Raw genomic sequence first — 112,914 nt, 5'->3', positions numbered from 1 at the left:
GAAGTCCAGTGCCCGTACTGCGGTTCCCACTTCGTCCTCGCCGACTGATTCCGGCCGGGCCGCGATGCCCCGCCTGACCGTGGTGCAACTGCTGCCGGCGCTGGAGTCCGGCGGCGTGGAGCGATCGACCCTGGAGATCGCCGAGGCGCTGGTCCGGGCCGGCCATCGTGCCATCGTCGTCTCCGCCGGCGGCCGGTTGGTACCCGCGCTGGAAAAGTCCGGCGCCGAACACATCACCCTCGACATCGGCCGCAAGTCGTTGCTGACCCTGCGGCACGTCCGCACCCTGCGCGATCTGTTCCTGCGCGAGCGCCCGGATCTGGTGCACGCCCGTTCGCGCCTTCCGGCGTGGCTGGGATGGAAGGCGCTGGGCGCTGTGCCCACCGCGAGGCGCCCGCGCTTCGTCACCACCGTGCACGGCCTCAACTCGCCGGGTCGCTACAGCGCGATCATGACCCGTGGCGAACGGGTGATCTGCGTATCGGAAACCGTGCGCGACTACGTGCTGGCGCACTACCCGCGCACCGATCCCGGCAAGCTGCGGGTCATCCCGCGCGGCATCGATCCGACACGCTTCCCACATCGGGCATGGCCTGATCGGGCGATGCGCGCCGAGTTCGCCAGCGAATACCCGGGCCTGGCCGGCGACGGCCCGCTGCTGTTGCTGCCCGGCCGCGGGACGCGGCTGAAGGGGCATGGCGATGCGGTCTCGCTGCTTGCCCGGCTGCGCGCGCAGGGACTGGACGCGCGATTGTGGATGCCCGGCGCGCGCGAAGCCGGTCGCGAGCAGTACATCGGCGAACTGGAACGGCAGGCCGGGCAGGGCGGCTTCGGCGACGCGCTCGTGATCACGCCACCGACCGCACGCATCGCCGATGCCTATGCGGCGTCGGATCTGGTGCTGCAACTGTCGCGCAAGCCCGAGGCATTCGGTCGCACCGTCATCGAAGCGCTGTCGGTGGGACGTCCGGTGGCGGGCTGGGCCCATGGCGGCGTCGGCGAACTGCTGGCGGAACTGCAACCGCAGGGCGCGGTGCCGCCGTTCGACGAAGCAGCGCTGCTGCGGACGGCACAATCCCTGCTGGCGTCGCATCCGTCGCCTTCAGCGGCTACGATGCCGGCCTACACCCTGCGTGCGATGCAGGACGCCACGCTCGCCACCTATCTTGAACTCGCCCATGACCGCCAGCTCGCCGATCACTGAGAACGCGCAGCACGCGCCCCACGGCTGGCGCTGGGCGCCGGCGTGGGTGCTGACGTTCGTCGCGCTGTGGCCGATGCCCGGGTTCGCCGAGGGCGTGATGGTGCTCGGCGCATTGGCGGCCATCGTCCGCTTGCTGCTGGCGCGCTTCCGCGGCAGTGCCAGCCTGCTCAGCAATCCGGCGTGGGCGCTGACCAGCGTGATGTTCCTGGCCTACTGGCTGCCCGAGCTGATTTCGGCCGTCGAGGCGGTCGACTCCGCACGCGCGCTGCGCGAGGCGGTGGTGGATCTGCGCTACCTGCCTTTCCTGTGGCTGGTCGCCGCCGCGGTGGCCAACGAACGCGGCCGGCGGACCACGTTCGGCGGCCTCGCCGTCATCGTGGCGGTATGGACCTGCGATGCGCTGCTGCAGGCGGTGTCGGGCACCAGTCCACTGTTCTGGAGCCTGGATCAGCTCAAGCAGCTGACCAGTGGTCATTCCATGTGCACGGCCGAGGACGTGGCGGTGCTGGATCGCCTCAGCGGCTTCCTGGGGCCCTGCAACCTCAAGCTGGGCGTGGTGCTGGCCAGCCTGTCCCCGTTCGTGCTGTTCGGCGCGGGCCGGAAGCTGGGAACCTTCGGATGGGTCGCCGCGGCCGCGGCGGTAGGCGTGGTGATCATCCTGGCCGGCGCGCGCGCCGCCTGGATCACCTATGCGCTGGTGCTGGTGTTCTCCGGCCTGCCGCTGCTGGGCTGGAAGCGCCTGTTGGCGGTGTTCGCCTTCGGCGCGCTGGCGCTGGTCGCACTCGGCGTGTCCTCGCCGCAGCTGCGCGAACGCCTGGACCGCACCAGCCAGGCCCTGGCCGCCGACGAGGACGGCGTCGACATGGCGCTGTCCGGACGTACCCAGATCTGGGGCGCGGCCTGGTGCATGGTCAAGGAACAACCGATCAACGGCGTCGGCGTGAGGGGATTCCGCAAGGCGTTCCCCGACTGCGATCCGTTGCACGGCGGCCGCCCGGCATGGGGCCACGGTCCCGCGCTGCATGCCCACCAACTGGTGCTGGAAGTGCTGAGCGAAACCGGCGGCATCGGCTTGCTGCTCTGGCTGGCCGGCGCCGCGCTGGCCTGGCGCGCCTGGCGCTATGCCACCCCGCAGGCCAAGGAACGCGCGCGCCCGGCGATGCTGGCGCTGGCGGTGACGGTGTTCCCGTTCAATACCCACCTGGCGTTCTATTCGACATTCTGGGGCGGGCTGACCCTGATGCTGGCCGCGCTCTACACCGGTAGCCTGCTGGCCCGCGAGGCCGCGCCGGAATCCGGGCCGGCGGCGTGATCCGGTTGGCGGGTCCCGCGGCCTGAGCGAGGCGTGTCTGATCCGGACTGCGCGGACTACAGGCGGACTACGGGTCGTACCGCTTGCTGCGGCCTTCGGGCTGGCGCTTGAAGCGGCGGTGGATCCACAGGTACTGCGCGGGCGCTTCCCGCACCATCGCTTCGATCTGCGCGTTGACGCGCGCGCTGTCGGCCACCGCGTCCTGCGACGGGAAATCCTCCAGCGGCGGCGCCACCCGCAGGATGTAGCGGCCGCCTTCGCGGCGATGGAAGAACGGCACCACCGCGCATCCGGTCAGGCGCGCGAGCTGGTGGGTGGCCGTAATGGTGGCGGCCGGCACGCCGAAAAACGGTGCGAACACCGTGTCCTTGCCGCGCATGTCCTGGTCGGGCGCGTACCAGAGGAAACCACCCTGCTTGAGATGACGGACCGCGCCGCGGATCTCGTCGTTGGTGAACATGTGGGTGGCATAGCGCAGGCGGCCGCGCTTGACCGCCCATTCGAACACCGGATTGCGGTGGCGCCGGTACATGCCGGCCAGTTCGATGTGGTCGCAGATGAGCCGGCCGCACATCTCCAGGGTCATGAAATGCCCGGACACCATCAGCACGCCGCGTCCCTGCGCACGCAGCGCCTGCAGGTGTTCCAGTCCTTCGACGACCACGTCGCGCCGCATCGGCGTGATCGAGCCCCACCAGGCGCGCGCGAACTCGAACAGGCCGACGCCCAACGCCTGGAAGCTGTCCTTCAGCAATGCCTGCCGCTCCGCCTCGTCCATGCCCGGGAAGCACAGCGCGAGGTTGACCTCCGCCGCGCGCCGGCGCGAAGGCGCCAGGTATGGCGCCAACCAGCCGATGCACGCACCCAGCGCGCGCTGCACCGGCCAGGGCAACTGCGCCCCGGCGACCATGACACCTAGGCCAAGCCACTTCAGCCACAGGCGTGGGGAAAACGGGGGGCGGGCGGGCATCTGCGGGGCGGCCATGGCTTAATTCTAGCGTCTTACCTATCCTTTCCCGATGCGGAAGGACTTCACCGAGCGTTTGTTGCGTGGCCTGTACTCGGGCGCGCTGTACCTGTTGACGCCCGTCACCGTGTACCACCTGATCTGGCGCGGTTTCCGCTTCGCCGAGTACTTCCAGCGCTGGAACGAGCGCTTCGGCAGTTATGAGCGCAAGCCGGAGCCGGCGGACATCTGGCTGCATGCGGTGTCGGTGGGCGAAGTCAACGCCGCCGCGCCGGTGGTGGAAGCCTTGCGCCGCGCGCGTCCGGACCTGCGCTGGGTGGTCACCACCATCACCCCGACCGGCTCGGAGCGGGTCGCCGCCCTATGGGGCGACAGTGTCGAACACGTCTACGCGCCCTACGACCTGCCCGGCGCGGTCGGACGCTTCTTGGACCATTACCGCCCGGCGATCGGCCTGGTGATGGAAACCGAGCTCTGGCCCAACCTGCTGTTCGGTTGCCAGGACCGCCACATACCGACCTACATCCTCAACGGTCGCCTGTCGGCGCGTTCGCTGCGCGGCTACAGCGTGCTGCGGCCGTTGATCGCGCGCACCCTGCGTACCCTGCGCCGGGTCGCCGCGCAGTCCGATGCGGATGCGCGCCGGTTCGTGGTGCTCGGCGCGGATCCGGAACAGGTGCGCGATATCGGCAACCTCAAGTTCGATGTGCGTGTTCCCGATGGACTGGACGGATTCGTGGCGGGCTTCCGCGAGAGCGTCGGCCCGCGTCCGGTCTGGATCGCGGCCAGTACCCACGAGGACGAGGAATCGGCGGTGCTGGCGATCCACCGCCATCTGCGCGCGCGCTGGCCGGATCTGCTGCTGCTGTGGGCGCCGCGCCATCCCGAGCGCTTCCCGCGCGTGCAGGAAGCGGCCGAAGCCGCGCACCTGCGCACGGCCTCCCGTCGCGGGAAGCGCTGGCCGGCCGCGGATACCGACGTGTTCGTCATCGATACGCTGGGGGAACTGGCTTCGTTCTACGCCTGCGCGGATGTGGCTTTCGTCGGCGGCAGCCTGCAGCCGATCGGCGGCCACAACCTGCTGGAACCGGCCGCGGTGGGCACCCCCGCGGTGACCGGTCCGCACCTGCACAATTTCGTCGAGATCGCCAAGCGGCTGAGGGAGGCCGATGCGCTGATCGTCGGCCAGGACGCGCAGGCGGTGGCGGCCGGCGTGCAGCGCCTGCTCGAGGACCCGATCGAACGCCAGCGCATGGCCGACAACGGACGCGCGCTGGTCGAACACGGACGTGGCGCGCTGGCGCGCACGCTGGCGATGATCCAGCCGGATCTGCCGCCCTCGGTGGACTGACTGCGCCGGTGAGCACGCCCGCCATTCCTCCACAGTCGCTGTCCGGTGTGCGCGTGCTGGACCTGTCGCGGGTGCTGGCGGGGCCCTGGTGCACGCAGACGCTCGCGGATCTGGGCGCGGACGTGATCAAGATCGAGCGCCCCGGCAGCGGTGACGATACCCGTGGCTGGGGTCCGCCATTCCTGCGCGATCACGATGGCCACGAGACCGGCGAGTCGTCGTATTACCTGTGCGCCAACCGCAACAAGCGATCGCTGGCGGTGGATATCGCGACCGCCGACGGGCAGGCGTTGATCCGCCGGCTGGCGCGGGGCTGCGACGTGGTGGTGGAGAACTTCAAGGTCGGCGACATGGCGCGCTACGGACTGGACGCCGCCCGCCTGCGCACCGACGATCCGCGCCTGATCTATTGCTCGATCACCGGCTACGGACAGACCGGGCCGTATGCGCGCCGCCCCGGTTACGACTTCGCCGTGCAAGGGCTGGGCGGCCTGATGAGCGTGACCGGCGAACGCGACGGTCTGCCCGGCGCGGGACCACAGAAAGTGGGCGTCGCCGTCGCCGATCTGTTCACCGGCATGTACGCCACCGTCGCCATCCTGGCCGCGCTGCGGCATCGCGACGCGACCGGCGAGGGACAGGTCATCGACATGGCGCTGCTCGATGCGCAGGTGGCGATGCTGGCCAATCTCGGCAGCCAGTACCTGGTGGGCGGCGTCGTGCCGCAAAGGATGGGCAACGGCCATCCGAGCATCGTGCCGTACCAGGCGTTCGAGGTCGCCGACGGCCACGTCATTCTCGCGGTCGGCAATGACGCGCAGTTCGCGCGCTTCTGCGCCATCGCCGGACATCCGGAATGGGCCGGCGATCCGCGCTTCGCCCGCAACGCCAATCGCGTGCGCAACCGCGACGTGCTGGTTCCATTGATCGCGTACGCGATGCGCATGCGCGTACGCGCGGATTGGCTTGCGGCGCTAGAAGCGGGCGGCATTCCATGCAGTTCGGTCAACGACATCGACGAAGTGTTCGCGGATCCGCAGGTGCGTGCACGCGGCCTGCAAGTGGCCGTGGATCATCCCGCGCGGGATGCGCTGCCGTTGGTGGCCAGCCCGCTGAGACTGTCGGCCACGCCGGTGCGCTATCGAAGCGCGCCGCCCACGCTAGGGCAACATACGGAGGAAATCTTGCGCGAATTCGGCTTCAGTGGAGAAGAGATTGCGGCTTTATGGGTGGCCGAAGCTATATCCTCTTAGTTCAAACGGAGCAACAGTCTCCATTGCTGTTGCTCCGTACCTCGGACGACTCAAGGGACGGTACAGGCCATCGTTACCCTCACAATCCAAGGTCCGAACTTTCCGACCTGTTGTTGGCTTATCACGTTAACTCTGGCGAACCTTGAGTCACCACCCATGAATGCACATTGTCGTTTGACTTCCATTGTGGCGAAGTTCATGGCGCTGGCCTGTGTTGAACCGGAACCGCTTCCATAAACCGTTCTTGTCCAAGCGGCTTGAGCCCCTTGCGTTGCCAGGCACAGGATCGCAGCAGTGCCAAATGCAACTACACACTTTTTCATTGCTAGCTCCTTCTTAGCGGATGGGAGCGTTGAAGCTATGAACGTTTCTACATGTAGTTGTTATCTATCGGTTAGTTCGAAGAGAAAATCCTTCAAAATTAGATTAGTCATATTCTTGGAGCAACTAAAAAAGGCGGGCCGAAGCCCGCCTTTTTGGTTGTTGCCCGGAAGATAGTTTTAGTTCGTACCGGTGGCCGCCGGCGCCAGACGCGCCTCGGCGTTGACCGTCAGCAGGCGGTTCACGTCTTCGACATCGGCGCGCTCCAACGTGCCGGCGGCCTGCTCCAGCAACAGCCGGTTCTGCAGGTACTGGTACTTGGAGCGGGCATACTCGACCTGCGCCTGGAACAGTGTGCGCTGGTTCTGCAGCACGTCCAGCACGGTGCGGGTACCGACTTCCAGGCCGACTTCGGAAGCGTCGTAGGCGCTCTGCGCCGACACCACCGCCAGGCGGCGGGCCTCGACTTCGCTCACGCCCGCGACCAGCGCCTGATAGACATTGCTGGTGTTGCGGACCAGGGCGCGCTTGGTCTGCTCGACGGTGTCGTCGGCGATATCGCGTTGGGCCAGGGCCTGGCGCACGCGCGACTGGGTGGCGCCACCGGCGAACAGCGGCACGTTCAGGGTGATACCCCACCGGTGGCCTTCGGAATCGCTCGAAATGCCCGGGCTGCCGGGGCCGTGCACCGAATCCCAATTGGCGCCGTTGCTGTAGCTGCCCTGGAAGCTGAGGGTCGGGTAGTGAGCGGCGCGCGCGCTGGACACGCCGAAGTCGGCGGCCTGCTTCTGGAACTCGGCGGCTTTCAGTGCCGGATTCTGTTCGACCGCGCGATCCACCCAGCCCTGCGCCGACTGCTCGGCCGGCAGTTCGGGACGGAAATCGTCCGGCAGGCCCTGCAGGTTGCTGATCGGCTGGCCGGTCAGCTCCGTCAGTGCGCGATAGGTGTCGTCCAGGGTGTTGCGGCTCAGGATGGTGCTGGCGCGGGCGCTGTCGTACTGCGCACGGGCTTCATGCACGTCGGTGATCGGCGCCAGGCCGACTTCGAGGCGCTTCTGGGTGTAGTCGAACTGCTTCTTGGCGGCAGCTTCGTTGGTCTGGGCCGCGGCCAGCGACTCGATCGCGATCAGTACGTCGAAGTAGGCCGCCGACGTGCGGGTGATCAGTTCCTGGTTCGACGAGTTGAGGCTGTAGTCGGCCGCGGAGCTGTTGGCGCGCTCGGCACGCAGGTTGGAGATGCGGCTCCAGTCGAAGATCGACTGGCTCACCGTGGCGCCGTAGGTGCGGCCCTTGGTGTCACCGACCGCGACGACGTTGCCGAATTCATCCTGCTGGAAATTGCCGGGGCGGCTGCTGTGCGAACGCTCATAGCCCACCGAGCCATTGAGCTGCGGAAGCAGCGCGGCGCGTGCCTGCACCTTGCCTTCCTTGGTGCTCAGCGTGTTGGACTCGGCGATCGACAGCTGGGTATCGCCGGTCCGCGCCAGATCGAAGGTCTGGAGCAGGTCGGTGGCGCTGGCGCCGACGGGCAGGGCAAGGGCGAGCGCGAGTACGAGGGGGCGACGGCTCATGCGGTTTCCTTATTGATCCTTTAGAAGACGAACTTCGGCGCCGGGGCGGCGCCGACAAGGTAGGCGAGATCAGTCTCGAACAACGATTCGATGCGGCCGCCGTTGACATCGGCGTGGTGCAGGACCGCTTCCATCACCGGCGACTGTCCGCGCACGACGAACAGGCGGCCACCGGGGCGCAGCCATTCCAGGAAACGCACCGGGATGCTGTCCACCGCCGCGGTCACGCAGATCGCATCGAAGCGGCGCTCGGTCGTGTAGTGCAGCGCATCCGCGGTTTCGATGCGGACGTTGTTGCCCAGGCCGGTGCGATCCAGGCGCTCGCGCGCGGCGGCGGCCAGTTCGGGCTGGATTTCCAGGCTCACCACGTCGCGCGCCAGCGCGCCCAGGCAGGCCGCCATGTAGCCGCTGCCGGTGCCGATCTCCAGCACTTCCTCATCGGACTGGATGTTGAGCGCCTGCAGGGTACGGCCCTCGAGCACCGGCTTCATCATCTTCTGGCCATGGCCCAGCGGGATCTCCAGATCCGCGTAGGCCAGCGCGCGGTGAATCTCCGGGACGAACGCCTCGCGCGGCAGCGTGGCCAGCACGTCCAGCACGCGGACTTCCAGCACGTCCCAGGGACGTACCTGCTGTTCGACCATGTTTTCGCGGGCGAGGGAGTAATCGATCGTCATGGGGGAAATCATCCGGCGCGTGGGACTGGGTCGAGCATTTTACCGGGACGGCCCCGGTCGCGCTCGGGAAGGATCGCGGCTGGCCCCCGCAGGGCGCAGTGCCGGAAGTCACCGCGACCTCCGTCGGGCATCCTCGGCCGCATGAGCCTAGCGCTTTCCGTAGGCCCGCAGGAACAGGTCCACGCCGGCATCCAGGTGGCTGTCCACGTCACCCCGGCCGGGCCGCTCGCACAGGCCGCACATCATGCGTCCATGGAGATCGCCCTTGATCAGGCTGAAGAACTGCTCGGCGGCCCGGGGCACGTCGGGGATATCCAGCTCGCCGGCATCCACGCGCGCCTGCAGCAGGGCCGCGAAGGCGTCGTGGGTGCGCTGTGGCCCGGCCTGCCAGAACACCTGCTTCAGGTTGTCGTCGATGTTGCCGGGCACCAGCATCATCCGGTGGGTGCTGATGGCCTCGTCGCTGCTGATCAGGGCGAAAAACGCCTGGGCGATGACCCGCAACTGGTCGCGCAGCGGTCCCTTGAGTTCGATCTGGAACAGATCGTCGGGCAGCATTTCCTCGCATTTGGCCCGCACGGCCTCGGTGAACAAGGCTTCCTTGTCACCGAAATGGCTGTATACGGTCAGCTTGGAGACGCCGGCCTCGGCGGCGATCTGATCCATCGAGGTTCCTCCGAAGCCCTCGCGGGCGAACAGCCGCTTGGCGGCGTCGAGGATGGCGGCGCGCTTGCCGAGATCCTTCGGACGCCCCGGCCCGGTGGCGGGCTTGGCGGCAGGACGGCGGCTGGCGGGGGGAACGGGGCTGGCCATTCGGCAATACTAGACTACTCGGTTCGATATTTATACTATACCGGCAAGTCCATTAATTACTGAATGACAACGGAGTCGCGATGCACAGGCACGGCTTGCGCGGGATCGGAATGGGTCTGTTCCTCGGATTGGCGCTGTCGGCCTGCGGAGGAAGCGATGAAGCCGCGGAAACCCCGCGGCCGGCCATGGTGGTGCATCCCGCCGGCGGGGTCGAGGCCGCGCTGACGGCTTACGCGGGCGAGGTGCGGGCCCGCGAGGAAAGTCCGCTGTCGTTCCGGGTCGGCGGCAACCTGACCCGTCGAAACGTCGATGCCGGCGCGCGGGTGCGGCGCGGAGAAATTCTGGCGCTGCTGGATCCGGGTGATTTCAGCCTGCAGGAGCAGGCCGCGCGCGCCGAACTGGCCGCGGCCGAGGCCGAACTGGCCCGCACCCGGGGCGATCGGGACCGTTATGCCAAGCTGGTCGAGCAGTCGGTAGTCAGCCGCTCGGCCTACGATGCGCAGGTCGCGGCCTGGAAGGCCGCCGAAGGCCGCGCCCGCGCCGCCCGCGCGCAGATGGAAGTGATGCGCAACCAGGCGGGCTATTCGCAACTGCGCGCGCCGCGCGACGGGGTGATCGCCAGCCGCCAGGCCGAAGCGGGCCAGGTGGTGGCCGCCGGCCAGACCATCTACACGCTGGCCGCCGATGGCGGGCGCGAGGTCGCGATCGGCCTGCCGGAAAACCGCATCCGCGAGTTCAGCGTCGATCAGCCGGTACTGGTGGAACTATGGAATGCGCCGGGTGAGCGGTTGCCGGGCACCATCCGCGAAATCGCACCCGCGGCCGATTCGCAGACCCGCACCTACGCCGCGCGGGTCAGCCTGGTCGGCGAAGCGGTCAACGCGGTCGAGCTGGGCCAGAGCGCGCGCGTCTACGTACAGGAACATGGCGCCAAGGCGGCATTGAAGCTGCCGCTGTCGGCGGTGCAGCGTGGTGCCAAGGGCGGCACCGCGGTCTGGGTGGTGGATCCGAAGACCGCCAAGGTGTCGCTGCGACCGGTTCGGCTCGGCGCCTATGGTGATACCGAAGTACCCGTGCTGTCCGGCGTCGCCGCGACCGACTGGGTCGTGGCCGGCGGCGGCCATCTGCTGCGCGAAGGCGTGGCGGTGACGCCCGTGGATCGGGACAACCGCCCCGTGCTGGCGGTGCCCGCCAAGGAAGCGCGCTGATGAAAGCGACGATCAGCATGGCGCGCGCGCCCGCGCGGCAGCTTCGCGTCGCATCCATTGAAGGGAGTCGCTGACCATGCGCCGCTTCAATGTCTCCGAGTGGGCCCTGACCAACCGCTCGCTGGTGCTGTTCGCGATGATCGTGCTGGCGCTTATCGGTACCTGGTCGTACCGGCACCTGGGCCAATCCGAGGATCCACCGTTCACCTTCAAGGCGATGGTCGTGCGCACGGTATGGCCCGGCGCGACCGCGGACGAAGTGTCCAAGCAGGTCACCGAGCGCATCGAGAAGGCGCTGATGACCACCGGGAAGTACGAGTTCATCCGTTCCTATTCGCGGGCTGGCGAGTCGCAGGTCATCTTCATGGCCCGGGATTCGCTCAACTCCAGGGACATTCCCGAACTCTGGTACCAGATCCGCAAGAAGGTCGGCGACGTCCGCTATACCCTGCCCGAAGGCGTGGTGGGGCCGTTCTTCAATGACGAGTTCGGCGACACCTTTGGCAACATCTATGCGTTGACCGGGCCGGGTTTCGACTATGCGGTGATGAAGGACTACGCCGACCGCATCCAGCTGGAACTGCAGCGCGTATCCGACGTGGGCAAGGTGGAACTGGTCGGACTGCAGGACGAGAAGGTCTGGATTGAACTGTCCAACACCAAGCTGGCGACGCTGGGCATCCCGTTGACGGCGGTGCAGCAGGCGCTGGACGAGCAGAACGCGATGACCCCGGCCGGCTTCTTCGAGACGCCGAGCGATCGCGTGCAACTGCGCGTCAGCGGCGAATTCAGTTCGGTCGAGGAGATCCGCGAGTTCCCGATCCACGCCGGCGGCCGCACGGTGCGCCTGGGCGACATCGCCGAAGTGCGTCGCGGCTTCGCGGATCCATCCGCGCCGAAGATGCGCTTCATGGGCGAGGATGCCATCGGCATCGCGGTCGCGATGAAGGACGGCGGCGACATCCTCAAGCTGGGCGATACCCTGGAACACGAATTCCAGCGCCTGCAGAAGACCCTTCCGGTCGGCATGCAGCTGCGCAAGGTATCCGACCAGCCGCATGCGGTGGAGGAATCGGTCGGCGAGTTCGTGCGGGTGCTGACCGAGGCGGTGATCATCGTGCTGGTGGTGAGCTTCTTCTCGCTGGGTCTGCGTACCGGCCTGGTGGTGGCGGTCTCGATCCCGCTGGTGCTGGCGATGACCTTCGCGGTGATGCATTACTTCGGCATCGGCCTGCACAAGATCTCGCTGGGCGCGCTGGTGCTGGCGCTGGGCCTGCTGGTGGACGACGCGATCATCGCGGTGGAGATGATGGCCATCAAGATGGAGCAGGGTTACGACCGGCTGAAGGCGGCGAGCTTTGCCTACGAGTCGACCGCCTTCCCGATGCTGACCGGCACCCTGGTCACCGCGGCCGGCTTTCTGCCGATTGCGACCGCCGCGTCGAGCACCGGCGAATACACGCGCTCGTTGTTCCAGGTGGTGACGATCGCGCTGGTGGTGTCGTGGATCGCGGCGGTGCTGTTCATTCCCTATCTCGGCGACAAGATGCTGCCGGATCTGGACCAGCCGCGCCCGCCCAAACCGGGTTCGCTGGCCGCGCGCTGGCATGGCCTGCGCGCGCGCCTGGCCGATCGCCATCCCACACTGGCCGGCTGGCTGGAACCCGCGCCGCATGACGCCCATGATCACGACCCCTACCAGCGGCCGTTCTACCAGAAGTTCCGCAAGCTGCTGGATGCCTGCCTGCGCCATCGCTGGCTGGTGATTGGCGTGACCGTGCTGGCATTCGTACTGTCGATCGTGATGTTCCGTTTCATTCCGCAACAGTTCTTCCCCGATTCGGTGCGTCCGGAACTGATGGTGGATCTGGAGCTGGCCGAAGGCAGCTCGCTCAAGTCCACCGACGCGCAGGCGCGCCAACTGGAGAAGCTGCTGGCCAAGCGCGAAGGCATCCAGAACTACGTGGCCTACATCGGCACCGGCTCGCCGCGTTTCTACCTGCCGCTGGACCAGCAATTGCCACAGGCCAATTTCTCGCAGTTCGTGGTGCTGGCCGATGACATCGAGACGCGCGAATCGACACGCAAATGGCTGATTGAGGAAGTCGCGCCGAAATTCCCGCAACTGCAGTTCCGGGTGACCCGGCTGGAGAATGGACCGCCGGTGGGCTATCCGATCCAGTTCCGCGTGTCGGGCGAACATATTGATCGCGTGCAGGCGCTGGCACGCCAGGTGGCCGAGAAGGTGCGCGCGAACCCCAATGTCGCCAACGTCAATCTCGACTGGGATGAACCCAGCAAGATCGTGCGCCTGGTGATCGACCAGGATCGCGCCCGCGCGCTCGGCGTGAGCACCGCGCAGGTATCGCACTTCCTGACCAGTTCACTGTCGGGCCTGCACGTGAGCACCTATCGCGAGGGCAACGAGCTGGTCGAGATCCTGCTGCGTGGTCCGGAGCAGGAACGCGCGCGCATGGATCTGGTCGGCAGCCTGGCGGTGCCGACCAGCAATGGCGGAAGCGTGCCGCTGTCGCAGATCGCCAACCTGGAGTACGCCTTCGAGGACGGCATCATCTGGCACCGCAACCGCCTGCCGACGGTGACCGTGCGTGCGGATCTCAATACCGATGATCTGACCCCGCCGACCGTGGTGGGGCAGATCCAGCCGACCCTGGAGGACATCCGCAAGGCGCTGCCGGAAGGCTACCTGCTGGAGACGGGCGGCACCGTCGAGGATTCGGCGCGCGGGCAGAATTCCATCAACGCGGGCATGCCGCTGTTCCTGCTGGTGGTGGCGACCCTGCTGATGTTGCAGCTGCGCAGCTTCCCGCGGATGGCGCTGGTGGCGATGACCGCGCCGCTGGGGCTGATCGGCGTGACTCTGGCGCTGCTGATCTTCCGGGTGCCGTTCGGTTTCGTCGCCATGCTCGGCACCATCGCCCTGGCGGGCATGATCATGCGCAATTCGGTGATCCTGGTGGATCAGATCCAGCAGGACATCGACGCGGGCCATGACCGCTGGCATGCGATCATCGATGCCACCGTGCGCCGGTTCCGGCCCATCGTGCTGACCGCGCTGGCGGCGGTGCTGGCGATGATCCCGCTTTCGCGCAGCGCGTTCTTCGGGCCGATGGCGGTGGCGATCATGGGCGGCCTGACCGTGGCGACCCTGTTGACCCTGCTGTTCCTGCCGGCGCTGTACGCGGCCTGGTTCAAGGTCAAGCCCGAGGAAGGCAACGCGGCCTGACGCAGGGTGGGCTTCGGCCCGCCCTAGCGAAGATACCGCGGTACCTTGGCGCGCAGCAGCGCGATCAACTCCGGGTCCATGTAGTCGTACTCGTCAGGGATATCGAGGCAGACGATTCGCTGCCGGCCCAGGTGGGCACGGAAGCGCGACGACAGCTTGTCGCGGTGCGCGCGTTCCATGACGAATACCAGATCCGCCCACGTCAACAACTCCGGCGTGAGCGGATTTTCAGCATCGTTGTTCAGGCCGGCCGACGCGGTCTCCACGCCGGGCCAGTCCGCAAAGACCTGCTCGGCCGTCGGACTGCGCAGACGGTTCTGGCTGCAGATGAAAAGCACCTTGCGCATGCCTGCCGGACTCAGGCACCGAGTGCGTGGTCGGCCGCGGCACGGGCATGCAGCGCGGTGGTATCGAAGAGCGGGACGGGCGAGTCGTCCGTGCCCACCAGCAGCGATATCTCCGTGCATCCCAGGATCACCGCTTCCGCACCGCGTGCAACCAGACGGCCAATGATGTCCCGATAGAGGTGCCGCGAGCGGTCGTCGACGATGCCCCGGCAAAGCTCCTCGTAGATGATGCGGTGGACCTCGAGGCGGTCTTCGCTCCCGGGGACAAGCACTTCCAGGCCATGCCGCCGCTGCAGGCGCTCGCGATAGAACTCCTCTTCCATGGTGAAGCGCGTGCCTAGCAGGCCGACCCGCCGGACTCCCGCCGCGGCGACGGCGCTCGCGGTCGGATCGGCGATGTGAAGCAATGGCAGCGCGATCGCGGCTTCCACCGCGGGCGCGACCTTGTGCATCGTGTTGGTGCAGATCACCAGGAAATCGGCACCGGCCGATTGCAGGCGCCGCGCACCGTCTGCCAGCAGCGTCCCCGCGCGCTCCCACTCGCCGCCGCGTTGCAATTGTTCGATCTCGTGGAAATCAACGCTGTAGAGCAGGAGGCGCGCCGAATGCAGCCCGCCCAGGCGTTCCTGCACGCGCTGGTTGATCAGGCGGTAATAGGGCACGGTGGATTCCCAGCTCATGCCACCCAGCATTCCGATGGTCTTCATGCCGGCATTGTAGGGGCGAGGACACGCGGGTGATGCGTGTGGGAGACAGGTGGGAACGGATGCCAATCAGGCGTCCGATGGAGAACCTTCGTCGCGAACCAGGGCTTCGCCGGCCGGTTTCGGATCGGACTGTAGAACCAGTTGTGCCAGCAACGCCACCCACACGGGAATCACAAACCAGCCCCGCCAGACATCTTCGAGCCCGCTCTTCGGGAATCCATGCTTCGCCACGAAGTAGAACACGCCGAAAAACAGCAGGACGAAGATCGGAACCAGGCGCGGTTGCATGAGGCCCATGAGCCCGGACTCGTTGGCGTCGGCCGTTTCCGCGGGCGAGTTGAGCAGGAAGACCAGGGCCAGCGGAAGGACGCCTTCCAGCACCGGCCATCCCGCCAGCGAGCCGACGCCCCAAAGCGTGATCAGCGAGGCGGAGACCACCAGTTTCAATCGATGCTTCGTGCCGGGCGTCATGTCCGCGTCCTCTGCTTGGTGAGGCGGACTATGGCCGGATCAGGCCTCAACCACAAGCAGTTGGGGGACGGCTGGCATGACAGGCAAAAAAAGGCGGGCCGAAGCCCGCCTGTCAGAGAGAGCAGACTCAGTCCCTGAGTTCGGCGACGTAGCAGTGCTCGTTCAACTGTTCGACCACCGCCTGGGCGGCGGCCTGGGTGGAGACACCGCGACCACCCGCGGCCAGATCATTGGTGAACACCTGCGCGTTCAGGGCGCCGTCGACCGCGCGCTCGATGCAATCTGCCTCTTCGTCCAGGCCCAGCGAGTGGCGCAGCAGCATCGCGCAGCTCAGGATGGTGGCGTACGGGTTGGCGATGCCCTTGCCGGCGATGTCCGGCGCGGAACCGTGGATGGGCTCGTACAGGCCGACCCGGCCGTCGCCCAGCGAGGCCGACGGCAACAGACCCAGCGATCCGGCCAGCATCGAGGCTTCGTCGGTCAGGATGTCGCCGAACATGTTCTCGGTGACGATCACGTCGTACTCGCGCGGCCGCGACAGCAGATGCATGGCCATGGCATCGACCAGCACGTGCTCCAGTTTCACGTCGGCGAATTCCTCGCGGCCGATGCGCGCGGTAACGTCGCGCCACAGGCGCGAGGTCTCCAGCACGTTGGCCTTGTCCACCGACACCAGGTAGCCGCGACGCTGGCGCGCCAGGCGGAACGCGCTGCGCACCACCCGCTCGATCTCGGTGACGCTGTAGCTGCACAGATCGCTGGCGCCGCGTTCGTCGCGGGTCTTGTCGCCGAAGTAGATGCCGCCGGTCAGTTCGCGCACCACCATGATATCCACGCCGGTCAGCAGGTGCGGCTTGATCGGCGAGGCGTTCAGCGCGGCCGGGTGCGGGCGGACCGGTCGCAGGTTGGCGAACAGGCCCAGTCCACGGCGCAGCGCCAGCAGGCCCTGCTCGGGACGGATCTTCGCGTTCGGGTCGGACCATTTCGGTCCGCCCACCGCGCCCAGCAGCACCGCGTCGGCCTGCTGGCAGGCGCGCAGCGTGGCGGCCGGCAGCGGATCGCCATGACGATCGATGGCGATGCCGCCGATGTCGTGTTCGGTGAAGGTGAAGTCGTGGCCGTGGCGACGGGCCACGGTACGCAGGACGGAGACGGCGGCGGCGGTGACTTCCGGACCGATGCCGTCGCCGGGCAGGACGGCGATTTCAGCGCGCATGGCGGGTTTCCTCGTAGTGTTCGATATCGGCCTGGCGGGCCAGCAGATAGCCCATTTCGTCGACGCCCTCGAGCAGGCAGGTCTGGGCGAAGGCATCCAGCGGGAAGGGGTAGACGCGGCCGTCGGGCGTGCGCAGCTCGCGCGCGGCCACGTCGATGACCAGTTCGTCATCGGGGCGTTCCATCAGCGCCTGCACGTCGTCCTCGGCCAGCACCACCGGCAACAGGCCGTTCTTCAGGCTGTTGTTGCGGAAGATGTCGGCGATCTCGCTGCTGACGATCGCGCGCAGGCCCAGGTCGGTCAGCGCCCACGGCGCGTGTTCGCGCGAGGAGCCGCAGCCGAAGTTCCGGCCGGCCAGCAGTACGGCACGGCCGGCGTTTTCCGGCTGGTTGAACGGGAATTCCGGATTGGGCGTGCCGTCGGCCTGCCAGCGCCAGTCGTTGAACGCATTGCGGCCCAGACCGGCGCGTTCGGTGGTGGACAGGAACCGGGCCGGGATGATCTGGTCGGTGTCGATGTTGGTCTGGCGCAGCACGACGCTCTGCGAACGCAGTTCACGGAAACCGCTCATCACGCCACCTCCTTGCGCGCACCGAACAGTTCGCGGGGATCGCTGACCCTTCCGTTCACCGCCGCCCACGCCGCCGTCAGCGGCGAGGCCAGCAGGGTGCGCGAGCCGGGGCCCTGGCGTCCCTCGAAATTGCGGTTGCTGGTGCTGACGGCCAATTGGCCGGGGGCGACCAGATCACCGTTCATGGCGATGCACATCGAGCAGCCCGGTTCGCGCCATTCCGCACCGGCGGCACGCACGATGGCGTCGATGCCCTCGGCCTCGGCCTGGCGCTTGACCTGCTCCGAGCCCGGCACCACCAGCATGCGCACGCGCGCATCGATCTGGCGGCCGCGCAGTACGGAAGCGACCTCGCGCATGTCGCTCAGGCGGCCATTTGTGCAGGAGCCGACGAACACCACGTCCACCGCGGTGCCGGCCAGCGTGTGGCCCGCCTCCAGCGCCATGTAGTCCAGTGCCTTGCGCGCGGCGGCGTCGTTGGCGGCGGGAATCGGAACATCCACGCCGATGGCGGTGCCCGGATGGGTGCCCCAGGTCAGGGTCGGGCGAATGTCCGCGGCGTCGATGCGCACTTCCACGTCGTGGCGGGCACCCTCATCGCTGCGCAGCGCCGACCACTCGCGCCTGGCCTGCTCGAAGTCGGCGCCCTTGGGCGCGCGCGGCGCCTGCGCCAGCCAGGCGAAGGTGGTCTCGTCCGGGGCGACCATGCCGGCGCGCGCACCGGCTTCGATCGACATGTTGCACAGGGTCATGCGCTGCTCCATGTCCATCGCGCGGATGGTGGAACCGCGATACTCGATAACGTGGCCGGTGCCGCCGTTGACGCCGATCACGCCGATGATGTGCAGGATGACGTCCTTGGCGCCGACGCCCGGCGCCAGTTCGCCTTCCACCGTGATCGCCATGGACTTCGGCTTGCGCTGCAGCAGGCACTGGGTGGCCAGCACGTGGCCGACCTCGCTGGTACCGATGCCGAACGCCAGCGCGCCGAACGCGCCGTGGGTGGAGGTGTGGCTGTCGCCGCAGACGATGGTCATGCCGGGCTGGGTGAAGCCAAGTTCCGGCGCGATGACGTGGACGATGCCGCGCTGGTCGGAACCCATGTCGAACAGTTCGATGCCGTGTTCGGCGCAGTTGCGCGCCAGGGTCTGGACCTGCGATTCGGCGGCGGCCGTGTAGTAGGGCAGCCTGCCGTCCGCGCCGGCGGGCAGGGTGGGCGTGGAGTGATCCATCGTCGCCTTGGTGCGGTCCGGGCGGCGCGGCTTCAGGCCGCGCGACTTCAGTTCGGTGAACGCCTGCGGCGAGGTCACTTCATGAATCAGGTGCAGGTCGATGTAAAGCACCGCGGGCGCGGCGTCGCTTTCGGGACTGACGACGTGCGCGTCCCAGAGTTTGTCGAACAGGGTACGGGGTGGTTGGGTGGTCATGGTCGGGGAGTCGGGAGAATTCATGTCGCGATCGGCCTCACGCGGCCGCTACTTCCTGGCTGGCAACGCGGCGATGGCGCAGCAGGCGGTTGGCCACGTCCAGCCACGCCAGCGCCGATGCCTCGATGATGTCCTTGCTGGTGCCGGTGCCTTCGTATTCCTCGCCTTCGCAGCGCACCGACAGGCTGGCCTCGCCGCGCGCGTCGGCGCCGATGCCGACGCTGTGAACCTGGTAGCTCTCCAGTTGCAGCTGCACGCCGGTGGCGGCTGAAAGCGCGCCGAACAGCGCGTCCACCGGACCATTGCCCTGCGCCGTTTCGGCGACCCGGTTGCCATCCGGATCCGACAGTTCGACCAGGGCGTTGGCGCGGCTGCCGACGTCGCTGATGGTCATCGAGGACAGGCGGTAACCGTCGCTGACGGACGCATCCTGCATCAGCGCCTGCAGGTCGGCGTCGCCAACCACGCGCTGCTTCTCGCACAACGCCTTGAACTGCTCGAACACCAGCTTCAGCTCGTCCTCGTCCAGCCAGTAGCCCAGTGCGCGCAGGCGCTGTTCGACCGCTGCGCGGCCGCTGTGGCGGCCCAGCACCATCTGCGAAGAGGGCCAGCCCACGTCCTGCGGCTGCATGATTTCGTAGGTGCCGCGATGGCGCAGCATGCCGTGCTGGTGGATGCCGGATTCGTGGGCGAAGGCGTTGGCGCCGACGATCGCCTTGTTGCGCTGAACCGGCATGCCGACCAGCCGCGACAGCAGCTGCGAGGTCGGCACGATGCGGCGGGTGTCCACCCCGGTGTCCAGGTTGTAGAACGCGTTGCGGACCTTCAGCGCCATCACGATTTCCTCGATGGCGCAGTTGCCGGCGCGCTCGCCGATGCCGTTGATGGAACCCTCCACCTGGCGCGCGCCGCCCTCGATGGCGGCCAGCGAGTTGGCCACGGCCAGGCCCAGGTCGTTGTGGCAGTGGGTGCTGAACACCACCTTGTCCGCGCCCGGCACCTGCGCGATTACGCGCTGGAACATGCCGCGGATTTCCTCCGGCGTGGTGAAGCCCACGGTATCGGGCAGGTTGATGGTGCGGGCGCCGGCGGCGATCGCGGCGGCGACCACCTCGTGCAGGAAATCCTCCTCGGTGCGGGTGGCATCCTCGGCGGAGAACTCGACGTCGTCGATATGCGCGCGCGCCATGCCGACGTGCTTGTGGACCGACTCCAGCACCTGCTCGCGGCTCATCCGCAGCTTGTGCTCGCGATGCAGCGGACTGGTCGACAGGAACAAGTGCAGGCGTGGCCGGGCGGCGGCGGTGACCGTGCGCAGCGAGGTCTCGATGTCACCCGCCAGGCAGCGCGACAGCACCGCCAGGGTGGTCCCGCGCAATTCACGCGCGATCAGCGCGTGCGCCTCGCGGTCCGACTGCGAGCTGGCGGGGAAGCCGGTCTCGATGATGTCCACGCCCAGGTCGGCCAGCCCGCGCGCCATCACCAGCTTTTGCTGCGGGGTCATGCTGCAGCCGGGCGACTGCTCGCCGTCACGCAGGGTGGTATCGAAGATGCGGACGTGGTCGGACGGCTTGGATTCGGAAATGTTCGTGTTCACCAGCTGGATTCCTCTGCGACGGCGGCAGTGCGGCGCGGACGGGATGCGGGCGGCACTGCGGTGGAACGGGGGATGGTTGGATTGCGCGGCGTCGTGCCGGCAAGCGAAGGCTCGCCTTCGCGGTTGCGCCGGCGCGGTTTGCGCGGCGGGCGCGGACGGACTTCGGAGAGCAGTCGGGCCAGGACGGTGGCATCGATGTTCCCGCCGGACACCACCGCGCACTTGCGCTTGCCGGCCACGCGCCGGCCGGCGGCCAGCGCCAGCGCGCCGGCGCCTTCGGCGATGACGTGTTCCTCCAGCGCCAGCCGGACCAGCGTCTCGCGCAGTTCGGCCTCGCGCACGATGACCACGTCGTCCAGCAGGTTGGCGCACAGGCGGCGGGTGATGAAGCCGGGAATCTTGACCCGCACGCCGTCGGCCAGCGAAGCGGCGGGATCGCGCGCGGCGGTGTCGCCGCGGATGGCGCGGGCCATCGAATCCACGCCTTCCACCTGCGCCCCGATCACGCGCACGCCCTGCGATTTCAGCGCCAGCGCGACACCGGACGCCAGGCCGCCGCCGCCGATCGGCACGATGACCACGTCTGGCGCGTGTGGGGCGATTTCGATTCCTACCGTGCCCTGGCCGGCGATCACGTCCGGGTCGTCGAACGCGGACAGGAAGCGGTAGCCGTTCTGTTCGGCGAGGTCACGGGCGAAGGCGAAGGCTTCGTCGTAGCTGGCGCCATGCTGGCGCACGGTCGCGCCCCAGTGGGCGACACCGGCGATCTTGGTTTCCGGCGCGCCGTGCGGCATCACCGTGATGGCCTGCACGCCCAGCCGGTAGGCAGCCCAGGCCACGCCCTGGGCGTGGTTGCCCGCCGAAGCGCAGATGACCGGGCGGCTGTCGCCGCGTTCGCGCGCGGCCAGCAGCGCGTTCAATGCGCCGCGCACCTTGTAGGAACCGGTGCGCTGCAGGTTCTCCAGTTTCAGCATCACGCCGAAGCGTTCGGCATGGTGCAACGGCGTCGGCGGCAGATAGCGGCGCAGGCGCGCCTGCGCGGCCAGCACATCGGCCACGCTGACCCGGACGTCGCCGACGTCCGGGTCTTCGCTGCTGGCGGCGCGGCCGGCATCAGGCATCGCGGCACGCGAACGGCTGATGTTGAAGAAGACGCCTCCGGACGTGGGTGCCGACGGCGTGGACGGACAACGTGTTCATCACGCGGCCTCCCCGGAATCGACGGCGGTGATCTCGACCGATTCGCAGTCGTAGATCTTCTGCATCTGCAGGCGCAGGGTTTCGGGCGGGCGCTGGCCGTCGACCACCAGCTGCACGCGCCAGCGCCCGTCGGAGGGCGCGGGTTCGCCGCTGATGGCGCGCGGCGCGAAGCCGCGCCGCTCGGCCATGCCGATCACGCGCGTCAGCGCGCCCTCGGCGGGTTTCAGCACCAGGTCAAGCCGGTATCGCATGGGAGGAGGGCTCCGGGCTCTGCTTGGCGGGATTGCCGTCCAGCATCGAGCTGTTGGCATGGTTGGGCGGCACCAGCGGCCATACGTTGGCCTTGATGTCGATGGCGACGTGCAGCAGCGCGGGACCGGGCTGGGCCAGCAGTTCGGCCAGCGCGTCATCGACCTGGTTGCGCAATTCGATGCGGCGGGCGGGAATGCCGAACACCTGCGCCAGCGCGGCGAAGTCCGGGTTGTCGGACAGATCGATTTCGCTGTAGCGCTCGGCGAAGAACAGTTCCTGCCATTGCCGGACCATGCCCAGCGCGCTGTTGTCCAGCAGCACGATCTTTACCGGCAGTCTGCAGCGGGCGATGGTGGCCAGCTCCTGCACGTTCATCATGAAGCTGCCGTCGCCGCTGACCAGCACCACCGTGCGATCCGGGCAGGCGAACTGCGCGCCCATCGCCGCCGGCAGGCCGAAACCCATCGTGCCCAGCGCGCCGCTGGTCAGGTGGTTGCGGGGATGCCCGAACTTGCAGTGCTGTGCCACCCACATCTGGTGCTGGCCAACATCGCAGGCGACGATCGTGTCGGCGGGCGCCACTTCGGTCAGCCGCTTCAGCAAGCCCGGCGCATAGATGTCGCTGCCTGGCGCGTCGTAGCGGAATCCGTGCCGTTCGCGGTTGCCGGCGCAGCGCTTGCGCCATTCCTCGCAGGTGCTGCGCGCCGCGCTCAGGGTCCGCAGGCCGGCGGCGACGTCGCCCGGAATCGCGATGTCGGCGCCGCGCAGCTTGGAGATCTCGTAGGCGTCGGCATCCAGGTGCACGACCCGCGCGAACGGCGCGAACTCGGCCAGCTTGCCGGTGGCGCGATCGTCGAAGCGCGCGCCGACGACCACCAGCAGATCCGCTTCCTGCACCGCCATGTTGGCGGCGCGGGTCCCGTGCATGCCCAACATGCCCAGGAACTGCGGGTGGTTGCCGGGCAGTGCGCCCAATGCGCGCAGGGTCAGCACGGTCGGGATGCGGGTGGCCTCGACGAACTGGCGGAACGCATCCACGGCGTCCGCCAGGGCGATGCCGCCGCCGCCGTAGATCACCGGCTTCTCGGCGCCGGCGATCGCCGCCAGCGCCTCGGCCAGCCGCGCGTCCTCCGGCGCCGGCACCGGATCGACCGCGGCCGGCACGTGGTCCGGCAGATGCGAGGCATCGGCCATCTGCACGTCCTTGGGCAGATCGATCAGCACCGGTCCCGGACGGCCTTCGCGCGCGATGCGGAACGCTTCGCGCACCATCTCCGGCAGATCCTCGACGCGCCGCGCCAGGAAGCTGTGCTTGACGATCGGCATGGTCAGGCCGAACACGTCCAGTTCCTGGAACGCGTCCGTACCCATCAGCGGCGTGGCGACCTGTCCGGTCAGGCAGACCATCGGCACCGAATCCAGCATCGCGTCGGCGATGCCGGTGACCAGGTTGGACGCGCCGGGGCCGGACGTGGCCACGCATACGCCGACCTTGCCGCTGGCGCGGGCGTAGCCGTTGGCGGCCAGCGCCGCGCCCTGCTCATGGCGCACCAGGATGTGCTTCAGCGACGAATCCACCAGCGCGTCGTAGAACGGCATGATGGTGCCGCCCGGATAGCCGAACAGCGTATCCACGCCTTCGGCTTCCAGGGCCTGGGTCAACCATCGGGCGCCATTGCGGGAAGCAGCGGCAGCGTCGGCGTTCATGCGGCGGCGGCCTGTTCTGTATCGGGTTGGGAGGCGTTGGCCTGCAGCCACACCATCTTGGCGCGCAATTGCTTGCCGACGACTTCGATCGGATGTTCCAGATCGGCCTGCTTGTACTTCTTGTAGTTCGGCAGGCCGGCTTCGTACTCGGCGATCCAGTTCTTGGTGAAGGTGCCGTCCTGGATGTCCTTCAGGACTTCCTTCATGCGTGCCTTGGTGCCGGCGTCGATCACGCGCGGGCCGCTGACGTAGTCGCCGTACTGGGCGGTCTCGGACACGAATTCCAGCATGCGGGTGATGCCGCCCTCGTAGAACAGGTCGACGATCAGCTTCAGCTCGTGCAGGACTTCGTAATAGGCGATTTCCGGCTGGTAGCCGGCTTCCACCAGGGTCTCGAAGCCGGCCTGCACCAGCGAGGAGGCACCGCCGCACAGCACGGCCTGCTCGCCGAACAGATCGGTTTCGGTCTCTTCCTTGAAGCTGGTCTTGATGATGTTGGCGCGGGCGCCGCCCAGGCCGGCGGCATAGGCCAGCGCCAGCGCCTCGGCCTGGCCGCTCTTGTCCTGGTAGACCGCATAGATGCAGGGCACGCCGCGGCCGATTTCGTACTCGCGGCGGACCAGCGCGCCCGGGCCCTTGGGCGCGACCAGCACCACGTCCAGATCCTCGCGCGGGCTGATCAGGCCGTAGTGGACGTTGAGGCCGTGGGCGAACAGCAGGCAGGCGCCTTGCTTCATGTTTGGTGCCAGCACGTCGTTGTAGAGCTGTTTCTGGACCATGTCCGGGGTCAGCACGGCGACCAGGTCGGCATCCTTCACGGCTTCGGCCGGCGACTTGACCAGGAAACCGTCGGCCTGGGCCTTGGCCTCGGTGGGACCGCCCGGGCGCAGGCCCACGGTGACGTCGAAACCGGATTCGCGCAGGTTCAGCGCGTGCGCGCGGCCCTGGCTGCCGTAGCCGACGACGGCGATCTTGGGTTGCGGGGCGGAGGAGGCGACGGTGGTCATTTGCGGAATTCCTGAGTTGGGAAGGGCGGGTGGGTCGGAAAAAATCGGCGGCAATAAAAAACCCCGCACTTCTCAGTGCGGGGTTTTGCGAATCTGGCGTTGTTTTCTGCTTACACGCCCGTTCGTCCCGCACCTGTTGGCGAGGTAATAAGGACGACGACGAGAATGGAGGCCGCGCTGGGCGCGGTCCGCAGGTCGTGGGTCAGGGGCGTGTGGCGATGCAACATGAGGCCAAGGGAAACATGCCCGTTCGAGCCTTGTCAAGCGCGCCGGGGAAATTTTCGGTAATGTCCCGATGAGAGGCCGGTTTGCGTGGCGATGGTTGCAACTGCAACCATGAAAAGCCCGCAGAATCGCCGCCTTCCGCGCAATACGACTCCCCCGCAGACCATGCCTGAATACCGATCCAAGACCTCCACCCATGGGCGCAACATGGCCGGTGCCCGTGCGCTCTGGCGCGCCACCGGCATGAAGGACGGCGACTTCCAGAAGCCGATCATCGCCATCGCCAACTCCTTCACCCAGTTCGTGCCGGGACACGTCCACCTGAAGGATCTCGGCCAACTGGTCGCCCGCGAGATCGAACGCGTCGGCGGTGTCGCCAAGGAATTCGACACCATCGCGGTCGACGACGGCATCGCGATGGGCCATGACGGCATGCTGTATTCGCTGCCCAGCCGCGAAGTCATCGCCGACTCGGTGGAGTACATGGTCAACGCGCACTGCGCCGACGCGCTGGTGTGCATTTCCAACTGCGACAAGATCACTCCGGGCATGCTGATGGCCGCGCTGCGGCTGAACATCCCGACCGTGTTCGTTTCCGGTGGTCCGATGGAGGCGGGCAAGACGCGGCTGGCCGATCACAAGCTGGATCTGATCGACGCGATGGTGATGGCGGCGGATCCGAACGCCAGCGATGAAGCGGTGGCGGCGGTCGAGCGCAGCGCGTGCCCGACCTGCGGTTCCTGCTCGGGCATGTTCACCGCCAACTCGATGAACTGCCTGACCGAGGCATTGGGCCTGTCGTTGCCGGGCAACGGCACGGTGGTCGCCACCCATGCCGACCGCGAGCAGTTGTTCCTGCGCGCCGGCCGCCTGGCCGTCGAGCTGTGCCATCGCTGGTACGGCGCGGAGGATCCGACCGCATTGCCGCGCGGCATCGCCACCTTCGAGGCCTTCGAGAACGCGATGACCCTGGACATCGCGATGGGCGGTTCGACCAACACCATCCTGCACCTGCTGGCGGCCGCGCAGGAGGGCGAGGTGGCGTTCGACATGCGCGACATCGACCGGCTGTCGCGACGCGTGCCGCAGTTGTGCAAGGTCGCGCCCAACACCCAGAAGTACCACATCGAGGATGTGCACCGCGCCGGCGGCATCATGGCGATCCTGGGGGAACTGGCGCGCGGCGGGCTGCTGCACACGCAGGTGGCGACCGTGCACGCGAAGACGCTGGGCGACGCGATCGCGCAATGGGACGTGGGCGTGGTGGAGGACGAGAAGGTCCACACCTTCTACAAGGCCGGGCCGGCGGGCATTCCGACCCAGGTCGCCTTCAGCCAGGACACCCGCTGGCCGTCGCTGGATACCGATCGCGCCGAGGGTTGCATCCGCGATGTCGAGCACGCCTTCTCGCGGGAAGGGGGCCTGGCGGTGCTGTACGGCAACATCGCCCGCGATGGCTGCGTGGTGAAGACCGCCGGTGTCGACGAATCCATCCACGTGTTCGAAGGCAACGCACGCGTCTACGAAAGCCAGGACGCGGCGGTGAAGGGCATCCTGGGCGACGAGGTGAAGGCCGGCGACGTGGTGGTGATCCGCTACGAGGGACCGAAGGGCGGGCCGGGCATGCAGGAAATGCTGTATCCGACCAGCTATCTGAAATCCAAGGGCCTGGGCAAGCAGTGCGCGCTGCTGACTGACGGGCGCTTCTCGGGCGGTACCTCCGGATTGTCGATTGGCCATGCGTCGCCGGAAGCGGCGGCGGGCGGCGCGATCGGCCTGGTCCGCGACGGCGATCGCATCCGCATCGACATTCCCGCCCGCGGCATCAACCTGCTGGTGGACGAGGCGGAACTGGCCGCGCGCCGCGCCGAACAGGATGCGCGCGGATGGAAACCCGCGCAGCCGCGCGCGCGCCGGGTGACCACCGCGCTCAAGGCATACGCGCTCCTCGCCACCAGCGCCGACAAGGGCGCGGTGCGCGACAAGGCATTGCTGGACAACGCATGAGGCTGCGATGGTCGCGTTTGGGCGCGTTTCTCGCGGGCGGTATCGCGCTCGTGTCACTGGTTGCGCCCGCCCTGGCAGCGGATCCCGAGCCACTGGTGGTGGCCACCTACGCCTATCCGCAGCGGGACCGGGCGGCGGCGATCCGGCCGCTGGCCGACTATCTCGGCCGCCGGCTGCAGCGCCCCGTCGAAGTGCGCGTGCTGCCGTCGCCCAGCGCGTTGATCGCGGGCATGGCGGCGGGAGAAGTCGATGTCGCGGTGCCCAACCTGCACGGTTACCTGCAGGCGCTGCGATTGCCGCCGGGCAGCGTGGCCACGTTGCCGGTGCCGGACGTGCCCGCCGCGCAGGCGCAGCGCTACCGCGCGGTGATCGTCGCGAAACGGCCGTTGTCAGGCATCGCGCTCGCCGCCGGGGCGGCCACGCTGAGGCTGGCGCTGGTCGGCCGCGATTCGGCGTCGGGCGGATTCGTGCCGCGTGGCGGACTGGCGGAAATGGGCATCGCGAATCCTGAAGCCGCATTCGCGCGGGTCGACTATGCCGGTTCGCATGCCGCGTCGCTGGCCTGGCTGAAGGACGGCCGCGCTGACGTGGCCGCACTGGCGGCCGATGTCTACGACGCGGAACCGCAGCCGGACCTGCATGAACTCTGGCGCTCGCCGGTCATTCCGCCCGGGCCGCTGCTGTGCCGGCCGGCCGTCGATCGGGATTGCGCCGCGATCGGCGGTGAACTGCTGGTTGCCGACCAGCAGGATCCCGCGGTGATGGCGGGACTGCGCGCCGGCTGGCCGGAGTTCGGCGACGCGGTGCGGCTGGTGCCCGCCGACGAGGCGATGCTGGCGGAAATGGCCGGCCGGATCGACTGACGGCGAGGCCGTCAGCGTTCCTCCGATCGCGCGGCGTCCTCGCGCGCGATCCAGTCCATGATCAGCCGGCGCGCGCGCTGTTCGCGCCGGCGCCCGAGCCGATATTCCTGGTTCAGCGCGCGGTACAGGCCCAGCATCACCAGCAACAGCAGCAGCGCGAATGGCAGCGCGGTGATGGTGATGACGCCTTGCAGGGCATCCAGGCCGCCTGCCAGCAGCAGGGTCGCCGCGACCAGCGCCACGCCCACGCCCCAGACCAGGCGTCGGCGCAGCGGCGGATCGCCGGCGGTGTCGGTGGACATGCTCGCCAGTACCAATACCGCCGAATCGGCCGAGGTCACGAAGAAGATCATCAACAGCAGCACCGCGATGCCGGCCAGCAGCGTCGACAGCGGCAGATGATCGAACAGGGTGAACAGCACGGTTTCATAGCCGCGCGCCAGTGGCGCGCCCATGTCCACGCCGCCGAGAATCTGCATCCACAACGCCGTTCCGCCGAACACCGAGAACCACACGAAGCCCAGCAGGCTGGGGATGACCACCACGCCGAACACGAACTCGCGGATGGTCCGGCCGCACGAGATGCGGGCGATGAACGATCCGACGAACGGTGCCCACGCGATCCACCAGGCCCAATAGAAGATCGTCCAGTCGGCTACCCACGTGCTGCCGGAGAACGGCGACATCCGCAGGCTCATGTTGACCAACTGGTTGAGATAGGTGCCCAGCGTGGTGGTGAAGGTGTCGAAGATGAAACCGGTGGGACCCAGGACCAGCACCATCGCCAGCAACAGCGCGGCCAATCCGAGATTGAAGTTCGACAACCATTTGATGCCGCGATCCACGCCGCTGATGGTGGAAGCCATGTACAGCACGAACGCCACGCCGATGATCGCCAGCTCGGTGCCGATGGAATCGGGAATGCCGGTGACCCGCGCCACGCCGGCGGCGATCTGGATGGTGCCGAACCCCAGCGTGGTGGCCACGCCGACCGCGGTGGCCACCACCGCGGCGATGTTCACCGCATGGCCGATCCAGCCGCGATGATGATGCCCGATGACCGGTTGCAGCAGATCGCTGATCAGGCCGCGCCCGCCACGATTGAACTGGAACCAGGCCATCGCCAGTCCGATCAGCGCGTAGATCGCCCAGGGATGCAGGCCCCAGTGGAAGAACACGTAGCGCATCGATGCGCGCGCGGCATCCAGGCTGCCCGGCACCAGCCCTTCCGGCGGCTTGAAGTAGTGCGACACCGGCTCGGCGGCGCCCCAGAACACCAGGCCGATGCCCATGCCGGTGGCGAACAGCATCGCCAGCCAGCTGGCATTGGAGAATTCCGGCTCGGCATCCTCGCCACCGATGCGCAGGTTGGCGAAGCGCCCCACCGCCAGATACAGCAGGAAGACCAGCGCGGCGAACACGATCAGCAGGTACAGCCAACCGGCGCTGGAAATAATCCCGGCCAGCTGCTGCTGGATCCAGGCGTTGAAAGGACCGGGCGCAAGACCGGCGGCGGCGACCAGGAGGGCCACCAGCAGGATGGAGATACGGAAAACCACGCAGGCCTCCTTGTCGTGAACGGAGTAGCCCACCGGTGGAAAATAAAGGCCCGCGCAGGGCTTGGCGTCACCGGCGAGCGCGCATGATAGCAACCGGCTTATTTACGCTCGCTGATGACGAAGCGACGGAAATGCGCGTTACAGACCGAGATCAATCTGGAATCGAAATGCCGAACAATGGGGCCGCCTTCGGTCAGGACGGAGGGCTTGCCCCGATCATGGCTTGCCGGGACCGATGGTGCGCGAAAGGAAGGCTTCCAGTCGCTGGTAGAACGCGATGTTGTTCTCTTCCTTGTAGAAACCGTGACCTTCCTTGGGAACCGCCATCCACTCAGGCGCGTTTCCGGCTCGTTCCAGCGCGTCCTTCATCGCGCGCGCCTGTGCGAAGGGCGTGCGCTCGTCGATCTCGCCATGGACCAGGAGGACGGGCACCTTGATGCGTTCGGCGATCATCGTCGGTGAGTTGGCCGCCAGTTCCGCATCGTTCGTGCCGACCACGCGCTCCAGGTAGTTGCGTCCATAGCGGGTCGACTTGATGTCGCCCTTGCTGTACATCATCTTCAGGTCATACAGGCCGGAAACACCCACCGCGCATTTGATGAGTTCCGGCGCCTTGGCCGCGGTCATCATCGCGGAGTAGCCGCCGAAGCTGGCGCCGTAGGAGCAGATCCGTGCCGGATCCGCATAGCCTTGTCCAATCGCCCACCGTACGCCGTCCAGCAGATCGTCCTGTATGCGGGTGCCCCATTTCAGGTAGCCAGCCTCTTCGAAGCGATAGCCACGCCCGCGGGAGCCACGGAAGTTGACCTGCAGGACAAGATAGCCACGGCTCGCCAGGAACTGCGCATCGGTATCGAATGCCCAGTCGTCCCCGACCGCGTGCGGGCCACCATGGGGAAGCAGGATCATCGGCAACCGTGAAGGCTGCTGGACGCCCGCCGGAACGGTCAGGAAGCCATCCAGCTCCATGCCGTCGCTGGCTTTGAAGCGGAAGGGACGACGTTCGCCCATGTGGGCGGGATCCAGGCCTTCCCGTCCCGCCAGCAGCCGGGAGACCTTCATCTGCTTGCGATCGAACAGGTACCAGGCGCCGGGATCGCGATCGCTGTAGGCGTACAGCAGGGACACCGCGCCATCGCCGCTGTGATTGACATAGGTGACGTACATGCCCGGGAAGCTCTGGTTGAGCTTTTGGTGCAACTGGGCTTCCGCGGACGCCGCATCGAAGTACACCATCCGCGGCTTGCCCTCGCCGAGCGTGGCGGCGAAGGGCTCCATGGGGGCCACGGTCCACTCCACGTCGCCCACGCTGCCGAAATCATCCTTGGCCAGCACGGTGCGGTTCTGGCCCCGCAGGTCGGACTTGACCAGCATGGACGGCCCGCCGTCTTCGCTGAAGGAGGCGAACAGATGCTTCCCATCCGCGGAAAACGAGTAGGGCACGAACTTGCCGCCCAGTTCCTTGCCCGAAACGCGCGTCCAGTTCTCACCCTGCGCATCGGCGGCGTACAGCAGGTAGTTGTTGCTGTCGTCCGTTCCCGACGCGAAGCGCGGGACACCCGCACGGTCGAGGGTGAATGACAGGTCCTTGACCGGAATGTCGGCGACCAGGCGGGCGGTCGTGCGTTCGGCATCCACGTCGTACAACTGCGAGCGGTTTGTGCCCATGGAAAGCCGGCGCATGTAGAAATGGCCATTCCGCACTTCGGGCACGCCCTCGATATAGCCGAAACCGGCGTCGATCCCGGCCGTGCGCGTGCTCTGCTGGTAGCCGAACACGTACTTCTGGTTCTTGCCGTCGAAGTCGGTGGCGATGATCTCGCCCATCGGCGTCGGCTCCTCGCGCGAACCCATCTGCCGGCCCTTGGCGATCACCAGCCGCTTCGGACTAACCCAGTAGATTTGTGCAGGCAGTTCGTAGCGGGGCAGGCGAAGCAGCGCGGTCTGCTGCATGTCCTGCAGGCGGTAGATCAGCAGCGCATGGTTGCCATCGCCGAAGTCGGCGGCGACGGACAGGTGCTGTCCATCGGGCGACAGTCGCGGCGAATGCAGCTTGTTGGAATTCGCGAAAGCCTGGACCGGTACCGGCTCGGCCGCGGTGACGTGTGACGACAGCGCGCACAATGCTGCGAAGGCAGCAATCTTCCCTTTGTTCATGTTTCCCCTGGAGGCTCCGTGTATCCCCGGGAAGAGGGTAACCCGTCGCTTCGCCCGGCGTCATCGGCCGCCAATGGCGTTCCGGGCGGTTTGGTTGTCTAATAGCGCCCGAAGCGGGGGTATCGCCGGCCCGGTGGGCGGCGGTTGAGACAGACCCTTCGAACCTGATCCGGTTAAGACCGGCGTAGGGAAGCTTCGCAGGACGCGACCGATCGCCAGCGATCAGCCCGCGTTCCATGCGCCGCCGCTTCGTCCCGCTTTCCAACCAGGACGATGCCGATGAACGCCGTGCCCTCCCGCTTGCTGCAGGATACCCAGCAGCTCTCCGAATCCGTCACCCGTCCGATTCCCGGTTCGCGCAAGGTCTTCGTGACCGGTTCGCGCCCGGATCTGCGCGTGCCGATGCGCGAAATCGCGCTGACCCGCACGCCGACCCTGTTCGGCGGCGAGGAGAACGCACCGGTCACGGTCTACGACACTTCCGGCCCGTACACCGATCCGGATGCGCGCATCGATCTGGCGGCGGGCCTGCCGGCATTGCGCGCGCGCTGGATCGAGGAGCGCGGTGATACCGAGGCGCTGTCCGCGCTGAGCTCGGAATTCGGCCGTTCGCGCGAGACCAATCCGAAACTGGATGCGGTCCGTTTCCCCGGACGCATGCTGCCGCGCCGCGCCAAGGCAGGCGCCAACGTCAGCCAGATGCACTATGCGCGCAAGGGCATCGTGACGCCGGAGATGGAGTACGTCGCCATCCGCGAGAACCAGAGGCTGGAGGCGGTGCGCGAAGCGCTGCTGCTGGCACAGCATCCGGGCGAGAGCTTCGGCGCGAGCATCCAGAAGATCATCACGCCGGAATTCGTGCGCGACGAGATCGCCCGCGGCCGCGCGATCCTGCCGAACAACATCAACCACCCGGAGAGCGAGCCGATGATCATCGGCCGCAATTTCCTGACCAAGATCAACGCCAACATCGGCAACAGCGCGGTCTCCTCCGGCATCGCCGAGGAAGTGGAGAAGCTGGTCTGGTCGATCCGCTGGGGCGGCGACACGGTGATGGATCTGTCCACCGGCAAGCACATCCACGAGACCCGCGAGTGGATCATCCGCAATTCGCCGGTGCCGATCGGCACCGTGCCGATCTACCAGGCGCTGGAGAAGGTCGATGGCCTCGCCGAGGAACTGACCTGGGAGATCTTCCGCGACACCCTGATCGAACAGGCCGAGCAGGGCGTGGACTACTTCACCATCCATGCCGGCGTGCTGCTGCGCTACGTGCCGCTGACCGCCAAGCGGGTCACCGGCATCGTCTCGCGCGGTGGTTCGATCCTGGCCAAGTGGTGCCTGGCGCACCACAAGGAGAATTTCCTCTACACCCACTTCGAGGAAATCTGCGAGATCATGAAGGCCTACGACGTGGCCTTCAGCCTGGGCGACGGCCTGCGCCCGGGTTGCATCGCCGACGCCAACGACGCCGCCCAGTTCGGCGAGCTGGAAACGCTGGGCGAACTGACCAAGATCGCCTGGAAGCATGACGTCCAGACCATGATCGAAGGCCCCGGCCACGTGCCGATGCAGCTGATCAAGGAGAACATGGACAAGCAGCTGCGCGAGTGCGGCGAGGCGCCGTTCTACACGCTCGGACCGCTGACCACCGATATCGCGCCAGGCTACGACCACATCACCAGCGCCATCGGCGCGGCGATGATCGGCTGGTACGGTACCGCGATGCTCTGCTACGTGACGCCCAAGGAGCATCTGGGCCTGCCCAACCGCCAGGACGTGCGCGACGGCATCATGGCCTACAAGATCGCCGCGCATGCCGCGGATCTGGCCAAGGGCCATCCGGGCGCGCAGGTGCGCGACAACGCGCTGAGCAAGGCGCGCTTCGAGTTCCGCTGGGAGGATCAGTTCCACCTCGGCCTGGATCCGGAGAAGGCCAAGGAATTCCACGACGAGACCCTGCCCAAGGACGCGCACAAGCTGGCCCACTTCTGTTCGATGTGCGGCCCGCACTTCTGCTCGATGAAGATCACCCAGGACGTGCGCGATTACGCGGCCGAGCATGGCGTGGATGAACAGCAGGCGATCGAGGCCGGCATGGCCGAGAAATCGGCCGAGTTCCTCGCCCAGGGCGCGAAGGTCTATCACCAAGGCTGAACCATGCGGCGGGCGGATGCGTCCGTTCGCCGCCTTTCCGGGCCGGTGGGGCTTGTGCCGCCGCCGCGCCCGCGCGACGCTTGGCGTCCCGGACAGGAGAATGCCGAACATGCGCAATGCCATCCCATTCCTCACCCGCGGCCTGCTGCTGGCCGGGGTCCTGCTGCTGGCGGCCTGCGCCACCGGCCCGCGCATCAGCAGCGAGGCCGACCCGTCGGCCGATTTCGCGCGCTACCGGAGCTTCGCGTTCTACTCGCCGCTGGCGGTGGAGAGCGAAGGCTACGCCACCATCACCAGCGCCCGGCTCAAGGCCGCCGCCCGCGCGCAGATGGAATCGCGGGGTTACGCCTACGACGAGAAGTCGCCGGACCTGTGGCTGAACATCAATGCCTACATGCAGGAAAAGACCGACGTGGTCAGCATGCCGGACGTGGACTACAACTATTACTACAGCTACCGCGCCCGCCGGTATGTCGCCGTTCCCTACTGGTATGACCGGACCAACGTCTACCAGTACACCGAGGGCACGCTGAACTTCGATCTGGTCGACGCCAAGCGCAACCAGCTGGTATGGGAGGGCATCGCGGTCGGCCGCGTCGCCAACGCCAAGCCGGCCGAACGCGCCGCGCGCCTGGACCAGGCGGTTGCCGACATCTTTGCGCGTTATCCCTACCGGGCCGGCAGCGGTACCCCGGTCGTTCCCGCGGCGCCGCGCAAATGAGCGGCGCGGCGAGTGCGGCCCGGGCGGGCATCGGCTTCGGCACGGCGTTGGCGATCACCATTTCCTGGAGCGCCAACAAGTCGCTGCTGTGGGCCATCATCCACGGCCTGCTGTCGTGGATCTACGTGATCTATTACGCGCTGGTCTACCACTTCAAGGGTTGAGATGGGCATGACCTGGCTCCGCTGGCTGGTTACCGCGCGCCGGCACCCGTCGGCGTGGTTGCTGCTGGTGCAGCTCGGCGGGGTGCTGCTGTACCCGGTGATGGAAAGCACCGCCGGCGGCCGCGCGCTGTTCGGGGCTTTCGGGATCCTGGTGCTCGCGCTGGCGCTGTGGGTGGTCAACCGCAGCCCGCTGCGGCTGTGGTTCGCGCTGGCGCTGGGCGTGCCGTCGGTGGTGCTGTCGCTGCTGGCCGCGATCACCGACAACAACGTGCTGTACACCCTCGCGCACCTGCTGGAGAGCGCGCTGTACTTCTATACGGCCGGCAGCCTGATGGCCTACATGCTGCAGGACCACGAGGTCTCCAGCGACGAACTGTTCGCCGCCGGCGCGACCTTCACCCTGCTGGCGTGGGCGTTCGCGTTCGCCTTCTCGGTCTGCCAGCAGTGGTATCCGGGCAGCTTCATCGCGGCGGTGAATCCGGAGCAGCCGCGCACCTGGATGGAACTGCTGTTCCTCAGTTTCAGCCTGCTCTCGGGCGTGGGCCTGAGCGACATCGTGCCGGTGCAGGCGCAGGCGCGCGCGCTGGTGATGCTGGAGCAGTTCGCGGGGGTCATGTACATCGCCCTGGTGGTGTCGCGGCTGATCGGCCTGACCACGCTGAAGATGGGCATACGCAAGAGCGGTTGAACCGGCGTCGGAACCGCCGCCTCATGCGAACAACCATGCAAACAAAAAGCCCGCCGATGGCGGGCTTTCTGCTGTGCGATGCGGGGCCGGCTTACTTCTTCAGTTCGGCGTAGCGCTGCATCGCGTCGACCAGCACCTGCTTGGCGTCGGCGGCGTTGCCCCAGCCGTCCAGCTTCACCCACTTGCCCTTCTCCAGATCCTTGTAATGCTCGAAGAAGTGGCCGATGCGCTCCAGCCAGTGCGGGCTGACCTGGTCGATGTCGGTGATGTGCTTGTAGCCGGAGAACACCTTCTCCACCGGCACGGCGAGCAGCTTCTCGTCGCTGCCGGCCTCGTCGCTCATGCGCAGCACGCCGACCGGGCGGCAGCGGATGACCGAGCCGGGGATCAGCGGCAGCGGCAGCACCACCAGCACGTCGGCCGGATCACCGTCGCCGCACTGGGTGTTGGGCACGTAGCCGTAGTTGCAGGGATAGCGCATCGGGGTGGAGAGGATGCGATCGACGAAGATCGCCCCGCTTTCCTTGTCCACTTCGTACTTCACCGGTTCCGAATCCTTCGGGATTTCGATGATGACGTTGATTTCTTCCGGCGGGTTCTTGCCGGTGGAAACGTGGTCCAGACCCATGATGCGTGTGCTCCAGAGCGTGCGGAATGACAGGGCCGGCAATTCTACGCGCTTGCCTGCTGCGGCGCAGCAGGGGCGGGCCGGAGGACTTCCCGGGAGGGGGCCGGAATCCCGGCGTGGCCGGACTGCCGGGCCAGCCGTCGCCGGTTCGCCATGGGGGTTGCGGCTCAGCTTGCCGGCCCTAGAATCCGCCCCGTATGCGCGGCCCCTCCGTCCTGCTGGTCTGTCTGCTGGCCTTCCTGGCCGGCTCCGGCGTGCCCGACGCCCAGGCGCGGACGGTCTACCGCTGCGTGCGCGACGGCACCGTCAGCCTGGCCACCGCGCCGGAGCCGGGCTCGCGCTGCCAGGCCAGGGAAATCGACGACAATGCCGTGCAGACCCCGAACCTGTGGGGACGGATGGGCATCTTCAGCGGTACCCTGTACGAGCGCGAGCAGGACGGCCAGCTGGTGTACAGCACCCGCAACCTGCCCGGGTCGCGGGTCTACCTGAAGTTCACCGTGGCCACCCCGCCGGGCGAGCCGGCCCATCCGGGTCTGGGCAAGGTCGGCAAGCCGCGCCTGAACATGTATCCCGTGGATTTCCGCACGGCGGCGAAGAAGACCGGCGTGGACGATGCCTGGCTGCGCGCGATTGCCCATGCGGAAAGCGATTTCGACGCCAAGGCGGTGTCCTCCAAGGGTGCCAAGGGCGTGATGCAACTGATGCCGGAGGTGGCGACCGAGTACGGGGTGACCGATCCGTTCTCCTCCACCCAGTCCATCGATGCCGGCGCGCGCCATCTCAGGCAATTGATGCGGCGCTACAAGGGTGACCTGACCCTGGTGGCGGCGGCCTACAACGCCGGCATCGGCACCGTCGCCCGGTACGGCGGGGTGCCGCCCTATGCGGAAACCCAGGAATACGTGGCCAAGGTCACCGCCCTGTACGACCTGTACCTGCGCGCGCTCGGCCGCAAGAGCGCCCCCGAACGCCCGGCGCAGTGACCGGCCGATGATGCGCATCCGCGCGTCGTTCCGGCCCGCGCGGCATTTCTTCACTTCCACATCTCCTGCGCGGGCCTATGGTCTTCACAGGCTGGAAGACAGCCGCCCACGGGAGAACGCCATGAAACGACGTGTTTTCAGCGCTCCGGACCTGGGCACCGCGGAACAGGCCATGGGTGCCGCGCTCCGACTCGGCATCCGTCCCGGCCACGCCGCGGTCCTGGCCCAGTCCGACATCGAGATGACCCAGGTCCCCGATGCCGAGAAGGAAGCCTCGCCGACCGATTTCATCCCCGCCGCCTGGCGCGGAATCGTCGGCGGTGGCGTCATCGGCCTGGTCGGTGGCCTGATCGGCATGTGGCTGCCGCAGGCCGGGTTCCATGCGCTTGGGGTGATCATCACCACGCTGGTGGGCGCGACGGTCGGTGGCTGGTCCGCCGCGCTGGCCGGATCCACCGTGCCCAGCGAGGTCCGCCGGGACTACGAGCGCGAAATCGAAGCTGGCCGCCTGCTGGTGGTCATCGATGGCGAGGACGATGCGTTGCTGGACCGCGCCAGCCAGGCGATTGCCGCCACCGACGGCATGCAGCCGCTGCGGCAGGTGCCGCACGGACTGCTGCGCTGAGTTTCCCCCGCAACTGATGACAACCGTCACTGGTCCCGGCGCCCTGCCGGGACCTAAGGTGGGCGCCAACCAATCCCTGGACCCCCGCCATGCCTGCCGCCGCCCTGCCAGCCCTGACTCCCTATCTCGTCACCGCGGGGATCGGCTGGATCATGTATCGCCGCATCCGCCGCAGCTTCGGCCGCCAGCCCTGGCAGCCCAAGCGCACCGTGTTCCGCCTGGTCCTGATGGTGTTGCTGCTGGGCATGCTGCTGTTCGGCGCCGCGTTCCTGCCGGGGGTGGCGGCGGGTGTGGCCACCGGGCTGGCGGGTGGCTTGCTGCTGGGCGGATTCGCGCTGCGGCACACGCGGGTCGAATGGCACGAAGGACTGCCGACCTACGTGCCGAACCCCTGGTTCGGCGGCATCCTGACCCTGCTGCTGGTCGGCCGCCTGGCGTGGCGCTGGTCGCAGGGCGCGTTCGCCGACGGTGCGGCGGCCTCCGCGCAACAGGCCAGTCCGCTGACGATGGGATTCGCGGCGGCGCTGGTCGGCTATTTCCTGCTGCTCAACGCCGGCCTGTGGTGGCGCATGCGACGCCTGCACGCCACGGTTGGCTAACCGGATATCGGCCGAGAATCAGCGGGCAATCGCTTCGGACTCGATGATCCGCGTGCCGGGCGTCGCCGCATGGGCAGCCTCCAGCAGCGCGGCGGCCACCGCGGTGGCCGGCACCACCCGGTAGCGTGCGGGCACCAGCGGTGCGAGCGTGGTCAGCAGGCGCAGCGCGAGGTGTTCGCCGGCGCGCCGGCGCGGGCGTTCGCCGCCCAGCAGGGAAGGGCGGATGAAGGTGAGCGAATCGAAGCCGCAGGCGGACAGGGCCTGTTCCAGTTCTCCCTTCGTGCGCGAGTAGAAGATCCGCGAATCCGCGCGAGCGCCGGCGGCCGAGGTGACCGCCAGCGTGCGTGCGCCATGCTGGTGCAGCAGGCGGGCGAGCGCGAGCGGATAGTCGAAGTCGACCCGGCGAAAGGCATCGCGCGAGCCGGCGTCGCGCAGGGTGGTGCCCAGGGCGCAGATCATGGCGTCCGCGCGCCAATGGTCGGCCGTCGGATCCAGGCGCTCGAAATCGATGATCGGGTTCGACAATCGCGGATGCGGGGCCAAGGGCCGACGGGTCGGTGCGATGACCCTGCCGATGTGGGTATCGGCCAACGCGAGTGCCAGCACCGCCTGGCCCACCAGCCCCGTGCTTCCCGCCACCAACAGACGTTCCATCCCGTTCCTCCCGTGGCCGTTTTCCGCCGTGGCACGAGCCGACATCCCGCCACGCCTCCGGCCACGGCCCGGCGCGCGCATCACGTATCCTATGCCATCGCCGTCGAACGCCGCCGGCACCTGCACGATCCGCGTTGCCGGATCCCTCGCGTGACGGGAGCACGCAAGAACGCATGAACCTGCCCCTGCACTTCGGATTCCTCGGCGCGCTGGAAGCCTGCCTGATCGCTTTCGCCATCGGCCTGCTGGTCTACGCCGGCTGGCAGGCGATCTGCCGGGCACTGGGCTGGTCGATCGGGCATGCGATCGGATGGTCGTGCGTGATTGCGGTAATCATCGGCGCCGGCATCGATATCTGGAACCTGTTCTACCTGGGCATGGTGAAGCTGGAATCGCCGCTGTACGCGCGCATTGCGCTGAAAGCCATCCACGATCCGGACGCGCTGGGCACCCGCGTGGTCCTGGAGATCATCGGCGCATTGACCGGCGTGGTGATGGGTTGGCAATGGTTCAGCCGAGCCTGGCGTGAAGGGTCCGTTCGCCGGGAAGAAAAAAACACGCGGATTGAACACTGATCTGACGTGTGCATCACGCTGCGATACGCCTTGCACATAGCCATCACGTATCGCTAACGAACGATGTAATCGAAAAAAAATCGTGGGTGGTTAAGCCTGCGTGCACATTCATTTCGCGCCGCAGGATTGATTCAGAAGTACAACGGCATCGTCGGCATCGTGCGCTACAGGACGCACTTCCTAATTCCATAACGGAGCAAACGACGATGACCAAGAACAACACCCGCAAGCCGCTGATTGCCCTGATCGCCCTGGGTGCCGCCGTCGCCATGCCGATGGCGTTCGCGCAGGATACGCAGGCCCAGCAGCAGCCGCAGCAGACCCAGCAGGCCGAGCCGACGCAGCAGGCGCAGCCGACCACGGATCAGGCGGCGGGCGGTGCGGAGCAGTCCGCCCAGCAGTCGACCCAGTCGGGCAGCCAGCAGGGTTGGGCCGATATCGACAAGGACGGTGACGGCAACATCACCAAGGAAGAGGCCGCCGCCAATGCCGGCCTGTCCCAGGTGTTCGACAAAGCCGATGGTGATGCCGATGGCAAGCTGACCGCCGACGAGTACAAGGCGTTCGTCGAAAAGAACTACAGCGAGCCGCAGAAGTAAGTCGCGCAACGCGGTCGTCATGACCGCAGGGTGACGGCGCAGCGCACCGTCATCGCGCCCGCGGAGGGCGGCACCGCCGCCCTCCGTCTCCAGGCGAGCCGTTGTTCCCCGTGTCCGGATGCACGCATCGGCGGGTGTACGAACGCAGCAACAGGAGGAGCGCATGAAATCATCATCTCCCCGGTTCCATCTTCCGCTGGCCCTGCTGGTCGCCGCATTGGCGGCATCCGCGCCGGGCATGGCGCAGGACCGCGACGCCCAGGAGCAACGCCAGGAGACGCCTCCGCGGCAGACCGACACACCGCCGGCCAATGACGCGGCCACGCCCGCGCCCCGGCCGTTCGAAGAGCTTGACGCCAATGGCGATGGCAGCATCGCCAAGGACGAAGCCGCGGTCGACCCCGCATTGACCCAGGCTTTTGGAACCCTCGACCAGGACGCCGACGGCAAACTCGCACCCGCCGAGTACGCCGCCTACAAGCCGGCCGGCAACGGCCGCTGATCTTTTCACCCGCCGCGGCACGATCCGCGATCGGCGCGGCCAGAGGAGGACATGAATGAATTCCTTTTTCCACAGCAACACGCAGGACCGCCCGCGTCCCACCTGGTGGTTGGTGGCGATGCTCGGTGGCGCGCTTGCGTTGACGGCATGCAGCAAGACGCAGGACGAAACGACGATGCCGCCGTCCGACACCGCACCGCCGGCGGAAACCACGCCGCCACCGTCGGAACCGGCGACCACGCCGCCACCCGCCGATCCGAGCGCACCGCCGACCACGGATCCGAATGCACCGCCGACGACCACGCCGCCGCCGGCAGACGGCACCACGCCGCCGGCCAGCGATCAGACGCCGCCGCCTCCGGGTGATTCCGGCAGCGGCAGCAGCACGCCGCCGGCAAAGTAACGGCGCGCGGCGCGCTTCCCGTTCCAGTGGTACCGGAACGGAAGTTCGCGCGACACGGTTCACGACCAAGGAAGAGGGCGGCCTTCGGGCCGCCCTCGGCATGTCCGGCGGCTGCTATGCTGCGCGCCCCCACGATCAGGAGGCCGCACGCATGGGCATACGCTGGGTCGGTTTCGACGGCGACGACACCCTCTGGAAGAGCGAGGACTATTACAGGCAGGCCGAGCAGGATTTCGAGGCGATCCTGGCCGGTTACATCGATCTGGCCGATCGCCGCATGCAGCAGCACCTGCTGGATACCGAGCGACGCAACCTCAAGGTGTTCGGCTATGGGGTGAAGGGCATGACCCTGTCGATGCTGGAAACCGCGATCCAGCTGACCGACGAGCGCATCAGCGCGCGTGATCTGCATCGCGTCCTGGAGATTGGCCGCGCCACCCTGCAGCATCCGGTCGATCTGTTGCCGGGAATCCGCGAGGCGGTCGAAGCGATCGCGCGCGATCACGAAATCGTCCTGATCACCAAGGGCGACCTGTTCCACCAGGAAGCCAAGATCGCGCAATCCGGACTGGCCGATCTGTTCCACCGCATCGAAGTGGTGTCGGAAAAGGATGTGTCCACCTACACGCGCGTGCTGCAGGAACTGGAAGTGGCGCCCGCGCAGTTCGCGATGATCGGCAATTCGCTGCGCTCGGACATCGAGCCGGTGATCCAGCTCGGCGGCTGGGGCATCCACATGCCTTACCACGTCACCTGGGCGCTGGAGGCCGAGCATGGCCTGGGCGCGGAGGTGCCGAACCTGGTGACGGTGGCCGCCGCGGTCGAACTGCCGGCCGCGCTGGCGGGCATCGAGGCCCGTACCGGCTGAGGGCGTCCCGGCGTTCTCCCGGGAATCGGGGCCGGAAAGGTGCCTGGTTGAACGGAAGGTATCCGCCTCCAGCGGGCGCCGGGGAAGGCCCGCCGGGTTAAATCCGGGTTCACGCGTCAGGCGACATCTTTCACACACAGGTCCGCAGGACAGGACCTTTCACCTATGGGCCCGGCGAGACGGGCCACCGGAGGATGTCATGGCAAGCTTCTCACTCACGCGTCTGCTGGCTCCCACCGTCCTGGCCGCCGGCCTCGGACTGGCGGCGCTGGCGCCTTCGCCGGCCCGCGCGGACGACGATCTGGTCCGGGTCATCGTGGACGTGGCCGATGTCATCTACCACGGCGGACAGCCCTACTACCGTCACGGGTACGGGGATCGCTACGGCTACGGCAATCGCGTGATCGTGGTGCGCGATCGCTACCACCGTCCGACCTACTACCGCTACGTGCCGCGGCAGTATTACCGCACCCCGCCGCGCGGCAACGCCTACGGCTACTACCGCAACAACCCGCATTACGTGCGTTACGTCGATCGCGACCGCTATGATCGCTACGACCGTTACGATCGCCGTGACCGGTATGACCGGCGTGATCGGGATCGCTGGGACGACGACGATCGCCGCTGGCGCCGCCACGATGGACGTGGCCGCCATCACGACGACGATTGATCCGATACCCATCGCATGACCAGCGGGCGGCCGGTGCACACCGGCCGCCTGCAATGACACCGGCGCTGCGGCACAATGCGCGCATGCCTGCGACCCGTTTCCTCCGCACCACCCTTTTCCCCGGCCTGATCGCGCTCGTCGTGGCGGCGGGCGCCGCGCAGGGCACCACGCCCGCGCCAGCCAGGACCGAAGCGGCTGAATGGCCCGGGAGCGGGGACGCGTCGGTGGATCGCCACCTCAAGGACATCAACGACTACGCGGCGCGCTATCCGGCGGCCTTCGCCGACGAGATGGCGCGTTACTACAGCGTGCCGCGCGCCTATGTGGAAGCGATGATGAAACAGCCGGACTGGTCCGCCGGCGACATCTACATGGCCTGCGCGGTGGCGCAGGTGGCCGGCCAGCCGTGCCGCGCGGTGGTGCGCGAATGGTCGCGCGATCACGCCGGCGGTTGGCGCGCGGTGGCCGAACGCCTGGACGTGCGCCCCGGTACCGCCGGCTACCGCCGCCTGCGCAAGGGCCTGGACGACACTTATCGACGTTGGGAGCGTCCCGAGCCCTGAGCGGAGCGGCGGCGATCGGGCGACCTTGTCTCCGTTTCAATGCGATGCGCGCGCCAGCGCCTGCGGCACCGTACACTCCGGGACCGTTACATGCATGGACAGGGAGGCGGAGTGGGGAAGGTTGTCTGTTTTGGCGAACTGCTGCTGCGGCTGGGAGCGCCCGGTCGCGGGACCCTGCTGCAAACGCCTTCGCTGGAGGTGCATGTCGGTGGCGCCGAGGCGAACGTCGCGGTGTCGCTGGCCCGCTTTGGCCACGCCGCGCACATGGTCGGCGCGGTGGCCGACAATGCGCTGGGCCAGGCCGCGATCGGAGAATTGCGCCGGCATGGGGTCGATATCTCGGCGGTGCAGCGGCTGCCTGGACGGATGGGCCTCTATTTCCTCACTACGGGCGCGATCCACCGGCCCTCGCAGGTGCTCTATGACCGTGCCGGTTCGGCCTTCGCGCAGGCCGGCGGTGGTTGCCATGACTGGCCCGCGCTGCTGGCCGGCGCCGATTGGCTGCATGTGTCCGGGGTGACGCCGGCGCTGGGCGCGGACGCGGCGCGGGGCACGCTGGAAGCGATGCGCGCCGCGCGCGCGGCGGGCGTCCGGGTTTCCTTCGACGGCAACTATCGCCCGCAGCTGTGGCAGGCATGGGATGGCGATGCGCCGGCGCTGCTGCATGGCCTGATGGCCGAGGCCGACGTGATGTTCGCCAGCCATCGCGACATCGAAGTCGTGCTGGGACGCTCGTTCGATGGCGCCACCGCGCAGGAACGCTTCGCCGCCGGCGCGCAGGCCGCGTTCGCGGCGTTTCCGCGATTGCAGCGGATGGCCGCGACCGTGCGCGTGCAGCGCAGCGTGGATCACCATGCCCTGTCCGCGGTCGCGCTGCGGCGCGACGGGCGCCTGCTGGGAACGCCGGAGTACGAGATTCCGGGCATCGTCGACCGCATCGGTACCGGCGATGCGTTCGCCGCCGGCGTGCTGCATGGCGATCTGACCGGCCGGGACGACGCCGACGCGCTGCGTTTCGGCCTGGCGGCGGGATGCCTCAAGCATTCGCTGCCGGGCGACTTCAGCACCCTGGATGTCGCCGAGGTCGATGCCTTCCTGACGCAGGCGGGGTTCGACGTCCGCCGTTGACCGCGCGGCGACGGGTTGCATCGCAGCAAACCGGGCCCATCCGGGCGCGCGGCCAGGGGCGCGCTTGTCGTCGCGGGTGTTTCGCGGCGTGCGCGCCTGCCGCGACACGGGGCCGGGATCACCGCCACGGCAAGGCGTGACGCGGCGGCGGTGGCATATCGCAAGCAAATGTTGGGTCTGAAGATGCCGGGCGCGACTTTTCTTTATGTCCGCATCGTTGAAACTGCCCCGCCATGAAGAGTGCGGTCCATGCGTAGCAAGTTGTTCGTGCCCGGCAGTCGCCCGGAACTGTTCGCCAAGGCGATGGCGAGCGGTGCCGACGCGATCTCCTTCGACCTGGAGGACGCCGTGCCTCCCGGGCGCAAGGCGGAGGCGCGCGCGAACCTGGCGCAGTTCCTGGCGGGCGCGGACCTGCCGGCCGGCAAGGTGATCATCGTGCGTACCAACGCGCCGTCTTCGCCGGAGTTCGAGGCGGACCTGGCCGCGCTCGCGGGCCGCCGGGTGGATCTGCTGAACCTGCCCAAGATCGAGCAGGCCCGGGACGTCACCACGGCGGTGGTGGCGATGGCCTCGCTGCTGGCGACCGAGCAGGCGCCGGAATTGCTGATCAACATCGAGACGCCGCTGGGCCTGCGCAACGCCGCCGACATCGCCCGCGCGCATCCGCGCGTGGCCGGACTGCAACTGGGCCTGGGTGACCTGTTCGAGCACCTGGGCATCGATCGCCGCGATCCGGCCAACCTGCACGCGGCGATGTACGCCCTGCGCATGGCCGCCGCCGAAGCCGGCGTGTTCGCCTATGACAGCGCCTATCCGGACCTCGCCGACGAAGCGGGATTCCGGACCGAGGCGGGCATCGCCCGCCGGCTGGGCTATCTGGGCAAGAGCTGCATCCATCCCCGCCAGATCGACCTGGCCAATGCCGTGTTCCAGCCTTCCGGCGAAGAGATCGCGCGGGCGCGGCGGATCGTCGCGGCCGCCGCCGAGGCGGCGCGGCAAGGACGTGGCGCCTTCCTGCTGGAAGGACGCATGATCGATCCTCCCTACCTGCACCGTGCGCAAGCCATCGTCGCGGCGGCGGAGGCATGAAGATCGCGGGGGAGCGCAGGGGATTGCCATCCACGCGGCGCGTTCCGGATGCGCCGGATGCCGCGACCACACCGAATTTCGAAAGCATGGAAACACGATGAGCCGAACCGCCTTCCTGCCCGTATCCAAGGAGGCGACCGGCTTCCTGCGCGCCGCGCTATGCCTGTTGCTGCTGCTGTGCGCGGCCGTTCCCGGCGTGCACGCCGAGAGCCTGACCTCGGTCGAACGCGATGCGCTGCCGGCGCTGCCTGCCGGCGCGCACGTGGAGATGCTGAGATCGATCGAGGACCGTCCGCTTGCGCTGGGCAGCGATGGCGCGTGGGTCCTGTCGGCCGATGGCCGCCAGTGGCAGGCGCTGTCATGGCCTGGCGGCGCCGCGCCACGCGTGCTGGACGCCGGCGGTGATGGCCGTCGCCTGTTCGCGCTGATGTCCGTCGGAACCGGACCGGCGCGGATCGAGGAACTTCGGCTCAGCGGAAACAGCCTCGCCCGCCAGTCGATGCCCGCGCTCCCGCTGGCGCTGAGCGGCGCACGCTTCGCCATCCTGGGCGAAAACCTGTACGTGATGGGCCTGGGCGACGGCACGCCTCGCCTGTGGCGTACCGTATTGAACGGGCCTGCCGCGTGGGTCGACGGCCCGGCGTGGCCGGAAGGCGCCTCGGGCGGCGAGTTGCTGGCGCAGACCAACGCGCTCTACCTGATCGGCACCGGCACGACCTCGCAACCGTTGTGGCGCTGGACGGTCGATCACGGGTGGGAAACCAAGCCGGCGGTGCCGGGCACGCGCCTGCCGGGTTCGGCGCGCGCGATGGGACAGGCGCATCTGCTGATGCTGGTGCGCGACAATCGCGGCACGCACCTGATGACCTATCACACCATCACCAGCGCCTGGGCCACGCTGCCGGCGACGGTTGGCGACAACGTGCTGCTGTCCACCGGCTGGCGCAACGGCCTGGTCTGGATGACCGGCGATGGCAAGGGCGGGCAGGTCATCGAATCCGCGCAGCTGGCGTCCGGAAAACACCTGCTGAAGTGGATGGACTGGCTGGTGATCATCATCTACCTCGCGTCGATGATCGGCATTGGCATGTACTTCTACCTGAAGGAAAAGCGCAATTCGACCTCGGACTTCTTCGTCGGCGGGCGCAGCATTCCGTTCTGGGCGGCAGGCGTGAGCCTGTATGCCACCAACACCAGTTCGATCAGTTTCATCGCCATTCCGGCCAAGGCGTTCGAGACCAACTGGCAGTACATGACCAACAACCTGATCGCCGTGCTCGGGCTGATGTTCGTGGCGGTGTGGATCGTGCCGCTGCTGCGCCGGCTGGACCTGATGTCGGTGTTCTCGTACCTGGAAACCCGCTTCCACCCTGCCATCCGCATGCTCGCCAGCGCGCTGTGCATCGCCATGCAGGTTGGCGCGCGGATGAGCGTGATCCTGTTCCTGCCCGCGCTGGCGATCGCCACCATCACCGGCATCAGCGTGGTGTGGAGCGTGATCCTGATGGGCGTGTTCACCATCATCTATACCGCGATGGGCGGCATGAAGGCGGTGATCTGGACCGACTTCGTCCAGGTATTCGTGAAGATGGGGGGCGCGATGTTCGCCATCGCCTTCATCATCTGGCACTTGAAGGGCGGTGCGCCGGAGTTCTTCGCCACCGCGATGGCCGAGCAGAAGATGCATACGCTCGACTTCAGCTTCGACCTGACCAAGGCCACGGTGTGGGGCTTCATCTTCCTGGTGATCTTCGACGTCGTGCTGACCTTCCCCAAGGACCAGGTGTTGATGCAGCGCACTCTGTCCACCAAGTCGGACAAGGAGGCCGGGCGTTCGATCTGGGCGTTCGCCGCGATCATGATTCCCGGTGGTTTCATCTTCTACGGCATCGGCACGGCGCTGTTCGTCTACTACAAGAACAACCCCGAGCGCCTGAATCCGCTGCTGCCGATCGATGCCACCTTCCCGCTGTTCATCGCCGCCGAACTGCCGCCGGGCGTGACCGGGCTGATCATTGCCGGCATCTTCGCCGCCGCGATGGCCACGCTGTCGAGCATCATGAACAGTGTCGCCACCCTGATCTCGGTCGACTTCTACGAGAAGCTGTCGAAGAAGGCCGACCAGAAGAAGAGCGTGCTGTTCGCCGAGATCACCACGGTGATGGTCGGCCTGGTCGGCATCGGCCTGGCGCTGCTGCTGTCGCGCTACGACATCCATTCGCTGTTCGACATCTCGATCGAGTTGGCCGGCCTGCTGGGCGGTGGTTTCGCCGGCGCGTACACGCTGGGGATGTTCACCCGCCGGGCCAATTCACCAGGCGTTGCGATCGGTATTGGCTCGAGCATCGTGCTGACCTTCCTGGCCTGGTCGATGGACCTGGTCCATCCGTACTTCTACCTGGCCATCTCGATCCTGCTGTGCATCGTCATCGGCTACCTGGCCAGTCTGCTGTTCCCGGCGCCGCAACGCTCGCTCAAGGGCCTGACCATCTACCGCGATGCGGAGTAACCGCGCTTTCCGCCCCTGCCGTTGGTCCTGTCGCGCGCGCGGCGGGGCTCCTGTAGCCTGAGCGCACGCCAGGGGGAGACACGTGGATACCCAGTTCCTGAACACCTTCGTCACCGTGGTCGACCGCGGCTCGATGGCGGCGGCCGCGCGTGAACTGAACATCACGCCGGCGGCGGTGGCGCAGCAGATCCGCACCCTGGAACGCGAACTCGGTGCATCGCTGATCGCGCGGGTGGGGCGGACCGTGAGCGTCACCGAGGAGGGCTCGCGGATCATCCAGCGGGCCCGCGATCTGCTGCGCGACGTGGCCGACATGCGCAGCGTCGCCAATGATAGCGCGGTATCCGGCGAACTGCGCCTGGGGGCCTGCCCGACCGCGCTGGCCGGCATGCTGCCGGATATCCTGGCGCGGATGGTGGAAACGTTTCCGCAGATCAACGTGTTCATCAAGCCGGGCTACTCGGCGGATCTGTACCGCGCGGTGGAGTCGGGCGAGTTGGACGCGGCCATCGTGCTGCAGGCGCCGTTCTCGCTGCCCAAGACCTGCCAGTGGCAACTGCTGCGCGAGGAACCGCTGGTGGTGCTGGCGCCGGCGGCGATGGCTGGCCGCGACCCGCACGAGCTGCTCGCCACCCAGCCGCTGATCCGCTACGACCGCAACCAGTGGGGCGGCCGCCAGGCCGACGAGTACCTGCGCAGCGCCGGCATCGTTCCGCACGAGCGTTTCGAACTCAACGCCCTCAACGCCATCGCGGTGATGGTGGACCGCGGCCTGGGCGTTTCGCTGGTGCCCAACTGGGCGCGGCCCTGGCCGGAGGGGCTGGACCTGGTCCGGATTCCGCTGCCCAACGAATGCGTGCCGCGCCGCATCGGCATGGTCTGGTCGCGCTCGACCGTGCGCATCCGCCTGGTCACCGTCCTGCTGCAGGAAAGCCAGGCGGTTTCGCAGCTGTCCTGAACACGCGCGATGCTGCACTGCATCGATACCGTCGACCGGGATCACCCAACAAAAACTAGGCTCTGAACATAGGCGCGGAGGATTCTTTCCGTGACGGCGTGCACCTAGGCTCTGTCGACATTGTCGAGGCTGTCGCCGGCGTCTGGGAGGAACGTCTGGCAGCGCGGGCGCCATTCTCTCCGCCGCCCGCGGATGCGCAACAACAACAAGAACGCTATCGGGGAGCCCTGCGGCCTGCGCCGCGGTTCTCGCAGCCCACCATCTCAGAGAAGAACACCATGAAGCACGTGCCCGCCGCATTCGGCGTATTCCTGCTGGCCGCCGCCGTCAGCGCCAGCGTCAAGGCCCAACAGAACACCCCGCCGCCGCCGGACGAGGCGTCGAAGGCCGGGGAAGTGGAAGCCACCAATCTCGACCAGGTGATCGTGACCGGCGTGCGCACGCCGAAGGCGGTGGACAAGATTCCGGGCGCGATCACCCTGGTGTCCAAGCAGGAAGTCGAGCGCACGCTCGGCCTGACCGAGGACGCCACCGCTGTCCTGGCGCGGCAGGTGCCCGGCTATTCGGAATCCTCGCAGGCGATGAGCAATACAGGCGAGACGCTGCGCGGACGTATCGCGCTGCGCCTGTTCGATGGTATCCCGCAGACCTCGCCCCTGCGCGAGGGCAACCGCTCCGGTACCTTCACCGACATGGGGCTGGTGGGCCGCATCGAGGTCATCAATGGTCCCTCGGCTTCCGAGGGCATCGGCGCGCAGGGCGGCATCATCAACTACCTGTCCAAGACGCCCACCAAGGACGGCAGTGAAACCACCGTCACCTCCCGCTACAGCACGCAGAACGGCAGCGACAGCGGAGGCTGGAAGCTGGGCGTGAACTATGCCTACAAGGCGGATGATTTCGACCTGCTGACCGCCGCCTCCTTCATCGACCGCGGCATCTCCTACGATGGCCGTGGCCGTCGCATCGGCATGAACGCCAGCGGCTCAATCTCGGATTCAAAATCGGACAACCTGTTCATCAAGTGGGGCATGAACTTCGGCGAGGCCGGAGAGCAGCGCATCCAGGGAACCTTCAGTCGCTTCAACGTGCAGGGCAACAATAACTATCACTGGGTTCCCGGCGATCGCGAGCAGGGAATCACAGATACCGCCGAGCGTGGCCGGATTCCTGGCTCGAAATCGGAATTCAACGATTTCACCCAGTTCGCTTTCTCCTATACCCACGGTGATTTCTTCGCCGGCACGCTGAAGGTCGACCTGTACAAGGCGGACCAGGCCATGCGCTATCCGGCCGAAAATGGAGACGACAGGCAGGATCCGGACATCGCACCGATGGGCACGCTGTGGGACCAATCCGAAATCCACTCCAACAAGCAGGGCCTGCGCACGGCCTGGACGCGTCCGCAGCTGTTCGGCGTGGACGGATTGGAAATGCGCGCCGGCCTGGATCTGGTCGAGGACGAAACCGAGCAGAGTCTGGCGCTGACCAACCGGGTCTGGGTGCCGCCGATGACCTACAAGAGCACCGCGCCCTACCTGCAGCTGTCCTACGACATCGGGCCGGTGACCCTGAGCGGCGGCGTGCGCCGCGAGGACGGAGAACTGTCGGTGGATGACTACACCACCACCTGGTTCCGCGATCGCCGCTCTGTGCAGGGCGGAAAGCTGTCCTACGAGGAGACGCTGGTCAACTTCGGCGCGATTTGGCGCCTGCCTGCCGGCTTCTCCGTGTTCGCATCCTACGGCGAGGGCTTCGGCCTGCCGAATGTGGGTATTCCGCTGCGCAACATCCAATGTTCCAACGATTCGCCGGAAGGCACCCAGCCCGATGGCTGCCCGAACGATCCGCAGGCCACCGTGGCCGGCATCCTCGATCTGCAGCCGATCATCGCCGACAACCGCGAGGTCGGCCTGAACTGGCAGGGCCAGCGCGGCAGCTTTGGCCTGTCGCATTACAAGTCGGAGTCGGACTTCGGCGTATCGCTGGCGGTGGATCCGATCAGCCGCGACTTCGTGATGGTGCGCGCGCCGGTGGAGATCAAGGGCTACGAATTCAACGGTGAGTACAACTTCAGCGATAAGTGGAAGGCAACCGCGCTGTATTCCCGCATCCGCGGCAAGACCACGTTCGTGACCAACGGGCCGCTGGACAAGGAAATGGGCATCAACGACATCAGCCCCGACAAGATCGGTGCGTCGCTGACCTGGAACTTCCTGCCGCGGGGCAACGTGATCCTGGGTGCGACCCAATGGCTGGATCGCGACATCAACGAGGGACGTGCGGGCGAAGAACACACCAAGGGCTACACGCTCTACGATCTGACCGTCAACTACGAGACCGAGAAGTACGGCAAGTTCACGCTGGGCGTGGAAAATCTGACCGACAAGTTCTACATCCTGAGCTGGTCGCAGATCGACTTCTACCGCAACTATTTCGCCGGCCGCGGCCGCGTGATCTCGCTGACCCACACCATCAACTTTTGAAACGGACGACTCCCCCACGTCGGATGTTTCAGGCAACGCACGGGCGGCGGGTGTGGCCGCTGCTGATGGCCGCGCTGATGGCCGTGCACACGGCGCGGGCGCAGGGCCCGGTGGTGGACCTTCCGTCCGCGGCATCCGCCGCGGCGGAAGGTTTTTCTCCGGTTCGCCTGCAGCGGCTGGATGATTCCCTCGAACGGGCGACCGGACCGGAGGGCTACCTCGGTGCGGTGGCCCTGATCGTGCGCGACGGCAAGGTCGTCACGGTGCAGGCGCACGGCAGCCGCGATCTCGCGCGCAGCCGGCCGATGACGGAGGATGCCATCTTCCGCATCTATTCGATGACCAAGCCGATCACCTCGGTGGCGGTGCTCCAGCTGATGGAGCAGGGCAAGCTGGGCCTGGACGATCCGGTGAGCCGCTACCTGCCGGCGTTCAAGCACATGCAACGCTTCGCCGGCGGCACGGCGGACGAGCCGGTGCTGGTGCCGGCGCAACGCCACATCACCCTGCGTCAGCTGCTGACCCATACCGCGGGTTTCGCCACCGGCGGCGAGGGCTTCGAGGAAGCCACCCGCCTGCTGGAACGCGCCGACCTGCACGATTCACCGGATCTGGCGACCTTTGCCTCGCGACTGGCGGCGGTGCCGCTGGCGACCGAACCCGGAACCCGCTTCAAGTACGACGGCACCGGCATCGAGGTGCTGGCGCGCGTGGTCGAGGTGGTGAGTGGTGAGTCCTTCGAAGCGTATGTGCGCGGACATATCCTTGCGCCGCTGCGCATGCGCGACACCGGATTCAGCGTGCCGGAAGCCGCGCGCGGGCGCGTGGTCGATCTGACCCGCATGGGCGCCGACGGCCGGCTTGGGCTGGACGACAGCCGCAGCGCACGGCAACCGGGGGTGTCCCTCAATGCCTATCCCAGCGGCGCGGGTGGCCTCTACTCCACGATTTCCGACTATGCGCGGTTCTGCCAGATGCTGCTGGCTGGTGGCGCGCTGGATGATCAGCGCATCCTCGGCCGCAAGACCGTGGACCTGATGATGATGAACCACCTCCAGGGACAGCTCGATCCGCCGGTTACCGAATTCAGCCGCGCCGAAGGCTTCGGGCTGGGCGGCTCGGTGATCCTGGACGTGGCCGGGCGCGGGCGATTGGGTTCGGTCGGCGCGTTCGGCTGGTCCGGCGCGGCCTCGACCTATTTCACCATTGACCGGCAGGAACGCCTGATCGCGATCCTGTTGCTGCAGCACCTGCCCGACGGCCAGGCGCACGATCTTCCCCGTCTCGCCACGCCTTTCTACAACCTGGTCTACCAGGCGCTGGAACCATGACCGCAACACCCAGGCACATCCTCGTCGCCGGCTCGGCGAATCTCGATTTCGTCGTCCGCGCCGCGCACGTGCCGGCCCCGGGCGAAACGGTGCTGGGGCGCGACTTCGCCACCTTCCCGGGCGGCAAGGGCGCCAACCAGGCGGTGGCGGCGGCGCGCGCCGGCGGCGCGCCCACCCGCATGCTGCTGGGACTGGGCGAGGATGCGTTCGCCGCGACCCTCGAGGATTCATTGCGCGGCGCCGGCGTGGAACCGGTGATCGTGCGATCCCGAAAACTGCCCACGGGCACCGCCTTCATCTGCCTGTCCGACGACGCGGAGAACGCGATCACGGTCGCGCCCGGCGCCAACAACGCGCTGCGCGCCAGCGATCTGCCGCCGTTGGCCGCGGTGTCGCACCTGCTGCTGCAACTGGAGACCCCGATAGAAACGGTCACGGCCTATGCCGCGACCGCGCGCCACGCGGGAGTCACGGTGGTGCTCAACGCCGCACCCGCGCGGTCGCTGCCCGATGCGCTGCTGCGCGCGGTCGACGTGCTGATCGTCAACGAAGGCGAACTCGAAGCGCTGGCGGGATCCGCCGGCGGCATCGCCGATCGCCTTGCCCGCCTGGTCGTGCCCTGCGTGGTGGTCACCCTGGGTGCGCGCGGCTGCATCGCGCGCAGCGCCGAGGGCCTGTTCCTGCAACCGGCGTTCCGGGTGGACGCCGTCGATACCACCGCCGCCGGCGACACCTTCTGCGGCGCGCTGGCCGCGCGGCTGGCGCGGGGCGACGTCCTGGCCGATGCATTACGCTACGCCTGCGCGGCGTCGGCGCTGGCCTGCACGCGCCTGGGCGCGCAGGCCTCGGTGCCCGCGCGCGAGGCGGTCGAAGCCTTCCTGCGCGACGCGCCGGCCACCACCGCGCAGGCGCGCGAGGCATTGGCCGCGCAGTTCGGCCTGACCTGAATCCCCCTCCCTGAAAGAACCACGCCATGACCGCCGCACCGGATCCGTTCCCTCCCGCCCACGACGACGACGCGCCGCGCCACGTGCCGAAGACCGAGTACAAGTTCTCGCACGTCACCACCCAGCGCTATCTGCCGACGCCGGGCAAGGCGCCGGGTTGGCCATTCGCCGAGATCGGCCACTGGAAGATCGACGTCAACGCCACGTCGGCCGACTGGATCGCCGAACTGCGCGACTGGCGCCGCGAACATCTGACCCGCATCGGCTACGACGACGCCAACTACCGACGCCCCGAGCTGCAATGGGCGCAGCGCAACTTCGTGCATGCGCAGATGATGGTGGAGGATCGCTATTTCTACGATCCGGTAGCCGGCCGCTACACCGTGGATCGCTACCTGGATGATCTGGAGCAGCGCTTCGGCGGGCTGGACAGCGTGCTGCTCTGGTACGTCTATCCGAATATCGGCATCGACGATCGCAACCAGTTCGACATGGCCGCGGATCTGCCAGGTGGCCTGGCCGGCCTGAAAAGCGCGGTCGATGATTTCCATCGACGTGGCGTCAAGGTGTTCCTGCCGACCATGCCCTGGGACAACGGCACCCGCGCACAGGGCGAGGCGGACTGGCAGGCCATCGCGCGGCTGGTGAAGGAAGTCGGCGCCGACGGCATCAACGGCGACACCTACAACGGCGTGCCGCGCGCGTTCTTCGATGCCTGCGATGCGCTCGGCCAGCCGGTGGTGGTGCAGCCGGAATCCACGATCAGCGCCGAGGAACACCTGATCTGGAACGTGCAGAGCTGGGGCAAGAAGGCACCGAACGAGGTCATTCCGCCGGTCGCCAAGTTCAAGTGGCTGGAACCGCGCCACATGATCAACTACGAGAACCGCTGGGGCCGTGACCGCAACCACGATCTGCAGTACATCTTCTTCAATGGCATTGGTTACAACGCCTGGGAGAACATCTGGGGCCTGTGGAACCAGTTCACCCCGCGCGACGCCGAATCGCTGCGCCGCATCGCCACCCTCGAGCGCCGCTTCGCACCGCTGATGGTCAGCCGTGACTGGACGCCCTACTACCCGACCTTGCAGGCGGGCGTGTTCGCCAGCCGTTTCCCGGGAGAGGGCCAGGTGCTGTGGACGCTGGTCAACCGCAACGAGTACGACGTGGAAGGCGAACAACTGGCGCTGCCGCACCAGCCGGGCCGCCAGTACTTCGATGCCTGGCACGGGGTGGAACTGCAACCGCTGATCACGGGTGACCAGGCGGTGCTGGAGATGAACCTGGAAGGCCGCGGGTTCGGCGCGGTGCTGGCCTTGGACGAAGGCGTTGAGATCGAAGGCTTGCCTGCGTTCCTGTCGCTGATGGCGGATCTGGCGCGGGTGCCGCTGCGCACGCTGTCCAACCGCTGGCACGCCATTCCGCAGCGGATCACGCCGATCGCGCCCACTGACGTGCGCGCGCAGGCACCGGAAGGCATGGTGACCGTGCCGGCCGGCGAGTTCGTGTTCGTGGTCGGCGGCGTGGAGATCGAGGGCCAGACCTGGGAAGGGCTGGACGTGCAGTATCCGTGGGAGGGCAGTGCGCGCCGGCATCACCGGAGGCGGATGGCGATGAAGGCGTTCCACATCGATCGCCATCCGGTCACCAACGCCCAGTTCAAGCGGTTCCTGGAGGCCAGTGGCTACGCGCCGCGCGACGTGCACAACTTCCTGCGCGACTGGCAGGACGGTGCACCGCGCCCGGGTTGGGAAGACAAGCCGGTCACCTGGGTCTCGCTGGAGGACGCGCGCGCCTATGCCGAATGGGCGGGCAAGCGCCTGCCGCGTGAATGGGAATGGCAATACGCCGCGCAGGGCACCGACGGGCGGTTGTATCCGTGGGGCAACGAATGGCGCGCCGATGCGGTGCCGCCGGTGAACCGCGGGCGCCGCCTGCTTCCGCCGGCTGATGTCGGCGCGTATCCACAGGGTGCGAGCCCGTTCGGTGTGGCGGATCTGGTTGGCAACGTGTGGCAGTGGACCGACGAGTACGCCGACGAACACACCCGCGCGGCGATCCTGCGCGGCGGCAGCGCCTATCAGCCGCAGACTTCGCACTGGTATTTCCCGCAGGCGTACCGGCTGGATCAGCATGGCAAGTACCTGCTGATGGCACCGAGCAAGGATCGGTCCGGCATGCTCGGTTTCCGTTGCGTGGTGGACGCGGAGTAGGGCATGGCGGTGAATGCACAGGCCCCGCGGGGCGATCGCTTCGTTCCCGCGCCCGCGGGCGCGGTGGTGCTGGGCGGCGTGCTGGGCGAGGCCATCGAGGCCAGCCGGCGAGGCCGCCTGGGCCATTTCATCACCGGCCCGGACAGCCCGGCGATCGCGATCTTCCATCCCGAGCACACCCGCGAGAATCTGGAAGGCGACTGGTACGGCGAACACGCGGGCAAATGGCTGTACGCCGCCGCCCGCGCGGTGGCGCGCAGCGGCGACGTCGACCTGCGCGACAACCTGCGCGCGGTGGCCGACTACCTGCTGTCCCGCCAGGCCGACGACGGCTACCTGGGCAACTATGCGCCCGAGCGCCGCTTCATGCGTCCGCAGCCACCCAAGCCGGTCAGCTGGGATGGCGCGCCGGCCTGGCGGACCTGGGACATCTGGACCCACAGCTATCTGATCCTCGGCCTGATCGAAACCTGGCGCGCGCTGGGCGACGAGCGCTACCTGGCCGCCGCGCAACGCATCGGCGATCTGTGCTGGCGCACGCTGGGCGAAGGCGGCATCGACATCACCTCGCTCGGCAACCACTTCGGCATGTCGGCCACGGTGCTGATGGATCCGGCGGTGGAACTGCATCTGGCGACCGGCGACCTGCGCTACCTGGAATTGGCCGAGCGCATCGCCGGACAGGCCGACGCCGAGCCGCGGCTGGGGCTGATCCGGCGCGCGCTGGAAGGTGCCGACGCGTCGGAAATCGCCACCGGCAAGGCCTACCAGCTGGCCTGGAACCTGGTCGGTCTGGCCAAGCTGCACCGGGCGACCGGCAAGGCGCGCTATCGCGACGCGGTCGATCACCTTTGGTGCAACATCCGCGATCACCACCTGACCCTCGGCGGCGGTCCCTGGGGCGGGGTGGCGCATCGCTCGCGCGAAGTGTTCAATCCCGCCGGCGTGTTCAGCCCGCAGGCCTATGTGGAAACCTGTTCGGTGCTGGCATGGCTGCAGCTCAATCGCGAGCTGCTGCGGATCACCGGGCATACGCGCCATGCCGAGGAAATCGAGCGCATCGCCTACAACGATCTGCTCGGCGCCGCCGCGCCCAACGGCGAGGACTGGTGCTACTACTCGTTCCCGAATGGCCCGCGCGTCCACACCACCTATTGGCGCTGCTGCAAGTCCAGCGGCGCGATGGCGTGGGAGGAACTGCCACCGCTGGCCTACGGCGTGGCCGAGGACGGCGCGTTGCAGGTCAATCTCTACGCGCCCGGACAGGTGCGGCTGGCCTTGCCAAAGGGTGAAGTGGGGATCGTCCAGTCGGGCGGTTACCCGTTCGCGGACGACGTGACCCTGACACTGCAACCGGCGCAGGCGATGCGCTTCACCCTGCGCCTGCGCGTGCCCGCCTGGACCGAAGGCGCCCGCGTGACAGTGAACGGCGAGGTGCTGGATGCCGGAATCGCGCCGGGAGAGTGGCTGGACATCAGCCGTGACTGGCAGCCGGGCGACGTCGTGGCGCTGCGCCTGCCGATGACGCCGACGCTTCATCTCCGTCGCAGCCGCAACGTGCAGGAATCGCGCGCGCCGGACGGTTCACCGGTGCGCCAGCAGGTGCTGCGCTACGACTACGTCGGCCTGACCCGGGGACCGCTGGTGTACGCGACGGGGCTGATTGACGGATTCAAGCACGAGGAAGCGGTGCGCCTGCCGGATGCGCCGCCGGCGCGATGGCTGCGTGAACTCGCCGCCGCCGATGGCGGTCCGGGCATGGACGTGGAGATGCAACTGGATGGCCGCGCGCCGCTGCGCTTCGCGCCGTACTACCGCGCCGGCGGCCGCGAGGATGGCGCGTGGCGGCTGGGCTGGCTGTCGCTGGCGCCGGATCCCGCCGCCTGGGCGGATCCGCCGGATGCCGGCCGGGCCATGGAGTAGCGGAGTGCGCGTGCCGGGCAAGCAAGAATTTGTCGCCAATGAAAATATGCGGTCCCGCTGTTTCGTCCCCGGAGCATGCGGGAGACTGGCCGCGGCACGGCTAGCGGCACCCGATGGAAACTTCACGCATGGATAACCCGTCTCCCTTCGGCCTGGTGCGGCGCGAGGGCCCCGCAGGACCGCTCAGCGGCGTCAAGGTGCTGGATCTGAGCGCCTACATCGCCGGGCCGTACGGCTGCACGCTGCTGGCCGACCAGGGCGCGCAGGTGATCAAGATCGAGCCGCCGGATGGCGACAACCTGCGCAAGTATCCCTCCACGCTGGCGGCCGAGAGCCGCGCGTTCATGGGCGTGAACCGCAGCAAGATCGGCATCGTCCTGGACCTCAAGTCGGCCGAGGGCCTGGCCGCGCTGTTGCGGCTGGTGCGGGAGGCCGACGTGCTGGTGCACAACTTCCGGCCCGCCGTGCCGAAACGGCTGGGTATCGATTTCGATCGCCTGACCCTGATCAATCCGCGCCTGATCTACTGCGCCGTCACCGGCTATGGCGAGCATGGTCCGATGAAGGACAAGGCCGGTTACGACCAGGTCCTGCAGACCATGACCGGCATGTGCGCTTTGCAGGGCAAGCGCGGCGCCGCGCCGGAGATCATCTACGGTTCGGTGGTGGACTATTACGCAGCGGCGCTGTTGGCGGGCGGGGTGTCCTCCGCGCTGTACGAGCGCGAGCGCAGCGGGCGCGGCCAGTTCGTCGGGGTGTCGCTGTTGCGCAGCGCGCTGACCATGCAATCGGCAAGGATGATCTGGGCCGAGGGCGAATCGCTCGACATCGGCCGCGACATGCGCTCCGGTGGCGTCACCGGCATCCATCCTGCACGCGAGGGCCACATCTACATCTCCGCCAATACGCCCAGGTTCTGGAAGGCCTTGTGCGGGAAGACCGGCCTTGACGCGCTGGCGGCGGACGAACGCTACGACAGCGTGCGCAAGCGCGCCGAACACGCCAATGAAATCGTGCCGCTGCTGCATGAAGCGCTCGCCACCCGCACCGCGCTGGAATGGGAAGCCCTGTTCGGCGACGAGGTGCCGTGCGCGGCCGCGCGCCGGGTCGAGGACATGTTCGATCATCCGCAGGTGCTGGCCGAGGACATCGTCGCCAACATCGAACATCCGGCGGTGGGCCGCTATCGCGGCGTGACCCGGCCGATCGCATTCGGCCGCACGCCCGGCCCGGCGCCGTTCGCCGCACCGGTGTTCAACCAGCACACCGGCGACGTGCTGGATCGCTGCACGGACGATGGCACCATGAAGGACTGAACCCCCGAACCGGTCCACGCACCGGTTCTCACGGGTTTTTACGATGAATTTACGCGGCCGACCGGGCCGCGAATGGAGGCTTTACGCCTGCCGGCGGGAAGATTTCCACAGTCGCGGAGCCGTTTCCGCGTGGACATCCCGCAATGCGCATTCCTTCCCTCCGCACGCCGGCACTGGCGTGCGTATTCCTGCTGGCGCTGGCCGAACCCGCCGCCGCCGTTACCCTGAGCGGCAATGCCGCGCTCACCACCGACTACCTCTGGCGCGGCACCAGCCAGACCCAGGACGATCCGGCGATCCAGGCCGGCTTCAAGGCGGCCGCCGCCAATGGCCTCTACGGATCGGTGTGGGGTTCCAATGTGGAATTCGCCCCCGAGACGCATGCCAGCAGCGAGTTCGATTTCATCGTCGGCTGGTCCGGGAACCTGGCCGATGACTGGGCGCTGGACGTCAATCTCACGCATTACCGCTATCCGGGCACGACCGTGGATCTCAACTGGTCCGAACTCAACGGCACCGTGACCTGGAAGCAGAACTACTGGGCGCAGGTCGGCTGGTCCAACGACGCCCTGGCGACGGACCGGAACGGCACCTACGCGCAGTTGGGCGCGCGCGCTCCGCTGGGAGAACGGTGGCGGCTGGAAGGCGCGGTCGGCCGTTACTGGCTGGATGACGCCTATGGCGACAGCTACGCACACGCGCAACTGGGCGCGGTGTGGGCGTTCAAGGCGCCGTTCGAACTGCGCGTGACCGCGCACGCCACCGACGATTCCGCCAAGCGCCTGTTTCCGGATCTGGCCGGCTCGCGTGTCGAGGCGGCCCTGCAAGCGTCTTTTTGAGGAGAACTCCCATGCCTGGTTGGCTGGCCCTGTTGTGTGGCATCGCGGTGATCGTGGCGGCAGGCTACCTGCTGTACGTGATCCTGCGTCCCGAAGAATTCTGATGCGGGTGAACGACAATGACTGAAGCATTTCTCGTCTTCGCGCTCGCCATCGCGCTGGGCTGGCCTCTGGGCCGTTACCTGGCGGCGGTGATGCGCGGCGCGCCGATGCGCGGCGACCGACTGTTCGGCTGGATCGAAAAGCCGATCTACGCGCTGCTGGGCACGCGCCCGGAGCGGGGCATGAACTGGCGCGGCTATGCCGGCGCGTTCCTGCTCAGCAACCTGATCGTCGGCCTGATTGCCTGGGTCATCTTCATGACCCAGGCCTGGCTGCCGTTCAATCCCGACGACATCCCGAACATGCGCTGGGACACCGCGCTGCACACGATGGTGTCGTTCCTGACCAATACCAACCAGCAGCACTACTCCGGTCAGGCGCAGCTGTCCTACCTGTCGCAGATGACCGGCATCGTCGGCCTGCAGGTGGTGACGCCGATGATGGGCCTGGCGATGGTGGTGGCGACGTTGCGCGCGTTGTTCGGCGGCCGTGGCGGGGTGAATTCCACCCAGGAAGGCGGTGTCGGGCAACCGAGCGAACGCGTGGACGTGGGCAACTACTGGGCCGATGTGGTGCGTTCGACGGTCCGCTTCATGCTGCCGCTGTGCCTGGCGTGGACGCTGCTGCTGACCAGCCAGGGCGTGCCGTCCACGCTCGCCGCCGGTCCGGTGGCGACGCCGGTGGACAGCAGTGCCGGCATGGGCGAACAGAAAATCCCGTTGGGCCCGGTCGCGGCGATGGTCGCGGCCAAGCAGCTGGGTTCCAACGGCGGTGGCTGGTACGGCCCGAACAGCTCGGTGCCGCTGGAGAACCCGACCCCGCTGTCCAACCTGCTGGAGACCCTGGCCATCCTGCTGATCCCGGTGTCGGTGGTGTTCATGGTCGGCGCGTTCACCGGCCGGCGGAAGTTCACCGCGCTGGTATTCGGCAGCATGATGCTGATGTCGGTGATATCCACCGGCGCGGCGATCTGGTCCGAGGCGCATTCGGCGACGGCTGCCGATCCTGCGCTGATGGAAGGCAAGGAAGTGCGTATCGGCACCGACGCGTCCGCGTTGTGGGCGGCGGTGACCACCCAGGTCAACAACGGTTCGGTCAACGCCATGCACGACTCGCTGGCGCCGATGACCGGGCTGGTGGCGCTGGTCAACATGCTGGTCAACGCGATCTGGGGCGGCGTGGGCTGCGGCCTGCAGCAGTTCATCGTGTACCTGCTGCTGAGCGTATTCCTGGCCGGCCTGATGACCGGGCGCACGCCGGAACTGTTCGGCCGCAAGATCGAGGCCGGTGAAGTGCGCCTGCTGGCGTTGCTGATCCTGCTGCAGCCGCTGGTGGTGCTGGGACTGACCGCGATCACGCTGGCCGTCCCGTCGATCACCGGAAATTCCAATCCCGGCTTCCACGCCATCAGCCAGGTCTTCTACGAGTACACCTCGGCCTTCGCCAACAACGGCTCGGGTTTCGAAGGGCTGGGCGACGCCACCTACTGGTGGAACCTGAGCTGCGTGGTGGCGCTGGCACTGGGACGCTTCCCCGCGCTGATCATCCCGCTGCTGGTGGCCGCGCGCATGGCCGGCAAGCGCCACGCCGCCGAATCGGCCGGCACCCTGCACATCGAAACGCCCACCTTCGCGCTGACCCTGGTGGCCGTGGTCGTGATCCTCACCGTGCTGCAGTTCATGCCCGCACTGGTGCTGGGACCGATCGCGGATCACCTGTCGCTGGTCGCGCACTGAGAGCACTCCCATGACGACGATTTCTTACCAGGAAAAAACCCGCCGGGATCATCCGGCGCTGATGGACGGCGCGGCGTTCCGCGCGGCCCTGCGCGACGCCTTCCTCAAACTGGCGCCGCGGCACCTGATCCGCAGCCCGGTGATGGCGGTGGTGATGGGCGGCACCCTGCTGTCGGCGGTGATCACGCTGGCCGGGGTGGCATCGGCCGGATTTGGCTGGGCCGTGACCGCGATCCTGTTCGTGACGGTGCTGTTCGGCAACTTCGCCGAAGCGGTGGCCGAAGCGCGCGGCCGCGGCCAGGCCGCATCGCTGCGGCGCGCACGCAAGGATCTGGTCGCGCGCCGGGTGGAGACCGCGTTGGGCGGCGCCGAAACCCGCATTCCGGCGGCCGAGCTGCGTCCGGGCGATTACGTGATCGTCTCGGCGGGCGAGCAGATTCCCGCCGACGGCGAGATCATCCGTGGTGTGGCGACCATCAACGAGTCGGCGGTGACCGGTGAATCGGCGCCGGTGCTGCGCGAGGCCGGCACCGATCGCTCCGGCGTGATCGGCGGCACCAAGGTGCTGTCCGACGAGATCGTGGTGAAGATCACCGCCGAGCCGGGGCACAGCTTCCTCGACCGGATGATCGCGCTGGTGGAAGGCGCCAATCGCCAGAAGACCCCCAACGAGATCGCGCTGACCCTGCTGCTGGCGGCGATGACCCTGACCTTCCTGATCGTGGTGGCGACCCTGCCGGCGATCGGCGCCTTCGTTGGCGTGAAGGTGGATCCGCTGCTGCTGATCGCGCTGCTGGTGTGCCTGATTCCGACCACCATCGGTGGCCTGCTGCCGGCCATCGGCATCGCCGGCATGAACCGCGCGCTGTCGGCCAACGTGCTGGCCAAGTCCGGCAAGGCGGTGGAAGTGGCCGGCGACGTGGACGTGTTGCTGCTGGACAAGACCGGCACCATCACCCACGGCGATCGCCAGGCCACCGCGTTCCATCCGCTGGCCGGCATCGACAAGGCGCAGCTGCGTGACGCCGCGCTGCTGGCCTCGCTGGCCGATCCGACCCCGGAAGGCAAATCGATCGTGCGGCTGGCGCGTGAGCAGGGCTGCATCCTGGACGAGCCGGAGCGGGCGACCTACCTGCAGTTCACCGCCCAGACCCGGATGTCCGGCGTGGACGTGGAAGACCGGGTGATCCGCAAGGGCGCCGGCGACGCCATCGGCCAGCATGTGCAGGCACACGGCGGCAACGTGCCCAACGAACTGGCCGCGCGCATCGAGCAGGTCGCCCGCGGCGGTGCCACCCCGCTGGTGGTGTCCGAGGGCCGGCACGTCCTGGGCGTGGTCGAGCTGTCCGACGTGGTCAAGCACGGCATCAAGGAGAAATTCGCCCGCCTGCGCGCGATGGGCATCCAGACCGTGATGATCACCGGCGACAATCCGCTGACGGCTGCGGCCATCGCCGCCGAGGCCGGCGTCGACGATTACATCGCCGAGGCCAGGCCGGAGGACAAGCTCGCTCGCATCCGCCGCGAGCAGGCCGCTGGCAAGCTGGTGGCGATGGTCGGCGACGGCACCAACGATGCGCCGGCGCTGGCGCAGGCCGATGTGGGCCTGGCGATGAACTCGGGCACCCAGGCGGCCAAGGAAGCCGGCAACATGGTCGACCTGGATTCGGATCCGGCCAAGCTGCTGGCGGTGGTCGAAGTCGGCAAGCAGCAGTTGATCACGCGCGGCGCGCTGACCACTTTCTCGCTCGCCAACGACGTGTCCAAGTACTTCGCGATCCTGCCGGCGCTGTTCGCCGCCGCGCTGCCGCAGATGGGCGCGCTCAACGTGATGCACCTGTCCAGTCCCGCCAACGCCGTGCTGGCCGCGCTGATCTTCAACGCGATCATCATCCCGGCGCTGATTCCGCTGGCGTTGCGCGGCGTGCGTTTCCGCCCGGCCACCGCCACCGTGCTGCTGCGGCGGAACATGCTGATCTATGGCGTGGGCGGCGTGCTGCTGCCGTTCGTGGGCATCAAACTGATCGACATGGCGCTGTCCCTCGTGACTGGCGCCTGAGGAAAACCACATGCAATCTCCCGTGAGCTACAAGATCGTCGCGTCGCCGCAGATCACCCGCGCCGGCCTGCTGCGTCCCTCCCTTGGCCTGGCGCTGGTGTCGCTGCTGGGTTTCGGCCTGCTGTATTCGCTGGCCGGCACCGGACTGGGACGCGGCCTGTTCCCCGCGCAGGCGACCGGATCGATCATCACTGCGCAGGGCCGAGTCACCGGCTCGGTGCTGGTGGCGCAACCCTTCACCGACCCGCGCTACTTCCAGCCGCGTCCGTCGGCGGCCGGCTACGATCCGATGGCGGCCGCCGGCAGCAACCAGTCACGCGGCAATCCGGATCTGCGCAAGCGCATCGACGAAGCCCGCGCGGCGGTGGCCGCGCGCGACGGCATCGCGCCGGTCGATGTGCCGCCCGATCTGATCACCCAGTCCGGTGGCGGCCTGGATCCGCACGTCAGTCCGCGCGGCGCGGAGGTGCAGATCGCCCGCGTCGCCCGCGCCCGCGGCCTGCCGCCGGCCACGGTGGCGGAACTGACCAAGCGCCATACCGAGGCCCCGCAGTTCGGCCTGCTCGGCGAGCCCCGGGTGAATGTCCTGCGCCTGAATCTGGCGCTGGACGCACTGCCGGCCACCACGCAGCAGGCACAATAGCCGCATGACCGACGCCCGCAGCCGCCAAGCCGATGCCCTGATCGACGGCCTGCACCGCGAGGCGGGCGGCCGCCTGACCATCTTCCTGGGCGCCGCGCCCGGCGTCGGCAAGACCTACACGATGCTTTCGCGCGCGCGGGAAATGCGCAAGCAGGGCACCGACGTCGTGATCGGCATCGTCGAGACCCACGGCCGCAGCGAGACCGCCGCGCTCACCGAGGGCCTGGAGGTGGTGCCGCGCAGGCGGGGCAGCTACCAGGGGCGCTGGCTGGACGAGATGGATCTCGACGCGCTGCTGGCGCGCCGGCCCAAGGTCGCGCTGGTCGACGAGCTGGCGCACCGCAACGCGCCCGGCAGCCGCCACGAGCGCCGCTGGCAGGACGTAATGGAACTGCTGGAAGCGGGCATCGACGTCTACACGACGATCAACATCCAGCATCTGGAAAGCCTCAACGACGTGGTCCACCGGATCACCGGCGTGCGGGTCAGCGAGACCGTGCCGGACGCGGTGTTCGATCGCCTGCGGGACATCGTGCTGGTCGACCTGCCGCCGCGCGAGCTGATCGAACGCCTGCACCAGGGCAAGGTCTACCTGCCGGACCAGGCCGCGCAGGCGTTGCAGGCGTTCTTCTCGCCATCCAACCTGATCGCGCTGCGCGAACTGGCGATGCAGACGGTCGCCGACCGGGTCGACAACGATCTGCGCGATACCCGGACCGCGCGCGGCCTGCCCGGCATGGCGTTGCGCCGCCGGGTGCTGGTGGCGATCGACGGCATGGGCCAGTCGGAGTACCTGGTGCGGGTCGCCCGGCGGCTGGCCGAACGCCGCGACGCGCCGTGGACGGTGGTGACCGTGCAGGCGCGCGAGGCCGGCGAGGCCACCCAGCTGGAACTGGATCGCGCGTTCGCGCTGGCGCGCCGACTCGGCGCGCAGACCGATGTCGTGCACGGCAACAGCATCGCCGACGCGCTGCTGGATCACGCCGCCCAGAGCGGCGCCTCCACGCTGGTGCTGGGACGCACCCGCGAGCGACCGGTGGCACGGATGTTCAACCGCACCCTGACCCAGCAATTGCTGCAACGGGCCGCGCACTACGAACTGGTCATCATCAACACGCCGGAAGCGCGGGCACGCTCGCGTCGGCGCTGGAACCGCGCCGACATGCCGGTGTTGCGCAACGATCTGCTGTTCGCGGTAATCGCGGCGGTGCTGGCGGTCGGCGTGTCCTGGCTGGTCGAACGCTGGACCGGCATCGACGATCTGTCGATGGTGTTCATCGTCGCGGTGGTGCTGGTGGCCACCCGCACCCGGATGGCGGCGGCGGTGGTCGCGGCGCTGCTGAGCTTCCTGGCCTACAACTTCTTCTTCATCGACCCGCGCTTCACCTTCAACATCGGCGCCTCGCAGGGCGTGACCACGGTGTTCCTGTTCCTGCTGGCGGCGCTGGTCGCCGGCCGGCTGGCCTCGCGCCTGCGCATGCAGGTGCTGGCGCTGCGCGCGGCCAACGCCCATGCCACCGCCCTGCAGATGCTTGGACGGCAGCTCACCAGCGCGGCGGATCTGGGCCAGGTGCTGGCCGCCGGCCGCGACGCGCTGGGCACGGCGATGGACGCCGAAATCTGGCTGCGCTGGGATGGACAGGTGGCGGCATCGAACGGGGTGGTGCTGGAAGGCAAGGATCTGGCCGCCGCCGACTGGGCCCAGCAGCATGCGCAGGCCACCGGTCGCTTCACCGACACCCTGGCCGGATCCGCATGGTGGTTCCTGCCGCTGCGCGACGCGCGCGGGGTGATGGGGGTGGCCGGCGTGCGTTTCCCGCGCGAACTGCCCCGGCTGGGTTTCGAGCAGCGGCGGATGGCGGAGGCGATGGCCGACGACATCGCCCAGGCCGCGCTGCGCACGCGGCTGGTCGCGGATCTGGAGGGCGCGCGCATCACCGGCGAGACCGAGCGCTTGCGCTCGGCCCTGCTGTCCTCGGTCTCGCACGATCTGCGCTCGCCGCTGGCCTCGATGATCGGTTCGGCCAGCAGCCTGGCGAATTACGCCGACGCGATGGACGCCGAGGATCGCAAGGCGCTGCTGGACACCATCCAGCGCGAGGGCGAGCGGCTGGATCGCTACATCCAGAACCTGCTCGACATGACCCGGCTGGGCCATACCGGGCTGACCCTCAACCGCGACTGGATCAACGTCGACGAACTGATCGGCTCGGCGGTCGGGCGGCTGCAGCGCTACCAGCCGGAAGTGCGGCTGCAGACCCGGATCGCCACCGACCTGCCGCCGATCTGGGTGCATCCGGCGCTGGTCGAGCAGGCGGTGTTCAATGTGCTGGAGAACGCCGCCAAGTTCTCCCCGCGCGGTGAGCCGGTCGAGGTCGAGGCGCGCCTGGTCGACGAACAGTTGCGCATCGACGTGCGCGATCGCGGGCCGGGCATCCCGGAACAGGAGCGCAGCCGCATCTTCGACATGTTCTACAGCGTGGAGCGCGGCGATCGCGGCCGCCAGGGCACCGGCCTGGGCCTGACCATCTGCCAGGGCATGATCGGCGCCCACGGCGGCAGCGTGGAGGCGCTGCCCGGGCCGGATGGCCGCGGCACCACGATCAGGATTACGCTTCCCCTCCTGCATCCCTGAGTTCCGCCGGTCCCGCCTTGAATCCCGCCGACACCGTCCCGGTTTCGTCCGCGCCCCCGGTCCGCATCCTGGTGGTCGACGACGAGCCGCAGATCCGCAAGTTCCTCGACATCAGCCTGCGTGCGCAGGGGTATCGGGTACTGCTGGCCGAGGACGGCGCTTCCGGCCTGGCCGCGCTCGCTTCGCCCGGCGCGGATCTGGTGATCCTGGACATCGGCCTGCCGGATCGCGACGGCCACGAGGTGTTGCGCGAAATCCGCGGATTCTCGCAGGTGCCGGTGATCATGCTGACCGTACGCGCGGGCGAGCAGGAGAAGGTGGCCGCGCTCGACGCGGGCGCCAATGACTACGTGACCAAGCCGTTCGGCGTGCAGGAACTGATGGCGCGCATCCGCGGCCTGCTGCGTGCCCACGCGGGCGCGACGGTGGAGGCGCCGGTGGTGTTCGATGATGGCCGCCTGCATGTTGATCTGGCCCGGCGCGAGGTGTCCCTGGACGGCGAGCCGCTGGCGTTGAGCCGCAAGGAATTCGCCCTGCTGTCCTTGCTGTTGCGCCATGCCGGCCGGGTGGTCACCCAGCCGCAATTGCTGCGCGAACTGTGGGGCCCCACCCACCAGCAGGACACCCACTACCTGCGCATCCTGGTCGGCAAGCTGCGCCAGAAGATCGGCGACGACGCTTCCGCGCCGCGCTACATCGCCACCGAGCCGGGCGTGGGCCTGCGTTTCATCGACGGTGGCCACTGACGCGGCCGCCGCGCGAAGGCAACCGGGACGCAGGCGTCAGGGATGACGCTCCAGCCGCAGCAACCGTCCCTCCGGCTCATCCGTCAACAGGTACAGCGTGCCGTCCGGCGCCTGTTTCACGTTGCGCAGGCGGGTTCCGCTGAGCAGCACTTCCTCGCCGAGCACGCGATCGCCCTCCAGGTCCAGCCGCAGCAGGCTGCCGGTGGACAGTCCGGCGAGGATCATGTCGCCGCGCCATTCCGGAAACTGCGAGCCGCTGTAGATGACCAGGCCGGTGGGCGCGACGGTGCGATCGGTCCAGGTCCATGCCGGCGCGGTGTAGATCGCCCCGGGCAGCGTCTGCGGCCGGTAGCCGGTGGTGCGATAGCGGCCCGAGGTGTGCACCGGCCAGCCGTAGTTGGCGCGCGGACGCAGCACGTTGACCTCGTCGCCGCGATGGGTGCCATGTTCGGACATCCAGATGCGTCCGTCCGCCGCCTGCGCCAGTCCCTGCGCGGCGCGGATGCCGAGCGCATAGAGACCGGGCACCGCATTCGCGCCGAAATCCGGATTGCCAGGCACGGGCTTGCCGTCGAGGGTGAACCGATAGATCTTGCCGCGCCTGTCCGTGGGATCCTGCGCCACCGGCAACGGCGGATTGTCGCCTTCGCGGAAATGACGCTCGCCGACGGTCAGGTACAGATGGCGCTGGCGATCGATCAGCAAGCCGCCGCCGTAGTGGAAGCGCTCGGCCGAACGCGGGGTGGCGGCGAACAGCGGACGCAGCTCGGCCAGGCGATCATCGATCAGGCGCGCGGTGGCCAGGCGGGTGGTGAGGCCGTCCGCGTCCTGCGACGCGTAGGTGAAGTACAGGCGGCGATTGCTGGCGAAATCCGGGTGCAGCACCACGTCGAACAGTCCGCTGTTGTCGCCGCGACCCTCGAAGGCGTCGACCAGATCGTCGGGCATGCCGGCGACCGGATGCTTCGCGCCGTCCGGTCCGATGCGGACAAATCCGCCTTCCTTTTCGCTTACCAGAAAGTCCCCGTCGGGCAGGAATGCCATCGACCAAGGACGCCGGAGGCCGGTGGCGACCGGGATTGTTTCGATTGCTTCCGCGGGGGCTGTCGCCATGCCCGCGGCCAGTACCAGTTCGAACAGCATCGACGATTCCTTTGTTATCGTGCCCCGCCGCCCATGCCGATCGCGCGTGGGCCTTGAAGGAGGGTTTCCCGTGTCGTCGAACAGGCTAGCCGTTGCCGGGATGCGCGGCCGCGCGTTTGCGCCGGAACGTTCCCGACGCGCGCCGAACCGAGCCGCGCCGGGCGTCCGGCCACGCCGCGCGGCCTATCCTGTCCATCGGGTTGCACCATGTATGCCATGACGCCGGATCCCGCTTCTTCCCGCCCTCCCGCTCCGCCGCTCGATCCGTCGCCGGCATGGTCGGGAAATGCCCTGTTCTGGTGGCTGCATGCGGGTGGCTGGGGCGGCGTTTTCCTGGTCAACTACTTTTCCGCGCTCGCCAACGGCAAACCGGCCGAATACTGGACCGTGCTGCTGGCGGTGGCGACGACCGGATTCCTGGGCACGCTGGGCCTGCGCTACCTGCTGCGCGCATGCGCCGACCGGCCGCCGGCGCGGTTGGCGCTGCTGATGATCGTGCCGGTGTTGTTGATCGCGGCGGCGATGGCGATGGCCTTCAAACTCGTCACGGATCTGGGGTGGTGCGGTCACTGCCTGCCCTTCACCCGGTTCGGCTACGTCACCTACGTGATCAGCCAGCTCTACGTGCTGGTGGGCTGGACCAGCCTCTATCTGGTCATGACCACGTGGCGGAAACTGCGCATGCAGACCGAAGCGGCGCTGGCGGCGACGGCGACGGCCCACCAGGCGCAGCTGAAGATGCTGCGTTACCAGCTGAACCCGCACTTCCTGTTCAACACCCTCAACGCCATCTCCACCCTGGTGCTGGACCGCGACAACGCCACCGCCAACCGGATGGTGCAGGGGTTGAGCGCATTCCTGCGCCACTCGCTCGACAACGATCCCATGCAGCGGGTGACCCTGAAGCAGGAACTGGACGCGATCGGCCTGTACCTGGATATCGAGAAGACCCGCTTCGCCGAGCGCCTGCGGTTGGAGATCGAGATAGAACCGGCCTGCTGGTCGGCATTGCTGCCAAGCCTGCTGCTGCAACCGCTGGTGGAGAACGCGATCAAGTACGCGGTGGCCAAGCGGGTGGAAGGCGGAACGATTGGATTGCGCGCCTCGCGCGAAGGGGAGCGCCTGAGATTGTCGGTCGTCGACGACGGTCCGGGATGGCCGGCGCTCGATCACGGGGGCGTGCCCCCGGACAACGCGCCGCGCGGCAACCGGGTGGGCCTGGCCAATACCCGTGATCGGCTTCGCGTGCTGTACGGCGCGCAACAGAGTTTCGATGTCCGCAATCGCGAGGAGGGCGGGTTCATGGTGACGATGACCCTGCCGTTCGAAACCGGCGGCGCGCCACGGGAGTGACCATGCCACGAGCTGCGAGTGAACGGATGATCCGGACCCTGATCGCCGACGACGAGCCGCTGGCGCGGCGCGGACTGGAACTGCGCCTGGCCGGCGAACGCGACATCCACATCGTCGGCCAGGTCGGCGATGGTGCCGCGGCGGTGCGCGCGGTGTCGGAGCACGCGCCGGATCTGCTGTTCCTCGACGTGCAGATGCCCGGCCTGGACGGCTTCGCGGCCCTGCGCGCGATCCCGGCGCAGCAGATGCCGCTGGTGGTGTTCGTCACGGCTTATGACCACTACGCGCTCAATGCCTTCGAGGCCAGCGCGGTGGACTACCTGCTCAAGCCGGTGGACGACAGCCGCCTGCAGCAGGCCCTGTTCCGCGTGCGCGAGGCGCTGGATCGCCGCGATGCCAGCGATCATCGCGCGCGGCTGCTGGGTCTGCTCGGCGCGCTCAGCGGCCGGCCCGCGTTGACCCTGGACGAGGCGCTGGATGCTGGCGGCGCGCAGGCGTTGCGCGATGCGGACACGCCGCTGGCGATCCGCGATGGCGCGCGCACCTTGCGGCTGCCGAGGAGCAGCATCCGCTGGGTCGATGCGGCGGGCGATTACCTGTGCATCCATACGGATCGCGACACCCACGTGCTGCGTGCAACGCTCGGACAACTGGAGAAACGGCTGGATCCGACCCGGTTTCCACGCATCCATCGCTCGACCCTGGTCAACGCCGGACGGGTCAGCTCGCTGCGTCCGCACCTCAACGGCGAGTATTTCCTGACCCTGGACTGCGGGCAGGAACTCAAGCTCTCGCGCAGCTACCGCGACCGGCTCGCCCTGTTCAAGTAACACGCGCCCGAGGCGCGTGCTCGGGAGGCATTGCGCCGAAGCGTGCGGAATCCGCGGTGGGCGCCATTGTCCGCGGACGCCCCGCCCGTCAGTCTGCACGGACATTCCCAAGGAGACGTGCAATGAACCAGCCGCGGTTTCGAAGCCTGCTCGCGGGTGCCCTCTTTGCCTTGACCGCGGGCGCGCACGCGCTGCCGGCCGATGCACCCGCTGCCCATCCGGCGGCGCAACAGGATCCCGCCGCGCAGGCGGGCATGCGCCAGGCGATCAATCACTACTTCCGCGGCCAGGCCACCGGTGAGGCGTCCCACATGCGCCAGGCGTTCCTGCCGAGCGCGCGGATCGAGAGCGTGCGCGACGGCAAGGTCACCTCGCTGACGCTGGACGAGTTCTGCGCGTTCTTCAAGGGCAAGGCCGCGGCAGACGAGGCATCGCGCGTGCGCACCATCGATTTCATGGATGCCTCGGGGAGCGCCGGCACCGCCCGCATCACCCTGGACCATGGCGCGGTCGTGATCACCGACTATTTCCTGCTGCTGAAGGTCGGCGACGAGTGGAAGATCGCCAACAAGATCTCCTATTTCGGCCGCAAGGCCGAAGGCCAGGCCGGATGATGCGCATGAAATCCGCGCTGCTCTTCGCTTCGCTCCTGTGCCTGTCCATTGCCAGTCTCCCCGCCCCCGCGGCGGACGGGCCAATGGCCCGGGAGGCCGAGGCGGCGATCCGCGCGACCGACGCCCGATGGTCCGAGGATCTCTACGCCGGCCGCCTGGACCGGGTGATGGAGAACTACGACGAAAACGCGGCGTTCCTGACCCATGGCAGTGCACTGATCCGCGGCAAGGCGGCGATCCGCGCGTGGTTCCGGGAACGCCTGGATACGCCGGGATACTCGGCCAGGTTCCGGCCCACGGAGATCATCATTGCGGCATCCGGCGACATGGCCTACGAACTGGGCGAGTTCGAGGCGACCGTCCTGTCCGGGGGACGGACGATGCGGGTCAAGGGCAAGCACCTGGTCACCTGGCGATGGAACGGCGCGCGTTGGCTGGTCACCGCCGAGTCGATCAACACCGATGGGCCGGCGGTCGCCGGGTAGGCCGCACGCCCTCGCGGGAAATCGGCGGCACTGCGGTCTGAACCGGCGCGGACGGCGCTGGACAGGGACGTGGGAGGAGTTCGGGCCGCCGCCACGACATGGGCGATAATGGCCCGGCAGGCGCCTGGCGGCCGCGGACCCGCGTCCCGGACCGTCCATCAGGCGGCCTGGATGTCCGCAGACCCCACTGGAAACAAGCCGAGCATGCCGTTGGAAACCGCCGTCCCGACAGGGGCAAAGCCCCGTAGTCCCGATATCAGGGAAGGCGTGACCCTGTCCGTCGCCCCGATGATGGACTGGACCGATTCGCATTGCCGCGTGTTCCATCGGTTGCTGTCGCCGCATGCGCGGCTGTACACCGAGATGGTGCATGCGCAGGCGGTAATCCACGGCGATCGCGATCGCCTGCTCGGGTTCGATGCGGTGGAACATCCGGTCGCGCTGCAACTGGGCGGCAGCGAGCCCGACCTGCTGGCACGGGCCGCGCGCATCGGCGAGGAATGGGGCTACGACGAGGTCAACCTCAACGTCGGCTGTCCTTCCGATCGCGTGCAGGCCGGCCGCTTCGGCGCCTGCCTGATGAAGGAACCGGCGCTGGTGGCCGACAGCGTGGCGGCGATGATCGCCGCGGTCGCGATTCCGGTGACGGTGAAGTGCCGGTTGGGCGTGGATGAACTGGAGGACTACGATCGCTTCCGGGCGTTCGTCGATACCGTCGCGGACGCGGGCTGCACGACGTTCTTCGTGCATGCGCGCAAGGCCTGGCTGCAGGGCCTGTCGCCGAAGGAGAACCGCGAGATCCCGCCGCTGCGCTATGACTGGGCCTACCAGCTCAAGCGCGAGCGCCCCGATCTGACCGTGGCGGTCAATGGCGGCATCGGCACCCTCGTCGACGTGCAAACGCACCTGCGGCACAGCGACGGGGTGATGCTGGGCCGCGCCGCGTATCACGAGCCGTATCTGTTGCATGAACTGGAAGCCTCGCTGTGGGGGGCGCCATTGCGCAGCCGCGCCGAGCTGCTGCGCGCGCTGCGTCCTTACGTGGAAAGCCGGCTGGCGGCGGGCGTCGCGCTCAAGCACGTGACCCGCCATGTCCTGGGCCTGTTCCATGGCCAGCCCGGCGGGCGCATGTTCCGCCAGATCCTGAGCGAGGGTGCGCATCGGCCGGGGGCCGACTGGTCGCTGCTGGAGCGCGCGCTCGCGGCGACGGAATCGCGCCTGCAGCCGGCCGCCTGAGGGCGACCCGCGATGCTCACCCGCGATATTCCGGAGTTCCTGCGTCTGGCCCGCGCCAGCGCCGCCGACTTCGGGCCTGCCACCGCGCGCGCCGCCTTCCTGGTCAGTCCGGAGGGTTTCGTCCGTGCCGACGAGTCGGCGCGCGACAACCGCTACATGGCCGATGCCGGCGGCTTCGATGGGCCGGCCGCGCTGGACGAACACCGCGCGCTGCATCGCGCGCTGTCCGCCGAGTTGCCGGTGATCGCCTTTCCGGGCAATCCGCGGACGCCGGACGCGGTGTTCCCCAACAACGTGTTCGCGACCGCGCCCGGGCGCCTGATCGTCGGCCGCATGCGCCACGAGGTCAGGCGGCGCGAGGCGGAGCGGGGCGATATCCGCGGCTTCTTCCGCGACACCCTCGGTTACCGGGAAGTCGACTTGTCCATCCAGCCCCATCCCTGCGAGCTGACCGGCGCGCTGGTCATCGACCGCGCACGCGGGCTGGGTTTCTGCGGCCTGTCCGACCGCTGCGACGAAGCCGGCGCGGCGCTGATGCACGAAGCGTTCGGCCTGCGCGCGACCCTGATGTTCGACCTGGCCCCGGGCGAATACCACACCAATGTCGTGCTGGCCGTACTGGCCGGGCGTGCCGTCCTGTTCGCGGCGCCGGGCTTTGCCGACCGGCGCGTGCCGGCTGCCCTGGGCGAACTCTACGGGTCACTGGCCATCGCCCTGTCACCGGACGAACAGGCCGCGTTCGCCGCCAACGCAATCGCGCTGCGCCCGGACAGCGTCTGGATGAGCGAACGGGCGGCCCGGGCGCTTTCCGCCGATACCCGCCGACGCCTGGAAGCGCAGGCCGGGTTCGTCGTGCGCGACGTCCCGCTGGCCGCCGTCGAGGCCGGCGGGGGCTCGCTAAGATGTTGTGTCGGCGAGATTTTCTGACCGTTCCATAAGCTGAACGGTGGCGCCAGGCTTGTGGATAAGTTCAGACCGGATTCACTGCCCGGAGCCAAGACTTTGCGTCCATTGGTCTAGAAGTGGTTTCGGGTTCCGTTCAGTTTGGGAAGCCGAGATCCGTTACGATTCCGTTATGCATCGCACACTTTCTTCCATCGCGTTCGTGGCACTGCTGGCGCTGGCCGGCATGGTGGTCGTGGCCGACGCCCGGGCGCAGGCACAAGGCCAGGGACAGGGCCGGGGACATGACGATCGTGGCGAGCGTTCGGGGCAGCGCGAACAGGGATTTCCCCGTTCCAACGATGCCCGCGACAACAACCACAATTCGCTGTCCGATTCCGTGCGCCGCGCCCAGCGCGAGCCCGGCATCCGCGTGCTGAGCGCCGAACGCGTGCCGTTCGATGGCCGGGACATCAATCGCATGAAAGTGATCGATGAGCGTGGCCGCGTGCGTTACATGGACGATGCCGGCGGCAGCCGCCGCCGCACGCCGTCGCGTGGGGGAGAAGGCGAACAGGCGCCCGCGTCTGCACGTAGTGATAACCCACCTCAACCGTAGTCTTACGTAGAATCACTCGTAAGCTCGTGGCGGCCCAGGTGCCGCCCGCATTCCAAGGAGAGTCCATGCGTATCTTGCTGGTCGAAGACGAAGCCCCCCTGCGCGAAACCCTGGCCGCCCGTCTGAAGCGCGAAGGCTTTGCCGTCGACGCCGCCCAGGACGGCGAAGAAGGCCTGTACATGGGCCGCGAAGTCCCGTTCGACGTGGGCATCATCGACCTCGGCCTGCCCAAGATGTCGGGCATGGAATTGATCAAGGCCCTGCGCGACGAGGGCAAGAAATTCCCCATCCTGATCCTGACCGCGCGTTCCAGCTGGCAGGACAAGGTCGAGGGCCTGAAGCAGGGCGCCGACGACTACCTGGTCAAGCCGTTCCATGTCGAGGAACTGCTGGCGCGCGTCAACGCGTTGCTGCGCCGTGCCGCCGGCTGGAGCAAGCCGACCCTGGAGTGCGGTCCGGTCGCGCTGGATCTGGCCGCGCAGACGGTCAGCGTCAATGGCAGCAACGTCGACCTGACCAGCTACGAGTACAAGGTGCTGGAGTACCTGATGATGCATGCCGGCGAACTGGTCTCCAAGGCCGACCTGACCGAGCACATCTACCAGCAGGATTTCGATCGTGACTCCAACGTGCTGGAAGTCTTCATCGGCCGCCTGCGCAAGAAGCTGGATCCGGAAGGCGAACTGAAGCCGATCGAGACCGTGCGCGGACGCGGCTACCGCTTCGCCATCCCGCGCACCAACGAGGCTTGATGGCGTCCCCGGCGGGCGCCGAACCCTCGGCCAGGCCGCGGCGCGCGCCGTTCGACGGCTGGCGCCCGCGATCACTGCGTGCCCGCCAACTGCTGGCCGCCAGTCTCGGACTGGTGGCCTTTCTCGCTTTGGCGGGCTACGCGCTGGATCGCGCGTTCATTGCCACCGCCGAGGACAACCTGCGCCAGCGCCTGAAAGCCTATGCGCTCAAGTACACCGACGAAATCGACTTCACCCGCGGCGGTGCGCTGATTCCGCCGTTCGACACGCCCGATCCGCGTTTCGAGATGCCCGACAGCGGCCTGTATGCGGAAGTGATCCTGCCCAACGACCGCTGGGGCTCCAACTCCACCCTCGGGCCTGTGCTGCCGGCGTCGCCGATGCTCGGCCCGCTGGAGGAAGCCTTCGACGGTCCGGTCACGTTCCGTCGCGCCGACGGCAGCGAGAGCCAGGTCTACCGCTATGGCGTGGGCTTCGTCTGGGCCGAGCGCGGCCCGGATGCGGAGTTTCCCTACAGCATCTACATCCTCGAGGACGCGCAGGCGCTCAACGCGCAGATGCGCGTGTTCCGCGGCGCGTTGTGGGTGTACCTGGGCAGCGCCGGCTTCATCCTGCTGCTGCTGCAGATGGCGGTGCTGCGCTGGAGCCTGCGTCCGCTGCGGCGCGTGATCACCGAGTTGACCCGCGTGCAGGGTGGACAGATCGACCGCATGAGCGAACGCCATCCGCGCGAACTGGAACCGCTCACCGACAGCATCAACGCCTTCATCGAGAGCGAACGCGAGAACCTGGAGCGCCAGCGCAATACCCTGGCCGATCTCGCGCACAGCCTGAAGACGCCGCTGGCGGTGCTGCGCACCCAGCTCGACAGCGGCAGCGGCGAGGCTTCGCTGCGGGAGGAACTGGACAACCAGCTCAAGCGCATGAATGGACTGGTGTCCTACCAGCTGGCGCGCGCGGCCTCCAGCGGCCACAAACTGTTCTCCGCGCCGGTGCCCATCGAACCGCATGCGGAAGAGATCGTCAGCGGCCTGGAGAAGGTCTACGCCGGCAAGCGCGTGCTGTGCGAATTCGAAATCGATCCGCAGGCGAGGTTCTACGGCGAGACCGGCGATTTGCAGGAACTGATGGGCAACCTGCTGGAGAACGCGTTCAAGTGGGCGCGTTCGCGCGTGTTGCTGACCGTGCGCCCGCTGCCCGCGGCACCGCAGCGGCGCGCCGGCCTTTACCTGTCGGTGGAGGATGACGGCCCCGGCATCACCGAGGAGAACATCCCGGTCGTCCTCCAGCGTGGCGTGCGCGGCGACGAGCGCGTGCATGGCCATGGCATCGGCCTGTCGATCGTGCAGGACCTGATCCGCGACTACCGCGGCGAGCTGCAGGTGGGACGTTCGGAGGAACTGGGCGGCGCGCAGTTCGTGGTCACCCTGCCGCAGGGACTCTGATCCGCCGCACGGTGCGCGGCGACCCGCCGGTCACCATTCCGGCGGCGGACCATAGAACCGGCGCAGGTGTGCGGCCACGTCGGGCATGGCCTGGCGCAGCAGGCGTGGTGCGGAGAAGTGGTATTCGGTGGCCACCGCGAAGAATTCGTCCGGGCCTTCGGTCGCATAGGCGTCGATCCGGGTCTCGCGGCCGGTATCCACCTCCTGGCACAACTGATCGTAGGCACGCTGGAAATCCTGCGCCCAGCGGCGGCGCCAGTCGCCGGGCAGTGGAGGCGTCCCGTCCATCTCGCCGTCGAGCGCATCCAGCTTGTGTGCCATTTCGTGCACGGCCACGCAGAAACCGGCGTCGGGTTCGGCCAGGTCCGCCTGCACGTCCGCCCACGACAGGATCAGCGGGCCGGCATCCCAGGATTCGCCGGCCAGATCGTCTTCCCATTCGTGTTGCACGCCCGCCGCGTCGGTGTGGCTGCGGTGCACGCGGAAGGCTTCGGGATAGACGATGAGCTGCGACCAGCCGCGCCAGCCGCGATGGCCGAATTCAAGCAGCGGCAGGCAGCACAGCGCGGCCAGTTGGGTGCACTGCTGGATATCGAGCGACAGCTCACCCAGCGGAGTGATGGTCTTTTCGTGCAGGAAGCGCGCGGTCAGTGCGCGCAGGCGCCAACGGCGCACGTCGTCGAGCCGCGCAATCCACGGCGTATCGCGGCAGATGCGTTGCCAGATCTCGTCATCGATGGGAGCAGGCGGACGGAACCGCCGGAGCAGTCGCAACACTGGTCAGCGAAACATGCCCGGCAGGAAGCTGTGCCATTTCGGTGCGCGCGGGCGCGGCAGCACCGGGCTTGGATCGCTTTCATCCTCGCCGCCGCCGCCGCGACTGCCCACCACCGGCAGCGTGCCGCCAGACGATGACGTGGTCGCGGGCGCATACTTGTCGCGCACCGACGCGCGCGCGGCGCGCGTGGCGGCTTCGCTGGGCGGGGATGCTTCGCTGGCCTTGTCGGCGATCTCCTGGCAAGCCGATGCGCTGACGGTCGACAAAACGCGGCCGTTCTGCGCCATCGCCGGCGCACAGATGCAGGTCAGCAGGACGATGAAGCTGGCGCGAAGCATCGGAGGACTCCTGTCGGATGGCGGCCGAGGCGGCGGCCATCCCGCTGAATATAGCCGGAAACCGGGATGATGGTCTGAATAGGCCGGGGCGCGGCGAAGTCGCCCGGGAGCGGCCGGAGCGGGCCCGGCGCGCGCCGGCATAATGACGCCATGTCATGCCCGCCCACTGCCGCCCCTGAAGCCTCCCTTCCGCCCGCCGACAACGGCCGGGAGCCGGGGCGGTGAGTGCCGAACGCGAGCTGCTGAGACGGCTGCAGGCCGGTCCCGTGTCCGGTGACGCGCTGGCCCGGGACGCCGGTCTGACCCGTGCCGCCATGTGGAAACGCATCGAGGCGCTGCGGGAGGCGGGGGTGCGCATCGACGCCAGGGCCGGCCGGGGCTATGCCCTGGCCGGGCCGCTGGACCTGCTGGATGCCGGAACAATCGGCCAGGCGCTGGACCCCGGCTGCCGGGATGGCCTGGCGGCGCTGGAAGTCGCCTGGTCGCTGGATTCGACCAACAGCGAACTGCTGCGCCGGGATACCCCCTCGCAGGGCGTGAGCGCATTGCTGGCCGAACAGCAGACCGGCGGGCGCGGACGGCGCGGGCGCCGATGGGCGTCGCCGGTCGCGGCCAACCTGTACCTGTCGCTGGCACGCCATTTCTCCGGCGGGCTGGCGCGGTTGGGCGGACTCAGCCTGGTCACCGGCGTCGCGGTGGCGGAGGCGCTGCGCGCGCTGGGCTTCGCCGGCACCGGACTCAAATGGCCCAACGATCTGGCGGTGGACGGCCGCAAGCTGGGCGGCGTGCTGGTCGAAGGCGGCGGCGAACACGGCGGCCCGGTCCGGGCAATCATCGGCATCGGCATCAACGTGCGCATGCCGGCGACGTTCGCGGCCGGCATCGACCAGCCCTGGATCGATCTGGCCGCGCTGGGCGGCACCGCGCCGGATCGCAACGCGCTGGCGGCGGCGCTGCTGTCGCATCTGCTGCCGGCGCTGGACCGGTTCGATCGCGATGGCCTGGCCCCGTTCCTGCCGCGCTTCGCGTCGCTGGACGTGCTGGCCGGGCGGGAAGTGGCGATACATGGAGCGCGGCAGACACGCCACGGTGTCGCCGGCGGGCTGGCCGAGGACGGCGCATTGCGCGTCCTGATCGATGGCGCCTGGGAGAACGTGCATGCCGGGGAAATCAGTGTGAGGGCGCAATGACGCAATGGTTGTTCGATCTGGGGAACTCGCGGCTCAAGTGCACGCAACTGGATGGCGAGGGACGTCCCGGCGAGGTGATCGCGTTCGGCCATGACGAGCGTGGGTTCGCCGAAGCGCTGCGGCGGCACTTGCCGGCCGCGGCGGATTCGGCCTGCCTGGCGAGCGTGGCGTCGCCCGTGCTGACCCTGGCCGTCATCGATGTACTGACCGAAAGATTCCAGCGCATTTCACTTGCCCGCACGCAGGCCGCGTTCGCGGGCGTGCGCGTCGCCTATGCACGGCCGGAAAAGCTGGGCGTGGATCGGTTCCTGGCGATGGTCGCGGCGCATGCCCGCGGCGCGCGCGCGTGGATGATCGCCGGCGTCGGCACCGCCATCACCATCGATCTCCTGGACGCACGCGGCCTGCACCGGGGCGGGCGCATCGCGCCTTCACCCGCGCTGATGCGCGCCGCGCTGCACCAGGCCGCCGCGCAGTTGCCGGCGCAGGGCGGCATCTATCGCGAGTTCGCCGACGATACCGAGGACGCGCTGGCGTCCGGTTGCGACGGCGCCGCGTTGGGCCTGATCGAACGCAGCCTGCGGCTGGCCGCCCGCGAACTCGGCGAGACGCCGGCGCTGCTGCTGCACGGTGGTGGCGCCGAGGCATTGCGCGCCTGCCTGCCTGAAGCGGAGTTCGTCCCGTCGCTGGTACTGGAGGGCTTGGCGCAATGGGCGAAGGCCGGCCGCCCCGCCGATGCGGCGGCGTGACCGTCATGGATAGAATCCCCGCATGCTGATTCGCGCCCTGATCGTCCTGCTGGCCGTCCTCAACCTGGGCGTGGCCGCCTGGTGGCTCACCCGCCCCAAACCCGCCGCGTCGCCATTGCCGGAAGTGCCGGCGGGAGTGACCAGGCTGGAACTGGTGGAATCCGCGGTGCTGCCATCGGCTGCGCCGCAGGCGGCCGTCACCGCCGCCACGCCGCCGTCTTCGCCCGCAGCGCCGGCCAGCGTGCCGGCCGCGCCGCCAACCGCCGCGCGGGCCTGTTTCCGCGCCGGTCCGTTCGCCGAGCGGGCCGCCGCCGATCTCGCGCGTGGCCGGATTGACCCGACGGTCGGCCGCGCGATTCCACGGGAAACGCCGGGGAAGGGCGCCAGCGGCTACCGGGTCTCGCTGCCGCCAATGGCCAGCCGCGAGGAAGCGGGGGCGATGGCGCAGCGCATCGGGACGGCGGGCTTCGACGATTTCCTGGTGATCAACCAGGGAGAGGAAACCAACGGAATCGCATTGGGTCGCTACCGCAGCCGGGAAGGCGCCGAGCGGCGCCAGGCACAACTCGCAGCGGCTGGTTTTCCCGCACGCGTCCATGCGATAGGCGAGGAGGGCCCGTCGCGCTGGTGGCTGGACGTCGCCGCCCCGGCCGGAACCACCGCCATGGCGCTGCGCCCGTTGGCCGGCGTTCCGGTGCAGCCGCAGGACTGCCCTGCCGCACTGCGGTAGAATCCCGGGACCGGCGCAACGCCGGCCCTCCGTGCCGCTTTAGCTCAGCTGGTAGAGCAACCGCCTTGTAAGCGGTAGGTCATCCGTTCGATTCGGATAAGCGGCACCATCTCGCTCTTGCGAGCGTCGATCGTCAAGCGGTCCATCGCCGCCGCGCTGCTGCAGCGCCACAGCCCGGTCATGCAAATCGGACTAGACTTCCGGATCTTTCCAGAACACCGAGTGTTGCCGATGGCCCGTACGTTTCCCCCCGTTTCCCTGATAGGCGTGCCCACCGACATTGGCGCGGGGCACCGCGGCGCGCGGATGGGACCGGATGCCCTGCGCATCGCCGGTCTCGGCGAGGCGCTGGCCGGGCGCGGGGTGGACGTGATCGACACCGGCAACGTGCAGGGACCGGCGAATCCCTGGATCGATCCGGTGCGCGGCTATCGCCACCTGGACGAAGTGGTGGCCTGGAACCATGCGCTGATGGAAGCGACCGCCGCCGAGTTGGGCAAGGGACGCCTGCCCATCATGATGGGCGGTGATCATTGCCTGGCAATCGGATCGATCACCGCCATCGCCCGTCATTGCCGCCAGCAGGGCAAGCGCCTGCGCGTGCTCTGGCTCGATGCGCATTCGGATTTCAACACCAGCGAAGTCACGCCTTCCGGCAACATCCACGGCATGCCGGTCGCGTGCCTGTGCGGCATCGGCCCGGATGCGCTGACCCGGCTGGGCGGCGACAGCCCGGCGATCACGCCGGCGATGGTGCGGCAAATCGGCATCCGCTCGGTGGATCCGGAAGAAAAGAAGCTGATCAAGGATCACGCGGTCGATGTCTACGACATGCGCTACATCGACGAAGTGGGCATGAAGCGGACCATGGAAGCGGCGCTGGAAGGCGTCGATGCCGATACCCACCTGCATGTCAGTTTCGACGTGGATTTCCTGGATCCCAGCATCGCGCCGGGCGTCGGCACCACCGTACCGGGGGGGCCGAACTACCGCGAGGCGCAGCTGGTGATGGAGATGATTGCCGATACCGGCCGGATGGGCTCCCTGGACATCGTCGAACTCAATCCGGTGCTGGACCGCCGCAACCGGACCGCCAAGCTGACCGTCGATCTGGTGGAAAGCCTGTTCGGAAAATCCACCTTGATGCGCGACTGAACCGGAGCCGGCCGCAGGCTTATTCATGCCTGAATGCCGCCCGCCGCTTTCACGTGCCGTGAACAGCCGGCTGTCCATGGTGGAACCACGCTGCAAGGGTCGCCTGCCGCACCGATGCAGCATCGTTCCACCAGGCATTTCACCAAGGAGGCGAGCATGAAACGTTGGATGGCTTTGCTGATGCTGGCGATGTTTTCCACCGCGGTCCTTTCCGGCTGCAACACCATGGCCGGCGCGGGCAAGGACGTGCAGAAGGTCGGCGAGAAGGTCGAAGACAAGGCGCAGGATTGCAAGGACGGCAAGTGCTGACGTCGTAACCCCCTTGGCGCAGCGACGAGGCGCGCCTTCCGGAAGGGCCGGCCATGCCGGCCCTTTCGTTTTCCGGAGCCTTGGTCAGCCCCGATGCAGCATGCTTTAATCAGACTCGCCGCCGCAGGGGAAGGCTGGCGCGGGAAGGTCGGCCGCCACTCCCCGGGAGCCAACATCAACCAGGAGCTTTCCCATGAAGCGCTACGTCGCCCTGTTGTTCATCGCCATGTTCTCGATCGCCGCGCTGTCCGGCTGCAACACCGTCAAGGGGTTCGGCAAGGACGTGCAGAAAGTGGGCGAGAAGGTCGAGGACGCCTCCGGCAAGTAAGCGCCGGTCCGCGTGCGCCGGCAGCCACTTGCTGGCGGGGGCGGGAAGGGAAGGGCAGGCATCCGCCGGCCTTTTTCCGTTGTGGGAGGGTGTCGGGAAATCGGGCCTCCGAGTTTCGCGGCGCGTTTTCCGGAGGAAATCCGGCGGAAATAATGTGGCGTTGACGCCGCCTTGATCGTGCGGGAATGGCCGGGTTGCGATGCTGGTCGCGCGGTGTTCCCCGCCGCGAGACCAAGAGGAAATCCCATGAACCAGGACATCATCGCCGGTAACTGGAAACAGCTGAAGGGCCGCATCCAGGCCAAATGGGGCGATCTGACCGACGACGACTTCCAGGTTGCCGAAGGCAATGCCGAATACCTGGAAGGACGCCTGCAGGAACGCTACGGCTGGGGCCGCGAGCGGGCCCACGATGAAGTGAAGGCATTCGAGCGCAGCCTGCGCTCGGACATGAAGCACTGATTCGGCCGGACAACCGGTACGACGACGGGCCGCGCGAGCGGCCCGTTTCTTAGTGGCGTCCGATGGTTCCGGCGTTCAGCGCCAGCGCGGCGGGTCGGCGACGAAACCATTTGGGAACGCCTGCGGCGCGCGTTCGCGATAGGACGGACGGTAGGGCGGTGGCAGGATGCCCAGGGCCACCAGCCGGCGCGGTTCGTCGTATCGGATCTGGCTGACCTGGTCGGGCGTGCGCCGGGCGCGCACGAAGTCGGTGGAACCCACCGGCGCCCATTCGCGTTCGCCGTGCCCCGTGCCGATGCGCTGGCGGCTGGCCATCGCGTCGCCGGCGGACTCGGCCGCGGTCGGTGCGGCGGCCTTCGCGTCGGCGCTTTCCGATTGCGCGCGGGAACCGGCATAAGGCGGGTAGGGCGCCGGCGTCGGGTGGACCGGATAGCGCGGCGAGTAGTAGGGCCGTGCTTCGCGGAACGCCGCGACACCGATCACCCCGACATTGCGCGGACGTCCGGTCCGCGTGGCATAGCTGTCGCCATGATCGGTGAACACGAACTGGGCGACATCCTCCAGCGACTTCCGCCAGCCGGCAATCTCGGCGGTCTCCCAGGGATCCAGCACGTAGCCGGCCTGCGAGGGCGCGGCGGTTTCGCCGGTGACCGCGTTGACGCCGTCCACCGACAGCACCACCAGCACGCGCTCGCCGGTGGTATTGGTCAGGCGTACGGCGTAGCGGTGGCCGGGCTGGCCGGCCACCCAACTATCGCCGCGATGCGGATAGCTGGGCAGCCATTGGCTGGTGTCGCGGTCGATGACCGCCACGTCCACCAGCGGCCCGGCCTCGGCGCGGGAGCAGGCGGCCAGCGGGAACAGCGAGGCAAGCAGGAGCAGGCAGGCGCGGAACATGGCGGTTCTCCGGAAGGGACGTGCGTGTCAACGCGTCGCCGTCGCGGATGGGGTTTGCGCCGGCAGCGGTTAAACTGGCCGTGTTCAGACTTCAGAAAGACGCAATGACCACCCGAGTCCTGACCGGCATCACCACCTCCGGCACCCCCCACCTGGGCAACTACGTCGGCGCGGTCCGCCCCGCCGTGGCGGCCAGCCGCAACCCGGGCGTGGAGAGCTTTTATTTCCTCGCCGACCTGCACAGTCTGATCAAGGCGCAGGATCCGGCGCGCACCCAGCGTTCGACCTTGGAAATCGCCGCCACCTGGTTGGCGGCGGGGCTGGATCCGGACAAGGTGTGGTTCTACCGGCAGAGCGACATTCCCGAGATCACCGAGCTGACCTGGTTCCTGACCTGCGTGGCGGGCAAGGGCATCCTCAACCGCGCGCATGCCTACAAGGCGGCGGTGGACAAGAACCGCGCCGACGGCGAGGACGATGACGCAGGCGTCTCCGCCGGACTGTTCATGTACCCGGTGCTGATGGCCGCCGACATCCTGATTTTCAACGCCAACCAGGTACCGGTGGGGCGCGATCAGATCCAGCACATCGAGATGGCGCGCGATTTCGGCCAGCGTTTCAATCACGTCTACGGCAAGGAGTATTTCGCGCTGCCGGAAGTGCTCATCGACGACAACGTCGCCACGCTGCCCGGCCTGGACGGGCGCAAGATGAGCAAGAGCTACAACAACACCATTCCGCTGTTCGTGCCGCGTGAGGAGCTGAAGAAGCTGGTATTCTCGATCCTCACCGATTCGCGTGGACCGGGCGAGGCCAAGGACACCGAGGGTTCGGCGCTGTTCCAGTTGTACCAGGCCTTCGCCGGCGCGGAGGAAACCGCCGCCTTCGCCCAGGCCTTCGCCGACGGTATCGGCTGGGGCGACGCCAAGCAGAAACTGTTCGAGCGCATCGACGCGGAAATCGGCCCGCTGCGTGACAAGTACCTGGCGCTGATGGCACGGCCCGAGGAGATCGAAGCGATCCTGCGCGACGGCGCGCAGCGCCTGCGCACGAAGTACGCCATCCCGTTGCTGGCGGAATTGCGCCACGCGGTTGGCCTGCGCAACCTGGCCGAGCAGCCGGCGGTGCCCGCGAAGGCGGCCGCGGCCAAGGCCGCATTGCCGCAGTTCAAGCAGTATCGCGACAAGGACGCGCGGTTCTATTTCAAGTTCACCGACACCGATGGCCAGTTGCTGATCCAGAGCAATGGCTTCGACGCGCCCAAGGATGCCGGCCAGATCATCGCCGTGCTGAAGCAGGCCGAGCGCGCGGATCAACTGGAAACCACCGAGATCGTGCTGCAGGTTGCCGCCGCGGAGGTGCTGGCGGCATTGAAGCAGTTGCGCGACGCCGAGGCCTGAGATGCCGTTCCTGGCGATGGTGCTGTTCCTGCCGTGGTTCGCGCTGCTGGGCACGCTGTTCTGGCTGTTTCCCCGGCAACCGCGCAGCGGCCGGCGCAAGGCATTCGACACGGCCAGCCTGGCGGTGGCGTTCGTGCTCAGCATGCTGGGCATGTACTGGGGCTACGCGCTGGGCCTGGCCGACATCGGCACCGGCGCGATCTGGAAACAGGTGCTGGCGACCCTGGTCGGCTACGGCGGTTTCCTGTTCGTGCTGACCGTGGCGGTGCTGCTGCGGTCGTGGTGGCTGGAGCGCGGCTGAGCGCGCCAGGTGGAAGCGTCCTTCCGGCTGATTGTGGGAGCGACGTGAATCGCGAAAAGAAGTGCTTCCGATTCGCGACTCACGTCGCTCCCACAGTGAGGCATGTGATGTGCTTCTGCGACCAAAGATGCATCGTGGCGGCGCCGGGACGCCGGTAGAATCGGTTCCATCCTAGCGTTACCCCACAAGCGTATGGACACCATTGGCATCCACACCATCGATACCGCGTTCCAGCGGGATCATTTCGATGCCGCCTACCTGATTGTCGAACAGGGACGTGGCGCATTCATCGATACCGGCACCAACCACGCGGTCCCGCGTTTGCTGGAGACGGCACGAAAGACGGGCCTGGCGGCGGAGGACATCGATTGGGTGCTGGTCACCCACGCGCATCTGGATCACGCCGGCGGCGCGGGCGAGTTGATGGCGCACCTGCCGCATGCGCGCTTGGTCGCGCATCCGCGAGCCGCCCCCCACCTGATCGATCCGGCCAAACTGATTGCCGGCGCCACCGCCGTCTACGGAGAAGCGGAGATGGCGCGCAGCTACGGTTCCATCCGGCCGGTGCCGGAGGAACGCGTGGTCGTCGCCGAAGACGGCCATGCGCTGGAACTGGCCGGACGCCGCCTGCAGTGCATCGACACGCCCGGGCATGCGCGCCACCATTACTGCGTGTGGGACGAACGCAGCCGCAGTTGGTTCACCGGCGACACCTTCGGTCTGTCGTATCGCGAGATGGACGGTCCGCACGGACCGTTCATCCTGCCGACCTCCTCACCGGTGCAATTCGAGCCCGAGGCGCTGAAGACCTCGATCGCGCGATTGCTCGCGTACCGGCCGCGGGCGATGTACCTCACCCACTATGGCCGGGTTGAGGAACCGGACCGGCTGGCGGCGGAGCTGTTCGAACAGATCGATGCGATGTGCGTGTTGGCCCGGCAATGCGACGGCAAGCCGGACAGGCACCGCGCCATGGTCGCCGGATTGACCGCGCTGTACCAGGAACGCGCCCGCGCGCTGCGATGCCCGCTGGACGATGCCGGCGTGACGCAGGTGTTGGAGATGGATATCGAACTCAACGCGCAGGGCCTGGCCTGCTGGCTGGATCGGGATCGCCGCTGATCAATCCCAGCGGTTCACGCCCTCGCGTTCGCCTCCGCCCATCGGCACGATGCAGAAGCGCTGCCCGGTCGGGGCTTCCATCACCCACCAGCGGTCGTGGACGAAGCGGATCCGGCGCGCGCCGAGTTGTTCCAGGCGCGTGGCCTCGGCTTCCAGATCGTCGGCTTCGATATCCAGATGCACGCGGGAAGGGTGATCGACCTTCTGCACCTCCACGTGCAGTCCGCCGGCGGCGTCCTTCAGCCGGTCGTACAGGCCAACGCCGCCATCATCGGCGCTGACCACCGGCAGGCCGAGGGCGCGGCTCCAGAACGAGGAGGCGGCGCCCAGGTCGTCGGTCTGGCGATCGATGATGAATCCGGCGAGGCGGCTGTGGTGGGCCATGTCGATGCTCCGGAAAGGATGGTTCGAACGTCCGCTGGCGGGAGGCGTCAATCCCAATGGTTCGGCTCGACGCCGCGCTCGGGATGGCGCATGCGCACCACGCAGAAACGTTGCCCGGTCGGCGCTTCCATCAGCCACCAGCGTTTGACGAAACCGATGCGCTTGGCACCCAGTTTCTCCAGTCGGTCGGCTTCGGCATCCACGTCGTCGGCCTCGATGTCCAGGTGCACGCGCGAGGCGTGCGCCACCTGTTGCACCTCGACGTGCAGGCCGCCCGGCGCGCCCTCCAGCTCGGCGTAATGGGCTTCGCCATCCTGGTAGGTCTCGCCGCGCGGCAGGCCCAGCGCCTGGCTCCAGAACTGCGCGGCGGTTTCGTGATCGTGGGTCTGGCAATCGATGATGAAGCCAGCCAGCCGACTGCGATGGGCCATGTTCCGTTCTCCGCGACGTGGGAGGAAACGCGACCCGCCGCCGTGTCCGGCGGCGGGTGGGGACCGGCTTACGCCGGCAATGCCAGATCGTCGATCAGCGCCTTGAGGAAGCGCGCGGCTTCGCCGCCGGTGCAGGCGCGGTGATCGAAGGTGACCGACAGCGGGATGATCTTGTGCGACTCGAAGCCGCCCATCACCGGCGTGACCTGGTGGCGGGCGCGGCCGGCGGCGACGATCGCCACGCACGGCGGCACTACCACCGGCGTGGCGTAGCGGCCGGCGAACATGCCGAAATTGGACAGCGAGACCGTGTAGCCGCTCAGCTCGGAAGCCGGGATGCTGCGATCCTCGACCTGCGCGCGCAGGCGGTTGATGCCTTCGCGCACGCCGCGCGCATCGAGGATGTCGGCATTGCGCAGGGCCGGCACGAACAGGCCGTCGTCGGTGTCCACCGCGATGCCCACGTCCACCTGCGGATGCAGGGTGCGGGTGAGCTTGTCGCCATCGAACCAGGCGTTCATCGCCGGCACCGCCTTGCAGGCGCGGACAATGGCGCGGATCAGGCGCACGGTGACGTCGTTGCCCGGCGTCCAGGCATGCACGTCGGCGTCGTCGCTGAGCGTGGTCGGTACGACCTTGGCGTGCGCGTCGGCCATCACCCGCGCCATGTTGCGGCGCACGCCCTTGAGCTGTTCCGGCTGGCCGGTGACCGCCACGCCCGGCGGCTGGGTGCGCATCGGCTTGCCGGAGGCGGACAGCGTGGTGCGCTGCGCGACGGCGGGAGCCGGCGCCGGGGTGGCTTCGGCCACGGCGGCGCGAACCGGTGCGGCGGGCGCCGCGCCGACCCGGGCCGACCCGTCGGCGGCGGCCTGCTTGACGTCGGCCATGGTCACCGCGCCATCGGCGCCGGTCGCGCGCACGCGGGCCAGGTCGACGCCCAGCTTCTTGGCCATCGCGCGCACCGCCGGCATCGCCTTGACGCCGCCGACCGCGACCGCCTGCTCGGTGTGCACGGCGTTGGAGGTCTGCATCGCGCCGACCACGGTGCCGGCGTCGTCGCGCTCGATTTCGGGGGCGGCGGGTGCAGGCGCAGGCGCGGCCGCCGCCGGAGCGGGTTCGGGCGCATGCGCCTTGGCCGGGCCGTGGTGGTGACCGGTGTCCTGGCCTTCCGCGCGCTGCGGCAGGTTGGGATCGGGCTGGAACACCGCCAGCATGCTGCCGGTGACCACCACGTCGCCCGCGCCGCCGGCCAGCTTCAGCACCTTGCCGGAGACCGGCGACGGCACTTCCACGACCGCCTTGGCGGTTTCCATCGAGACCAGCGGCTCGTCGAGCCGGATCACGTCGCCTTCCTTGACGAACCACTCGACGATGGTGGCGTCGGGCAGGCCTTCGCCCAGATCGGGAAGATTGAAGGTCTTGCTGTCGCTCATTCGGATTTCTCTTGTGCAGGTGTTGCTTGGAAAGGTTCCAGGTTGCGCGCCGGAATCCAGCCGGTGCGGCCGAGTGCGTTCTCGGCCCACCACCAGTCCGCCATCTCGTGGTGCAGGGTCAGGATCTCGCCCTTCTCCGCATCCAGTTCGCGCGTGTCGTATTCGTCCGTCGCGGTGGCCGCGCCATGTTCGGCGTCGAACAGCGCGACCGGAATCCAGCCGCCCAGTCCGCTGGCCAGGCTGGTCCAGACGAACTGCGGCCAGTCGGTGTCGCGTTCGCCCAGCGTCACCGGATCGCCGGCGGCGATCCGGATGGCCGGGCGATCCGGCGCGCGGTGCGTCGCGATGACGCGCGCGCGCTTCATCAGCCGTTGGCCAGGGTGCGCTTGGCCGCGGCGACGATCTTGTCGACGCTGGGCAGGTACTTCATCTCCAGGCGGAACAGCGGAATGTGGGTGTCGTAGCCGGTGACGCGCTCGACCGGCGAGAGCAGGTCGTACATCGAATGCTCGGCCAGGCGCGCGGCGATCTCGGCGCCGAAGCCGGCGGTGCGCGGGGCTTCGTGCACGATCACGCAGCGGCCGGTCTTGGACACCGACTCGGCGATGGTGTCGAAGTCCAGCGGACGCAGCGTGGCCACGTCGATGACCTCGGCGCTGATGCCCTCGGCGGCCAGCTTGTCGGCGGCTTCCAGCGCTTCCTTCACCTGCGCGCCCCAGGTCACCAGGGTGACGTCGGTACCGTCGCGCAGCACGAAGCACACGTCCAGCGGCAGCGCCTCGCCGTCGTCGGCGACCACTTCCTTGTACTGGCGATAGATGCGCTTGGGCTCCATGTAGATGACCGGATCCGGATCCCGGATCGCCGCCAGCAGCAGGCCGTAGGCGCGCTGCGGCGAGGAGGGAAGGACCACGCGCAGGCCGGGCACGTTGGTGAAGATGGCCTCGTTGGCCTCGCTGTGGTGCTCCGGCGCGCGGATGCCGCCGCCCCACGGCACGCGCAGCACCATCGGGCAGTGCAGGCGGCCACGGGTGCGGTAACGCATGCGCGCGGCGTGGCAGATGATGTGATCGACCATCGGGTAGACGAAGCCGTCGAACTGCGCTTCGGCGACCGGCTTCATGCCCTGCACGGCCAGGCCCACGGTGAGGCCGGCGATGGTGGTTTCGTCCAGCGGGGTGTCGAGGATGCGATCGGCGCCGAAGCGCTGCTGCAGGCCGGCGGTGGCGCGGAACACGCCGCCGTTCACGCCCACGTCCTCGCCCAGCACGATGACCGAGTCGTCATGCGCGATTTCCCAGGCCAGCGCCTGGGTGATGGCTTCGATCAGGGTGATCGCGGTCGGCGCCGCCACGGTGTCGGCCGCCTTGTGCTTGGCGGTGGTGTTGTTTTCCATCACGGTGCTCATGAGCGGCCCTCCGCGGCGAGCGCGGCGGCCCGTTGCGCCAGCAGTTCCGGCGGCGGATCCGCGTACAGGTAGTCGAACATCGCTTCGACCGGCTGCACCGGGGTGTTGAGATAGGCGTTCACTTCCTCGTCCACGCGCGCGCCGCATTCCTCCTTCCATTTGGCCTCTTCGGCCTCGTTCCAGGCACCCTGCGCGACCAGCCAGGTACGCAGGCGGGTCATCGGCTCGCGTTCCCAGGCCGCCTTCACTTCGGCGTCGTCGCGGTAGCGGCGGGCGTCGTCGGCGGTGGTGTGATCGGACAGGCGATAGGTGACGAATTCCAGCACGGTGCCGCCCTGGCCCTTGCGGGCGCGTTCACCGGCACGGCGCATCGCTTCCAGCACGGCGATCAGATCGTTGCCGTCCACCTGCAGGCAGTGCAGGCCGCCGGCCAGGCCTTTCTGCGCCAGCGTCTGCGCACCGGTCTGGGCCTTGCGCGGCACCGAGATCGCCCAGCCGTTGTTGACCACGCACAGGATCAGCGGCAGCTCGTAGGCGCCGGCCGAATTCAGGGCGGCGTAGAAGTCGGTCTTGGACGAACCGCCGTCGCCACAGGTGGCGACCGCCAGATGTGGCTGGCCACGCAGCTTGAACGCCAGCGCGGCGCCGGCGGCGTGCAGGCACTGGGTGGAAATCGGCACGCTCCAGGCGAAGTCGTGGCGGGCGATCTTGAAATCGTTGCCACGTTCGTCGCCGCCCCAGTACATCAGCACGTCGCGCGGCTGCACGCCACGCATGAACTGCGCGCCGTACTCGCGATAGCTGGGGGCGAACACGTCCTCGGGCTTCATCGAGGCGCCGATGCCGACGTGGGTGGCTTCATGGCCCAGGCAGGAGGCGTAGGTGCCCAGCTTGCCGGTACGTTGCAGCGCGATGGCCTTGGTGTCGAAGGTGCGCACGAACAGCATCTGCTTGAACAGCTCGCGCAGGCGCTGGGTGTCGCGCCCGGCTTCGGGCAGGTCGTCGCGGACGAGCTTGCCGTCCGGGCCGAGGTATTGGAGGAACTCGATTTCGAACTTTGCGGCGATGGTCATGCCGGGTGTCACTCTGCGGATGTTGCGGCGAATGTTGAAGGATCCAATGTTAAGGAACCGGAGCCGACCGGCCTTCCTGCGCTGCAACAACACAGATCCGCACGGTGCGCGGAAATACCGGGAAACGCTGGCGCGTCAGGTGCTTGGCGCCGGCCGCGCGGCGCCCGCGCGGGAATTGTCCGGAGGTTGGACCAGCGCGATTCTGCGCGGAAAAACCCCGGCTTGACGCGCACGCGGGGAAGGTGCACAGGGCGGGCGCACGCGGAAAACCAAGCGCGGAAACGACAAGGGCGCGGCCAGGCCGCGCCCTTGTTCATCCATCGCCGGTGCCGCGTCAGCGGATCAGCTGCGCGCGGTTGTTGCCGGTGTCCGGGTCCGGGGTGGCACTCTCCACCTGGGCGGTGAAGGCGAACACCGTGCCGCGCTTGGGCCGGTTCGGCACCACCAGCGCGAACGCCAGCACCTGCGTCGAACCGGAGGCCATCGGCGTGCTGCGCGTGCATTGCGCGGCCGAGCCGGTGGCAGTGTCGGCGGCGCGGCCACACGACCAGCCGCGCGGCGCTGCCACCGCCATGTGGCGTGCCTCGACATTGCTGGCCAGCACCACCTTCACCTGTTCGGCGGAATCCGGGCCGGCGTTGCGCACCGGCACCAGCAAGGTGGCGACGGCGCCGCGGCGGAACGTCGCCGCCCCGCCGAGCAGGCGTACCGACAGGTCGGCCTGCGGCAGCGCGGCCACCGTGACCGCCACGGCCGCGGTGTTGTCGGCATTGGCCGGATCCGGCACCGGCGAGCTGGCCGACACGCCCAGGCCGAGCGCGCCGCCGGCGACGCTGGCCGGCACCGTGACCTGCAGGCTGAAGCCGGCTTCGACACCGCTGGCCAGCGACGGCGTGGTGCAGGCCAGGCGGGTGCTGCCGCCGGATTGCACCGGCGCTTCGCAGGTCCAGCCCGGGGCGACGGCGCCCAGCACCGGTGCCACGTCCGCGGCGAACACGAACGCGACCGCGGCCGGCGCCGCCACGCCTGGACCGGCGTTGCGGACGGTGGCGGTGTAGGACACGGTATCACCGACCGCCGCGCTGGCGCGATCCGCGCTCACCGTCGCCGACAGATCAGCGCGGGCGAAGCCCGGCACGCGGATGGCCAGGCGCACCGGATCATGATCCGAGGAGCGCAGCGCCACGCTGGCGTCGCCGAAGTTGTCCACGCCGAAATCGGCGTTGATGCGCGCGTGATCCACCTGCACGTCCGCACCCATTACCAGCGCCTCGTTGACCAGCACGTGATCCAGGGTCTGCGCGTTGCCGCCGAAGACATAGGAGTAGCGCTGCGCGGGATCGGCGATCAGCTGCGAACCATCGATCAGCGGCGTGGTCACCGGGCTGGCGGCCCAGGTCAGTACCTGATCGGCCGGCGCCGCGTCGCCACGCAGGATGCCCATCACGTCGACGTAGCCGTCGTTGAACTCGAACGCGTTGAAGTCACCGACCAGCACGATCTTCTCGTTCGGATCGACCTGTTGCATCTGCTGCACCAGTCCGCCCAGGTAGGCAGCTTGCGCGGCGCGCTTGGCCCGCACGCGATCGCCACCGGTCGGCCAGCCGTTGCTGCCCGGCGCGGTGTCGTCCATGTCGTTGAGCGAACGCAGGTGGTTGACGATCACGGTGACCGGATAGCCGGCCGCACCGTCCTGGTGGATCCGCGCGCGCAGCCGCAGCGGCGGGCGATCGTTGAGCAGGCTGGTGCTGCCGTCGGGATTGGCCAGCGGGGTGTTCTTGCCGAACTGGGCCACTTCCAGCACTTCCACCCGCGGCGCGCCGCCGGCGGTGGCGCGGGAACTGACCAGGAAGCCGACGTTGATGCCGCCGACGTCGTTGCCCGGTTGCAGATACGGAACATAGCCCGGGCGGCTGGCGCAGGTGGCGTCAATGCGCTCTGACAGCAACTGCAGCACGCGGGTGTTCTCCACTTCCACCACGCCGAGGATGTCCGGCGTCTTCAGGAAGTCGCAGATCGCCAGCGCCGCCTTGGCCAGGCGCTTGTCCAGCGCGGCCGGCGTCAGGGTGACCGCGCCGTTGCCGTCGGCCACCTCGTCGAACAGGCGCAGCAGGTTGAAGCTGCCGATGGTCGCCTCGTCGTAGCGCGCATCCGGAACCGCGCGCGGCGCCATGCCGGCGCCGGCCGTCGGCGGCGTGGCCGGATCCGGCAGCAGCGCCCAGGTGCCGGAGAAGTAGTCGAGCACGCCGGACAGCCCGGTGACCTCGGCGCCGGTGTCGACCGACAGCGGCTGCGCGTTGACCTGCCCACGGCTGCGCACCATCAGGCGTTCCTGGTTGGTGTCGAAGCGCGGCGGATGCTTGTCGCCGGGAATCGGGATGATGTCCATGACGCCGATGCCGGGTTCGCGGAACGGACGCGCGACCTCGGGCAGGGTCACGTGGAACACGCCGTCGCTGCTGGCGGTGGCGTCGTTCTCGTCGATGCTGCCCCCCGAGGGCGCCACCACCACCGCGCGGGCCACGCTCACGCGCATGCCTTCGAGGCGTTCCAGCGTGCCGGGCAGGGCGGCGGGTGCCAGATCGGCGGCCGCCAGTTCGACCGGCGCCGGCAACGCCACGCCGGCTTCCAGCATCTCCACGGTCGGGCCGGTGATCTGGGTGATGGTCAGCTGGTGTGGATTCGAGGCAGGTACGAATTCGGCCACGGTGCCGGTCACGCGCACGCGGTTGCCGACCGCGGCGCTCGCCGGCGGCGCGCTGCCGGTGAACACGAACAGCCCTTCGGACGTGGCCGGATCGCCATCGTCGTTGGCGGCCTGCAGGAAGAAGCCGTTGTTGAACTTGAGTGCGGTGACCACGCCTTCTGTGATGACCCGCTTCTCCACATACGGCGAAATCAGTCCGTTGCCCTGGATCTGCGGAATGGTACGGGCCACCGGCGGATCCGGCGGGGCCGCGCCGCTGTTGCGCGGATTGGGCGTGCCGACGCTGAAGTCGGCGCCGTTGTTCTGGGTGTCGATGCTGCCTTCGCCATTGCGCAGCGCCGCGCTGGTGTTGCTCAACGTGCCGGTCGGGGCGGCGCCCTCGAAGCAGTTGGCCGCACTGCCGAAACCGACGAAGTCGACCAGATTGGCGTCGGTGAGCGGACATCCGCCGGACAGCGTGGCGGTACTGCGGCTCAGCGCGATCTTGCCGGCGGTGCCGGACAGGGTGAGCGTGCCGGTCGCGTCAGGCGTCGGCAGATCGACGGTGCCGCCGTTGCCCTGCGCCTGCTGGATCAGGTAGTAGCCGCCCGGGGCAATGCTGCCGGCGAGGTTGGTGCGGCTCCAGGTGGTACCGGTGGAGGAGGCGTACTGCACGCTCCATCCGTCCAGGCTGACCGCGCTGGCGCCGTTGTTGCGCAGTTCGATGAAATCGTTCTTCAGCGTGGCGCCGCTGTTGCCGCCACCACCGTAGACCTGGCTGACCACCACCTGCGCCTGCGCCGTGGCGGCAAGCAGCAGGGTGGCGACCGAAAACAGCAAGACCGCCATGCGGCGGTTTCGAGGCATGCCCATCAACAGACTCTCCCTGACCGTGAATGCGTGCGCCGCTGCCCGATGCTGCCGTGGCCGGCTCCGGTTGGCGCAATGTAGCGGAAGCCTCCGGCCCGTGCATTGCATGGCGATGACATAAGTCCCGGTTTTTGCAGGCGACCGCTGGCCGGGGAGGGCGCGGTCGGCGGTATCGGTTACGCTGGCGACCCCGCTGCACCCGCAGCCTTGCCCCGCCTGTCGACGGATGTCCGTAGAAAAGAACGAACGCGCCCTGGAAGCCGGCATCCACACAGACCTGGAAGGCCGGCTGACCTATGGCGGCTACCTGCGCCTGGATCGTTTGCTGGCGGCACAGCAGCCGGTCTCGGATCCGGCCCATCACGACGAGCTGCTGTTCATCATCCAGCACCAGGTCTCCGAGCTGTGGATGAAGCTGATGATCCACGAGCTGCGCGCGGCCACCGTGCACCTGCAGCGCGACGAGGTGTGGCAGACCCGCAAGGTGCTCGCGCGCGCCAAGCAGGTGCTGCGCCAGTTGACCGAGCAATGGTCGGTGCTGGAAACGCTGACGCCTTCCGAGTACATGGGATTCCGCGATCTGCTGGGGCCGTCGTCCGGCTTCCAGTCGCTGCAGTACCGCACCATCGAGTTCCTGCTGGGCAACAAGAACGCCGCGATGCTCAAGGTGTTCGCCCACGATCCCGAAGGACAGGCGCAGCTCCAGCGGATGCTGGAGGCGCCCAGCCTGTACGACGAGTTCCTGCGCTACCTGGCGCGTTTCGGCCACGCGGTGCCGCAGGAGCATCGCGAACGCGACTGGCGCCAGCCGCACGTGTCGGATTCGGCGCTGCTGCCGGTGTTCGAGCGCATCTACGAGGACACCGACCGCTACTGGCGCGAGTACTCGCTGTGCGAGGACCTGGTGGATCTGGAATCGCAGTTCCAGCTCTGGCGCTTCCGCCACATGCGCACGGTGATGCGCATCATCGGCTTCAAGCGCGGCACCGGCGGTTCCAGCGGCGTGGGCTTCCTCAAGCAGGCGCTGGAACTGTCGTTCTTCCCGGAACTGTTCGAGGTCCGGACCTCCATCGACGGCGACCGACCGGCGTCGCCCTGAGCCTCCCAGGCTCGGCCCCCGCAGGAAATCCGCGGGTTTTCCGGGCTTTCCGCTAGCCCACCGGCCCCCGTATTCAGGAAAAACGGCATTGACGGAGCCGCGGGCGTCGGTAATTCTCCCCCGTCCCGCGCGGCTTTCGCGTGGATTTGTCATTCCTGAATAACGAGGGGGGAGACCGCATGAGCGGTGCCGTCGATACGCAAAACCCGGTGCAACCGATACCGGAATTCCAGCAGGCCCTGGGCCATCCGCGTCCATTGTGGATGCTGTTCATGACAGAATTCTGGGAGCGGTTCGCCTTCTACGGCATCCGCTGGGCGCTGGTGTTGTACATCGTGGCGCAGTTCTACGGCGGCAGCGGCACCGGCGAGACGCCGGCCAACCAGGTCTATGGCGCCTACCTGGCGCTGGTCTACGCGGCGGCCATCTTCGGCGGCTACGTGGCGGACCGGATCATTGGCTACCAGCGGTCGATCCTGCTGGGGGCGGCCATCATGGCGGCCGGCCTGTTCATGATCGCCGTGCCGGACCAGAACATCTTCAAGGTGGGCCTGGCCACGATCATCGCCGGCAATGGCCTGTTCAAGCCGAACATCTCGACCATGGTCGGCAAGCTCTACGCGGTCGGCGACGAGCGCCGTGATTCGGGCTTCACCCTCTTCTACATGGGCATCAACCTGGGTGCGATGATCTCGCCGCTGCTGACAAGCTGGCTGGCCGAGAAGGTGTTCGGCACCGATACGATGCCGGTGTACAAGATCGTGTTCATCACCTCCGGCATCGGCATGCTGATCAGCCTGGTGTGGTTCTGGTTCGGACGCAGCCAGCTCAAGGGCATCGGCGTGCCGCCGGTGGGCGGCGAGAGCATGGCGCGGTTGGCGGTCACGGCGATTTGCGCGATCGCGGCGATCCCGGTGTTCTACTTCCTGCTGAACCTCGGCGCGGATTCACTGCAGTGGATCCTCACCGCGATGTTCATCGGCCTGGCGATCCTGTTGCTGGTCGAAGGCATCCGCAATGGGCCCAAGCAGCGCGACATGGTGATCGCGATGTTGATCATCTTCGCCTTCAACGTGCTGTTCTGGTGCTTCTTCGAGCAGGCCGGCAGCTCCTTCAGCTTCCTCGCCGACAAGATCGTCAATCGCGACTTCGGCGGCTGGATTTTCCCGGTCGGCTGGTTCCAGTCGGTCAACTCGGTCGCCATCATCACCCTGGCCCCGATCATGGCGTGGCTGTGGGTCAAGATGGGCCGCGCCAACCCGTCGATCCCGCGCAAGTTCGGCCTGGGCCTGATCTTCAACGGCCTGGCGTTCCTGCTGCTGATGTTCGCGCTTTCCAGCCTGGTGGATCCGCAGAGCCTGAAGATTCCGTTCTGGACGCTGTTCGCGGTGTACTGGATCCAGTCCATCGGCGAGCTCTGCCTGTCGCCGATCGGCCTGTCGATGGTGACCAAGCTGGCGCCCGTGCGTCTGGTCGGCTTCGGCATGGGCGGCTGGTTCCTGTCCACCGGCATCGGCAACAACCTGTCCGGCATCTTCGCCAGCCACGTCAGCGGCGAGACCGGCATGACCCCGGCTTCGGCGCTGTCCGGCTACACCTTCGGGTTCTGGACCCTGCTCGGCTTCGGCGTGCTGCTGTTCCTGATCGCGCCGCTGGTGCAGAAGCTGATGCATGGCGTGAAGTAAACCGCCGGCATCGATGGAAAACGAAAAAGGCGGCCGATGGCCGCCTTTTTCATGTCCGCGGAATGTTTCCCGCGTGCGTTGTCAGTCGGCCTGCTTCCACGGCGTGGAGCCGGTCATGTGGGCGACGCCGTCGGACAGCTTGTCGATCAGCTGGCTGAGCTGCCGGGTTTCTTCCGGGCTCAGTTCCGACAGCAGCCGGCGCTCGCACTCCAGGGTCATCGGCGCGACTTCGTCGTAGACCGAATAGCCGACTTCCGACAGCGCCAGCACCGAGCGGCGGCGGTCGTCGCCATGGGTATCGCGCTTGATCAGGCCGCGTTCCAGCAGCTTGGCCACGGCCCGGCTGACCGCCACCTTGTCCATCGCGGTGCGCTCGGCGACCTCGCCTGCGGACAGATCCGAGAACCGGCCCAACACCGCCATGATCCGCCACTCGGTGATCGCCAGGCCGAAGCGCTGGTCGTACAGGTGGGCGATGGTCTGGCTGACCCGGTTGGACAGCACGCTCAGGCGGTAGGGCAGGAATCGCTCCAGCTCCAGTACGGCATGGGGGTGCGGCTCGGCCGGGGCCGGCGCGGCTGGGGCATCAGGGTTCGGATTGGGATCGTTCATGGGGCCGGTTCGGAAAGGGATGGCGCGGCGCAGCTTGCAAGTAGTTTCAATTGAAACTATAAAGCAGGCTGTCCCACCGCAAGCCTAGCGAGGCGCTACATGAACGCACAACCCAACCTCGGCATGCAGGTCACCACCTTCGAGAACCCGATGGGTATCGACGGCTTCGAATTCGTCGAATTCGCCGCCCCGGATGGCCAGGGCGAGGCCCTGCACGACTATTTCCGCCGGCTCGGCTTCACCGCCGTGCTGCGCCACAAGACCCGTCCGATCACCGTGTACCGCCAGGGCGGGGTGAACTTCCTGGTCAACGAGGATCCGGATTCGTTCGCCGCCGATTTCGCCCGTGCGCACGGTCCCTGCGCCTGCGGCTTCGCGATCCGCTTCAGCAAGCCGGCCGAACTGGTGTACGACACCGTCCTCCACAACGGTGGCGAGGCGATCGATCACAAGCCGGAAACCCGCGCGGTTTCCGCGCCGGTGGTCAAGGGCATCGGCGACTGCATGCTGTACCTGGTGGATCGCTACGGCGGTACCGGGAGCATCTACGACGGCGACTACCTGCCGGTGCAGGGCGCGGAGCAGAACCCGAAGGGCTTCGGGCTGACCTTCATCGATCACCTGACCCACAACCTGTACTTCGGCAACATGGACAAGTGGTCGGATTATTACGAGCGCCTGTTCAACTTCCGCGAAATCCGCTACTTCGACATCAAGGGCGCCAAGACCGGCCTGCTGTCCAAGGCGATGACCGCGCCGGATGGCATCGTGCGCATCCCGCTCAACGAATCCTCGGATCCGAAGTCGCAGATCAACGAGTACCTGGACGCGTACAAGGGCGAGGGCATCCAGCACATCGCCTGCTTCACCGACGACATCTACGAGACGGTGGAAGCCATGCGCGAGGCCGGCGTCGAGTTCCTCGACACCCCGGACACCTATTTCGACGTGATCGACCAGCGCGTGCCGGATCATGGCGAGGATGTGCCGCGGCTGGCCAGGAACAAGATCCTGATCGACGCCGATCCCGAGACCCACCAGCGCAAGCTGCTGCAGATCTTCACCCAGAACGCGATCGGCCCGATCTTCTTCGAGATCATCCAGCGCAAGGGCAACGAAGGCTTCGGCGAAGGCAACTTCCAGGCGTTGTTCGAGAGCATCGAACGCGACCAGATGCGCCGCGGCGTGCTCTGAACCCGGGCGGCGCCTGGCGCCGCTCCCCAGTTCAGGCAGAATCGCGTCATCGGCATCGCCGCGACGGACGTCGCGGCCACAGGCAGGCACCATGAAAATCAGCGGCTACCAAACCGGTTTCGGCAACCATTTCGCCAGCGAGGCCGTGGCCGGCACGCTGCCGATCGGACGCAACTCGCCGCAGCGGGTGGCCCACGGCCTGTACGCCGAGCAGCTCTCGGGCACGGCGTTCACCGCGCCGCGCAGCGAGAACCGCCGCAGCTGGCTGTACCGGATCCGCCCGGCGGCGATGCATTCGAATTTCGAGGCGTTCGAGCAGCCGCGCTTCCACAACGATTTCGGCAGCGGGCCGGTGACCCCGGATCAGCTGCGCTGGAATCCGCTGCCGCTGCCGGAAGCATCCACGGATTTCGTCGAAGGCCTGTACACCATGGCCGGCAACGGCTCGGCCGCCGGCCAGCATGGCGTCGGCGTCCACCTGTACGCGGCCAACCGCTCGATGCAGGGTCGGTTCTTCTACGATGCCGATGCCGAGTTGCTGATCGTGCCGCAGCAGGGGCGGTTGCACATCGCCACCGAACTGGGCGTGGTCGAGGTGGAGCCGCAGCAGATCGCGGTGATTCCACGCGGCGTGCGCTTCCGTGTCGAACTGCCGGATGGCCCGTCGCGCGGTTACGTGTGCGAGAACTTCGGCGCCGCGCTGCGCCTGCCCGACCTGGGGCCGATCGGCGCCAACGGCCTGGCCAATCCGCGTGATTTCGAAACGCCGCACGCGGCGTACGAAGAAGTGGAAGGCGAGTTCGAATTGATCGCCAAGTTCCAGGGCCACCTGTGGCGCGCGTCGATCGGCCATTCGCCGCTGGACGTGGTCGGCTGGCACGGCAACTACGCGCCGTACCGCTACGACCTGCGCCACTTCAACACCATCGGGTCGATCAGCTTCGATCACCCGGATCCGTCGATCTTCACCGTGCTGACCTCGCCCAGCGACACCCACGGCACCGCCAACCTGGATTTCGTGATCTTCCCGCCGCGCTGGCTGGTGGCGCAGGACACGTTCCGTCCACCGTGGTTCCACCGCAATGTCGCCAGCGAGTTCATGGGCCTGATCACCGGCGTGTACGACGCCAAGGCCGAGGGCTTCGCGCCGGGCGGTGCGTCGCTGCACAACTGCATGACCGGACATGGCCCGGACGCGGCCACCTTCGAGAAGGCCAGCGCCGCGGACCTGGCCAAGCCGGATGTCATCCGCGACACCATGGCCTTCATGTTCGAGACCCGCGCGGTGATCCGCCCCGCCGCGCAGGCGCTGGAAGCCGGTCATCGCCAGCGCGACTACCTTGCCTGCTGGGCCGGATTGCAGAAGCACTTCCGCAAACCGGACTGATCCGTTCGCGACAGCTTCACCGCGACGCGCTAGGCTGCGGCTTTCCCACGGAGCCGCCGCCATGACGTTCGCCCCCAAGCCGGTCCTGCTGACTTTCGCCCTGACGCTGGCGCTGGCCGCCTGCAAGCCGCCGGCCGCGCAGCCACCGGCCGAGGCGGACGCACCGGCTCCCGCGCCGCCGCCGGCCGCGAGCGTTCCCGCCGAACCCACCACTCCGCCCACCACTCCGCCCACCACTCCGCCCGCCACCGATCCCGCTGCGCCGCCCGCATTGGCCCAGGCCGGGCTGGCCGGTTTCGGCGACATGAAGCTGGGCAGCAGCGAAGACGAGGCCAAGGCTGCCTGGGGCGGCGAGCTCAAGTCGCTGCCGGCGGGCGAGGGCAGTACCTGCCACTACCTGCTGCCGAAGTGGGCGAAGGACGGCAACGAACTGGCCTTCATGATCGAGGACGGCAAGTTCGTCCGCTACGACGTCGGCAACGACAAGGAGACCGCGCCCGGCGGCGGCAAGGTCGGCATGCAGGCCGATGCCCTGCAGAAGCTCTACAACGGTGGCCTGCAATCCACGCCGCACAAGTACGTCGAGGGCGGCCAATACCTGTCGATGGCCGCCAGCGGAGTGGCGCCGAGCAAGCTGGTGTTCGAGGTCGGCGCCGACGGCAAGGTCAGCCGTTGGCGGGTGGGCCTGATCCCGCAGGCCGACTACGTGGAAGGCTGCTCCTGAGTTTCTCTCCGCCGACGGTGGCTGGCTGGTGGCCGGCCGCCGCGCGGGCATAGAATCGCCCATCGACGCGAGGAGGCGCACGGATGGAAGCATGGGGCTTTTTCCTGCTGGGCCTGGTGCTGCTGGCACTGGGTGGTGATTCCATCGTCAAGGGCGCCTCGGCGCTGGCGCAGCGCCTGGGGGCCTCGCCCTTCGTCGCCGGCCTGCTGCTGATCGCCTTTGGCACTTCGCTGCCGGAACTGGCGGTCAACGCGCGCGCGGCCTGGGTGGGCGCGCAGGACCTGGCATTGGGCAACGCGGTCGGCAGCAACATCGCCAATCTCGGCCTGACCCTGGGCCTGGCGGCGCTGTGCGCGCCTTTGCTGGTGCGCATGCGCCTGCTGTCGCCATTGCTGCTGTTGCTGGTGGCGGCGACGCTGGCGCTGATCGTTCTCGGCCTGGATGGTGTGATCGGTCGCGTCGAAGGCGGCGTGCTGCTGCTGGCCTTCGTCGCCATGCTCGCCTTCCTGCTCGCGCGCGGTGCGCGCGAGGACGAGGCGGTGCGCGCGGATGTCGCCGCCTATGCCGGTCCCGCGGTTGCCTGGTGGCAGGCATTGCTGCGCCTGGCCATCGCCATCGCGCTGCTGTACTTCGGCTCGAAATTCATCGTCCAGTCCGCGACCACGCTCGGCGCCGGACTGGGCCTGACGCCGCTGCTGTCCGGCCTGTTGCCGGTGGCGATTGGCACCGCCCTGCCGGAAGTGGCGGCCGCCATCGCGGCGGCGCGGCGCGGGCAGGGCGACATGGTGGCCGGCCACGTGATCGGTTCCAGCCTGTTCAACCTGTTGGTCGTGGTGGGCGGTATGGCGGTGTTCCGACCACTGCCGTTGCCGACCTCCTTCGTCCGCCTGGAGCTGCCGGCGGCGATCGCCTTCGCGGTGATCCTGTTGCCGATGTTGCGCGGGGACCTGCGCGTGAGCCGGGGCGAGGGCGCCGTGCTGGTGCTGGCGTTCGTGGCCTGGGTGGTGCTGGAAATCGCGATGCTGGCCTGATCAGGCCGGGTCGTCCTGCGCGGGTTCGCCCGCCTGTCCATCGGTCTGGCCGGGTTCGGGTGGGCGCGTGGCCATCTTCAGCGACAGCGCGGCCTTGGCCATCAGGTGCGCGCTGATCGGCGCGGTGATGAACAGGAACGCGGTGACCAGCAATTCACGCGGTTGCGGATCGTGCCCCAGTGAAGCGTGGTAGCCGACCGAGGCCAGCAGCACGCAACCCACGCCCAGCGTGCTGGCCTTGGTCGGGCCATGCAGGCGCTTGAAGAAATCCGACAGCTTGGCCAGTCCGTAGGAACCGACCAGGATGAAGAAGCTGCCGACGGCCAGCAGCGTCGCGAGCAGCACGGCGATCAGCATGTTCATTCGACGATGTCCCGGCGCAGGATGTACTTGCTCAGCACCACGGTGCCGACGAAGCCGAGCATCGCGATGATCAACGCGGCCTCGAAGTAGATTGGCGTGTCCAGGTGCATGCCGAACAGCATCAGTTCGGCGATGCCGGCCACGAACAGGGTATCCAGCGCGAGAATCCGATCCGGCACGGTCGGCCCGCGCAGCAGGCGCCACAGCGCCAGCAGCATGGCCAGGCCGACCACGTGCATGGAGCCGACGATGGCCACGGCGACGATGGATTCGGGCGTCATGGGAATATCTCCATCAGGGGCGCTTCGTAGCGGTGCTTGATCTGGGCGACTACCGCTTCCGGATCCTTCAGATCGAACACGTGCACGAGCAGGTGGCGGCGGTCGTCCGACAACACCGCCGACAGGGTGCCGGGTGTCAGGGTGATGATGCTGGTCAGCGCGGCGATGCCATGGATGTTGCCGATGTCCAGCGGCACCCAGACGAAGCCGGGCGTGATCGCCGACTCCGGTCCCAGCACGCGGCGCGCGACTTCGATGTTGGAACGGACGATGTCCCAGCCCAGCACCCACAGCATGCGCGGTACCTGGCGCAGGCGGCCGATCCGGGCGAACTCGCGATCCAGGCGTGCGGCGAACAGCGGGATGACGATCGCCAGCACCACCGCCAGCACGGCGTGCCCCCAGCTGAGCGCCGAGTTCATCAGCAGCCAGAAGCAGAAGATCGTCAGGCTCAGCGGCCAGGAAGGAATCCAGCGCTTCATCAGGGTTTCCTCATCGCCGGCAATTGCGCGCGCACCTGTTCCACATAGTCGGTCGGCGACAACAACTGGGCGGCGGCGGCTCGCGTGTAGCCCAGGATCGGGGCGGCGGCCAGCACCATCGCCACGCCGTAGCCGAGCAGCAGCACGGTGGCGGCGGTTTCCAGCGTGCGCGCCGGCGCCGCGATCGTGCCCGATGGTGCGGGAACCTGGGCGCCCGGGGGCACGCGCCAGAACAGCCGCGTGCCCGCGCGCGCCATGCCGACCAGGACCAGGAAACTGCTCACCAGCAGCGCCGCCCAGATCCAGCGTTGTTCGACCGTGGCCATCAGCAGCACCAGCTTGCCGATGAAACCCGACAGCGGCGGCAGGCCGGCCAGCGATACCGCCGCGATCAGGAACATCAGACCGGGCAGGGTCTTGGACGGCACCGGCAGTCCGCGATCCCCGCGATCGCCATCGGCGCCGCGCTGGCGCCGGACCAGATCCGCGATCAGGAACAGCGACGCGCCCGCGAAGGTGCTATGCGCCAGGTAATAGAGTCCCGCGCCGATGGTGCCTTCGCGGGCCAGCGCGAAGGCGATGAACAAGGTCGCCGCCGACACCAGCACCAGGTAGGCCGCCAGCGCGCGCAGCCTGACCGCTGCCATCACTCCCAGCGAGGCCAGGGCCAGCGTGATCACGCCGGCCGGCAGCAGCCAGTCCCAGGCGAATCCGGCCAGCGCGCCGGCCGACGCGCCGAACAGCAGCAGGCATACCCGCAGCACCGCGTACAGGCCGACCTTGGTCATGATCGCGAACAGTCCCGCGACCGCGGCCGGTGCGTGGGTGTAGGTCTGCGGCAGCCACAGGTACATCGGCAGCAGCGCCGCCTTGGTGCAGAACACCAGCAGCAGCAGGCCGGCGGCGGCCTGGATCAGCGGCAGATCGGCGGCCGGCGCCTGCGCGATCTTCGTCGACATCTCGGCCATGTTGAGCGAGCCGAGCAGCGCGTACAGCAGGCCCAGCGCCATCAGGAACAGGGTCGAGGCGGCGATGTTGACGCTGACGTAGTGGAAACCGGCGCGCATGCGATCGCCGCGCCCGCCGCTGAGCATCAGTCCATAGGAGGCGATCAGCAGCACTTCGAAGAACACGAACAGGTTGAACAGATCGCCGGTCAGGAACGCGCCGTTCAGGCCCATCAGCTGGAACTGGAAGAAGGCGTGGAAATGCGGCGCGCGCCGATCCCAGCCGGCGCCGGCGTGCAGCAGGCAGGCCACCGCCAGCAGCACCGACACCAGCACCATCATCGCCGACAGGCGATCCACCATCAGGCTGATGCCCAGCCGCGCCGGCCAGTCGCCGAGCAGATAGACCAGCACCGTGCCGTCTGCGGCCGCGCGCAGCAGGCACACCGCCACCAGCACCTGCGCGGCCAGCGAGACACCGGCAATCAAACGTTGCGGCACCATGCCGAAACGGCGGTGCTCGGCGAACAACGCCAGCGCCGCGGCGAACAGCGGGACCAGGATCGGCAGCAGCGGCAGGTGGCTCATGCCTTCCTCCGCCGGTCTTCGTGGTAGCTGTCCACGCGCGCCTCGTGCAGACGTTCGCCGGCGGCGCCGTCGACGTGATCGCTGCCGTTGTCGGCGCGGCTGCGGATCGCCAGCACGATGCTGACCGCGGTCATCGCGAATGCGATCACGATCGCTGTCAGCACCAGCGCCTGCGGCAGCGGGTCTGTGTAGTAGGCGAGGGTGGTCGCCACGCCGTCGCGCAGCACCGGCGGCTTGCCGGCCACCACACGACCACCGGCGAAGATCAGCAGGTTGGTGGCGTAGGAGAGCAGGGTCATCCCGAGGATGACGTCGAAAGTGCGCGCGCGCAGCAACAGGTACACGCCGGAGGCGGTGAGCAGGCCGATCGCGCTGGCCAGGGCGAGTTCCATCAGCGTTCCACCTCGCCGGTCCGGAGTGAGCGCCGGTCAAGATCGATGACACCATCGCGCGCTTCCCGCGTGCGCGAGGGTTTGATCGTGCCCAGCATCGAGAGAATCAGCATCGCGCCGCCGAACACCACCAGGTAGACGCCGGTGTCGAACACCATCGCGCTGGTCAGCTCCAGGTCCCCGATCAGCGGCAGCGTCCATACGACGTGGCCGCTGGTGAGGAACGGGTACCCCAGCAGCAGCGGCGCGACCCCGCCCAGCCCCGCCATCAGCAGGCCCACGCCGATGCAGCGCACGTAATCGAAACCGAAGCGCGACTCGACCGAGGCCGCGCCCTGCATGACGTACTGCATCAGCAGCGGCACCGCCAGCACCAGACCGGCGACGAAGCCGCCGCCGGGGGCGTTGTGCCCGCGCAGGAACAGGAAGAACGAGACGGTGAGCGTCAGCGGAAACATGATCTGGGCCAGATCCGCCGGCACCGGCAGCGGAATCGGCGGGCCGGGCATGATCTTCTCCGGCGCCATCCGCGCGCGCCGCAGCAGCGCATGCACCAGCAGGGCGGCGATGCCGAACACCGTGATCTCGCCGAAGGTATCGAAACCGCGGAAATCGACCAGGATCACATTGACCACATTGTGGCCGAACGCCTCCGGCAACGAGCGCGCCAGCATTTCCTCGCCGATGCCGCCGGCCGGCCGGGTCATCGCCGCGTAGGCCAGCACCGCCACGCCGGTACCGGCGACCAGGGCGATCACGATATCGCGCCAGCGCCGCGCCGCGTTGCGCTCCGGCGGCGAGCGGAACGGCAGGTAATGCATGCCCAGCAGCAGCAGCGGCAGGCTGACCATTTCCACCAGCAACTGGGTCAGCGCCAGATCCGGCGCCGACAGGAACACGAAGGTCAGGCTGACCGCCAGTCCCGCGCCGCCCAGCAGGATCAGCACTACCAGGCGCTGCCGGTACCAGCGCAGCGAGGTGATCGCGCAGGCCGCCAGCACCAGCCACAGCACCCAGCCCAGCGGCGGCATCGGTTGCGGCGCGCGCCATTCGATGGAAGCGCCGCCGGACAGGAACGGCGCCAGTCCGACCGCGATCGCCGCCAGCACCAGCCAGGCCAGGCTGCGCTGCAGGCTGCCGTTGGCGATGCGCCGGGTCAGCCGCTGCGCCAGCGCGAACAGCGCCTCGACGTTGAACAGGAAGATGCGCCGTCCCAGCGACTGGCGGACGATCGCGTGCAGATCCAGCAACCGGCGCAGGCCGAAATACAGCGCCACGCCGCCGACCAGGCTGACCACGCTCATCAGCAGCGGCAGGTTGAAGCCGTGCCAGACCGCCAGGCTGTAGGTCGGCGCGGCGGCGCCGAGCGTGCCGCGCACCGCCGCCTCCAGCACCGGGGCGATGGTCCAGGCCGGGACGATGCCCACGATCAGGCACAACACCACCAGGATCTCGACCGGGATCTTCATCCAGCGCGCGGGCTCGTGCGGTTCGTGTTCCAGCGCGCGGGGGCCCTTGCCGAAGAACGTGTCGTGGACGAAGCGCAGGCTGTAGGCGACGCCGAAGATGCCGGCCAGCACCGCGACCAGGCTCATCGCCGAGCGCATGGTCGCGTGCGCGTCGCTCATGTCCAGCGTCTCGGCGAAGAACATTTCCTTGGACAGGAAACCGTTGAGCAGCGGCACGCCGGCCATCGCCAGGCTGGCGATGATCGCCAGCGCGCTGGTGAACGGCAGGTAATGGCGCAGGCCACCGAGCCGGCGCATGTCGCGGGTGCCGGTCTCGTGATCGATGATGCCGGCGGCCATGAACAGCGAGGCCTTGAACACCGCGTGGTTGAGGATGTGGAACAGGCCGGCGACCACCGCCATCGGGGTGGAGAGGCCGAACAGCAACGTGATCAGGCCCAGATGCGAGATGGTCGAATAGGCCAGCAGGCCCTTGATGTCCTGCTGGAAGATCGCCTGCCAGGCGCCGATCAGCAGCGTCGCCGCGCCGATCGCGCTGACCAGGTAGAAGAACAGTTCACTGCCGGCCAGGGCAGGGTGCAGGCGCGCCAGCAGGAACACGCCGGCCTTCACCATCGTCGCCGAATGCAGGTAGGCCGAAACCGGCGTCGGCGCGGCCATCGCGTGCGGCAGCCAGAAGTGGAACGGAAACTGCGCGCTCTTGGTGAACACGCCCAGCAGCACCAGTACCAGGGTCAGCGGATACAGCGCGTGCGCGCGGATCTGCGGGCCGGCGGCGAGCACGTCATCCAGTTGGTAACTGCCGACGATATGGCCCAGCAGCAGCGCGCCGGCCAGCAGCGCCAGGCCGCCACCGCCGGTGATCGCCAGCGCCATGCGCGCGCCCTCGCGGGCGTCCTGGCGCTGGTGCCAGTAACCGATCAGCAGGAACGAACTGATGCTGGTCATCTCCCAGAACACCAGCAACAGGATCAGGTTGCCGGCCAGCACCACGCCGAGCATGGAGCCCATGAACAGCAGCAGGTACGCATACAGGCGCACCGCCGAATCGCGCGGGCTCAGGTAGTAGTGCGCATACATCACCACCAGCGCGCCGATCGCCAGCACCAGCCCGGCGAAAGTCCAGGCCAGGCCGTCCAGGCGCAGGCCGAAGGCGAGGCCAAGCTGGGGAATCCAGGGATGCTCGGCGCGCACGACGCCGCCTTGCAGGATCTCCGGCGTCATCGTCGCCAGCAGGCCCAGGCCCAGCAATGGCGCCGCGCCGGCCAGCCAGGCCGCCATGCTGCGCGACTTGGGTCGCCACAGTGCGATGAGCAGGGCGATCAGGAACGGCAGGCACAGGAGCAGGTCGAGAGATGCGGACACTCGTCGGACTTCGATGGCGGGTGTTGACCCGAGTTTAACAGGGCAACGCACGCGGAATGGCGGCTTCGCTATGCTTTGCACCGGTTCCGGCCATCTCGTTCATCCACGGGGAAACGTGCATTCCATGTCTTCGCAGTCCCGCAGCGCCCTGATCTTCGGCGGCACCGGACAGATCGGCGCGGCCCTGCTGGCGCGTCTGCGCGCGGCGGGTTGGCGCAGTTACGCCGTGTCACGGCAATCGCGCGAGCAACAGTCCGGCGTTCACTGGTTGCGAGGGGAGTTCGACGCGATGCCGGAACTCCCCGAGCGGGTCGACGTGATTTTCAGCACTGGTCCGCTGGATCGTTTTTCACATTGGTACGCGGACGCGCGAATGGCATGTCCGCGCGTGGTGGCCTTCGGGTCCACCAGCGTCGAGACCAAGCACGCTTCCGCCGACAGTGGCGAGCGTGATTTGGCCGGACGCCTGCGGGATGCCGAAGCGCGGGTGTTCGGGACGGCGACGCTGCGGGGGGCGCAGGCCACGGTGCTGCGTCCCACGCTGGTCTATGGCGCGGGCAGCGACCAGACCCTGTCGCGAATCGCGGCGATGGCACGGCGCAGCGGATTCTTCGTGTTGCCTGCCAATGCGCGCGGGCGGCGCCAGCCGGTCCATGTGGCGGACCTGGCCGCGGCCGCCCAGGCGGTGGTGGATGTGGCGGCCACGCACGCCAAGGCCTATGCGTTGCCCGGTGGCGAAACCGTGGTCTATCGCGAAATGGTCCGACGCACGCTGGCCGCGCTGCAGCCTCCGCCGCGCCTGATCGTGCTGCCGTCGCCGCTGTTTGCCGCCGCGGTCCTGGCGGCGCGCGCGAGCGGACGCTTGCAGGGCCTGACGGGTGCGGCGGTGGCGCGTATGCGCGAGGACCTGGTGTTCGACGCCGGGCCGGCGCGACAGGATTTCGGCTACGCGCCGCGCGGTTTCCAGCCGGATGCGGACATGCTGCCGCGCTGAGCGCGGCGCATCCCGATCAGTAACGCCAGCCCATCACCCGGTAGAACTTGGCCAGGACCCAGGCCGGCCCGATCAGCAGGTAGGTGAGATCGGTGAGGAAACTCGGTTTGCGGCCTTCGATCTTGTGGCCGATGAACTGCGCGATCCAGGCGACCACGAATACGCCCAGGGCCAGCCAGAACAGGTTCGCGACCCCCAGCATGCCTTCCAGCCAGCGGGTCAGCCAGGCCATCGCCACGAAGATCGCCAGCATGCCCAGGCCGAGCGGGCGCGACATCCGGTTGTAGAACATCCACGCACCGAACATCGCCAGCGCCGCCCAGATGCCGGACTTCATCCAGGTGCCGAACACGGGGATGCACCACAGCAGCGCGACCACCGTCCACAGGATGGCGGGGACGGCGAAGAGGTGGATCTTCTGGTTGGTGACGTTCTGGTGGTCGCCGGAGTAACTGGCGAACCAGCGGTCCACCGGGCGTTGCGCGGTCGCGTTCATGCATCCCTCCCGAGGATGTCGATGCGGCAGGGTATGGAGCATAGCGCAGGCGCGGGCGGCGCGCGTCGCCACCCGGCCCCGGGTGGGCGGACTAGTGGGTGGAAACCCGCGAGAACAACTGGATGACCGCGACCCCGGCCACGATCAGGCCCATGCCGAGCACGGCGGGCAGGTCGAGCGCCTGCTTGAGCACCAGCCAGCCGACCAGGGCGATGAGGACGATGCCGGCGCCGGACCAGATCGCGTAGGCGACCCCGACCGGAACGGTCTTCATCACCTGCGACAGGCAGTAGAAGGCGATGCCGTAGCCGGCCGCCACCAGCAGCGAGGGGCCGAGGCGGGTGAAGCCCTCCGCCGATTTGAGCGCGCTGGTGGCGATGACCTCGGCGACGATGGCGACGGCCAGGTACAGGTAACCCGGATTCATGGCGGCGGGACAGGCGGCGTGCGCGGCACGGGACCGGGATGCTAGCCCACGCCGCGGTGAACGCCGCCCGACCGGCCCGCGGCCCGAACCGCAGGAACGGGCTCTGGGTGCGGGCTTTTGCCTGCGATCAATCCAGCCGCAGATCAGCCAGCCGCAGCAGCGCTTCGGCGTACTTCGCGCGGGTGCGTTCGATGACTTCGGCGGGCAGGCGCGGGCCCGGCGCGGTCTTGTCCCAGTCCAGCGTTTCCAGGTAGTCGCGCACGAACTGCTTGTCGTAGCTCGGCGGGCTGGTGCCGACCTCGTACTGATCCGCCGGCCAGTAGCGCGAGGAATCGGGGGTCAGCATCTCGTCCATGATGTACAGGCGGCCGTCGGCGTCGGTACCGAACTCGAACTTGGTGTCGGCCAGCAGGATGCCGCGCTCGGCCGCGTACTCGGCGGCGTAGCGGTAGATGCGCAGGGTGGCGTCGCGCACGCGCTCGGCCAGTTCCGCGCCCACGGTCTTGACCATCGCGTCGAAATCGATGTTCTCGTCGTGGTCGCCGACCGCCGCCTTGGTGGAGGGCGTGAAAATCGGTTCCGCCAGACGTTCGGCCTGGCGCAGGCCGTCGGGCAGCTCGATGCCACTGACCTTGCCCGTGCGCTGGTAGTCCTTCCAGCCGCTGCCGATCAGGTAGCCGCGGGCGATGGCTTCCACCGGCACCGGCTTGAGCCTGCGGGTCACCACCGCGCGCTTCGCGTACAGCGCGGGATCCACGCCTGCGGGCAGCACGCTGGCCACGTCGATGCCGGTCAGGTGGTTGGGCAGCAGGTGGGCGGTCTTGGCGAACCAAAAGTTGGAGATCTGGCAGAGCATCTCGCCCTTGCCGGGAATCGGATCCGGCAGCACCACGTCGAACGCGCTGAGGCGATCGGTGGCTACCATCAGCAGGTAGTCGCCAGGCGGCGCGTCGGCGGGCAGACGCTCGCGGGGAATGTCGAATACATCGCGGACCTTGCCGCGGTGGCGCAACGGCAGGCCGGGCAGATCGGATTGAAGCAACGTCGTCGGCACAAATACTCCTCGGGGAGTCCGGATTTCGGTCGGAAGGGCGCGCGCAGCGCACCCGAAGTCCTCCCCGCTCCGTGTCCCGCAAGCCGCCTGGGCGTGCCCGGAACCCGGCCGGGCCGCGTAGTGTACGGCGATGCCGGGCCGCTGTGCCGTAAAATGGCCGCCAATTTCACGGAAACCCCGCCCGGATGAAGCGCTGGTACGGCAAATTGCTCGGATTCATCGCCGGCTGGCTGCTGATGCGGCACCCGGTGGGCGGCCTGATCGGGCTGCTGATCGGCCATGCCTTCGACGAGGACTGGTTCAAGCTGTCCCGGGACAACCCCTACCGGGTGTTCAACCTCACCAGCGACGCCACCGACGCCGAGATCGACCAGGCCTACCGCCGGCTGATTTCCCAGTACCACCCCGACAAGTACGCGGGCGCCGCCGAGGAACTGCGCCGCCAGGCCGAGCGCAAGGCCGGCGAAATCAATGCCGCCTACGACCGCATCAAGACCCTGCGCCGGCGCTGAACGCGCCGCGCCTTCCCGCCGCACCGACCCGACGAGAGCCCCATGTCCGATTGCCTGATTGCCCCCTCCATCCTGTCCGCCGACTTCGCCAGGCTGGGCGAGGAAGTCGACAACGTGATCGCCGCCGGCGCCGACTGGGTGCACTTCGACGTGATGGACAACCACTACGTCCCCAACCTCACCATCGGCCCGATGGTATGCCAGGCCCTGCGCAAGCACGGCGTCACCGCGCCGATCGACGTGCACCTGATGGTGGAACCGGTGGATCGGATCATCCCGGACTTCGCCGAGGCCGGCGCCAGCATCATCAGCTTCCATCCCGAGGCCTCGCGTCATGTCCATCGCACGGTGCAGCTGATCAAGTCGCACGGCTGCAAGGCCGGGCTGGTGCTGAATCCGGCCACGCCGGTGGACGTGCTGGACTGGGTGCTGGCGGACCTGGATCTGGTCCTGCTGATGTCGGTGAATCCCGGCTTCGGCGGCCAGGCGTTCATTCCTTCCGCGCTCGACAAGCTGCGTGCGGTCCGCGAAAAGATCGATGCCTCCGGCAAGGCCATCCGGCTGGAAATCGACGGCGGGGTGAAGGCCGACAACATCGGCGAAATCGCCGCAGCCGGCGCCGACACCTTCGTCGCCGGCTCGGCGATCTTCAACGCGCCGGACTACGCCGACGTCATCCGCCGCATGCGCGAAGCCGTCGCCGCCGCCCGCTGAGTAGAGCGGAGCTTGCTCCGCTGTGCGAGGTTTGGTTCCGCACGAAGAGCAGCCGAGCAAGCTCGGCTCCACGTAGACGGTAGAGCGGAGCTTGCTCCGCTGCCCCGGCCGTCAAATCCCGGCCAAGAAGAAAGGCGGTGGCCAATGGCCACCGCCTTTCGGAAAATTGGAGGCTGATCCTGCCTCCGCCCATCGTCCCTGCTATGACTTTCTACGCTACCGGCGCCGGATGACACCCGGATGACAGCCGGGCCTCATCACGGCAGTTCAGGCGGTTGCGCAATGTGCGCCGGGATCGACCCAAGCGGGAACGAAAGCAACGGCACCTGCACGACTGCCCGCGACCGCTGCCGGGCAGGCATTCCGCATCCTCCCCGCGCCCACGCGTTAACCTGC

Annotated in this window: 107 protein-coding genes, 1 tRNA gene, 1 pseudogene and 1 riboswitch (1 of these 110 running past the window's edge); of the genes and pseudogenes, 69 read left to right on the top strand and 40 right to left on the bottom strand. The window is 68.0% G+C overall.

What is annotated here, in order from left to right; all coding sequences use genetic code 11:
* The 3 genes in view from IB228_RS08045 to IB228_RS08035 are tightly spaced (at most 16 nt apart) and all read left to right on the top strand, a layout consistent with a single transcriptional unit that may run on beyond the window.
* Positions 1-48: the end of a zinc-finger domain-containing protein gene (locus IB228_RS08045; RefSeq protein ID WP_141455457.1), read on the top strand. 150 nt of this gene lie to the left of the window's left edge; 48 of the gene's 198 nt are visible here — the last part of the coding sequence; its start codon lies beyond the left edge, outside the window; it ends in the stop codon at positions 46-48.
* 16 nt (positions 49-64) lie between these two features.
* Positions 65-1,204 carry a glycosyltransferase family 4 protein gene (locus IB228_RS08040; protein WP_183639342.1) on the top strand — a complete coding sequence of 380 codons (1,140 nt, stop codon included), beginning with the start codon at positions 65-67 and terminating at the stop codon, positions 1,202-1,204.
* The gene (locus IB228_RS08035; RefSeq protein WP_183639341.1) at positions 1,179-2,516 is read left to right on the top strand and encodes an O-antigen ligase; all 1,338 of its coding nucleotides are present in this window, start codon (positions 1,179-1,181) and stop codon (positions 2,514-2,516) included. The genes IB228_RS08040 and IB228_RS08035 overlap by 26 nt, the downstream gene beginning before the upstream one ends.
* A 67-nt stretch (positions 2,517-2,583) precedes the next feature.
* On the opposite strand, the gene IB228_RS08030 is transcribed toward IB228_RS08035, so the two are convergent.
* On the bottom strand, positions 2,584-3,501 hold the full coding sequence (locus tag IB228_RS08030; protein ID WP_183639340.1) for an LpxL/LpxP family Kdo(2)-lipid IV(A) lauroyl/palmitoleoyl acyltransferase: 918 nt from the start codon (positions 3,499-3,501) through the stop codon (positions 2,584-2,586).
* 34 nt (positions 3,502-3,535) lie between these two features.
* Here IB228_RS08030 and waaA point away from each other — a divergent pair, with 34 nt between their 5' ends.
* Positions 3,536-4,834 (top strand): lipid IV(A) 3-deoxy-D-manno-octulosonic acid transferase, encoded by a 1,299-nt coding sequence (gene waaA, locus IB228_RS08025; protein WP_192198032.1) that lies wholly within the window; start codon positions 3,536-3,538, stop codon positions 4,832-4,834.
* An 8-nt stretch (positions 4,835-4,842) separates the two neighbouring features.
* The gene (locus tag IB228_RS08020) at positions 4,843-6,087 is read left to right on the top strand and encodes a CaiB/BaiF CoA-transferase family protein (RefSeq protein WP_343227059.1); all 1,245 of its coding nucleotides are present in this window, start codon (positions 4,843-4,845) and stop codon (positions 6,085-6,087) included.
* A gap of 500 nt (positions 6,088-6,587) precedes the next feature.
* Here IB228_RS08020 and IB228_RS08015 read toward each other — a convergent pair whose 3' ends face one another.
* From IB228_RS08015 to IB228_RS08005, 3 genes are all read right to left on the bottom strand, one after another.
* Positions 6,588-7,979: a TolC family outer membrane protein gene (locus IB228_RS08015; RefSeq protein WP_192198031.1), complete on the bottom strand. Its 1,392-nt coding sequence runs from the start codon at positions 7,977-7,979 to the stop codon at positions 6,588-6,590.
* 20 nt (positions 7,980-7,999) lie between these two features.
* A complete protein-coding gene (locus IB228_RS08010) occupies positions 8,000-8,656 on the bottom strand; it encodes a protein-L-isoaspartate O-methyltransferase (protein ID WP_183639336.1) in 657 nt (218 codons plus the stop codon).
* A 147-nt stretch (positions 8,657-8,803) separates the two neighbouring features.
* Positions 8,804-9,469, bottom strand: coding sequence for a TetR/AcrR family transcriptional regulator (locus IB228_RS08005; protein ID WP_183639335.1), 666 nt, complete (start codon positions 9,467-9,469; stop codon positions 8,804-8,806).
* 110 nt (positions 9,470-9,579) lie between these two features.
* Between IB228_RS08005 and IB228_RS08000 the strand changes: the two genes are divergently transcribed.
* Together IB228_RS08000 and IB228_RS07995 are read left to right on the top strand one after the other, a co-directional pair.
* On the top strand, positions 9,580-10,677 hold the full coding sequence (locus tag IB228_RS08000; protein WP_225562320.1) for an efflux RND transporter periplasmic adaptor subunit: 1,098 nt from the start codon (positions 9,580-9,582) through the stop codon (positions 10,675-10,677).
* 76 nt (positions 10,678-10,753) lie between these two features.
* A complete protein-coding gene (locus tag IB228_RS07995; RefSeq protein WP_192198029.1) occupies positions 10,754-13,924 on the top strand; it encodes an efflux RND transporter permease subunit in 3,171 nt (1,056 codons plus the stop codon).
* Between the two features lie 23 nt (positions 13,925-13,947).
* Here the strand turns inward: IB228_RS07995 and IB228_RS07990 are convergent, their stop codons facing one another.
* The 11 genes from IB228_RS07990 to ilvC form a co-directional block, all read right to left on the bottom strand.
* Positions 13,948-14,271 carry a low molecular weight protein tyrosine phosphatase family protein gene (locus IB228_RS07990; protein WP_192198028.1) on the bottom strand — a complete coding sequence of 108 codons (324 nt, stop codon included), beginning with the start codon at positions 14,269-14,271 and terminating at the stop codon, positions 13,948-13,950.
* Between the two features lie 11 nt (positions 14,272-14,282).
* Positions 14,283-14,978, bottom strand: a complete 696-nt coding sequence (locus IB228_RS07985) for an aspartate/glutamate racemase family protein (RefSeq protein WP_192198027.1) — start codon at positions 14,976-14,978, stop codon at positions 14,283-14,285.
* A gap of 66 nt (positions 14,979-15,044) precedes the next feature.
* Complete coding sequence (locus IB228_RS07980) at positions 15,045-15,449, bottom strand: hypothetical protein (protein WP_192198026.1); 405 nt, start codon at positions 15,447-15,449, stop codon at positions 15,045-15,047.
* 127 nt (positions 15,450-15,576) lie between these two features.
* Positions 15,577-16,665 (bottom strand): 3-isopropylmalate dehydrogenase, encoded by a 1,089-nt coding sequence (gene leuB / locus IB228_RS07975; protein WP_192198025.1) that lies wholly within the window; start codon positions 16,663-16,665, stop codon positions 15,577-15,579.
* A complete protein-coding gene (gene leuD / locus IB228_RS07970) occupies positions 16,655-17,236 on the bottom strand; it encodes a 3-isopropylmalate dehydratase small subunit (protein WP_141455471.1) in 582 nt (193 codons plus the stop codon). Before leuD ends, leuB begins: the two co-directional genes overlap by 11 nt.
* Positions 17,236-18,687, bottom strand: coding sequence for a 3-isopropylmalate dehydratase large subunit (gene leuC, locus IB228_RS07965; RefSeq protein WP_225562319.1), 1,452 nt, complete (start codon positions 18,685-18,687; stop codon positions 17,236-17,238). The genes leuD and leuC overlap by 1 nt, the downstream gene beginning before the upstream one ends.
* A gap of 13 nt (positions 18,688-18,700) precedes the next feature.
* Positions 18,701-20,260, bottom strand: coding sequence for a 2-isopropylmalate synthase (locus IB228_RS07960; RefSeq protein WP_183639327.1), 1,560 nt, complete (start codon positions 20,258-20,260; stop codon positions 18,701-18,703).
* Complete coding sequence (locus tag IB228_RS07955; protein WP_183639326.1) at positions 20,257-21,381, bottom strand: threonine dehydratase; 1,125 nt, start codon at positions 21,379-21,381, stop codon at positions 20,257-20,259. The genes IB228_RS07960 and IB228_RS07955 overlap by 4 nt, the downstream gene beginning before the upstream one ends.
* Before the next feature lie 78 nt (positions 21,382-21,459).
* Complete coding sequence (locus IB228_RS07950) at positions 21,460-21,711, bottom strand: ACT domain-containing protein (RefSeq protein WP_141455474.1); 252 nt, start codon at positions 21,709-21,711, stop codon at positions 21,460-21,462.
* Positions 21,695-23,419, bottom strand: coding sequence for an acetolactate synthase 2 catalytic subunit (gene ilvG, locus IB228_RS07945; protein WP_183639325.1), 1,725 nt, complete (start codon positions 23,417-23,419; stop codon positions 21,695-21,697). The genes IB228_RS07950 and ilvG overlap by 17 nt, the downstream gene beginning before the upstream one ends.
* Positions 23,416-24,426 carry a ketol-acid reductoisomerase gene (ilvC, locus tag IB228_RS07940; RefSeq protein ID WP_192198024.1) on the bottom strand — a complete coding sequence of 337 codons (1,011 nt, stop codon included), beginning with the start codon at positions 24,424-24,426 and terminating at the stop codon, positions 23,416-23,418. The genes ilvG and ilvC overlap by 4 nt, the downstream gene beginning before the upstream one ends.
* Positions 24,427-24,816: 390 nt before the next feature.
* On the opposite strand from ilvC, the gene ilvD reads away from it, so the two are divergent.
* Together ilvD and IB228_RS07930 are read left to right on the top strand one after the other, a co-directional pair.
* The gene (gene ilvD / locus IB228_RS07935; RefSeq protein WP_192198023.1) at positions 24,817-26,658 is read left to right on the top strand and encodes a dihydroxy-acid dehydratase; all 1,842 of its coding nucleotides are present in this window, start codon (positions 24,817-24,819) and stop codon (positions 26,656-26,658) included.
* 50 nt (positions 26,659-26,708) lie between these two features.
* Positions 26,709-27,521, top strand: a complete 813-nt coding sequence (locus IB228_RS07930; protein WP_192198022.1) for a PhnD/SsuA/transferrin family substrate-binding protein — start codon at positions 26,709-26,711, stop codon at positions 27,519-27,521.
* 11 nt (positions 27,522-27,532) lie between these two features.
* Here IB228_RS07930 and IB228_RS07925 read toward each other — a convergent pair whose 3' ends face one another.
* Together IB228_RS07925 and IB228_RS07920 are read right to left on the bottom strand one after the other, a co-directional pair.
* Positions 27,533-29,080, bottom strand: coding sequence for a BCCT family transporter (locus IB228_RS07925; protein WP_192198021.1), 1,548 nt, complete (start codon positions 29,078-29,080; stop codon positions 27,533-27,535).
* 216 nt (positions 29,081-29,296) lie between these two features.
* Entirely contained in the window at positions 29,297-31,237 is a 1,941-nt protein-coding gene (locus tag IB228_RS07920; RefSeq protein ID WP_192198020.1) for a S9 family peptidase, read from the bottom strand.
* A 105-nt stretch (positions 31,238-31,342) separates the two neighbouring features.
* Positions 31,343-31,446, top strand: a riboswitch (TPP riboswitch).
* A 70-nt stretch (positions 31,447-31,516) separates the two neighbouring features.
* Here IB228_RS07920 and thiC point away from each other — a divergent pair.
* From thiC to IB228_RS07900, 4 genes are all read left to right on the top strand, one after another.
* A complete protein-coding gene (thiC, locus tag IB228_RS07915; RefSeq protein WP_225562318.1) occupies positions 31,517-33,394 on the top strand; it encodes a phosphomethylpyrimidine synthase ThiC in 1,878 nt (625 codons plus the stop codon).
* Between the two features lie 109 nt (positions 33,395-33,503).
* Positions 33,504-34,115, top strand: coding sequence for a DUF4136 domain-containing protein (locus tag IB228_RS07910; protein ID WP_183639316.1), 612 nt, complete (start codon positions 33,504-33,506; stop codon positions 34,113-34,115).
* Complete coding sequence (locus IB228_RS07905; protein ID WP_181444250.1) at positions 34,112-34,279, top strand: hypothetical protein; 168 nt, start codon at positions 34,112-34,114, stop codon at positions 34,277-34,279. The genes IB228_RS07910 and IB228_RS07905 overlap by 4 nt, the downstream gene beginning before the upstream one ends.
* 7 nt (positions 34,280-34,286) lie before the next feature.
* Positions 34,287-34,967, top strand: a complete 681-nt coding sequence (locus IB228_RS07900; protein WP_192198019.1) for an ion channel — start codon at positions 34,287-34,289, stop codon at positions 34,965-34,967.
* 91 nt (positions 34,968-35,058) lie between these two features.
* Here IB228_RS07900 and ppa read toward each other — a convergent pair whose 3' ends face one another.
* Positions 35,059-35,595, bottom strand: a complete 537-nt coding sequence (gene ppa / locus IB228_RS07895; RefSeq protein WP_183639312.1) for an inorganic diphosphatase — start codon at positions 35,593-35,595, stop codon at positions 35,059-35,061.
* 197 nt (positions 35,596-35,792) lie between these two features.
* Between ppa and IB228_RS07890 the strand changes: the two genes are divergently transcribed.
* The 3 genes from IB228_RS07890 (at position 35,793) to IB228_RS07880 (ending at position 37,805) form a co-directional block, all read left to right on the top strand.
* Positions 35,793-36,581, top strand: coding sequence for a lytic transglycosylase domain-containing protein (locus tag IB228_RS07890; protein WP_183639310.1), 789 nt, complete (start codon positions 35,793-35,795; stop codon positions 36,579-36,581).
* Between the two features lie 121 nt (positions 36,582-36,702).
* Entirely contained in the window at positions 36,703-37,206 is a 504-nt protein-coding gene (locus tag IB228_RS07885) for a hypothetical protein (RefSeq protein ID WP_183639308.1), read from the top strand.
* An 89-nt stretch (positions 37,207-37,295) separates the two neighbouring features.
* The gene (locus IB228_RS07880) at positions 37,296-37,805 is read left to right on the top strand and encodes a hypothetical protein (RefSeq protein ID WP_183639306.1); all 510 of its coding nucleotides are present in this window, start codon (positions 37,296-37,298) and stop codon (positions 37,803-37,805) included.
* An 18-nt stretch (positions 37,806-37,823) separates the two neighbouring features.
* Here IB228_RS07880 and IB228_RS07875 read toward each other — a convergent pair whose 3' ends face one another.
* Positions 37,824-38,459, bottom strand: coding sequence for an NAD-dependent dehydratase (locus IB228_RS07875; protein ID WP_183639304.1), 636 nt, complete (start codon positions 38,457-38,459; stop codon positions 37,824-37,826).
* Between the two features lie 173 nt (positions 38,460-38,632).
* On the opposite strand from IB228_RS07875, the gene IB228_RS07870 reads away from it, so the two are divergent.
* The 24 genes from IB228_RS07870 to IB228_RS07755 all read left to right on the top strand — a co-directional run bounded on the left by IB228_RS07870 (position 38,633) and on the right by IB228_RS07755 (position 67,299).
* Entirely contained in the window at positions 38,633-39,034 is a 402-nt protein-coding gene (locus IB228_RS07870) for a hypothetical protein (RefSeq protein ID WP_183639302.1), read from the top strand.
* A gap of 206 nt (positions 39,035-39,240) precedes the next feature.
* The gene (locus tag IB228_RS07865) at positions 39,241-39,633 is read left to right on the top strand and encodes an EF-hand domain-containing protein (protein WP_141455490.1); all 393 of its coding nucleotides are present in this window, start codon (positions 39,241-39,243) and stop codon (positions 39,631-39,633) included.
* Positions 39,634-39,796: 163 nt separating this feature from the next.
* Positions 39,797-40,135 (top strand): hypothetical protein, encoded by a 339-nt coding sequence (locus IB228_RS07860; RefSeq protein ID WP_192198018.1) that lies wholly within the window; start codon positions 39,797-39,799, stop codon positions 40,133-40,135.
* A gap of 55 nt (positions 40,136-40,190) precedes the next feature.
* Positions 40,191-40,538 carry a hypothetical protein gene (locus tag IB228_RS07855; protein ID WP_183639297.1) on the top strand — a complete coding sequence of 116 codons (348 nt, stop codon included), beginning with the start codon at positions 40,191-40,193 and terminating at the stop codon, positions 40,536-40,538.
* 151 nt (positions 40,539-40,689) lie between these two features.
* A complete protein-coding gene (locus tag IB228_RS07850) occupies positions 40,690-41,406 on the top strand; it encodes an HAD family hydrolase (RefSeq protein ID WP_183639295.1) in 717 nt (238 codons plus the stop codon).
* A 199-nt stretch (positions 41,407-41,605) separates the two neighbouring features.
* Positions 41,606-42,076: a hypothetical protein gene (locus IB228_RS07845; protein WP_183639293.1), complete on the top strand. Its 471-nt coding sequence runs from the start codon at positions 41,606-41,608 to the stop codon at positions 42,074-42,076.
* Between the two features lie 83 nt (positions 42,077-42,159).
* A complete protein-coding gene (locus tag IB228_RS07840) occupies positions 42,160-42,639 on the top strand; it encodes a hypothetical protein (protein ID WP_192198017.1) in 480 nt (159 codons plus the stop codon).
* A gap of 111 nt (positions 42,640-42,750) precedes the next feature.
* Entirely contained in the window at positions 42,751-43,767 is a 1,017-nt protein-coding gene (locus IB228_RS07835) for a sugar kinase (RefSeq protein WP_343227058.1), read from the top strand.
* A gap of 249 nt (positions 43,768-44,016) precedes the next feature.
* Positions 44,017-44,856, top strand: a complete 840-nt coding sequence (locus IB228_RS07830) for a CoA ester lyase (RefSeq protein WP_192198015.1) — start codon at positions 44,017-44,019, stop codon at positions 44,854-44,856.
* A gap of 97 nt (positions 44,857-44,953) precedes the next feature.
* Positions 44,954-47,365, top strand: a complete 2,412-nt coding sequence (locus IB228_RS07825) for a sodium:solute symporter (RefSeq protein ID WP_192198014.1) — start codon at positions 44,954-44,956, stop codon at positions 47,363-47,365.
* An 82-nt stretch (positions 47,366-47,447) separates the two neighbouring features.
* Complete coding sequence (locus tag IB228_RS07820; RefSeq protein WP_183639284.1) at positions 47,448-48,323, top strand: LysR family transcriptional regulator; 876 nt, start codon at positions 47,448-47,450, stop codon at positions 48,321-48,323.
* A 278-nt stretch (positions 48,324-48,601) separates the two neighbouring features.
* Positions 48,602-50,809 (top strand): TonB-dependent receptor, encoded by a 2,208-nt coding sequence (locus IB228_RS07815; protein ID WP_192198013.1) that lies wholly within the window; start codon positions 48,602-48,604, stop codon positions 50,807-50,809.
* A gap of 23 nt (positions 50,810-50,832) precedes the next feature.
* A complete protein-coding gene (locus tag IB228_RS07810) occupies positions 50,833-52,140 on the top strand; it encodes a serine hydrolase domain-containing protein (protein ID WP_192198012.1) in 1,308 nt (435 codons plus the stop codon).
* The gene (locus tag IB228_RS07805; RefSeq protein WP_192198011.1) at positions 52,137-53,087 is read left to right on the top strand and encodes a ribokinase; all 951 of its coding nucleotides are present in this window, start codon (positions 52,137-52,139) and stop codon (positions 53,085-53,087) included. Before IB228_RS07810 ends, IB228_RS07805 begins: the two co-directional genes overlap by 4 nt.
* 26 nt (positions 53,088-53,113) lie before the next feature.
* Positions 53,114-55,300 (top strand): SUMF1/EgtB/PvdO family nonheme iron enzyme, encoded by a 2,187-nt coding sequence (locus tag IB228_RS07800; RefSeq protein ID WP_192198010.1) that lies wholly within the window; start codon positions 53,114-53,116, stop codon positions 55,298-55,300.
* A gap of 3 nt (positions 55,301-55,303) precedes the next feature.
* Positions 55,304-57,223, top strand: coding sequence for a beta-L-arabinofuranosidase domain-containing protein (locus IB228_RS07795; RefSeq protein WP_225562317.1), 1,920 nt, complete (start codon positions 55,304-55,306; stop codon positions 57,221-57,223).
* A 128-nt stretch (positions 57,224-57,351) separates the two neighbouring features.
* Positions 57,352-58,539, top strand: a complete 1,188-nt coding sequence (locus IB228_RS07790) for a CoA transferase (RefSeq protein WP_192198009.1) — start codon at positions 57,352-57,354, stop codon at positions 58,537-58,539.
* Positions 58,540-58,682: 143 nt separating this feature from the next.
* Complete coding sequence (locus IB228_RS07785; protein ID WP_192198008.1) at positions 58,683-59,378, top strand: TorF family putative porin; 696 nt, start codon at positions 58,683-58,685, stop codon at positions 59,376-59,378.
* A gap of 11 nt (positions 59,379-59,389) precedes the next feature.
* On the top strand, positions 59,390-59,482 hold the full coding sequence (locus tag IB228_RS07780; protein ID WP_141455506.1) for a potassium-transporting ATPase subunit F: 93 nt from the start codon (positions 59,390-59,392) through the stop codon (positions 59,480-59,482).
* Positions 59,483-59,497: 15 nt separating this feature from the next.
* Positions 59,498-61,216 (top strand): potassium-transporting ATPase subunit KdpA, encoded by a 1,719-nt coding sequence (gene kdpA, locus IB228_RS07775; RefSeq protein WP_192198007.1) that lies wholly within the window; start codon positions 59,498-59,500, stop codon positions 61,214-61,216.
* A 10-nt stretch (positions 61,217-61,226) separates the two neighbouring features.
* Entirely contained in the window at positions 61,227-63,275 is a 2,049-nt protein-coding gene (kdpB, locus tag IB228_RS07770) for a potassium-transporting ATPase subunit KdpB (protein WP_192198006.1), read from the top strand.
* Positions 63,276-63,285: 10 nt separating this feature from the next.
* A complete protein-coding gene (gene kdpC, locus IB228_RS07765) occupies positions 63,286-63,918 on the top strand; it encodes a potassium-transporting ATPase subunit KdpC (RefSeq protein ID WP_183639266.1) in 633 nt (210 codons plus the stop codon).
* Positions 63,919-63,922: 4 nt separating this feature from the next.
* Entirely contained in the window at positions 63,923-66,553 is a 2,631-nt protein-coding gene (locus tag IB228_RS07760) for a sensor histidine kinase KdpD (RefSeq protein ID WP_192198005.1), read from the top strand.
* A gap of 17 nt (positions 66,554-66,570) precedes the next feature.
* Positions 66,571-67,299: a response regulator transcription factor gene (locus tag IB228_RS07755; RefSeq protein WP_183639262.1), complete on the top strand. Its 729-nt coding sequence runs from the start codon at positions 66,571-66,573 to the stop codon at positions 67,297-67,299.
* A 36-nt stretch (positions 67,300-67,335) separates the two neighbouring features.
* Here the strand turns inward: IB228_RS07755 and IB228_RS07750 are convergent, their stop codons facing one another.
* Positions 67,336-68,442 (bottom strand): PQQ-dependent sugar dehydrogenase, encoded by a 1,107-nt coding sequence (locus tag IB228_RS07750; RefSeq protein WP_192198004.1) that lies wholly within the window; start codon positions 68,440-68,442, stop codon positions 67,336-67,338.
* A gap of 216 nt (positions 68,443-68,658) precedes the next feature.
* Here IB228_RS07750 and IB228_RS07745 point away from each other — a divergent pair, with 216 nt between their 5' ends.
* The 9 genes from IB228_RS07745 to IB228_RS07705 all read left to right on the top strand — a co-directional run bounded on the left by IB228_RS07745 (position 68,659) and on the right by IB228_RS07705 (position 76,658).
* The gene (locus IB228_RS07745) at positions 68,659-69,795 is read left to right on the top strand and encodes a histidine kinase (RefSeq protein WP_192198003.1); all 1,137 of its coding nucleotides are present in this window, start codon (positions 68,659-68,661) and stop codon (positions 69,793-69,795) included.
* A 26-nt stretch (positions 69,796-69,821) separates the two neighbouring features.
* Positions 69,822-70,625 (top strand): LytTR family DNA-binding domain-containing protein, encoded by an 804-nt coding sequence (locus IB228_RS07740; protein WP_183639255.1) that lies wholly within the window; start codon positions 69,822-69,824, stop codon positions 70,623-70,625.
* 122 nt (positions 70,626-70,747) lie between these two features.
* Positions 70,748-71,239, top strand: a complete 492-nt coding sequence (locus IB228_RS07735) for a nuclear transport factor 2 family protein (RefSeq protein ID WP_218533473.1) — start codon at positions 70,748-70,750, stop codon at positions 71,237-71,239.
* Between the two features lie 5 nt (positions 71,240-71,244).
* Positions 71,245-71,724, top strand: coding sequence for a DUF4440 domain-containing protein (locus IB228_RS07730; protein WP_192198002.1), 480 nt, complete (start codon positions 71,245-71,247; stop codon positions 71,722-71,724).
* 267 nt (positions 71,725-71,991) lie between these two features.
* Complete coding sequence (gene dusA, locus IB228_RS07725) at positions 71,992-72,960, top strand: tRNA dihydrouridine(20/20a) synthase DusA (RefSeq protein ID WP_343227057.1); 969 nt, start codon at positions 71,992-71,994, stop codon at positions 72,958-72,960.
* A 12-nt stretch (positions 72,961-72,972) separates the two neighbouring features.
* Positions 72,973-73,887: an arginine deiminase-related protein gene (locus IB228_RS07720; RefSeq protein WP_192198000.1), complete on the top strand. Its 915-nt coding sequence runs from the start codon at positions 72,973-72,975 to the stop codon at positions 73,885-73,887.
* 202 nt (positions 73,888-74,089) lie between these two features.
* Complete coding sequence (locus IB228_RS07715; protein WP_318289389.1) at positions 74,090-74,461, top strand: hypothetical protein; 372 nt, start codon at positions 74,090-74,092, stop codon at positions 74,459-74,461.
* A gap of 65 nt (positions 74,462-74,526) precedes the next feature.
* Positions 74,527-75,213, top strand: a complete 687-nt coding sequence (locus IB228_RS07710; protein WP_141455518.1) for a response regulator transcription factor — start codon at positions 74,527-74,529, stop codon at positions 75,211-75,213.
* A complete protein-coding gene (locus IB228_RS07705; RefSeq protein WP_192197999.1) occupies positions 75,213-76,658 on the top strand; it encodes an ATP-binding protein in 1,446 nt (481 codons plus the stop codon). The genes IB228_RS07710 and IB228_RS07705 overlap by 1 nt, the downstream gene beginning before the upstream one ends.
* 30 nt (positions 76,659-76,688) lie before the next feature.
* Here IB228_RS07705 and IB228_RS07700 read toward each other — a convergent pair whose 3' ends face one another.
* Together IB228_RS07700 and IB228_RS07695 are read right to left on the bottom strand one after the other, a co-directional pair.
* The gene (locus IB228_RS07700) at positions 76,689-77,435 is read right to left on the bottom strand and encodes a M90 family metallopeptidase (RefSeq protein WP_318287773.1); all 747 of its coding nucleotides are present in this window, start codon (positions 77,433-77,435) and stop codon (positions 76,689-76,691) included.
* A 3-nt stretch (positions 77,436-77,438) separates the two neighbouring features.
* Complete coding sequence (locus tag IB228_RS07695; protein ID WP_183641428.1) at positions 77,439-77,774, bottom strand: hypothetical protein; 336 nt, start codon at positions 77,772-77,774, stop codon at positions 77,439-77,441.
* A 221-nt stretch (positions 77,775-77,995) separates the two neighbouring features.
* Here IB228_RS07695 and birA point away from each other — a divergent pair, with 221 nt between their 5' ends.
* From birA to IB228_RS07655, 8 genes are all read left to right on the top strand, one after another.
* The gene (gene birA / locus IB228_RS07690; RefSeq protein ID WP_192197998.1) at positions 77,996-78,964 is read left to right on the top strand and encodes a bifunctional biotin--[acetyl-CoA-carboxylase] ligase/biotin operon repressor BirA; all 969 of its coding nucleotides are present in this window, start codon (positions 77,996-77,998) and stop codon (positions 78,962-78,964) included.
* Positions 78,961-79,713, top strand: a complete 753-nt coding sequence (locus IB228_RS07685; RefSeq protein WP_192197997.1) for a type III pantothenate kinase — start codon at positions 78,961-78,963, stop codon at positions 79,711-79,713. Before birA ends, IB228_RS07685 begins: the two co-directional genes overlap by 4 nt.
* Positions 79,714-79,735: 22 nt before the next feature.
* The gene (locus tag IB228_RS07680; protein ID WP_192197996.1) at positions 79,736-80,443 is read left to right on the top strand and encodes an SPOR domain-containing protein; all 708 of its coding nucleotides are present in this window, start codon (positions 79,736-79,738) and stop codon (positions 80,441-80,443) included.
* A 33-nt stretch (positions 80,444-80,476) separates the two neighbouring features.
* Positions 80,477-80,552, top strand: a tRNA-Thr gene (locus IB228_RS07675).
* A 122-nt stretch (positions 80,553-80,674) separates the two neighbouring features.
* Complete coding sequence (rocF, locus tag IB228_RS07670) at positions 80,675-81,598, top strand: arginase (RefSeq protein ID WP_183639239.1); 924 nt, start codon at positions 80,675-80,677, stop codon at positions 81,596-81,598.
* Between the two features lie 156 nt (positions 81,599-81,754).
* Positions 81,755-81,907 carry an entericidin A/B family lipoprotein gene (locus IB228_RS07665; protein ID WP_141455525.1) on the top strand — a complete coding sequence of 51 codons (153 nt, stop codon included), beginning with the start codon at positions 81,755-81,757 and terminating at the stop codon, positions 81,905-81,907.
* A 193-nt stretch (positions 81,908-82,100) separates the two neighbouring features.
* The gene (locus tag IB228_RS07660) at positions 82,101-82,235 is read left to right on the top strand and encodes an entericidin A/B family lipoprotein (protein WP_141455526.1); all 135 of its coding nucleotides are present in this window, start codon (positions 82,101-82,103) and stop codon (positions 82,233-82,235) included.
* Between the two features lie 246 nt (positions 82,236-82,481).
* On the top strand, positions 82,482-82,697 hold the full coding sequence (locus tag IB228_RS07655) for a CsbD family protein (protein ID WP_183639237.1): 216 nt from the start codon (positions 82,482-82,484) through the stop codon (positions 82,695-82,697).
* Between the two features lie 75 nt (positions 82,698-82,772).
* On the opposite strand, the gene IB228_RS07650 is transcribed toward IB228_RS07655, so the two are convergent.
* Positions 82,773-83,594, bottom strand: a complete 822-nt coding sequence (locus tag IB228_RS07650) for a hypothetical protein (RefSeq protein WP_192197995.1) — start codon at positions 83,592-83,594, stop codon at positions 82,773-82,775.
* Positions 83,595-83,698: 104 nt separating this feature from the next.
* On the opposite strand from IB228_RS07650, the gene IB228_RS07645 reads away from it, so the two are divergent.
* The 3 genes from IB228_RS07645 (at position 83,699) to IB228_RS07635 (ending at position 86,417) form a co-directional block, all read left to right on the top strand.
* Entirely contained in the window at positions 83,699-84,994 is a 1,296-nt protein-coding gene (locus IB228_RS07645) for a tryptophan--tRNA ligase (protein WP_192197994.1), read from the top strand.
* A 1-nt stretch (position 84,995) separates the two neighbouring features.
* Entirely contained in the window at positions 84,996-85,295 is a 300-nt protein-coding gene (locus IB228_RS07640; RefSeq protein ID WP_183639230.1) for a hypothetical protein, read from the top strand.
* 192 nt (positions 85,296-85,487) lie between these two features.
* Positions 85,488-86,417, top strand: coding sequence for an MBL fold metallo-hydrolase (locus IB228_RS07635; protein WP_192197993.1), 930 nt, complete (start codon positions 85,488-85,490; stop codon positions 86,415-86,417).
* Here the strand turns inward: IB228_RS07635 and IB228_RS07630 are convergent, their stop codons facing one another.
* The 7 genes from IB228_RS07630 to IB228_RS07600 form a co-directional block, all read right to left on the bottom strand.
* A complete protein-coding gene (locus tag IB228_RS07630; protein WP_192197992.1) occupies positions 86,418-86,801 on the bottom strand; it encodes a VOC family protein in 384 nt (127 codons plus the stop codon). It abuts the gene before it with no gap.
* Between the two features lie 47 nt (positions 86,802-86,848).
* Positions 86,849-87,232 (bottom strand): VOC family protein, encoded by a 384-nt coding sequence (locus tag IB228_RS07625; RefSeq protein ID WP_183639225.1) that lies wholly within the window; start codon positions 87,230-87,232, stop codon positions 86,849-86,851.
* 68 nt (positions 87,233-87,300) lie between these two features.
* A complete protein-coding gene (locus IB228_RS07620) occupies positions 87,301-88,665 on the bottom strand; it encodes a dihydrolipoamide acetyltransferase family protein (protein WP_192197991.1) in 1,365 nt (454 codons plus the stop codon).
* Positions 88,662-89,030 (bottom strand): SH3 domain-containing protein, encoded by a 369-nt coding sequence (locus IB228_RS07615; protein ID WP_183639222.1) that lies wholly within the window; start codon positions 89,028-89,030, stop codon positions 88,662-88,664. The genes IB228_RS07620 and IB228_RS07615 overlap by 4 nt, the downstream gene beginning before the upstream one ends.
* A complete protein-coding gene (locus IB228_RS07610) occupies positions 89,030-90,061 on the bottom strand; it encodes an alpha-ketoacid dehydrogenase subunit beta (RefSeq protein ID WP_183641215.1) in 1,032 nt (343 codons plus the stop codon). Before IB228_RS07610 ends, IB228_RS07615 begins: the two co-directional genes overlap by 1 nt.
* An 8-nt stretch (positions 90,062-90,069) precedes the next feature.
* Positions 90,070-91,146: a pyruvate dehydrogenase (acetyl-transferring) E1 component subunit alpha gene (gene pdhA / locus IB228_RS07605; protein WP_141455536.1), complete on the bottom strand. Its 1,077-nt coding sequence runs from the start codon at positions 91,144-91,146 to the stop codon at positions 90,070-90,072.
* Positions 91,147-91,480: 334 nt separating this feature from the next.
* Complete coding sequence (locus IB228_RS07600; protein ID WP_192197990.1) at positions 91,481-94,681, bottom strand: lamin tail domain-containing protein; 3,201 nt, start codon at positions 94,679-94,681, stop codon at positions 91,481-91,483.
* 247 nt (positions 94,682-94,928) lie between these two features.
* Between IB228_RS07600 and IB228_RS07595 the strand changes: the two genes are divergently transcribed.
* Both IB228_RS07595 and IB228_RS07590 read left to right on the top strand, forming a co-directional pair.
* On the top strand, positions 94,929-95,801 hold the full coding sequence (locus IB228_RS07595) for a tryptophan 2,3-dioxygenase family protein (protein WP_183639218.1): 873 nt from the start codon (positions 94,929-94,931) through the stop codon (positions 95,799-95,801).
* A 179-nt stretch (positions 95,802-95,980) separates the two neighbouring features.
* Positions 95,981-97,486: an oligopeptide:H+ symporter gene (locus IB228_RS07590; RefSeq protein ID WP_192197989.1), complete on the top strand. Its 1,506-nt coding sequence runs from the start codon at positions 95,981-95,983 to the stop codon at positions 97,484-97,486.
* Between the two features lie 81 nt (positions 97,487-97,567).
* On the opposite strand, the gene IB228_RS07585 is transcribed toward IB228_RS07590, so the two are convergent.
* Positions 97,568-98,098: a MarR family winged helix-turn-helix transcriptional regulator gene (locus IB228_RS07585; RefSeq protein WP_192197988.1), complete on the bottom strand. Its 531-nt coding sequence runs from the start codon at positions 98,096-98,098 to the stop codon at positions 97,568-97,570.
* Between the two features lie 99 nt (positions 98,099-98,197).
* Here IB228_RS07585 and hppD point away from each other — a divergent pair, with 99 nt between their 5' ends.
* The 4 genes from hppD (at position 98,198) to IB228_RS07565 (ending at position 102,434) form a co-directional block, all read left to right on the top strand.
* Positions 98,198-99,292, top strand: coding sequence for a 4-hydroxyphenylpyruvate dioxygenase (hppD, locus tag IB228_RS07580; protein WP_192197987.1), 1,095 nt, complete (start codon positions 98,198-98,200; stop codon positions 99,290-99,292).
* A 91-nt stretch (positions 99,293-99,383) separates the two neighbouring features.
* Entirely contained in the window at positions 99,384-100,679 is a 1,296-nt protein-coding gene (hmgA, locus tag IB228_RS07575) for a homogentisate 1,2-dioxygenase (protein ID WP_192197986.1), read from the top strand.
* A 61-nt stretch (positions 100,680-100,740) separates the two neighbouring features.
* Complete coding sequence (locus IB228_RS07570) at positions 100,741-101,403, top strand: lectin (RefSeq protein WP_225562316.1); 663 nt, start codon at positions 100,741-100,743, stop codon at positions 101,401-101,403.
* Between the two features lie 83 nt (positions 101,404-101,486).
* Positions 101,487-102,434: a calcium/sodium antiporter gene (locus tag IB228_RS07565; RefSeq protein WP_192197985.1), complete on the top strand. Its 948-nt coding sequence runs from the start codon at positions 101,487-101,489 to the stop codon at positions 102,432-102,434.
* Positions 102,435-102,512: 78 nt separating this feature from the next.
* On the opposite strand, the pseudogene IB228_RS07560 reads toward IB228_RS07565, so the two are convergent.
* The 6 genes and pseudogenes from IB228_RS07560 to IB228_RS07535 form a co-directional block, all read right to left on the bottom strand.
* Positions 102,513-102,797 (bottom strand): annotated as a pseudogene (locus tag IB228_RS07560) (Na+/H+ antiporter subunit G); the annotation flags it as partial.
* Complete coding sequence (locus tag IB228_RS07555) at positions 102,794-103,078, bottom strand: K+/H+ antiporter subunit F (protein ID WP_141455545.1); 285 nt, start codon at positions 103,076-103,078, stop codon at positions 102,794-102,796. The gene IB228_RS07555 and the pseudogene IB228_RS07560, both read right to left, overlap by 4 nt.
* A complete protein-coding gene (locus IB228_RS07550) occupies positions 103,075-103,560 on the bottom strand; it encodes a Na+/H+ antiporter subunit E (RefSeq protein WP_183639203.1) in 486 nt (161 codons plus the stop codon). Before IB228_RS07550 ends, IB228_RS07555 begins: the two co-directional genes overlap by 4 nt.
* Entirely contained in the window at positions 103,560-105,095 is a 1,536-nt protein-coding gene (locus IB228_RS07545; protein ID WP_192197984.1) for a monovalent cation/H+ antiporter subunit D, read from the bottom strand. The genes IB228_RS07550 and IB228_RS07545 overlap by 1 nt, the downstream gene beginning before the upstream one ends.
* Positions 105,092-105,487: a Na+/H+ antiporter subunit C gene (locus tag IB228_RS07540; RefSeq protein ID WP_192197983.1), complete on the bottom strand. Its 396-nt coding sequence runs from the start codon at positions 105,485-105,487 to the stop codon at positions 105,092-105,094. The genes IB228_RS07545 and IB228_RS07540 overlap by 4 nt, the downstream gene beginning before the upstream one ends.
* Positions 105,487-108,321: a monovalent cation/H+ antiporter subunit A gene (locus tag IB228_RS07535; RefSeq protein ID WP_192197982.1), complete on the bottom strand. Its 2,835-nt coding sequence runs from the start codon at positions 108,319-108,321 to the stop codon at positions 105,487-105,489. Before IB228_RS07535 ends, IB228_RS07540 begins: the two co-directional genes overlap by 1 nt.
* A 124-nt stretch (positions 108,322-108,445) precedes the next feature.
* Between IB228_RS07535 and IB228_RS07530 the strand changes: the two genes are divergently transcribed.
* Positions 108,446-109,315: a nucleoside-diphosphate sugar epimerase gene (locus IB228_RS07530; protein WP_225562315.1), complete on the top strand. Its 870-nt coding sequence runs from the start codon at positions 108,446-108,448 to the stop codon at positions 109,313-109,315.
* 16 nt (positions 109,316-109,331) lie between these two features.
* Here the strand turns inward: IB228_RS07530 and IB228_RS07525 are convergent, their stop codons facing one another.
* The 3 genes from IB228_RS07525 to IB228_RS07515 form a co-directional block, all read right to left on the bottom strand.
* Complete coding sequence (locus IB228_RS07525) at positions 109,332-109,811, bottom strand: Mpo1-like protein (protein ID WP_183639193.1); 480 nt, start codon at positions 109,809-109,811, stop codon at positions 109,332-109,334.
* A gap of 91 nt (positions 109,812-109,902) precedes the next feature.
* Complete coding sequence (locus IB228_RS07520) at positions 109,903-110,238, bottom strand: SMR family transporter (protein ID WP_183639191.1); 336 nt, start codon at positions 110,236-110,238, stop codon at positions 109,903-109,905.
* A gap of 127 nt (positions 110,239-110,365) precedes the next feature.
* The gene (locus IB228_RS07515; protein WP_183639189.1) at positions 110,366-111,292 is read right to left on the bottom strand and encodes a phosphoribosylaminoimidazolesuccinocarboxamide synthase; all 927 of its coding nucleotides are present in this window, start codon (positions 111,290-111,292) and stop codon (positions 110,366-110,368) included.
* Positions 111,293-111,477: 185 nt separating this feature from the next.
* Between IB228_RS07515 and IB228_RS07510 the strand changes: the two genes are divergently transcribed.
* Both IB228_RS07510 and rpe read left to right on the top strand, forming a co-directional pair.
* Positions 111,478-111,804, top strand: a complete 327-nt coding sequence (locus IB228_RS07510) for a DnaJ domain-containing protein (protein ID WP_141455554.1) — start codon at positions 111,478-111,480, stop codon at positions 111,802-111,804.
* Between the two features lie 42 nt (positions 111,805-111,846).
* Positions 111,847-112,518, top strand: a complete 672-nt coding sequence (gene rpe, locus IB228_RS07505) for a ribulose-phosphate 3-epimerase (RefSeq protein WP_141455555.1) — start codon at positions 111,847-111,849, stop codon at positions 112,516-112,518.
* The last annotated feature ends 396 nt before the right edge of the window (positions 112,519-112,914 follow it).

Source organism: Pseudoxanthomonas sp. PXM04, from assembly GCF_014851695.1.
Classification (GTDB): domain Bacteria; phylum Pseudomonadota; class Gammaproteobacteria; order Xanthomonadales; family Xanthomonadaceae; genus Pseudoxanthomonas_A; species Pseudoxanthomonas_A beigongshangi.
This window is presented reverse-complemented; position numbering and strand designations above follow the sequence as displayed.

Bases quoted from the DNA above. Each gene is read 5' to 3' on its own strand.
- IB228_RS08040 (WP_183639342.1), top strand. From the start codon at position 65: ATGCCCCGCCTGACCGTGGTGCAACTGCTGCCGGCGCTGGAGTCCGGC.
- IB228_RS08035 (WP_183639341.1), top strand. From the start codon at position 1,179: ATGACCGCCAGCTCGCCGATCACTGAGAACGCGCAGCACGCGCCCCAC.
- IB228_RS08030 (WP_183639340.1), bottom strand. From the start codon at position 3,501: ATGGCCGCCCCGCAGATGCCCGCCCGCCCCCCGTTTTCCCCACGCCTG.
- waaA (WP_192198032.1), top strand. From the start codon at position 3,536: ATGCGGAAGGACTTCACCGAGCGTTTGTTGCGTGGCCTGTACTCGGGC.
- IB228_RS08015 (WP_192198031.1), bottom strand. From the start codon at position 7,979: ATGAGCCGTCGCCCCCTCGTACTCGCGCTCGCCCTTGCCCTGCCCGTC.
- IB228_RS08010 (WP_183639336.1), bottom strand. From the start codon at position 8,656: ATGACGATCGATTACTCCCTCGCCCGCGAAAACATGGTCGAACAGCAG.
- IB228_RS08005 (WP_183639335.1), bottom strand. From the start codon at position 9,469: ATGGCCAGCCCCGTTCCCCCCGCCAGCCGCCGTCCTGCCGCCAAGCCC.
- IB228_RS08000 (WP_225562320.1), top strand. From the start codon at position 9,580: ATGGGTCTGTTCCTCGGATTGGCGCTGTCGGCCTGCGGAGGAAGCGAT.
- IB228_RS07995 (WP_192198029.1), top strand. From the start codon at position 10,754: ATGCGCCGCTTCAATGTCTCCGAGTGGGCCCTGACCAACCGCTCGCTG.
- IB228_RS07990 (WP_192198028.1), bottom strand. From the start codon at position 14,271: ATGCGCAAGGTGCTTTTCATCTGCAGCCAGAACCGTCTGCGCAGTCCG.
- IB228_RS07985 (WP_192198027.1), bottom strand. From the start codon at position 14,978: ATGAAGACCATCGGAATGCTGGGTGGCATGAGCTGGGAATCCACCGTG.
- IB228_RS07980 (WP_192198026.1), bottom strand. From the start codon at position 15,449: ATGACGCCCGGCACGAAGCATCGATTGAAACTGGTGGTCTCCGCCTCG.
- leuB (WP_192198025.1), bottom strand. From the start codon at position 16,665: ATGCGCGCTGAAATCGCCGTCCTGCCCGGCGACGGCATCGGTCCGGAA.
- leuD (WP_141455471.1), bottom strand. From the start codon at position 17,236: ATGAGCGGTTTCCGTGAACTGCGTTCGCAGAGCGTCGTGCTGCGCCAG.
- leuC (WP_225562319.1), bottom strand. From the start codon at position 18,687: ATGAATTCTCCCGACTCCCCGACCATGACCACCCAACCACCCCGTACC.
- IB228_RS07955 (WP_183639326.1), bottom strand. From the start codon at position 21,381: ATGCCTGATGCCGGCCGCGCCGCCAGCAGCGAAGACCCGGACGTCGGC.
- IB228_RS07950 (WP_141455474.1), bottom strand. From the start codon at position 21,711: ATGCGATACCGGCTTGACCTGGTGCTGAAACCCGCCGAGGGCGCGCTG.
- ilvG (WP_183639325.1), bottom strand. From the start codon at position 23,419: ATGAACGCCGACGCTGCCGCTGCTTCCCGCAATGGCGCCCGATGGTTG.
- ilvC (WP_192198024.1), bottom strand. From the start codon at position 24,426: ATGACCACCGTCGCCTCCTCCGCCCCGCAACCCAAGATCGCCGTCGTC.
- ilvD (WP_192198023.1), top strand. From the start codon at position 24,817: ATGCCTGAATACCGATCCAAGACCTCCACCCATGGGCGCAACATGGCC.
- IB228_RS07920 (WP_192198020.1), bottom strand. From the start codon at position 31,237: ATGAACAAAGGGAAGATTGCTGCCTTCGCAGCATTGTGCGCGCTGTCG.
- thiC (WP_225562318.1), top strand. From the start codon at position 31,517: ATGAACGCCGTGCCCTCCCGCTTGCTGCAGGATACCCAGCAGCTCTCC.
- IB228_RS07910 (WP_183639316.1), top strand. From the start codon at position 33,504: ATGCGCAATGCCATCCCATTCCTCACCCGCGGCCTGCTGCTGGCCGGG.
- IB228_RS07905 (WP_181444250.1), top strand. From the start codon at position 34,112: ATGAGCGGCGCGGCGAGTGCGGCCCGGGCGGGCATCGGCTTCGGCACG.
- IB228_RS07900 (WP_192198019.1), top strand. From the start codon at position 34,287: ATGACCTGGCTCCGCTGGCTGGTTACCGCGCGCCGGCACCCGTCGGCG.
- ppa (WP_183639312.1), bottom strand. From the start codon at position 35,595: ATGGGTCTGGACCACGTTTCCACCGGCAAGAACCCGCCGGAAGAAATC.
- IB228_RS07890 (WP_183639310.1), top strand. From the start codon at position 35,793: ATGCGCGGCCCCTCCGTCCTGCTGGTCTGTCTGCTGGCCTTCCTGGCC.
- IB228_RS07885 (WP_183639308.1), top strand. From the start codon at position 36,703: ATGAAACGACGTGTTTTCAGCGCTCCGGACCTGGGCACCGCGGAACAG.
- IB228_RS07880 (WP_183639306.1), top strand. From the start codon at position 37,296: ATGCCTGCCGCCGCCCTGCCAGCCCTGACTCCCTATCTCGTCACCGCG.
- IB228_RS07875 (WP_183639304.1), bottom strand. From the start codon at position 38,459: ATGGAACGTCTGTTGGTGGCGGGAAGCACGGGGCTGGTGGGCCAGGCG.
- IB228_RS07870 (WP_183639302.1), top strand. From the start codon at position 38,633: ATGAACCTGCCCCTGCACTTCGGATTCCTCGGCGCGCTGGAAGCCTGC.
- IB228_RS07865 (WP_141455490.1), top strand. From the start codon at position 39,241: ATGACCAAGAACAACACCCGCAAGCCGCTGATTGCCCTGATCGCCCTG.
- IB228_RS07860 (WP_192198018.1), top strand. From the start codon at position 39,797: ATGAAATCATCATCTCCCCGGTTCCATCTTCCGCTGGCCCTGCTGGTC.
- IB228_RS07855 (WP_183639297.1), top strand. From the start codon at position 40,191: ATGAATTCCTTTTTCCACAGCAACACGCAGGACCGCCCGCGTCCCACC.
- IB228_RS07850 (WP_183639295.1), top strand. From the start codon at position 40,690: ATGGGCATACGCTGGGTCGGTTTCGACGGCGACGACACCCTCTGGAAG.
- IB228_RS07845 (WP_183639293.1), top strand. From the start codon at position 41,606: ATGGCAAGCTTCTCACTCACGCGTCTGCTGGCTCCCACCGTCCTGGCC.
- IB228_RS07840 (WP_192198017.1), top strand. From the start codon at position 42,160: ATGCCTGCGACCCGTTTCCTCCGCACCACCCTTTTCCCCGGCCTGATC.
- IB228_RS07830 (WP_192198015.1), top strand. From the start codon at position 44,017: ATGCGTAGCAAGTTGTTCGTGCCCGGCAGTCGCCCGGAACTGTTCGCC.
- IB228_RS07825 (WP_192198014.1), top strand. From the start codon at position 44,954: ATGAGCCGAACCGCCTTCCTGCCCGTATCCAAGGAGGCGACCGGCTTC.
- IB228_RS07815 (WP_192198013.1), top strand. From the start codon at position 48,602: ATGAAGCACGTGCCCGCCGCATTCGGCGTATTCCTGCTGGCCGCCGCC.
- IB228_RS07810 (WP_192198012.1), top strand. From the start codon at position 50,833: ATGTTTCAGGCAACGCACGGGCGGCGGGTGTGGCCGCTGCTGATGGCC.
- IB228_RS07805 (WP_192198011.1), top strand. From the start codon at position 52,137: ATGACCGCAACACCCAGGCACATCCTCGTCGCCGGCTCGGCGAATCTC.
- IB228_RS07800 (WP_192198010.1), top strand. From the start codon at position 53,114: ATGACCGCCGCACCGGATCCGTTCCCTCCCGCCCACGACGACGACGCG.
- IB228_RS07795 (WP_225562317.1), top strand. From the start codon at position 55,304: ATGGCGGTGAATGCACAGGCCCCGCGGGGCGATCGCTTCGTTCCCGCG.
- IB228_RS07790 (WP_192198009.1), top strand. From the start codon at position 57,352: ATGGATAACCCGTCTCCCTTCGGCCTGGTGCGGCGCGAGGGCCCCGCA.
- IB228_RS07785 (WP_192198008.1), top strand. From the start codon at position 58,683: ATGCGCATTCCTTCCCTCCGCACGCCGGCACTGGCGTGCGTATTCCTG.
- IB228_RS07780 (WP_141455506.1), top strand. From the start codon at position 59,390: ATGCCTGGTTGGCTGGCCCTGTTGTGTGGCATCGCGGTGATCGTGGCG.
- kdpA (WP_192198007.1), top strand. From the start codon at position 59,498: ATGACTGAAGCATTTCTCGTCTTCGCGCTCGCCATCGCGCTGGGCTGG.
- kdpB (WP_192198006.1), top strand. From the start codon at position 61,227: ATGACGACGATTTCTTACCAGGAAAAAACCCGCCGGGATCATCCGGCG.
- kdpC (WP_183639266.1), top strand. From the start codon at position 63,286: ATGCAATCTCCCGTGAGCTACAAGATCGTCGCGTCGCCGCAGATCACC.
- IB228_RS07760 (WP_192198005.1), top strand. From the start codon at position 63,923: ATGACCGACGCCCGCAGCCGCCAAGCCGATGCCCTGATCGACGGCCTG.
- IB228_RS07750 (WP_192198004.1), bottom strand. From the start codon at position 68,442: ATGCTGTTCGAACTGGTACTGGCCGCGGGCATGGCGACAGCCCCCGCG.
- IB228_RS07745 (WP_192198003.1), top strand. From the start codon at position 68,659: ATGACGCCGGATCCCGCTTCTTCCCGCCCTCCCGCTCCGCCGCTCGAT.
- IB228_RS07740 (WP_183639255.1), top strand. From the start codon at position 69,822: ATGATCCGGACCCTGATCGCCGACGACGAGCCGCTGGCGCGGCGCGGA.
- IB228_RS07735 (WP_218533473.1), top strand. From the start codon at position 70,748: ATGAACCAGCCGCGGTTTCGAAGCCTGCTCGCGGGTGCCCTCTTTGCC.
- IB228_RS07730 (WP_192198002.1), top strand. From the start codon at position 71,245: ATGAAATCCGCGCTGCTCTTCGCTTCGCTCCTGTGCCTGTCCATTGCC.
- IB228_RS07720 (WP_192198000.1), top strand. From the start codon at position 72,973: ATGCTCACCCGCGATATTCCGGAGTTCCTGCGTCTGGCCCGCGCCAGC.
- IB228_RS07715 (WP_318289389.1), top strand. From the start codon at position 74,090: ATGGTGGTCGTGGCCGACGCCCGGGCGCAGGCACAAGGCCAGGGACAG.
- IB228_RS07710 (WP_141455518.1), top strand. From the start codon at position 74,527: ATGCGTATCTTGCTGGTCGAAGACGAAGCCCCCCTGCGCGAAACCCTG.
- IB228_RS07705 (WP_192197999.1), top strand. From the start codon at position 75,213: ATGGCGTCCCCGGCGGGCGCCGAACCCTCGGCCAGGCCGCGGCGCGCG.
- IB228_RS07695 (WP_183641428.1), bottom strand. From the start codon at position 77,774: ATGCTTCGCGCCAGCTTCATCGTCCTGCTGACCTGCATCTGTGCGCCG.
- IB228_RS07685 (WP_192197997.1), top strand. From the start codon at position 78,961: ATGACGCAATGGTTGTTCGATCTGGGGAACTCGCGGCTCAAGTGCACG.
- IB228_RS07680 (WP_192197996.1), top strand. From the start codon at position 79,736: ATGCTGATTCGCGCCCTGATCGTCCTGCTGGCCGTCCTCAACCTGGGC.
- rocF (WP_183639239.1), top strand. From the start codon at position 80,675: ATGGCCCGTACGTTTCCCCCCGTTTCCCTGATAGGCGTGCCCACCGAC.
- IB228_RS07665 (WP_141455525.1), top strand. From the start codon at position 81,755: ATGAAACGTTGGATGGCTTTGCTGATGCTGGCGATGTTTTCCACCGCG.
- IB228_RS07660 (WP_141455526.1), top strand. From the start codon at position 82,101: ATGAAGCGCTACGTCGCCCTGTTGTTCATCGCCATGTTCTCGATCGCC.
- IB228_RS07655 (WP_183639237.1), top strand. From the start codon at position 82,482: ATGAACCAGGACATCATCGCCGGTAACTGGAAACAGCTGAAGGGCCGC.
- IB228_RS07650 (WP_192197995.1), bottom strand. From the start codon at position 83,594: ATGTTCCGCGCCTGCCTGCTCCTGCTTGCCTCGCTGTTCCCGCTGGCC.
- IB228_RS07645 (WP_192197994.1), top strand. From the start codon at position 83,699: ATGACCACCCGAGTCCTGACCGGCATCACCACCTCCGGCACCCCCCAC.
- IB228_RS07640 (WP_183639230.1), top strand. From the start codon at position 84,996: ATGCCGTTCCTGGCGATGGTGCTGTTCCTGCCGTGGTTCGCGCTGCTG.
- IB228_RS07635 (WP_192197993.1), top strand. From the start codon at position 85,488: ATGGACACCATTGGCATCCACACCATCGATACCGCGTTCCAGCGGGAT.
- IB228_RS07630 (WP_192197992.1), bottom strand. From the start codon at position 86,801: ATGGCCCACCACAGCCGCCTCGCCGGATTCATCATCGATCGCCAGACC.
- IB228_RS07625 (WP_183639225.1), bottom strand. From the start codon at position 87,232: ATGGCCCATCGCAGTCGGCTGGCTGGCTTCATCATCGATTGCCAGACC.
- IB228_RS07620 (WP_192197991.1), bottom strand. From the start codon at position 88,665: ATGAGCGACAGCAAGACCTTCAATCTTCCCGATCTGGGCGAAGGCCTG.
- IB228_RS07615 (WP_183639222.1), bottom strand. From the start codon at position 89,030: ATGAAGCGCGCGCGCGTCATCGCGACGCACCGCGCGCCGGATCGCCCG.
- IB228_RS07610 (WP_183641215.1), bottom strand. From the start codon at position 90,061: ATGGAAAACAACACCACCGCCAAGCACAAGGCGGCCGACACCGTGGCG.
- pdhA (WP_141455536.1), bottom strand. From the start codon at position 91,146: ATGACCATCGCCGCAAAGTTCGAAATCGAGTTCCTCCAATACCTCGGC.
- IB228_RS07600 (WP_192197990.1), bottom strand. From the start codon at position 94,681: ATGGCGGTCTTGCTGTTTTCGGTCGCCACCCTGCTGCTTGCCGCCACG.
- IB228_RS07595 (WP_183639218.1), top strand. From the start codon at position 94,929: ATGTCCGTAGAAAAGAACGAACGCGCCCTGGAAGCCGGCATCCACACA.
- IB228_RS07590 (WP_192197989.1), top strand. From the start codon at position 95,981: ATGAGCGGTGCCGTCGATACGCAAAACCCGGTGCAACCGATACCGGAA.
- IB228_RS07585 (WP_192197988.1), bottom strand. From the start codon at position 98,098: ATGAACGATCCCAATCCGAACCCTGATGCCCCAGCCGCGCCGGCCCCG.
- hppD (WP_192197987.1), top strand. From the start codon at position 98,198: ATGAACGCACAACCCAACCTCGGCATGCAGGTCACCACCTTCGAGAAC.
- hmgA (WP_192197986.1), top strand. From the start codon at position 99,384: ATGAAAATCAGCGGCTACCAAACCGGTTTCGGCAACCATTTCGCCAGC.
- IB228_RS07570 (WP_225562316.1), top strand. From the start codon at position 100,741: ATGACGTTCGCCCCCAAGCCGGTCCTGCTGACTTTCGCCCTGACGCTG.
- IB228_RS07565 (WP_192197985.1), top strand. From the start codon at position 101,487: ATGGAAGCATGGGGCTTTTTCCTGCTGGGCCTGGTGCTGCTGGCACTG.
- IB228_RS07555 (WP_141455545.1), bottom strand. From the start codon at position 103,078: ATGACGCCCGAATCCATCGTCGCCGTGGCCATCGTCGGCTCCATGCAC.
- IB228_RS07550 (WP_183639203.1), bottom strand. From the start codon at position 103,560: ATGAAGCGCTGGATTCCTTCCTGGCCGCTGAGCCTGACGATCTTCTGC.
- IB228_RS07545 (WP_192197984.1), bottom strand. From the start codon at position 105,095: ATGAGCCACCTGCCGCTGCTGCCGATCCTGGTCCCGCTGTTCGCCGCG.
- IB228_RS07540 (WP_192197983.1), bottom strand. From the start codon at position 105,487: ATGGAACTCGCCCTGGCCAGCGCGATCGGCCTGCTCACCGCCTCCGGC.
- IB228_RS07530 (WP_225562315.1), top strand. From the start codon at position 108,446: ATGTCTTCGCAGTCCCGCAGCGCCCTGATCTTCGGCGGCACCGGACAG.
- IB228_RS07525 (WP_183639193.1), bottom strand. From the start codon at position 109,811: ATGAACGCGACCGCGCAACGCCCGGTGGACCGCTGGTTCGCCAGTTAC.
- IB228_RS07520 (WP_183639191.1), bottom strand. From the start codon at position 110,238: ATGAATCCGGGTTACCTGTACCTGGCCGTCGCCATCGTCGCCGAGGTC.
- IB228_RS07510 (WP_141455554.1), top strand. From the start codon at position 111,478: ATGAAGCGCTGGTACGGCAAATTGCTCGGATTCATCGCCGGCTGGCTG.
- rpe (WP_141455555.1), top strand. From the start codon at position 111,847: ATGTCCGATTGCCTGATTGCCCCCTCCATCCTGTCCGCCGACTTCGCC.